107 protein-coding genes, 2 tRNA genes, 6 pseudogenes and 1 riboswitch (2 of these 116 cut by a window edge) are annotated in these 113,107 nt (G+C 70.4%); of the genes and pseudogenes, 41 read left to right on the top strand and 74 right to left on the bottom strand.

Annotation, left to right across the window (positions count from 1 at the left end; genetic code table 11):
- Nucleotides 1-165, bottom strand: the 5' portion of a protein-coding gene (locus FHU34_RS08700; protein WP_145779489.1) for a DUF397 domain-containing protein. 24 nt of this gene lie to the left of the window's left edge; the window shows 165 of its 189 coding nt (coding positions 1-165); it begins with the start codon at nt 163-165; its stop codon lies beyond the left edge, outside the window.
- Nucleotides 155-1,003, bottom strand: coding sequence for a helix-turn-helix domain-containing protein (locus FHU34_RS08695; protein ID WP_167524778.1), 849 nt, complete (start codon nt 1,001-1,003; stop codon nt 155-157). The genes FHU34_RS08700 and FHU34_RS08695 overlap by 11 nt, the downstream gene beginning before the upstream one ends.
- A 207-nt stretch (nt 1,004-1,210) precedes the next feature.
- On the opposite strand from FHU34_RS08695, the gene FHU34_RS32885 reads away from it, so the two are divergent.
- Complete coding sequence (locus FHU34_RS32885; RefSeq protein WP_167524777.1) at nt 1,211-1,357, top strand: hypothetical protein; 147 nt, start codon at nt 1,211-1,213, stop codon at nt 1,355-1,357.
- Nucleotides 1,357-2,592, top strand: a complete 1,236-nt coding sequence (locus FHU34_RS08690) for a helix-turn-helix domain-containing protein (RefSeq protein WP_167524776.1) — start codon at nt 1,357-1,359, stop codon at nt 2,590-2,592. Before FHU34_RS32885 ends, FHU34_RS08690 begins: the two co-directional genes overlap by 1 nt.
- Here the strand turns inward: FHU34_RS08690 and FHU34_RS33580 are convergent.
- Both FHU34_RS33580 and FHU34_RS08680 read right to left on the bottom strand, forming a co-directional pair.
- Nucleotides 2,516-2,880: pseudogene (locus FHU34_RS33580) on the bottom strand (type II toxin-antitoxin system VapC family toxin); the annotation flags it as partial. The gene FHU34_RS08690 and the pseudogene FHU34_RS33580 overlap by 77 nt on opposite strands.
- Nucleotides 2,881-3,388: 508 nt before the next feature.
- A complete protein-coding gene (locus tag FHU34_RS08680; protein ID WP_208744946.1) occupies nt 3,389-4,078 on the bottom strand; it encodes an epoxide hydrolase family protein in 690 nt (229 codons plus the stop codon).
- Here FHU34_RS08680 and FHU34_RS08675 point away from each other — a divergent pair.
- Both FHU34_RS08675 and FHU34_RS33575 read left to right on the top strand, forming a co-directional pair.
- Nucleotides 4,072-4,383, top strand: coding sequence for a hypothetical protein (locus FHU34_RS08675; protein WP_167524775.1), 312 nt, complete (start codon nt 4,072-4,074; stop codon nt 4,381-4,383). The two genes, FHU34_RS08680 and FHU34_RS08675, sit on opposite strands and share 7 nt — an antisense overlap.
- A gap of 446 nt (nt 4,384-4,829) precedes the next feature.
- Nucleotides 4,830-5,049 (top strand): annotated as a pseudogene (locus tag FHU34_RS33575) (IS630 family transposase); the annotation flags it as partial.
- Between the two features lie 258 nt (nt 5,050-5,307).
- Here the strand turns inward: FHU34_RS33575 and FHU34_RS08665 are convergent.
- Nucleotides 5,308-5,679, bottom strand: coding sequence for a peptidase inhibitor family I36 protein (locus FHU34_RS08665; protein WP_145779485.1), 372 nt, complete (start codon nt 5,677-5,679; stop codon nt 5,308-5,310).
- Nucleotides 5,680-5,903: 224 nt separating this feature from the next.
- On the opposite strand from FHU34_RS08665, the gene FHU34_RS08660 reads away from it, so the two are divergent.
- A complete protein-coding gene (locus FHU34_RS08660; protein WP_145779484.1) occupies nt 5,904-6,278 on the top strand; it encodes a peptidase inhibitor family I36 protein in 375 nt (124 codons plus the stop codon).
- Nucleotides 6,279-6,448: 170 nt separating this feature from the next.
- Nucleotides 6,449-6,913 carry a GNAT family N-acetyltransferase gene (locus FHU34_RS08655; RefSeq protein WP_167524772.1) on the top strand — a complete coding sequence of 155 codons (465 nt, stop codon included), beginning with the start codon at nt 6,449-6,451 and terminating at the stop codon, nt 6,911-6,913.
- Between the two features lies 1 nt (nt 6,914).
- On the opposite strand, the gene FHU34_RS08650 is transcribed toward FHU34_RS08655, so the two are convergent.
- The gene (locus FHU34_RS08650; RefSeq protein WP_341874427.1) at nt 6,915-8,048 is read right to left on the bottom strand and encodes an IS630 family transposase; all 1,134 of its coding nucleotides are present in this window, start codon (nt 8,046-8,048) and stop codon (nt 6,915-6,917) included.
- A gap of 69 nt (nt 8,049-8,117) precedes the next feature.
- Here FHU34_RS08650 and FHU34_RS08645 point away from each other — a divergent pair, with 69 nt between their 5' ends.
- The 4 genes and pseudogenes from FHU34_RS08645 to FHU34_RS08630 all read left to right on the top strand — a co-directional run bounded on the left by FHU34_RS08645 (nt 8,118) and on the right by FHU34_RS08630 (nt 12,765).
- Nucleotides 8,118-8,450, top strand: coding sequence for a peptidase inhibitor family I36 protein (locus FHU34_RS08645; protein ID WP_145779483.1), 333 nt, complete (start codon nt 8,118-8,120; stop codon nt 8,448-8,450).
- A gap of 2 nt (nt 8,451-8,452) precedes the next feature.
- The gene (locus FHU34_RS08640) at nt 8,453-9,184 is read left to right on the top strand and encodes an ABC transporter ATP-binding protein (protein WP_145779482.1); all 732 of its coding nucleotides are present in this window, start codon (nt 8,453-8,455) and stop codon (nt 9,182-9,184) included.
- The gene (locus FHU34_RS08635; protein ID WP_145779481.1) at nt 9,169-11,727 is read left to right on the top strand and encodes an FtsX-like permease family protein; all 2,559 of its coding nucleotides are present in this window, start codon (nt 9,169-9,171) and stop codon (nt 11,725-11,727) included. Before FHU34_RS08640 ends, FHU34_RS08635 begins: the two co-directional genes overlap by 16 nt.
- Nucleotides 11,728-11,884: 157 nt before the next feature.
- A pseudogene (locus FHU34_RS08630) lies at nt 11,885-12,765 on the top strand (replication-relaxation family protein).
- Between the two features lie 378 nt (nt 12,766-13,143).
- Here FHU34_RS08630 and FHU34_RS08620 read toward each other — a convergent pair.
- From FHU34_RS08620 to FHU34_RS08595, 6 genes are all read right to left on the bottom strand, one after another.
- Nucleotides 13,144-13,217 (bottom strand) — tRNA-Ile (locus tag FHU34_RS08620).
- Nucleotides 13,218-13,283: 66 nt separating this feature from the next.
- A complete protein-coding gene (locus FHU34_RS08615) occupies nt 13,284-14,969 on the bottom strand; it encodes a M16 family metallopeptidase (protein ID WP_145779479.1) in 1,686 nt (561 codons plus the stop codon).
- Nucleotides 14,966-15,913 carry a hypothetical protein gene (locus FHU34_RS08610; protein WP_145779478.1) on the bottom strand — a complete coding sequence of 316 codons (948 nt, stop codon included), beginning with the start codon at nt 15,911-15,913 and terminating at the stop codon, nt 14,966-14,968. Before FHU34_RS08610 ends, FHU34_RS08615 begins: the two co-directional genes overlap by 4 nt.
- Before the next feature lie 55 nt (nt 15,914-15,968).
- Nucleotides 15,969-17,207 (bottom strand): NAD(P)/FAD-dependent oxidoreductase, encoded by a 1,239-nt coding sequence (locus FHU34_RS08605; protein WP_145779477.1) that lies wholly within the window; start codon nt 17,205-17,207, stop codon nt 15,969-15,971.
- Entirely contained in the window at nt 17,197-19,314 is a 2,118-nt protein-coding gene (locus FHU34_RS08600) for an MMPL family transporter (protein WP_145779476.1), read from the bottom strand. The genes FHU34_RS08605 and FHU34_RS08600 overlap by 11 nt, the downstream gene beginning before the upstream one ends.
- Nucleotides 19,315-19,799: 485 nt before the next feature.
- Nucleotides 19,800-19,872, bottom strand: a tRNA-Asn gene (locus tag FHU34_RS08595).
- A gap of 295 nt (nt 19,873-20,167) precedes the next feature.
- Between FHU34_RS08595 and FHU34_RS08590 the strand changes: the two genes are divergently transcribed.
- A complete protein-coding gene (locus FHU34_RS08590) occupies nt 20,168-20,572 on the top strand; it encodes a hypothetical protein (RefSeq protein ID WP_145779475.1) in 405 nt (134 codons plus the stop codon).
- A 64-nt stretch (nt 20,573-20,636) separates the two neighbouring features.
- Here FHU34_RS08590 and FHU34_RS08585 read toward each other — a convergent pair whose 3' ends face one another.
- From FHU34_RS08585 to FHU34_RS08505, 17 genes are all read right to left on the bottom strand, one after another.
- Nucleotides 20,637-21,644 (bottom strand): sugar phosphate isomerase/epimerase family protein, encoded by a 1,008-nt coding sequence (locus tag FHU34_RS08585; RefSeq protein WP_088988140.1) that lies wholly within the window; start codon nt 21,642-21,644, stop codon nt 20,637-20,639.
- 209 nt (nt 21,645-21,853) lie between these two features.
- Nucleotides 21,854-22,339, bottom strand: a complete 486-nt coding sequence (locus FHU34_RS08580) for a sensor histidine kinase (RefSeq protein WP_167524774.1) — start codon at nt 22,337-22,339, stop codon at nt 21,854-21,856.
- 215 nt (nt 22,340-22,554) lie between these two features.
- Nucleotides 22,555-24,669, bottom strand: a complete 2,115-nt coding sequence (locus FHU34_RS08575; RefSeq protein WP_145779473.1) for a ThuA domain-containing protein — start codon at nt 24,667-24,669, stop codon at nt 22,555-22,557.
- Between the two features lie 75 nt (nt 24,670-24,744).
- On the bottom strand, nt 24,745-27,603 hold the full coding sequence (locus FHU34_RS08570; RefSeq protein WP_208744945.1) for a PQQ-dependent sugar dehydrogenase: 2,859 nt from the start codon (nt 27,601-27,603) through the stop codon (nt 24,745-24,747).
- A 217-nt stretch (nt 27,604-27,820) separates the two neighbouring features.
- Nucleotides 27,821-28,888, bottom strand: coding sequence for a polyprenyl synthetase family protein (locus FHU34_RS08565; RefSeq protein ID WP_145779472.1), 1,068 nt, complete (start codon nt 28,886-28,888; stop codon nt 27,821-27,823).
- Nucleotides 28,885-30,300 (bottom strand): alkaline phosphatase family protein, encoded by a 1,416-nt coding sequence (locus FHU34_RS08560; RefSeq protein ID WP_145779471.1) that lies wholly within the window; start codon nt 30,298-30,300, stop codon nt 28,885-28,887. The genes FHU34_RS08565 and FHU34_RS08560 overlap by 4 nt, the downstream gene beginning before the upstream one ends.
- On the bottom strand, nt 30,297-31,496 hold the full coding sequence (gene eboE, locus FHU34_RS08555) for a metabolite traffic protein EboE (RefSeq protein WP_145779470.1): 1,200 nt from the start codon (nt 31,494-31,496) through the stop codon (nt 30,297-30,299). The genes FHU34_RS08560 and eboE overlap by 4 nt, the downstream gene beginning before the upstream one ends.
- Nucleotides 31,496-32,353 carry a TatD family hydrolase gene (locus FHU34_RS08550; RefSeq protein WP_145779469.1) on the bottom strand — a complete coding sequence of 286 codons (858 nt, stop codon included), beginning with the start codon at nt 32,351-32,353 and terminating at the stop codon, nt 31,496-31,498. Before FHU34_RS08550 ends, eboE begins: the two co-directional genes overlap by 1 nt.
- Nucleotides 32,354-32,962 (bottom strand): EboA domain-containing protein, encoded by a 609-nt coding sequence (locus FHU34_RS08545; RefSeq protein ID WP_145779468.1) that lies wholly within the window; start codon nt 32,960-32,962, stop codon nt 32,354-32,356.
- Nucleotides 32,963-33,024: 62 nt separating this feature from the next.
- The gene (locus tag FHU34_RS08540; protein ID WP_244311583.1) at nt 33,025-33,993 is read right to left on the bottom strand and encodes a sugar phosphate isomerase/epimerase family protein; all 969 of its coding nucleotides are present in this window, start codon (nt 33,991-33,993) and stop codon (nt 33,025-33,027) included.
- A complete protein-coding gene (locus tag FHU34_RS08535; RefSeq protein WP_145779467.1) occupies nt 33,990-34,907 on the bottom strand; it encodes an SCO3242 family prenyltransferase in 918 nt (305 codons plus the stop codon). The genes FHU34_RS08540 and FHU34_RS08535 overlap by 4 nt, the downstream gene beginning before the upstream one ends.
- The gene (locus FHU34_RS08530; RefSeq protein WP_145779466.1) at nt 34,891-36,057 is read right to left on the bottom strand and encodes an inositol-3-phosphate synthase; all 1,167 of its coding nucleotides are present in this window, start codon (nt 36,055-36,057) and stop codon (nt 34,891-34,893) included. The genes FHU34_RS08535 and FHU34_RS08530 overlap by 17 nt, the downstream gene beginning before the upstream one ends.
- 623 nt (nt 36,058-36,680) lie before the next feature.
- Nucleotides 36,681-37,856: a Gfo/Idh/MocA family protein gene (locus FHU34_RS08525; protein ID WP_425280568.1), complete on the bottom strand. Its 1,176-nt coding sequence runs from the start codon at nt 37,854-37,856 to the stop codon at nt 36,681-36,683.
- A gap of 54 nt (nt 37,857-37,910) precedes the next feature.
- The gene (locus tag FHU34_RS08520) at nt 37,911-38,963 is read right to left on the bottom strand and encodes a substrate-binding domain-containing protein (RefSeq protein ID WP_145779464.1); all 1,053 of its coding nucleotides are present in this window, start codon (nt 38,961-38,963) and stop codon (nt 37,911-37,913) included.
- 98 nt (nt 38,964-39,061) lie between these two features.
- Nucleotides 39,062-40,183, bottom strand: coding sequence for an ABC transporter permease (locus FHU34_RS08515; protein WP_145779463.1), 1,122 nt, complete (start codon nt 40,181-40,183; stop codon nt 39,062-39,064).
- Nucleotides 40,180-41,688: a sugar ABC transporter ATP-binding protein gene (locus FHU34_RS08510; protein ID WP_208745129.1), complete on the bottom strand. Its 1,509-nt coding sequence runs from the start codon at nt 41,686-41,688 to the stop codon at nt 40,180-40,182. Before FHU34_RS08510 ends, FHU34_RS08515 begins: the two co-directional genes overlap by 4 nt.
- 133 nt (nt 41,689-41,821) lie before the next feature.
- The gene (locus FHU34_RS08505) at nt 41,822-43,000 is read right to left on the bottom strand and encodes an ROK family protein (RefSeq protein ID WP_145779462.1); all 1,179 of its coding nucleotides are present in this window, start codon (nt 42,998-43,000) and stop codon (nt 41,822-41,824) included.
- A gap of 833 nt (nt 43,001-43,833) precedes the next feature.
- On the opposite strand from FHU34_RS08505, the gene FHU34_RS32880 reads away from it, so the two are divergent.
- Nucleotides 43,834-44,307, top strand: coding sequence for a hypothetical protein (locus FHU34_RS32880; protein WP_167524773.1), 474 nt, complete (start codon nt 43,834-43,836; stop codon nt 44,305-44,307).
- Nucleotides 44,308-44,378: 71 nt separating this feature from the next.
- Here FHU34_RS32880 and FHU34_RS08490 read toward each other — a convergent pair.
- From FHU34_RS08490 to FHU34_RS33565, 5 genes and pseudogenes are all read right to left on the bottom strand, one after another.
- Nucleotides 44,379-45,408, bottom strand: a pseudogene (locus tag FHU34_RS08490) (YihY/virulence factor BrkB family protein).
- A gap of 64 nt (nt 45,409-45,472) precedes the next feature.
- Nucleotides 45,473-46,282 carry an ABC transporter permease gene (locus FHU34_RS08485; RefSeq protein ID WP_145779461.1) on the bottom strand — a complete coding sequence of 270 codons (810 nt, stop codon included), beginning with the start codon at nt 46,280-46,282 and terminating at the stop codon, nt 45,473-45,475.
- Nucleotides 46,283-46,293: 11 nt separating this feature from the next.
- Nucleotides 46,294-47,082 (bottom strand): ABC transporter permease, encoded by a 789-nt coding sequence (locus tag FHU34_RS08480; protein ID WP_145779460.1) that lies wholly within the window; start codon nt 47,080-47,082, stop codon nt 46,294-46,296.
- A gap of 296 nt (nt 47,083-47,378) precedes the next feature.
- Entirely contained in the window at nt 47,379-47,573 is a 195-nt protein-coding gene (locus FHU34_RS08475; RefSeq protein ID WP_145779459.1) for a DUF397 domain-containing protein, read from the bottom strand.
- A pseudogene (locus FHU34_RS33565) lies at nt 47,564-47,719 on the bottom strand (helix-turn-helix domain-containing protein); the annotation flags it as partial. The gene FHU34_RS08475 and the pseudogene FHU34_RS33565, both read right to left, overlap by 10 nt.
- 107 nt (nt 47,720-47,826) lie before the next feature.
- On the opposite strand from FHU34_RS33565, the gene FHU34_RS08465 reads away from it, so the two are divergent.
- Nucleotides 47,827-48,960, top strand: a complete 1,134-nt coding sequence (locus FHU34_RS08465) for an IS630 family transposase (RefSeq protein WP_341874427.1) — start codon at nt 47,827-47,829, stop codon at nt 48,958-48,960.
- Nucleotide 48,961: 1 nt separating this feature from the next.
- On the opposite strand, the gene FHU34_RS08460 is transcribed toward FHU34_RS08465, so the two are convergent.
- Both FHU34_RS08460 and FHU34_RS08455 read right to left on the bottom strand, forming a co-directional pair.
- Nucleotides 48,962-49,426, bottom strand: coding sequence for a GNAT family N-acetyltransferase (locus tag FHU34_RS08460; RefSeq protein ID WP_167524772.1), 465 nt, complete (start codon nt 49,424-49,426; stop codon nt 48,962-48,964).
- Nucleotides 49,423-50,085, bottom strand: coding sequence for a helix-turn-helix domain-containing protein (locus tag FHU34_RS08455; RefSeq protein WP_145779457.1), 663 nt, complete (start codon nt 50,083-50,085; stop codon nt 49,423-49,425). The genes FHU34_RS08460 and FHU34_RS08455 overlap by 4 nt, the downstream gene beginning before the upstream one ends.
- 267 nt (nt 50,086-50,352) lie before the next feature.
- On the opposite strand from FHU34_RS08455, the gene FHU34_RS08450 reads away from it, so the two are divergent.
- Complete coding sequence (locus FHU34_RS08450) at nt 50,353-50,580, top strand: flavin reductase (protein WP_145779456.1); 228 nt, start codon at nt 50,353-50,355, stop codon at nt 50,578-50,580.
- 21 nt (nt 50,581-50,601) lie between these two features.
- Here FHU34_RS08450 and FHU34_RS08445 read toward each other — a convergent pair whose 3' ends face one another.
- Nucleotides 50,602-51,141 carry a hypothetical protein gene (locus FHU34_RS08445; RefSeq protein WP_145779455.1) on the bottom strand — a complete coding sequence of 180 codons (540 nt, stop codon included), beginning with the start codon at nt 51,139-51,141 and terminating at the stop codon, nt 50,602-50,604.
- A 155-nt stretch (nt 51,142-51,296) separates the two neighbouring features.
- Nucleotides 51,297-52,229 (bottom strand): ABC transporter ATP-binding protein, encoded by a 933-nt coding sequence (locus FHU34_RS08440; protein WP_145779454.1) that lies wholly within the window; start codon nt 52,227-52,229, stop codon nt 51,297-51,299.
- Between the two features lie 174 nt (nt 52,230-52,403).
- Here FHU34_RS08440 and FHU34_RS08435 point away from each other — a divergent pair, with 174 nt between their 5' ends.
- Together FHU34_RS08435 and FHU34_RS08430 are read left to right on the top strand one after the other, a co-directional pair.
- The gene (locus FHU34_RS08435; protein ID WP_145779453.1) at nt 52,404-54,743 is read left to right on the top strand and encodes a TRAP transporter fused permease subunit; all 2,340 of its coding nucleotides are present in this window, start codon (nt 52,404-52,406) and stop codon (nt 54,741-54,743) included.
- The gene (locus FHU34_RS08430; protein ID WP_145779452.1) at nt 54,740-55,747 is read left to right on the top strand and encodes a TAXI family TRAP transporter solute-binding subunit; all 1,008 of its coding nucleotides are present in this window, start codon (nt 54,740-54,742) and stop codon (nt 55,745-55,747) included. Before FHU34_RS08435 ends, FHU34_RS08430 begins: the two co-directional genes overlap by 4 nt.
- A gap of 9 nt (nt 55,748-55,756) precedes the next feature.
- Here the strand turns inward: FHU34_RS08430 and FHU34_RS08425 are convergent, their stop codons facing one another.
- Together FHU34_RS08425 and dnaG are read right to left on the bottom strand one after the other, a co-directional pair.
- The gene (locus tag FHU34_RS08425) at nt 55,757-56,293 is read right to left on the bottom strand and encodes a hypothetical protein (protein WP_145779451.1); all 537 of its coding nucleotides are present in this window, start codon (nt 56,291-56,293) and stop codon (nt 55,757-55,759) included.
- A pseudogene (gene dnaG, locus FHU34_RS08420) lies at nt 56,294-58,196 on the bottom strand (DNA primase). It abuts the gene before it with no gap.
- Between the two features lie 113 nt (nt 58,197-58,309).
- Here dnaG and FHU34_RS08415 point away from each other — a divergent pair.
- Nucleotides 58,310-59,515 carry a low temperature requirement protein A gene (locus FHU34_RS08415; protein ID WP_145779449.1) on the top strand — a complete coding sequence of 402 codons (1,206 nt, stop codon included), beginning with the start codon at nt 58,310-58,312 and terminating at the stop codon, nt 59,513-59,515.
- Between the two features lie 7 nt (nt 59,516-59,522).
- Here the strand turns inward: FHU34_RS08415 and FHU34_RS08410 are convergent, their stop codons facing one another.
- The 3 genes from FHU34_RS08410 to FHU34_RS08400 are packed head-to-tail and all read right to left on the bottom strand — an operon-like array spanning nt 59,523 to nt 62,042.
- Nucleotides 59,523-60,371 carry a siderophore-interacting protein gene (locus FHU34_RS08410; RefSeq protein ID WP_145779448.1) on the bottom strand — a complete coding sequence of 283 codons (849 nt, stop codon included), beginning with the start codon at nt 60,369-60,371 and terminating at the stop codon, nt 59,523-59,525.
- Between the two features lie 15 nt (nt 60,372-60,386).
- Entirely contained in the window at nt 60,387-61,652 is a 1,266-nt protein-coding gene (locus FHU34_RS08405; protein WP_145779447.1) for a deoxyguanosinetriphosphate triphosphohydrolase, read from the bottom strand.
- Between the two features lie 42 nt (nt 61,653-61,694).
- Nucleotides 61,695-62,042: a VOC family protein gene (locus tag FHU34_RS08400; protein WP_145779446.1), complete on the bottom strand. Its 348-nt coding sequence runs from the start codon at nt 62,040-62,042 to the stop codon at nt 61,695-61,697.
- 254 nt (nt 62,043-62,296) lie between these two features.
- Between FHU34_RS08400 and FHU34_RS08395 the strand changes: the two genes are divergently transcribed.
- Nucleotides 62,297-62,797 carry a roadblock/LC7 domain-containing protein gene (locus FHU34_RS08395; protein WP_145779445.1) on the top strand — a complete coding sequence of 167 codons (501 nt, stop codon included), beginning with the start codon at nt 62,297-62,299 and terminating at the stop codon, nt 62,795-62,797.
- 43 nt (nt 62,798-62,840) lie between these two features.
- On the opposite strand, the gene ppdK is transcribed toward FHU34_RS08395, so the two are convergent.
- A complete protein-coding gene (gene ppdK / locus FHU34_RS08390) occupies nt 62,841-65,549 on the bottom strand; it encodes a pyruvate, phosphate dikinase (RefSeq protein ID WP_145779444.1) in 2,709 nt (902 codons plus the stop codon).
- Nucleotides 65,550-65,793: 244 nt separating this feature from the next.
- Here ppdK and FHU34_RS08385 point away from each other — a divergent pair, with 244 nt between their 5' ends.
- Both FHU34_RS08385 and FHU34_RS08380 read left to right on the top strand, forming a co-directional pair.
- On the top strand, nt 65,794-67,560 hold the full coding sequence (locus FHU34_RS08385) for a beta-N-acetylhexosaminidase (protein ID WP_145779443.1): 1,767 nt from the start codon (nt 65,794-65,796) through the stop codon (nt 67,558-67,560).
- A gap of 383 nt (nt 67,561-67,943) precedes the next feature.
- Entirely contained in the window at nt 67,944-68,606 is a 663-nt protein-coding gene (locus FHU34_RS08380) for a C39 family peptidase (protein ID WP_145779442.1), read from the top strand.
- A gap of 544 nt (nt 68,607-69,150) precedes the next feature.
- Here the strand turns inward: FHU34_RS08380 and dusB are convergent.
- The 4 genes from dusB to FHU34_RS08360 form a co-directional block, all read right to left on the bottom strand.
- The gene (gene dusB / locus FHU34_RS08375) at nt 69,151-70,308 is read right to left on the bottom strand and encodes a tRNA dihydrouridine synthase DusB (RefSeq protein WP_145785489.1); all 1,158 of its coding nucleotides are present in this window, start codon (nt 70,306-70,308) and stop codon (nt 69,151-69,153) included.
- 79 nt (nt 70,309-70,387) lie between these two features.
- The gene (locus FHU34_RS08370) at nt 70,388-71,767 is read right to left on the bottom strand and encodes a glycine--tRNA ligase (protein ID WP_145779441.1); all 1,380 of its coding nucleotides are present in this window, start codon (nt 71,765-71,767) and stop codon (nt 70,388-70,390) included.
- Between the two features lie 114 nt (nt 71,768-71,881).
- Nucleotides 71,882-72,361, bottom strand: coding sequence for a hypothetical protein (locus tag FHU34_RS08365; RefSeq protein WP_145779440.1), 480 nt, complete (start codon nt 72,359-72,361; stop codon nt 71,882-71,884).
- Nucleotides 72,362-72,385: 24 nt separating this feature from the next.
- Nucleotides 72,386-72,727, bottom strand: coding sequence for an antibiotic biosynthesis monooxygenase (locus FHU34_RS08360; protein ID WP_145779439.1), 342 nt, complete (start codon nt 72,725-72,727; stop codon nt 72,386-72,388).
- Nucleotides 72,728-72,756: 29 nt separating this feature from the next.
- On the opposite strand from FHU34_RS08360, the gene FHU34_RS08355 reads away from it, so the two are divergent.
- The 9 genes from FHU34_RS08355 (at nt 72,757) to FHU34_RS32875 (ending at nt 77,972) form a co-directional block, all read left to right on the top strand.
- Entirely contained in the window at nt 72,757-73,014 is a 258-nt protein-coding gene (locus FHU34_RS08355) for a hypothetical protein (RefSeq protein WP_145779438.1), read from the top strand.
- 62 nt (nt 73,015-73,076) lie between these two features.
- Nucleotides 73,077-74,024: a metal ABC transporter substrate-binding protein gene (locus FHU34_RS08350; RefSeq protein WP_145779437.1), complete on the top strand. Its 948-nt coding sequence runs from the start codon at nt 73,077-73,079 to the stop codon at nt 74,022-74,024.
- Nucleotides 74,021-74,782, top strand: a complete 762-nt coding sequence (locus FHU34_RS08345) for a metal ABC transporter ATP-binding protein (protein WP_145779436.1) — start codon at nt 74,021-74,023, stop codon at nt 74,780-74,782. Before FHU34_RS08350 ends, FHU34_RS08345 begins: the two co-directional genes overlap by 4 nt.
- Before the next feature lie 4 nt (nt 74,783-74,786).
- Nucleotides 74,787-75,653 (top strand): metal ABC transporter permease, encoded by an 867-nt coding sequence (locus FHU34_RS08340; protein WP_145779435.1) that lies wholly within the window; start codon nt 74,787-74,789, stop codon nt 75,651-75,653.
- 43 nt (nt 75,654-75,696) lie between these two features.
- Nucleotides 75,697-75,996, top strand: coding sequence for an ArsR/SmtB family transcription factor (locus tag FHU34_RS08335; RefSeq protein ID WP_030338189.1), 300 nt, complete (start codon nt 75,697-75,699; stop codon nt 75,994-75,996).
- Nucleotides 75,993-76,391, top strand: coding sequence for a Fur family transcriptional regulator (locus FHU34_RS08330; RefSeq protein WP_088988099.1), 399 nt, complete (start codon nt 75,993-75,995; stop codon nt 76,389-76,391). Before FHU34_RS08335 ends, FHU34_RS08330 begins: the two co-directional genes overlap by 4 nt.
- 13 nt (nt 76,392-76,404) lie before the next feature.
- Nucleotides 76,405-76,848 carry a GNAT family N-acetyltransferase gene (locus tag FHU34_RS08325; protein ID WP_145779434.1) on the top strand — a complete coding sequence of 148 codons (444 nt, stop codon included), beginning with the start codon at nt 76,405-76,407 and terminating at the stop codon, nt 76,846-76,848.
- Between the two features lie 119 nt (nt 76,849-76,967).
- Nucleotides 76,968-77,576, top strand: coding sequence for a hypothetical protein (locus FHU34_RS08320; protein ID WP_145779433.1), 609 nt, complete (start codon nt 76,968-76,970; stop codon nt 77,574-77,576).
- Between the two features lie 228 nt (nt 77,577-77,804).
- A complete protein-coding gene (locus tag FHU34_RS32875; protein WP_167393621.1) occupies nt 77,805-77,972 on the top strand; it encodes a hypothetical protein in 168 nt (55 codons plus the stop codon).
- Between the two features lie 207 nt (nt 77,973-78,179).
- Here FHU34_RS32875 and FHU34_RS08315 read toward each other — a convergent pair whose 3' ends face one another.
- The 4 genes from FHU34_RS08315 to FHU34_RS08300 all read right to left on the bottom strand — a co-directional run bounded on the left by FHU34_RS08315 (nt 78,180) and on the right by FHU34_RS08300 (nt 82,599).
- The gene (locus FHU34_RS08315) at nt 78,180-80,171 is read right to left on the bottom strand and encodes an acyl-CoA dehydrogenase family protein (protein WP_145779432.1); all 1,992 of its coding nucleotides are present in this window, start codon (nt 80,169-80,171) and stop codon (nt 78,180-78,182) included.
- Nucleotides 80,172-80,257: 86 nt separating this feature from the next.
- On the bottom strand, nt 80,258-80,761 hold the full coding sequence (locus tag FHU34_RS08310; protein WP_145779431.1) for a DUF6328 family protein: 504 nt from the start codon (nt 80,759-80,761) through the stop codon (nt 80,258-80,260).
- Nucleotides 80,762-80,900: 139 nt separating this feature from the next.
- A complete protein-coding gene (locus tag FHU34_RS08305) occupies nt 80,901-81,650 on the bottom strand; it encodes a sugar isomerase domain-containing protein (RefSeq protein WP_145779430.1) in 750 nt (249 codons plus the stop codon).
- Between the two features lie 118 nt (nt 81,651-81,768).
- Nucleotides 81,769-82,599 (bottom strand): alpha/beta fold hydrolase, encoded by an 831-nt coding sequence (locus tag FHU34_RS08300; protein WP_145779429.1) that lies wholly within the window; start codon nt 82,597-82,599, stop codon nt 81,769-81,771.
- Between the two features lie 107 nt (nt 82,600-82,706).
- Nucleotides 82,707-82,811, top strand: a riboswitch (TPP riboswitch).
- Nucleotides 82,812-82,885: 74 nt separating this feature from the next.
- Between FHU34_RS08300 and FHU34_RS08295 the strand changes: the two genes are divergently transcribed.
- The 3 genes from FHU34_RS08295 to FHU34_RS08285 all read left to right on the top strand — a co-directional run bounded on the left by FHU34_RS08295 (nt 82,886) and on the right by FHU34_RS08285 (nt 85,809).
- Entirely contained in the window at nt 82,886-83,479 is a 594-nt protein-coding gene (locus FHU34_RS08295) for an ECF transporter S component (RefSeq protein WP_145779428.1), read from the top strand.
- Between the two features lie 102 nt (nt 83,480-83,581).
- Nucleotides 83,582-85,012 (top strand): ABC transporter ATP-binding protein, encoded by a 1,431-nt coding sequence (locus FHU34_RS08290; RefSeq protein WP_145779427.1) that lies wholly within the window; start codon nt 83,582-83,584, stop codon nt 85,010-85,012.
- The gene (locus FHU34_RS08285; protein WP_145779426.1) at nt 85,009-85,809 is read left to right on the top strand and encodes an energy-coupling factor transporter transmembrane component T family protein; all 801 of its coding nucleotides are present in this window, start codon (nt 85,009-85,011) and stop codon (nt 85,807-85,809) included. Before FHU34_RS08290 ends, FHU34_RS08285 begins: the two co-directional genes overlap by 4 nt.
- Nucleotides 85,810-86,020: 211 nt before the next feature.
- Here the strand turns inward: FHU34_RS08285 and FHU34_RS08280 are convergent, their stop codons facing one another.
- Entirely contained in the window at nt 86,021-86,446 is a 426-nt protein-coding gene (locus FHU34_RS08280) for a hypothetical protein (RefSeq protein WP_145779425.1), read from the bottom strand.
- A gap of 290 nt (nt 86,447-86,736) precedes the next feature.
- Here FHU34_RS08280 and FHU34_RS08275 point away from each other — a divergent pair, with 290 nt between their 5' ends.
- Entirely contained in the window at nt 86,737-87,033 is a 297-nt protein-coding gene (locus FHU34_RS08275) for a thiamine-binding protein (RefSeq protein ID WP_145779424.1), read from the top strand.
- 131 nt (nt 87,034-87,164) lie between these two features.
- Nucleotides 87,165-88,607, top strand: coding sequence for an NADP-dependent phosphogluconate dehydrogenase (gndA, locus tag FHU34_RS08270; RefSeq protein WP_145779423.1), 1,443 nt, complete (start codon nt 87,165-87,167; stop codon nt 88,605-88,607).
- Between the two features lie 140 nt (nt 88,608-88,747).
- Here gndA and FHU34_RS08265 read toward each other — a convergent pair whose 3' ends face one another.
- From FHU34_RS08265 to recO, 5 genes are all read right to left on the bottom strand, one after another.
- Complete coding sequence (locus FHU34_RS08265) at nt 88,748-89,509, bottom strand: pirin family protein (protein WP_088988092.1); 762 nt, start codon at nt 89,507-89,509, stop codon at nt 88,748-88,750.
- On the bottom strand, nt 89,506-89,733 hold the full coding sequence (locus tag FHU34_RS08260) for a thioredoxin reductase (RefSeq protein WP_088988091.1): 228 nt from the start codon (nt 89,731-89,733) through the stop codon (nt 89,506-89,508). Before FHU34_RS08260 ends, FHU34_RS08265 begins: the two co-directional genes overlap by 4 nt.
- Nucleotides 89,734-89,952: 219 nt before the next feature.
- Nucleotides 89,953-90,138, bottom strand: a complete 186-nt coding sequence (locus tag FHU34_RS08255) for a hypothetical protein (protein ID WP_145779422.1) — start codon at nt 90,136-90,138, stop codon at nt 89,953-89,955.
- A gap of 66 nt (nt 90,139-90,204) precedes the next feature.
- Complete coding sequence (locus tag FHU34_RS08250) at nt 90,205-91,020, bottom strand: isoprenyl transferase (protein ID WP_145779421.1); 816 nt, start codon at nt 91,018-91,020, stop codon at nt 90,205-90,207.
- Nucleotides 91,021-91,024: 4 nt separating this feature from the next.
- Nucleotides 91,025-91,891, bottom strand: coding sequence for a DNA repair protein RecO (gene recO, locus FHU34_RS08245; RefSeq protein ID WP_145779420.1), 867 nt, complete (start codon nt 91,889-91,891; stop codon nt 91,025-91,027).
- A 102-nt stretch (nt 91,892-91,993) separates the two neighbouring features.
- Between recO and FHU34_RS08240 the strand changes: the two genes are divergently transcribed.
- Nucleotides 91,994-92,800, top strand: coding sequence for a DUF4097 family beta strand repeat-containing protein (locus FHU34_RS08240; protein ID WP_145779419.1), 807 nt, complete (start codon nt 91,994-91,996; stop codon nt 92,798-92,800).
- Here the strand turns inward: FHU34_RS08240 and FHU34_RS08235 are convergent.
- The 8 genes from FHU34_RS08235 to FHU34_RS08200 form a co-directional block, all read right to left on the bottom strand.
- Nucleotides 92,787-93,932, bottom strand: a complete 1,146-nt coding sequence (locus FHU34_RS08235; RefSeq protein ID WP_145779418.1) for an acyltransferase family protein — start codon at nt 93,930-93,932, stop codon at nt 92,787-92,789. The genes FHU34_RS08240 and FHU34_RS08235 overlap by 14 nt on opposite strands.
- A gap of 187 nt (nt 93,933-94,119) precedes the next feature.
- Complete coding sequence (gene era, locus FHU34_RS08230; protein ID WP_145785487.1) at nt 94,120-95,016, bottom strand: GTPase Era; 897 nt, start codon at nt 95,014-95,016, stop codon at nt 94,120-94,122.
- Between the two features lie 5 nt (nt 95,017-95,021).
- Nucleotides 95,022-95,408 (bottom strand): cytidine deaminase, encoded by a 387-nt coding sequence (locus FHU34_RS08225; protein WP_145779417.1) that lies wholly within the window; start codon nt 95,406-95,408, stop codon nt 95,022-95,024.
- Nucleotides 95,401-96,849 carry a hemolysin family protein gene (locus FHU34_RS08220; protein WP_145785488.1) on the bottom strand — a complete coding sequence of 483 codons (1,449 nt, stop codon included), beginning with the start codon at nt 96,847-96,849 and terminating at the stop codon, nt 95,401-95,403. The genes FHU34_RS08225 and FHU34_RS08220 overlap by 8 nt, the downstream gene beginning before the upstream one ends.
- Complete coding sequence (gene ybeY, locus FHU34_RS08215; protein ID WP_088988085.1) at nt 96,825-97,298, bottom strand: rRNA maturation RNase YbeY; 474 nt, start codon at nt 97,296-97,298, stop codon at nt 96,825-96,827. Before ybeY ends, FHU34_RS08220 begins: the two co-directional genes overlap by 25 nt.
- Before the next feature lie 15 nt (nt 97,299-97,313).
- The gene (locus FHU34_RS08210; protein WP_088988084.1) at nt 97,314-98,372 is read right to left on the bottom strand and encodes a PhoH family protein; all 1,059 of its coding nucleotides are present in this window, start codon (nt 98,370-98,372) and stop codon (nt 97,314-97,316) included.
- 130 nt (nt 98,373-98,502) lie between these two features.
- A complete protein-coding gene (locus tag FHU34_RS08205) occupies nt 98,503-99,891 on the bottom strand; it encodes a serine hydrolase domain-containing protein (protein ID WP_145779416.1) in 1,389 nt (462 codons plus the stop codon).
- Nucleotides 99,888-100,247, bottom strand: a complete 360-nt coding sequence (locus FHU34_RS08200; protein ID WP_145779415.1) for a histidine triad nucleotide-binding protein — start codon at nt 100,245-100,247, stop codon at nt 99,888-99,890. The genes FHU34_RS08205 and FHU34_RS08200 overlap by 4 nt, the downstream gene beginning before the upstream one ends.
- A gap of 46 nt (nt 100,248-100,293) precedes the next feature.
- Here FHU34_RS08200 and FHU34_RS08195 point away from each other — a divergent pair, with 46 nt between their 5' ends.
- Nucleotides 100,294-101,055, top strand: coding sequence for an SDR family NAD(P)-dependent oxidoreductase (locus FHU34_RS08195; RefSeq protein WP_145779414.1), 762 nt, complete (start codon nt 100,294-100,296; stop codon nt 101,053-101,055).
- A 72-nt stretch (nt 101,056-101,127) separates the two neighbouring features.
- On the top strand, nt 101,128-102,039 hold the full coding sequence (gene ppk2 / locus FHU34_RS08190; RefSeq protein WP_145779413.1) for a polyphosphate kinase 2: 912 nt from the start codon (nt 101,128-101,130) through the stop codon (nt 102,037-102,039).
- Between the two features lie 4 nt (nt 102,040-102,043).
- On the opposite strand, the gene FHU34_RS08185 is transcribed toward ppk2, so the two are convergent.
- From FHU34_RS08185 to hrcA, 3 genes are all read right to left on the bottom strand, one after another.
- Complete coding sequence (locus FHU34_RS08185; protein ID WP_145779412.1) at nt 102,044-102,778, bottom strand: 16S rRNA (uracil(1498)-N(3))-methyltransferase; 735 nt, start codon at nt 102,776-102,778, stop codon at nt 102,044-102,046.
- 1 nt (nt 102,779) lies between these two features.
- A complete protein-coding gene (gene dnaJ / locus FHU34_RS08180) occupies nt 102,780-103,925 on the bottom strand; it encodes a molecular chaperone DnaJ (RefSeq protein WP_030491782.1) in 1,146 nt (381 codons plus the stop codon).
- A gap of 71 nt (nt 103,926-103,996) precedes the next feature.
- A complete protein-coding gene (hrcA, locus tag FHU34_RS08175; RefSeq protein ID WP_145779411.1) occupies nt 103,997-105,019 on the bottom strand; it encodes a heat-inducible transcriptional repressor HrcA in 1,023 nt (340 codons plus the stop codon).
- A gap of 226 nt (nt 105,020-105,245) precedes the next feature.
- On the opposite strand from hrcA, the gene FHU34_RS08170 reads away from it, so the two are divergent.
- Complete coding sequence (locus FHU34_RS08170) at nt 105,246-105,878, top strand: DUF4870 domain-containing protein (protein WP_145779410.1); 633 nt, start codon at nt 105,246-105,248, stop codon at nt 105,876-105,878.
- A gap of 204 nt (nt 105,879-106,082) precedes the next feature.
- Here the strand turns inward: FHU34_RS08170 and hemW are convergent, their stop codons facing one another.
- Nucleotides 106,083-107,306: a radical SAM family heme chaperone HemW gene (gene hemW / locus FHU34_RS08165; protein WP_208744943.1), complete on the bottom strand. Its 1,224-nt coding sequence runs from the start codon at nt 107,304-107,306 to the stop codon at nt 106,083-106,085.
- Nucleotides 107,307-107,325: 19 nt separating this feature from the next.
- Between hemW and FHU34_RS08160 the strand changes: the two genes are divergently transcribed.
- Nucleotides 107,326-108,135, top strand: coding sequence for an enoyl-CoA hydratase-related protein (locus FHU34_RS08160; RefSeq protein WP_145779408.1), 810 nt, complete (start codon nt 107,326-107,328; stop codon nt 108,133-108,135).
- Nucleotides 108,136-108,225: 90 nt separating this feature from the next.
- Here the strand turns inward: FHU34_RS08160 and FHU34_RS08155 are convergent, their stop codons facing one another.
- On the bottom strand, nt 108,226-108,990 hold the full coding sequence (locus FHU34_RS08155; protein WP_145779407.1) for an SDR family NAD(P)-dependent oxidoreductase: 765 nt from the start codon (nt 108,988-108,990) through the stop codon (nt 108,226-108,228).
- Nucleotides 108,991-109,335: 345 nt separating this feature from the next.
- Between FHU34_RS08155 and FHU34_RS08150 the strand changes: the two genes are divergently transcribed.
- On the top strand, nt 109,336-110,196 hold the full coding sequence (locus tag FHU34_RS08150; RefSeq protein ID WP_145779406.1) for a hypothetical protein: 861 nt from the start codon (nt 109,336-109,338) through the stop codon (nt 110,194-110,196).
- A 221-nt stretch (nt 110,197-110,417) separates the two neighbouring features.
- Entirely contained in the window at nt 110,418-111,320 is a 903-nt protein-coding gene (locus tag FHU34_RS08145; protein WP_088988074.1) for a phytanoyl-CoA dioxygenase family protein, read from the top strand.
- Between the two features lie 52 nt (nt 111,321-111,372).
- Here FHU34_RS08145 and FHU34_RS08140 read toward each other — a convergent pair whose 3' ends face one another.
- The 3 genes in view from FHU34_RS08140 to FHU34_RS08130 are tightly spaced (at most 35 nt apart) and all read right to left on the bottom strand, a layout consistent with a single transcriptional unit that may run on beyond the window.
- On the bottom strand, nt 111,373-112,014 hold the full coding sequence (locus FHU34_RS08140; protein ID WP_145779405.1) for an MOSC domain-containing protein: 642 nt from the start codon (nt 112,012-112,014) through the stop codon (nt 111,373-111,375).
- Nucleotides 112,015-112,049: 35 nt separating this feature from the next.
- A complete protein-coding gene (locus tag FHU34_RS08135; protein WP_145779404.1) occupies nt 112,050-112,880 on the bottom strand; it encodes a carbohydrate ABC transporter permease in 831 nt (276 codons plus the stop codon).
- Nucleotides 112,877-113,107, bottom strand: partial view of a carbohydrate ABC transporter permease gene (locus FHU34_RS08130; protein WP_145779403.1) — the final stretch only. Its footprint extends 756 nt past the window's final position; 231 of the gene's 987 nt are visible here — the last part of the coding sequence; its start codon lies beyond the right edge, outside the window; the stop codon is at nt 112,877-112,879. The genes FHU34_RS08135 and FHU34_RS08130 overlap by 4 nt, the downstream gene beginning before the upstream one ends.

Raw genomic sequence — 113,107 nt, 5'->3', positions numbered from 1 at the left:
GATCGTGTGGACGAACGCGTCCCAGGCGGCCGGCGTGAAGCTCAACAGCCCAGCTTCGGGAGCCTTGGAGTCGCGGACGTCGACTCCAGCGCCTCGATCACGCACCTCCACGCACTGGCCATTGTTGCCAGAACGGCTCGACGTGCGCCAGGCGTTACGTTGCATGCTTGATCAGCTCCCTGATGAACGTGACCGACTCGGCGGGCGACCGCGCCAACGTCTTCAGATTGTCGTACGCCGCCGACAGCCGCGCCAGGTCACGACTCGACTCCAGGAACAGCTCGCCAGCCAGGGTTTCGATGTAGCCCAGTGGCGGCTCGTCCTGCTCGAAGCTGAGCAGGGCGAAACCGCTGCTAATGGCGAGGTGAGCACCGGCTTCGAAGCGCAGCACCTGGATCGTCACGTTCGGCAGCCGACTCTGCGCGACCAGGTGGTCGAGCTGCTGACGCAGAACGTCCGCGCCGCCGACCTCGGTGCGCAGCGACGCCTCGGAGAGGATGGCGTGCATCCGCAGCGGGTTGGGCTGCCGGCGCAACACCTCCTGCCGGGTCATCCGGGCGGCGACTCGCTGGTCGATGGTGTCCGGGTCGGTCTCGCGCCCGATCACGTTGACCTCGCGGGCGTAGCTCTCGGTCTGCAACAGACCGGGCACGAGCATCGGCTCGAAGTTCTTGAGTTCCACCGCCTCGATCTCGTACGCGATATAGGTGGCGTACTTACCGCCGAGGCGCTGCCACCAGCCGTCCTCGCGCAGCGCCCGCGCCTGATCGAGCAGCGAGGTGCCCGGTTCCTCGTCGATCCTGACGCCGTACGCCACCAGCAACTCCATCACGTCGCCGGCACGCGGTCTGATCTCACCCGACTCGATCCGGCTGATCCGCGACGGCGAGCAGTCGACGATCTCTGCCGTCGCCTCACCGGTCAGTCCCTTTGCCTCGCGCAGCTTGCGTAGCTCTCGACCGAGTCTGCGGGAGCGCGGTGTCGCTGGCGTAAATCGAGGCATGTCGTGATTCTGCACTCCAGCTCGCTTTCGCTTTGCCGTGAAGCACATGCTCGGCGTGTCGATCATGCGCACCTTCTTGCCTTGCATCACATGATGCGCGAATCTGACACGTGTCGACTACGAAGCGTCACCACAGCGCGAGCAGCCGGCGAACCGCCGCAGGCGCGACACCTCTCGGCCCGACCTGGCCAGAAAGCGAGCGTGCACATGGCTTCCGAAGCCCTGTCGATCGTGTTCGGCGGCCTGGTGCCGGGCTTCCTGGCCGGGCTCCTCGCCTTCCGGGTCAAGTCCCGCTGGTGCCCCCGCTGCGGCGAGTCCACCGACGCTATGCAGCCATCGGCGGAGCGCGAATGATGACCGGGCCCGGCCGACGCCACGGCAACGAGCCGCCCATCGGGCGACGGATGGCCGAGCTGCGGGCACGCCGCGGCATGAGCCAGCAGGTCTTCGCCGACCGGATCCGCAAGTCGAAGAGTTGGGTGGACAAGGTCGAGCGTGGCGTCCGTACCCTCGATCGGCTCTCGGTGATCGAGACGGTCGCCGGGGCTCTCGGTGTCAGCCCCGACGTCCTGCTTGCCGGCACTGCGCCGCGCGAGCCGGCCCCCGACACCGGCGGCGACGTGGATCGGGTCCGTGCGGCCCTCGCTCGCTACGACATGCCCGGCTCCGGCAACGACGACCGACCGACGCCGTCGTTGGCCAAGCTCGACAACCAGGTGGAGTACGCGTGGACGGCGTACCGCCACGGTCATCATCCGCAGTTGCTACGGCTGCTGCCAGATCTGCTCGTCGACAGCCGCCGGGTCTGTCACCCGCAGCCGCAGGAGGCGGCGGACCTGTTGGTACGGGTGTACCGGCTCGCCGCTCAGGTGTTGGTCAAGCTCGGCGAGGCTGACCTTGCCTGGCTGGCCGCCGATCGGGCGATGGGGGCCGCCCGCAGCGACCCCTGGCGTGGCGCCCTGGCGGCGGTCTCTCTCGCGCAGGCACTGCGGACCCTGCGGCGAGGCCCGTTGGCGACGACCGCCGCCGTTGACGCCGTACACCAGTTGGACCTGACCCCGTCCCACCTCAGTCGACCGGGCGGATCGGGCGTGACGGGGACCCTGTTGATCGAAGCGGCGCTAGCCGCCGCCGTCAGCGGAGACGCCACCGCCGCAGGCGAACTCATCGAGCGCGCGGCTCGCCTCGCCGACGACACCAACTGCTACGACGCTGACGGCATCGCGTTCGGACCCATCCCGGTCGACCTCGCCCGTGCCCTTATCGCGATGTGGTCCGGCGACCACCAACTGGCCGTCACCAGGCACCGAAACGCCACCAGCGGTAACGCCTGGCACCTGCTCCCCGCCGAACATCGGGCAGCCCACCTGATCGACATCGCCCACGCTCACCTCGACCTTGGAGATGCAGGCGCTGCCGGCCGTGCCCTGGTCACCGCCGATCGCATCGCACCTGCGGAGACACGGGTCCGCCCCGCCGCCCGGGAAGCGCTGATCTCCGTGCTCCGTGCCGGACCTGGCCATCACCCGTCACGAATGGGCAGGCCATCAACTCCGCCGCCGCGACGTAGGCCGCGTCGTATGCCGTGACATTGCTCCGCAACTGCCACATCCGGTCAAGCAGCATGGCAACGCCAACCTCATCGATGACCAACGAAGGAAGGGTGTCGATCGCCTCCTGAGCCCGAGGGAGGCCGAGCTTCCCCCGAGGACCTTGCCTCTGATCACGGACATCACCTCGACCAGAAGACGGCTCGGCGCGGCCCAGTGCGGATCTCCGGTCAGTTCCGCCCGCGCCGCGTCGCCAACCGGCCCGTCGTCAACCATGGCATCGGCCAGAACCGCCGCGTCCACGACGATCACGCAGCGCTTCCCCACGGTCCGCGCTGCTCCCGCTGGTCATTCAGCTCGGCGGCGCTCTCCCCCGGCAGGGAGCGAGCACCGTCCGATCGGCCGGCGAAGCGATCAAGGACCGTCCCCGGCCTTCACCCGGCCCTTCCCCAATGACGGCCGCCCAGAGTACGGATACATCCGCTCGATCCGAGTGCTGTCCCTGGTGCCGAACACCGACGCACCGACGCACCGACGCACCGACCACCCTGCTCACCGCGCCGCGCCAGGTTGTCTCCATCGACGTCGCCGACGATGTGATCCGGGCCGGCCGAACGCACGAGGCGGATCCACCGCGCGGGGTGGGAGGCCGATTCTGGGCCTGGACCGTTTTGATCGTGGTGGCCCTCGGCGGGGTGGTGGTGTACCGCTGCCGGCAACCGATCGCCCTGTGGTGGGACGACCGACGCGTCCGGCGGGCGCGACGCGACCTGGTGAGGGCAGGCCGGCGGCGTGGCTGAGGAACGGCAAGACGGCCGAGCGGGCCGATTTCATGTCACCGAGGCTTCCGCAGTGCTGTCGTCCCATTCGCCGCCGGCCGCGCTTCAGTCGTTCGCGGAGATCGCCTCGTAGTAGACCTACGCTGTGGCCGCTTGGAGTTGCACTGCAGGTAGCCGTCGTTGAAATTCTGCATCGCCTGCCAGCGCCGCTGCTCGATGTCGCTGAGGCCATCCATCTCCCCATCCGCGCCGATCGGGCAGGTGACCATGGCGTTGACATGGACGCCGACCACACCGACCGGATCTTGCTTGCCCAACTCGGGGGCCACCCATGAGCCCGTGTCATAGCCCTGGACGCCGTACCGGTCGTACCCGAGTCGGGACATCAGCTGTACGAGCAGCCCAGCCATCCTGGCGGGATCCATGCCCGGCCCGGCCAGGGGCATGGAGAAACCGAAACCCGGCAACGACGGTACGACGAGGTGGAACGCGTCAGCCGGGTCGCCACCGTGCCCGTGCGGGTCGGACAGCGGCCCGATGACGTCGAGGAAGTCGACGATGCCGCCCGGCCAGCCATGCAGCAACAGCAACGGCATCGCGTCCGGCTCGGGAGAGGGCACATGCAGGTAGTGGATGTTCTGCCCGTCGATCGTGGCGAGGTACTGCGGGTGCGCGTTGAGCGCCGCCTCGTGCACCCGCCAGTCGTACCCGGTGCGCCAGTACTCGGCCAGATCCTTCAGTGACACCGCTGTTCACCCTCGTGGCAGCACCAGTGTTGGCCTGCATCGTCGCACTTCTGGGAAACCTTGGGGACCACAACGGCACGCCGGCGCTGTGCGAGAAGGCCGTGGCTGACAACATGTGCGAGGAGACCAGCCTCGGGGTGATCGGCACGCATGGGGCGATCTCGGGCGCCATGTGGTTGCTGCTCTGGATCATCCCGGGGTGGCGAGGTCTTCGCACCGTACGCGTTCTGCTCGCCGTCGCCGCGACCGTCGTTCTGATACTCCTGCCGGTGCGGATGTTCGACTGGTCCATCCGGTACATCTGAAAACCTGCGTCGCGTTCCGCAGAGCTGCTGGTGCCTCTCGTACCGCGCGGATCGCGGGGTTCGAGTCCGGTCGGCCTGTTGATCAAGTCGCGGGGCCGCCCGAGCACCAAGTCTGTCGGCTTGATTCGGAACAGGTCTGTCGTACCCGCTTCCATCTCCCACGCGGCGGCCAGTCTGACCGTGACCGAGGGCGCCAACCTGAAGGCGATCCGGCGGACGCTCGGGCGTCGCCTGGTGAGCCGTGCGCCCCGGTGATCCGTTTTTCAGTTGCGGGAGCGGGCCCGCCGCCCGGTTGACCGGGCGGCGGTAGTCCGCAGGTAGATGGCCGAGTTGGGCGATCGGCGCTGCGTCAGGTCTGGGTGGTTCCATCCCGGCGCGGGCCGGTGTGAGTAGTCGTCGAGCGGAAACCTGATGCCGGGGTCGGTCACGAGGAGCAACGACATCGCCGCGCCTGGGCGGCCCGAGCGCGGGTCGAACTGTCTCCACCCCAACCTACGTCTCCTGGACCAACCCGATCGAGGCCCATTCAGACCGCTGTGCACGTTCGTCAACGCCGGGTTCAACCGCTTCAGCCACCCCGACGTCCTGACCGCGCAACGCCGCGAACGCGCCCGGATCCGCTCCGAACGCCAGCACGGGTGGGGTCAGACCGCCCGCAAGGGCAGCGGCCTGACCAACACCCGCCTACGTTTCTGCACCAGACGCACCAACAGCCGGTCGACGCCGGGCTCGTCGTGGCCCCCTGTCCGATCAACCCGGGACGCCTACCGGGGGTTTCGCAATCGACAAGCGACATCTAGTCCACGTCAAGCACCAGCAGGAGCCAGACAGAGTCGACATTGATGAACCCGGCGACGCCGACCGATCACGCTAAGTTCATAAGACCGTCAGCGGGACCCCTGGACTGCTGGCGATCCCGTAGGATCAACAGCCTCGGTTCGTACGCCACGAGGTGAGTTCGTCGCTGTCGAAAACATTGATGTTGTCATCCTCGGAGCGTGCGTTCATATTGACGCAGGACCCCTTCCCGTCGGCATTGTAGTACCACGCACTCTTAGTGCTGGTCCTGTTCTCCCAGGAGTCCATTCTGTCGTTGTCGCCCGCGTTGACGTTTCGGATTCCCTGCCCAGGATCCCGAGCGACGTCAAGCAGTGCCGAGTAGCCGTTGTCGTCGTAGATGCAGACCTTGTTCGAGGCACACAGGTCCGGGTTGCCCGCAGTAGCCAAGCTGGGTGTCACACTGATTACTGCAGCCACCGTCAGTGCCGCGAGCGCTGATGCTTGCTTCAACCGCATACGTCTACTCCCCATGATCATTGAACGGACCGTCGGACCGTATCAAGAAAAGATAATGAGGGCAAGCCTCTATCTGAGCGCCACGAGCGGGCGATTTTCATTGACGGACAACATTGTCGCGACGGATATGGTAAGGGACACCCGATCAGTAAATCTTCTACCTTGCGGACGACGGCACAGTGTGGCTACGCTCCCTTCACCTAGTTCCCAAACGAGGAGTGAACATGGGCAAAGGCAATGCGCTTGCGGCTGCGGCAACCCTGGGAATAGTTGCACTATTCGTGGTTCCTGGAGTTGCGGCGGCCGGGAACCCCGGTGTATGCAAGTCCAACAAGATGTGCATCTACAACGACAACGACTTCTCTGGGCTCATCGACATCCCCCGGGACCCGGGAGGGGGCATTCGCACGGTGTCCTCGAAGGACAACGACAAGATGGACTCTTGGGAGAACCGAACCAGCTCGCGCGGGTCGTGGTACTACGACGCGAACGGCGGCGGCGACTGCGTCCGCATGACCGAGAACAGCGAGGACAACAACATCAATGTCTTCGACAGCGACGAGCTGACCTCGTGGCGCACTGACCGCGGCTGCAGCTAGGCCAGTTCTCGCTACGACGCCACTACCGCCGCGAAGTGGCCAACCTGATTGAATGGGAGACTTCATGAAGAAGCCCGCAGCACTCACAATCGCCGCGCTGACCCTCATTGGCGCCGCCGTACTAGTGCCGCATCAGGCAAGGTTTGCCTCGTTCCTGTCAGACTGCTGGGGTGATCGTCAGACTTGCGGGAGAGCAAGACTTCCATGGCTTCCTTGGCCTGGCGGCCCAGGTGGAGTGCTGGTTCGGCCCGATGGTCGAGGACCTTGGCTTCCATGACGCTGTGCGCAAGCACGTTCGTCGGTCCACGGCGATCGTCGCTGTTTCCTCGGGGCCGGATCTCCTGGGTGGGCTGTTGTTCGCGGCGAAGGCCCCGACCTACCACGTCCACTGGCTTGTCGTATCTGCGCAGTCACGGGGGAAAGGCGTCGGTCGTGCGCTGATGGCGGAGGCGATGCGCAGGTATGTGCGTGGCCCAGGCGCCGTTGAGGTGGTCACCTTTGGAGCCGATCACCCGGGTGCCTCCGTCAGCGGTGCACGTGTCTTTTACGAGCGCCTTGGTTTCGCACCCGCCGAGGCTGTCGATCCGGGTCCGGAAGGCGGTTCCCGGCAGGTCTTTCGCCTGGCCGTCACCTGATTCAGGCGACGTTGGCCCGGGCGACGACGTTGTGCAGGCGCTCGTCGGCGGTGTGCTTGTTCCGCCAGATGATGTAACGGCGGATCATGCTGCCCTGGGCCTTGTGGCTGGGGTGGTCGGTGCCGTCGAGGGTGAAGTAGCGCAGGGCGGTGAACTGGGCCTCGATGCGGTTCAGCCACGAGGAGTTGGTCGGGGTGTAGGCGATCTCGACGTTGTTGGCTTCGGCCCAGTCCGCCACCCGGCGGCATCGCTTTGTGGTCAGGTGCGGGGAGTAGTTGTCGCACACAATGGCGATGCGGACCGTGGCCGGGTAGAGGGTGCGCAGGTAGCGGCAGAACTCCAGGAACTTCGACCGGTTCTTGGTCTCTTTGATGTGGCCGTAGAGCTTGTCTTTGCCCAGGTCGTAGGCGGCGAACAGGTGACGGACCCCGTGCGGGCGGGTGTAGGTCGCCCGCCGTCGAGGCCGTGGCTCCCGGTCGGGGTCCTTGTCCTTGCCGCCGCGTTCGGCCCACTGCCGGCCGGGGTGCGGCTGGAGATTCAGCGGCCCGAACTCGTCCAGGCAGAACACCGCCTCCGGCTCGCCGTCCTCGGGTATGACCTCGCCGTCGGCGATCGCGTATAGGTGCTCCACCCGCGCCTTCTTGGCCGCGTAATCCGGATCGCGGGAGGTCTTCCAGGTCTTCATGCGTTGAAAGGAGACGCCTTCCTCGCGGAGCAGGATGCGCAGGCCCTCGTGGCTGATGTCGTCGACCACCCCCTCGGCTACCAGGAAGTCCGCCAGTTTGGTAAGGCTCCAGGTCGAAAACGGCAGGCCGTGCTCGACCGGCCTGGACTTGGCAATCTTCTTGATCTCACGCCGTTCGGGCAGGGTGAACGTCTTCGGCCGTCCACCCCTGTACTTCGGGTAGAGGGACTCGAAGCCGTCGGTGTTGAAGTTGTGGATCACGTCTCGGACCCGGTCCGCGCTGGTGAACGTGACCTCGGCGACCTTGGCCACCGGCATGCCCTGCGCGGACAGCAGCACCATCTGGGCCCGCCGCCAGGTCACCACCGACCCCGTACCGCGGCGAACGATCCGCAGCAGGCGTCTTCCCTCGTCATCGTCGATCTCTCGGACGCGTACTCGTTCGGCCACCCGCATAGCCTGACGGCCACCCGTCGCCCAGGACAGGACCCGAGCGGCGCGTCTCCGACAGGGTGAACGTTGCCTGATGCGGCACTAGGGACGTCTGGCGCTGCTGTCGCAGGTAATCCGAACCTCTGCGCCGACTACAACGCGTGCATCTACGCCAGCGACAACTTCATCGGACTGATCGACATTCCTCGGGCGAAGGGCGGGGGCTTGAGGAATGTCAAGAGCGCCGACAACGACAAGATGGACTCCTGGGAAAACAGGACCGTCAACCATGCCGCATGGTATCATGACGCCAATGGCGGTGGTGATTGTGTTCTAATGCACTATCGCTACGAAGATGACGACATCAACGTCTTCGACAGCGACGAACTGACGTCTTGGAGAACCGACCGAGGGTGCTAGAAATGACGAATGATCCTGGTTTGCCCTTGCTGGAAATCAGCGGAGTAAGTCGATGCTTCTCCTCGCCCGCTGAAACCATCTGGGCCGTTCGAGACGCGAACCTTAGGGCATTCCCGGGTGAGTTCGTCTGCATTTTCGGTACGAGCGGTTCGGGTAAGTCAACCTTACTCAACACCATCGCGGGGCTTGACATACCGGACAGGGGCCGGGTCCTCGTCGAGTCGACCGATCTTGCTCGACTCGACGAGGACCAACGCGCGCAGATGCGACTGTCGACCATTGGTGTGGTATTTCAGGATTACAACCTGGTCGAAGAGTTCACTGCTGCCGAGAATGTCGCGCTGCCGCTTGAGGTTCGCGGCATGGCTTCGACAGAGGCTCGTCGACTAGCTGACGAACAACTGGAGAGGGTCGGCCTGGGAGGTTTAGGGAACCGCCTCGCAGTCCAGTTTTCCGGCGGCCAGCGTCAACGGATCGGAATAGCCCGTGCCCTTATTGGTGACCGGCGCATCCTCGTCGCAGACGAGCCAACCGGAGCGCTGGATTCGCAGAACTCGCGCGCATTGTTCAAATTGTTGAGAGAGTTGTGCGACCAGGGGACACTCGTTATTGTCTGTTCGCATGACACGATGACTCAGGAGTTTGCGGACACGGTATACGAAATGGTCGACGGGCAGCTCCTGCGCCGAGAATCATCGATGCGAGAGAATGGCGTAGCATGCAGCCAAGTTTGATTCTCATCCTCGCCAAGAGGTTCGCCAGAAGCCGGTCGCTCGCGCGCTCCGCGATCATCACGTTCATAACCGCCGCAGCCCTGGTGAGCATGTTCATCGCGATGAAAGCTCTCACCCTGTCTGGCGAGCAGGTTGTCGAACGCGACTTGGGCCGATATGCCCACCAGCTCGATCTGAGCAACTTTACCAGCCTCAAACCGGGAGAGGACAAATTCCCTGAGGCAGTACTGCAGGAGATGCAGCGCGGCGGGGCTGAGGACGCCCTACTGTCACTGACGTCATTCGATGTCCGGCCGGACCTGGTCGACCCGCCACTCGTGCTCTACGTCGAGGCGCCCTGGCAGGCGAAACCTTTCCCGGCACGCTACGCGCTGAAGCAGGGACGCTGGCCGGAGCGTGCTGGCGAGATCGTCCTGACCAAGTCACTGCAAGATGCGGTCGGGCAGGCTGGGACGATGTCAGTCTTCTCCGGTAACGAGCGGTTCCAGGTTGTCGGCGTCGCCACCGACAAGTTCGACTCCTTCCCGCGGATTCTTGCTGCGACGGGCACCTGGCGGAGCATGACAGAAAAGACCAGGTCGAACTTTTCTACCGTGTCCGCCACCGCTTCGGTCTACTGGAACGGTAGTGCCGAATCCGGAATGGAAGCGGCTCAAGCGGTACTGGCGAGCAATGGGCTGATCGAGAAAGCCTCGTCCGCAGAACCAGACGCACAGCTTGCCGGCGCTCTCCGTTCCAGGGTCGTGGAATTGGCCCAGACGCGTCGTTCATGGGTCGAGCGCATACCTCTCGCTTACAAGGTCCCCTCACTCGCACTGCCGTTCCTGGCCGTAGCCATGGTCTTCGGTGTGAGCAGCCGCCGTTCGAGAAAGACGTTCGGCGTCCTGACCTCGATCGGGATGAGACGCTCGTCGGCCGCCCTGGGTGTCGCGCTCGGCACGCTCGCTTGGATCATGGCCTCCACACTGGTTGGCGCCGTTGTCGGGATCTTCCTCGGCATGGCCGTCCGGCCGCTGGTTGATCTCGTCCTCGCCGGCCCTATCTCCCCCTTCCCCAGCGTCCTCGATCCGGTTGCCCGGGTGCTGGTAGTGACAGGGGTGTCCAGCGCGCTCGTTGTCGCTGCGCTCGTTGTGGGCACCCGACAACCGTCTACTGCGCGTCCGTCCACTATGGCGACCAACCGAATGAAGGCCGGAACAGCAGCAGATGACTCGGATGCGCCTCGGCCTAGTGGACGATTCGGCGAGCGCGCCGCCCGGGTGACCCAGGGGCGACGAGTGGCGATTCTGCTCGTCGGCTTTGCGGTACTCGCGCAGGTCGCCACGCTGGACACGGTGCCGAAGACGATGATCCTCGCCGGGACCTTCGGACTGATGCTGCTCCTGTGCGCGCCGGAGTTCGTCAAAGCCTTTATCGAGAGGATGCCGGTCCGCGGTCCTCGGTCACGCCTCGGCAAACGACAGCTCATGCACGACAAGGACCGGGCTGTCGTCGGAGTCGCGGTACTCGCGGCAGCGCTGGGCGCACCCCTGGGGATGCTCACACTGCTGGCTACGTTGATCGCGACAGCCCAAGCAGACCGGATCCCGGAGGTGGCACCGGGCCAGGTGGTTCTCTCGAGTCCTGCGGGCGAGTTCCACGCGCCCTCGGCGGAGGTCGTCGATGCCGTGACGAGTCGTGTCAGCTTCGATGCACCGCCGGTCCGGACCGGCTACCTCTGGTCGGACGAGGTGAAAGCCACCGTCGAGGGCGCGGGCCTGGGTACGGTCCTTGTGGTTGAGAGCGCAGGCGACGCAGCTCGCCTGAACAACCATCCGCTGACGAGCTCTCAGGTCAACGTCCTGCAGGAAGGCGGGATGTTGGTTTGGGACGGTGAGGAGCGGGGGCAGCGAAAGTTGCTGCTGCACGAAGGAGAGTCCGAGGACGTCACCTCCACCACCAAGCCGCTACCTACCGTCCGAACCAATTTCCAGACGCCGTGGGACGTCTCGACGGGCGGCCTGATCCTCACCGCTACGGCGAGAGAGCTTGGCCTGAACGTCCAGAACGCTGCTGTGGTCTTCACAGGTGCGTCCGCCCAGCAGTCAGCGGCTGCTGAACGTGCTGTCATCGAAGCTGGCCTCGATCCTTACCAAGTCGGGATCTACGAGGCACCACAGGCGGTGAAGGTGCCGACCGCCTTCTACACCTCAGCGGTCGGGCTGACGCTAATCGTCCTGATCACCACGATCGTTGTCGCTCGCACCCAGGTGGATATCCTCAAGAGCTACCTGGGGCGTTTGATCGCGGTCGGGCTGTCCACGCGTTGGGTTCGTCAGGTGCTCGGCCTGCAGACTTTGGCCTTGATTGCAGCGAGTTCCATCCTCGCCGCACTCGTTGCCATCCCACCGGTCCTGATTGCCGTCCTCCGCATGCCCGACTTCGCCCTGTCCATCCCTTGGCACTGGTTGGGAGCCGTTCTGCTTTCCTTCTATGGAGCGACGGCAGTCGCTACCTATTTGTCCAGTCGTAGGCTCAGGGCTACCGACAGACTGTCGGTCTGATCCTCAGCCCTGACCAATCGATCATCGTGCGTGCGACGTCAGCGTTGTCGGTTCGTCCGGATAATGCCCCGCCCGAAACGGATGGCCAACCAGCAGCGGAAACAGCTCTCAACACCTCTCACCATTCCTCCGCGGTCCCCGGCCGCGTGCGGACCAGATGCGGACCGCAGGCGCCAGGCCCCTCGTGGGAGCATCGTTCGTCCTCACCTCCTTTCAGATCGCCAATGCCCTTTTCCCCTCGGTCGATTACGCCCAGGAACGCCTGCGGGCCCTGATGCAGAAATTGGGGGTAGTGGACCGGTTCCGGCCGCAGAAGCCCGACGGCGGCTCCTACCCCTACCACTACGTGCTGGCGCAACTCGGCATCGAGGTCGTCGCCGCGCAGCGCGGCGACGACCTGCCGCGCAGGGACCAGGCCCGGCGAAAGCGTTGGCACCTGACGAGGCGGGCGAACCTGCCGCATCTGCTCGGGTCAACGGCTTCTTCACCGCCCTGGCCGGTCACGCCCGCACCCATCCCGGCAGCGAGCTAACGCGCTGGTGGCCGGCTGGACGTTGCCAGCAGACGGGGGCCTTCGCCGAGCCCGACGACGACGTCGCGGCCCGCGCTTATACGCCGCGGTCGCGGCCGGATGGGCACGGCATCTGGGTCGAAGGCGACCGCAGGCTGCCGTTCTTCCTGAGTACGACCTCGGCACCGAACGGCCACTTTCCCGACTGGTCGACAAGATCGACGGCTACCGGGAACTCGCGCACGCCACCGGCCGGATCTGGCCGGTCTTGTTCTGGCTGCACTCCCCGGAACGGGAGCGGCACCTACATCAGGAACTCGCCGCCACCGGGACCATCTACCCGGAGGCTACCGCGTGCACGCCGAGGTCACCGGCGTCACCCCGGCCGAGGCGATGTGGTTGCTGCACCGCTACCACGGGGCGTCGATGCGTTTGGCCAACCTCCCGTCGGCCGAGCCACCCCAACCCCGCACGGAGGAACCACCCTCATGTCAGGCAAGCCCACCCCCACCAGCGCACCGAAGTGACGCGGCCGAACGCCATCGACCGTTACCACACCGCGTTCGAGAATAGCACCATGGACGACGCCACCGCCGGCCCACGCATCCGCGAACTCCGCCAACGGCTGGCTCAACTCCAAGCCCGGCACACCGAACTCGATGCCGGCCTGACGTCGCAGCCCGCGCCCCCGTCGCCCGCATCCGCGACCACCTCAGCACCATCATGACCAGCGGCAGCACCACCGAACGCAAAGCCGCCATCGAGACCGTCATCGCCGAAGTCCAACTCACCGACCAGGGAGTCGTACCTGTGTTCAAGATCCCCACCGACACGGCAATGCCCCCGCCCGAAACGGACGGGGGCCATCTCAGGAGTACCACCGGTTCGCACAATGGTGCGGTCGGTGGGGCGGGCGGGACTCGAACCCGCGACCGAGGGATTATGAGTCCCCTGCTCTAACCGGCTGAGCTACCGCCCCTCACACCGCGCCGGATCTTATCCCGACCGGTGGATCACGGGCCAGCAGCGTTCCGGCCCCACCTCATCACCGCCGTCGTCGCATCAGCAGCACGATGGGCAACGCGAGGATAACAGTGAGCACCCACCCGACCACGATGACGCCCCAGAACCACGTGTCGTCCTCCGAGCCTTCCTCGGCGACGAACATGCCGATGGTGAGTAGCAGGAAGACGCCGCCCATGAGCAGGGTGCCGAGCCCGCTGAGCACCATCACCGGAACCTCCCACCAGGAACGCCTGGCGGGTTCGGGCTGGCGCTCGATGGGCTTGGGCTGTGGGATCTGGTCGGCGCTGCGGGCCGGCATGGTGACGTGCCGGTCGGCCGGCACGCCGGCGTCGATGGCCTGGATCGTCCCCGGGGGCAGGCCGAGCATGGTCGGCTCGATGTGCAGCACGATGGCGTCCGCGCCGATGAGTTGGCGCGCGCCGTCGGGCCAGGCGAGCATGGCGGCGCAGTCGGCGTAACGGACGGTCAGGGGCCCGTCCGTCTGCAGGTACGTGACACCGTCGACGCCGAGGCGGATGCCACCGGCGCCTTCCCGGGCGCGGTACGTGGGGCCGTCGACGGTGTCGGCGGAGTGGGTGGGTGCGGCGGTGAAGCCGGCCCAGTCGGCGGTGTGACCGCCGGGCACCATGAGCAGCGCCGAGGCCATCACCTCGCCGGCCACGTCGTGCAGGTCGGCGATGCTGACGGCCTTCAGCTCGGCCCGGTATTCGTCAAGGGTGAGGTTCGGCTGCCCGGTCAGCAGGTTGAGGGCGTACCCGGGTAGTCGTGCGGCGTCCACCTCGGTGGTGGCGAGGAGATCTTCCCTCTTGGCGATGGTGGCGTCGAGGTCCGCCTGTTCGATCCGGCCGACCCGCATCTTGGCGAGTACGTCGATGAAGCCGCCGAGCACGGCGTCCTGCTTCTCCGCCAGCGCGTCGGCGAGTGCCCGCAGTGTGGCGTACCCGTCGCCGCGCGGCTCGTACCCGGTGGTGGTGGTGTAGGACAGGCCGGCGTCCTGGCGCAGCGACCGGTACAGCTCGCGTTCCAGTACGCCGGCGAAGGTGCTGGCGGCGGTGGTGCGGCGTACCACCGAGTCGAGCACCACGGCGCGGGCGCCGCTGACGAAGTACGCGGGGGTGGTCGGCAGTGCCGACGACGCCACCGGCACCGGCTGCCGGACCCCGCTCGGCAGGGCGAGCCGTAGACCGGTGGGCACCCGGTCACCGGCGATCCAGAGCACGGCGTTCTCCCGGGTGAACCAGCGGGCCACCCATTGCCGCAGGTCGTCTGCGGTGAACGCGCTCAGGCCCCATTCCGGATAGCTGCTCAGGCCGAAGTCGCGGGCACCGTAGCGCCACAGCGGGATGTCGTCGACGGCGGCGGAGCCTCGGCTGCTCCACTCGGTGCGCAGGATCTCCTTCTCGACGTCGAGCCGCGCGACCGGCAGGTCGGAGAGGTGCCCGCAGACGGTGGTGAGGAACGCCGCGATGTCCGCCTCGGAGCCCTGGGTGTGAAACGTGGTGAACGCCGGGGCTGTCGCGCCGTTGACGTGGTAGTCGGCCAGGCCGAGCGGGGCGAGCGCGAGGTGCTCGATGAGGTGGGTGATGCCGGAGCGGGCGAGCGTCTCGTCGGCGGTGCCGACCCGGAAGGTCAGCCCGGCGTGCATCGGCCCGCCGGTGGGAGCGAGCAGCGTGGGCACCCCGTCCACGTCCAGATGCTGGATCATGAACGACCACCCTTCGCGTACGCCTTGGCGCGGTACTTGGTGAAGCCCTCGGCTTCGTCGACATAGGCCCAGGGGTATTCGCTGCCCAGGTTGCCGAGGACCGTGAACTGGCTGGCGGCGGCGGACCACTGCTCGGTCAGGCTGAACATCAGCGCGAACGTCGAGCGGACCCAGACCCAGTCAGCCTTGTCGACGTAGTCGGGGTGCAGCACCGACCGTTGGCCGCATCGCATGATCTCGTCCACGACGGGGGTGCTGCGCAGGTACTCCGTGCGCTCCCGTTCGGTGTCGAATTCCAGCCAGCGTTCCAGGTGCGCCTCGGCGACGATCGCGGCGTTGGGTGCCCCGTCGGGCGCGGCCTGGGCGCATTCGCGGGCGAAGCCGAAGGCCCGGTCCCAGTCGCCGCTCCACTTCGGGCAGAGCTGTTGGAGCAGGCTGGCCTGCGCGGGCAGGTGGTGGGGGTGGTGCCGCGCGAGTCTGTCGTAGCGGCGACGCGTCTCGTTCTGGCCGAGTTGCAGGCCCCGGGCGAGGGTGATCCGCTGTGTCCAGGCCGCCGCGTCGTCCTCGTGCCGGGCGGTGACATCGATCAACACCTGCTCAGCTCGCCGCAGGTGGTCGTGGAACTTGTCGAACTGGCTGCGGCTGACGTGCTGAGCCCGGGCGGCACTGCGAATCCGCCAACCGGTGCGGATGAGGCAGTTGCCGAGCAGCGTACCGGCGAGGGCGTCGGTGGGGTCGTTGTCGTACACCCGCCGTAGGAACGGCTCGGTCCCTTCCTGGTCCCCGGCGGCGGAGACCAGCAGCGTCCGGTGGGCGGGGTCGCGGTCGGCGAACAGCGCGCGGACGGCGGGCCAGTCGGCGGCGTCGAGCGCCTTGCGTAGGTCGTTGACCTCGGGGTACGCGGCACCAGCATCGAAGGTGGGGGCTGGCAGAGGGGCGGGCATGGCGGGGATCATAGGTGATCAACAAGGCCCGCGTGGCCCCCGTTTCGAGCCGAGCTCAGCCCGCGCGCAACTCCTCCAACACCGCTCCGGCGGCACGCCAGCCGCTGGCGAGAGCGCCCTGGATGGACGGGCTGTCCCGGTGGTCACCGGCCACGAACAGCCCCTCTCCCATCGACACGGGTTTGCGCAGCCGCCCCTGCGGTGGTGGCGCGGCGGGTAGCGCCTGCGGCACGGCGACCGTGGTGAGGTGTGTCCAGTCGGCGGTGGACTGACCGTACAGCCGGGTCAACTCGGCCCGGATGGTCGGCTCGGGTGGGGCGGTCGGGCCGACCACGGAGGTGGCGATCAGGTGCCGCCCGGCCGGCGCGTAGGTCGGTGCGGCGTTGCTGAGCACCACAGTGTTCGCCACGATCTCGCGCCGGTCGCCGTCGACGAGCAGGATCGGTTCGGTGAGCGGCGGCTCGGGAGCGCTGTGGTAGTAGGTGGTGTAGCTGTGCATGCGTACCGTCGTCACTGCCGGAAGCAGCGCGGGCGCGGCGGGTGGGTCGACGGCGACCACGACGGCCCGGCAGCGGATGTCGCCGGCCTGGGTGCGGACCCGGCCGGGGGCGACCTCGGCGACCGGGGTGTCCAGGTCGAGCAGGTCGGCGGGGAGCGGGGCGGCGATGGCCCGGGGCAGCGCGGCCATCCCCTCGGCGGGCAGGCCGATGCGGCCGCGGGCGAAGGAGCGCACCACCATCGCGAGTACGTGACTGGATGTGGCCAACTCCCGGTCGATGAACACACCGGACAGGAAGGGTCGCAGCAGCTCCTCGATGATCGCGTCGGAGAGGCCCGCCCGCCGTAGTGCCGTCTCGGCGCTGGTCTCCGGTGCGGCGAGGAGCCGGGCCGCGGGCAGTGCGGCGCAGCCGGCGGCGAGCGCGGCGAAACGCAGCCGGTCGCGCAGCGAGCCGACGCCGGCGAGCGCGGTACCCGGGGCGCCGGTCGGTTCGCGCAGCGGGTTGACCAGCCGCAACAGGTCGTCGCCCTTGCGGACCAGCACGCCGGAGGTGAAGTACCGGAGGTCGAGGCGGTCGGTGTCGAGCAGTGTGCCGAGCCGTGGGTACGCGGTGTTGAGCACCTGGAAGCCCCGGTCGATGAGGTAGCCGTCGACCACGTCGGTGGCGACCCGGCCGCCGAGCCGACCGCTAGCCTCCAGCAACCGCCAGGGCACCCCGGCGCGGTGCAGCCGGCGGGCGGCGGCGAGCCCGGCCAGGCCTCCGCCGACGACGACCACGTCGGTCTCAGCCAGCATCGCGTGCCTCCCGCTCACCGTTCGCCCGGGACAACCGGCCCGGCCACCAGATCTTCGGCCCGATGTCGTACGCCAGTGCGGGCACCAGCAACGACCGGACGACGATGGTGTCGATCAGTACCCCGATCGCGACCGCCGTACCCAACTCGACCAACACCACGAGCGGCAGGACGGCGAGGGCGGAGAACGTCGCGGCGAGCACGATGCCGGCGGAGGTGATCACCCCGCCGGTGACGGCGAGGCCGGCGAGCACACCGGCGCGGGTGCCCCGCCGGACCGACTCCTCGCGGACCCGGCTCATCAGGAAGATGTTGTAGTCGATCCCCAGGGCGACCAGGAACACGAACGCGAACAGCGGGAACGACGAGTCCACGCCGGGGAAGTCGAAGACGTGGCGGAACAGCAGCGCGCACAGGCCGAGGGTCGCGGCGAAGCTGAGCAGGACGGTGGCGATCAGCAGCACCGGGGCGAGCAGCGCCCGCAGCAGCAGGGCCAGGATCACCGCGATGACCACCAACACCACCGGGATGATGACGTTCTGGTCGCGCTTCGCGGCGTCCGAGGTGTCCACGTTGATCGCGGTGAAGCCACCGACCACGGCGTCCGACCCCGGCACCTGGTGTACGGCGACGCGCAGCTCGCGGATGGTCCGCTCGGCACCGTCGCTGTCAGGTGGATCGGTGAGGGTGGCCTCCAGTTGCACCCGCCCGTCGACGACCTTCGGTGCGGCGTTCGGATTCGGCGGGCCGGTCTGCGGGCCGGCGGAGAGAGGGCGGACGTCGGCGACGCCGCGTACGCCCTGCGCCACCTGGGCGACCTGCCGAGCGGTCTGTTCGGTGGTGAAGATGGTGGCCGGGCTGCCCGTGCCGGCCGGGTAGTGCCGGGAGATCACCTCCTGGCCGTCGACCGAGTCGACGCGTTGGGTGAACAGGTCGGACTGGCCGAGTGTGGTCGCGCCGAGCTGGGTGAGACCGAGCGTGAGGAGGGCCAGCACCACAGCGGTGCTCAGCCAGATCGGTCGGGCGTGCCGGGCCACGAAGCCGGCGATGCGACTCCAGATGCCGTGCTCCAGGCGCGGGTCGACCTGGTCCTCGCGGGGCCGCCGGGGCCAGAACGCCCACCGGCCGCCGAGCACCAGCAGCGCGGGCAGGAAGGTGAGCATCACCAGCAGGGTGGCGGCGATGCCGATGGCGGCGACCGGGCCGAGCGCCCGGTTGGAGTTGAGGCTGGACAGCAGCAGGCAGAGCAGGCTGACGATGACGGTGCCGCCGGACGCGATGATGGCCGGCGCGGCACCCTTCCAGGCGGCGCGCATGGCGGCCCAGGGGCGGTCGTGGCGGTGCAACTCCTCCCGATAGCGGGCGATGAGCAGCAACGCGTAGTCGGTGCCGGCACCGAAGACCAGCACGGTGAGGATGCCCTGGGCCTGCCCGTTGAGCTTGAGCACGTCCGCGTCGGCCAGCAGGTAGACGAAGACCGAGGCCAGGGCGTACGACATCCCGGCGGCCAGCAGCGGAAAGATCCAGAGCACCGGGCTGCGGTAGACGACCAACAGGATGATCAGCACCACGACCAGGGTGACCAGCAGCAGTGGCCCGTCGATGGCGGAGAACACCTCGATCAGGTCGGCGAGCAGGCCGGCCGGGCCGGAGACGTCCACGGTCAGGCCGTCCCGGTCCCCGCCGGTGATGTCGCGCAACTGTTCGACGACGGTGCCGATCTCATCCCCCTCGGCGTCGTCCACGGGTACGACGACCTGGAGGGCCTGGCCGTCCTCGCTGGGGATGGGTGGTGGCAGCGGCGTGACCACGCCGGGCACCTGGGCGAACCGGGCCGCGTCGGCGCTCACCCGCTGCCGGTCCGCGTCGGTGATCCCGGAGGGGCGCTCGTAGACGACCAGAGCCGGGATGGTCGCCCGGTCGACGAACTGGCCGGCGAGGTCCTGCGCCCGGGTCGCCTCGGCGTCGGTGGGCAGGAAGGCGGCGTTGTCGTTGGTGGCGACCTCGCTGAGGCGTCCGGCGTACGGGCCGGCCACACCACCGATCACCAGCCAGGCCAGCACAACCGCCACCGCGACCAGTGTGGCCCTGCCACCTCGTCCGGACATGCGTACTCACCCCAAGGATCGGCGCGTCGATCGACGCAGCGGAAGCCTGGGTCGACATCGACCATCCTGCCGGTCGGGTGACCGCAAAGCGGCCCAAAACTCACATTCCGCCCCGCGCCCCGCGCCCCGCGCCCCGCGCCCCGCGCCCCGCGCCAAGATCGTGCTCGAACCAGGAAGTAGGGGCCTCACCATCACGCCGACACCACTACAACAACGAACGAGCACGATCTTGGGCCAGGACCCCCGCTGCGGTGCTCCGCACCGGACAGCCCGGCCCAAGATCCACACAATATCGGGGAAAGTGCTGGCTTACCGCGCGTTGAGGCCACAACATCCCCGAAGTTGCTGCCACGAACGCCGGCCCCCGCGAACACGGGTTGCCGGGTCGGCGGGCGGGCTGCCGGGTCGGGCGGCCCTGGGGGGTAGGGCCGGGGGCGCACGAGAACGCCCGCCGGCATCAGGCCGACGGGCGTTGGGTGGAGAAGCTCCCCCGATTGGACTCGAACCAATAACCTGCCGGTTAACAGCCGGCTGCTCTGCCAATTGAGCTACAGGGGATCGTGCACCGCCTGGAATCGGATCTCGCCGACGCCCTGCGACGGGACAAGAGTACAGGACTTTCCCCGGTGGCGGTCCAGTGGGTTCCACCCCGACAACTGATGATCAAGACGCGCAGCTCAGGATCCCTGACGCATCGACAAACAGGGTAAATCGCCATCCCGGCCCAGACATGCTTGAGCGGGGAGCAGGATGGGTAGTTAGCTGCGGACAGAGGACGCAGGCGCGAACAGGTCGCCTTCCGACGGGGCAACTCGCCGGAGGCGACGGCGCGTCAGGTACGGAAGGAGCCGCCATGCGCGGAAAGATCATGTTTCTTGGCGGGCTGGCTGCGGGATTCGTCCTGGGCGCCCGTGCCGGCCGGGAGAAGTACGAAGAGCTCGTGGTTCGGGGCCGCAAGGTGCTCGACCACCCGACCGTCCAGGAGGCGGCCGGGGTCGCGCAGGCCCAGGCGACCAAGCTCTACAGCGAGGGCAAGGACAAGCTCGGCCAGACCAAGCTGGGCGAGAAGCTGGGTAACGGCAACGGCAGCACCGGCAAGCAGGAGCTGACCGCCGCCGACGACGCGTTCGCCGGTACGCCCGCCACGGTGGGTGCCAAGGCGGGCACCAGCACTGTCGGCACGACCTCCGGGTCGCCGTCGTCCACTAACCCCCGCACCAAGCCGTCCGGCTCGGGCACGAACGCCAGCACGCTCTGACCCACCGCACCTCGACGGGCCGGTCGCCGCAGGGCGACCGGCCCGTGGTCTGTCCGAGGTGAGATCAGTCCTTGCTGCTGAACGCCGCGTCGAAGGCGGCGCTCGGCGCGTCGAAGGCGAGCCGGCGGACGAACTGCAACGCCTCCGGGGCACCGACGAGCCGGTCCATCCCGGCGTCCTCCCACTCGACCGAGATCGGGCCGTCGTAGCCGATCGCGTTCAACGCCCGGAAGCAGTCCTCCCAGGGCACGTCGCCGTGACCGGTGGAGACGAAGTCCCACCCGCGGCGCAGATCGGCCCAGGGCAGGTGCGAGGCGAGCCGGCCACGCCGGCCGTCCCCGGTGCGCACCTTGGCGTCCTTGCAGTCCACGTGGTAGATCCGGTCGGCGAAGTCGAAGATGAAGTTCACCGGGTCCAGCTCCTGCCACACGAAGTGCGACGGGTCCCAGTTCAGCCCGAACGCGGGTCGGTTGCCGATGGCCTCCAGCGTCCGCTTCGTCGTCCAGTAGTCGTACGCGATCTCGCTCGGGTGCACCTCGTGCGCGAACCGCACCCCGACCTCGTCGAACACGTCGAGGATCGGGTTCCACCGGTCGGCGAAGTCCTGGTAGCCGCGCTCGATCATCGACGGCGGCACCGGCGGGAACATCGCCAGGGTGTGCCAGATCGACGAGCCGGTGAAGCCGACGACAGTGTTCACCCCGAGCTTCGCGGCCGCCCGCGCGGTGTCCTTGATCTCCTCGGCGGCCCGCTGACGGACCCCCTCGGGTTCGCCGTCGCCCCAGATCCGGGCGGGCAGGATGTCCTGGTGCCGCTCGTCGATCGGGTGGTCACAGACCGCCTGACCGACCAGGTGGTTGGAGATCGTGAAGACCTGAAGGTTGTGCTTCGCCAGGGTCTCCTTCTTGCGCTCGACGTAGGAGTCGTCGGCGAGTGCCTTGTCGACCTCGAAGTGGTCGCCCCAGCAGGCGATCTCCAGACCGTCGTAGCCCCACTCGGAGGCGAGTCGGCAAACCTCCTCGAAAGGAAGGTCGGCCCACTGGCCGGTGAAGAGCGTGATGGGTCGCGCCATTGTTCTTCTCCCCTGTTGTAATGGGGATTCCAGGTGCGGACCGGGGCGAGGTGACCGGACGTACGCGACGCCGGGCGGTCACCGGTGGGTGCGGAACACACCTGAGCCCGGCGGGTTGCGCCTCCCACCGGGTCACCGGCCACCAGCACGGTCGCCGACCCCACCCTATTTCCGTGGCACCCCATCGCGAAAGCCCCGCGGCCCGATCATCACTCGGCGACCTCCTCGGGCGCGGGCAGCGCGACCCGTACGGTGAAGCCGCCACCGGCACGCGGGCCGGCGGAGAACGTGCCGCCGAGCCGCTCGGCGCGTCTGCGTACCCCGAGCAGTCCTTGCCCGGTGTGGTGGGCGCTCGCTCCCGACGGCGCCGCAGCGGCGCCCTCGTCGCGTACCTCGATGGTGATGCCCGTGGCGTCGTAGCGCAGGCGGACCGCGACCGGCGCGCCCGGAGCGTGCCGGCAGGCGTTCGTCAGCGCCTCCTCGATGATCCGGTACGCCACGACGTCGACCGGGCCGGGCAGCGGCCGAGGGTACCCGGCGAGGCTCCAGCGCACCGGCTGGCCTGCGGCGAAACCCTCCACCAGCGCGTCGAGACGGTTCAGGCTGGGCGCCGGCCCGGTCGACGGGTCGGGCGCCTCGGCCCCGTGCAGCAGCCGGTGCCCGTGCTCCTGCACCATCCGGCGCCACTGCGCCATACGCCCCATGCTGGTCAAGGTACGGCAGTGGCCTGTGAGCCCGGCCCCGGGCGGTGCCCGCCGGGCGGCGTCCAACCGGTGTGAGCGTCACACCTGCGCGTCGTGGATGTGACGAGCAGGTGTGACGCTCACCGGGGCACTGCCTCGGGAGAGGCCGCCGCCAGGTCGGCCGTGACTCACTGGCCGGTGACGGCGGCTTCTCCCGGCTCAGTCGGTCAGGGCAGGGTCCACTTCTGGTTGGCCGCGTTCAGGCAGGTCCAGAGGTGCACGACGGTGCTGTCCGCCGAGTTGTTGCCGGAGACGTCCAGGCACTTGCCCGACGACGGGTTGCGCAGGGTGCCGTCGGACGCCGCCGCCCAGTTCTGCGCCCCGCTGCCGTTGCAGGTCCAGAGCTGGATCTTGGTGCCGTTGGCGGTGCCACTGCCGTTGACGTCCAGGCACTTACCGAGCGCCTTGATCGTCGAGTTCGGCGTCACGGTCCAGGTCTGCGCCGCGCTGCCGTTGCAGGTGTAGATCTGGATCTGGGTGCCGTCGGCGGTGCCACCGTTGCGCACGTCCAGACACTTGCCGGCGAGACCCTTGATCGGGCCCACCCCGTTCGTGCCTCCGCTGCCCTTGACCAGTGTGAAGTCGTCCAGGTCGAAGAGCCCCGTGCCGCTACCGGTAAAGGTGAGGTAGAGGTTCTGGGTGCTGGACGGGACGTTCGACAACGCTGTGGTGACGTTGGCGTAGGTGTCCCAGCTACCGGTGTTGGGCACCGCCACCGAGCCGAGCACCGGGCCGGTGGCCGAGCCGGTGCGCACCTGGATGGTGCCGCCCGCGCCGCCGGAGACGACCCGGGCGGTGAACGAGGTGACCCCGGTCAGGTTGACCCCGTTGTACGCGGCCCAGTCGCCCGGCTCGATGTAGCCGAGGGTCTGCCCGCCGTTGGCACCCGCCTTGGTGAACGCGGAGACACCGTTGGCCGAGCTGAACGCCTCGGCCTGGATCGTGGTGTTCCCGGTCGGCGGTGGCGTGGTGCCCAACTCCTTGATCCGGATGTTGCGGAAGGAGGCGTCGTCACCGGTGCCGTGGTTCTGGATGCCGATGTGGCCGGCCAGTGAGCGGACCGGGTTGGTGTTGGTGAAGTCGTTGATCTTCACCCCGTTGAGGAAGATCTGAAGCCGCTCACCCTCGACCAACAGCTCGTAGGTGTTCCACTCCCCCGGCGCGTTGAGCGCCGCGTCACGGGCGGCGATGTCGGCCGACTTGAACGTGTAGACCGCCCCGGTGGTGCGGTCGGTCGCGTCGGTCGCGTCGATCTGGATCTCGTAGCCGTTGTCCACCGCCGACCACGGATCACTGGACGGCGGGAAGCCGATGAAGATGCCGGAGTTGTCATCCCCGGCCAGCTTCCAGTCCAGCTTCAGCGAGTAGTTGGTGAACTGCTTGGCGTTGTACCAGAACAACCCCATGCCGCCGACCGAGGTCAGGGTGGCGTCGGAGTTGGTGAAGTTGCCCGGACCGGCCTGCGACCAACCGGTCGTCGAGCCGTTGAAGATCGGGGTGTAGCCCGTCTCGGGCCGGCAGTCGGCCTTGCTCCGGCCGGAGGCGTACCGGATGCCGCCGAGCAGGTGGTTGCGGAACCCCGACTCGGCGTACGACGCCTGGGTGTGCCCGGCGCCGGTGTAGAAGGAGCGGCCGCCGTTGTAGCTCTTGCACCAGCTCAACGGGTGGTCCGCGCCCATTCCACCGCCCGAGTACGACGACTCGTCGAGCGTGGCGAGCACGTGCGCGGTCGACCGGGGGTTGGTCCGGTAGTTGTACCACTCGTCGGTGCGGGTCCAGGTCTGCGGCAGGTGTCCGGTCGCCGCGTGACCCCGGTCCTCCACCTTGATGTTGGCCTGCTGGATCGCCGGGTGCGAGTTGAACCACGCGCCCACCAGGTTGCCGTAGAACGGCCAGTCGTACTCGGTGTCGGCGGCCGCGTGCACACCCACGTACCCGCGTCCGGAGGCGATGTACGACTCGAAGGCGGTCTGCTGGCTGGCGTTGAGCACGTCGCCGGTGGTGTTGAGGAAGACGACCGCCTCGTACTGGTTCAGGTTGCTGGTGGTGAACGCGGCGGCGTCCTCGGTGGCGGTAACTGTGAAGTTGTTCGCCGCGCCCAGGTCGCGGATGGTCTGGATGCCGACCGGGATCGCGTCGTGCCGGAAACCGGCGGTCTTGGAGAACACCAGGACGTCGTAGGGGGCGTCGGCGGCGCTGGCCGGGGTGGCCGGTGTCGTACAGGCGATGACGGCGAGTGCGGCCATGGCCGCACCGAGGACGGGTCGTAGGCGTCTGCGCATATCGCTCTCCTAATCGCGGTTAGGAGGGGCCCCCTGCCCAAGGCTAGGCGTTGACAGGGGGCCCCTCCCGCCAGCTCAGGGCAGGGTCCACTTTTGGTTGGCGGCACCGCTGACGCAGGTCCACAGGTGGACCGCAGTGCTGTCGGCGGAGTTGTTGCCGGAGACGTCGAGGCACTTGCCGGACGCCGGGCTGCGCAGCGTGCCGTCGGCCTGGGCCGACCAGTTCTGCGCGGCGGTCCCGTTGCAGGTGTAGAGCTGGATCTTGGTGCCGTCCGCGGTGCCGGCACCCGAGACGTCCAGGCACTTACCCAACGACTTGATCGTCGAGTTCGGGGTGACCGCCCAGGTCTGCGCCGCACTGCCGTTGCAGGTGTAGATCTGGATCTGCGTGCCGTCGGCGCTGGCGCCGTTGCGCACGTCCAGACACTTGCCGGCCAGACCCTTGATCGCCCCCGTCCCGCCGGCCGGCGGGGTGCCGGTGACGAAGGTGAAGGCGTCGAGGTCGAAGAGCGCCCCGGTGCCCGACCCGGCGAAGGTCAGGTAGAGCGTGGTCGTGCCGGTCGGCGGGTTGGTGATCGTCCCGGTCACCGTGGTGAAGGTTTCCCAGCCGCCGGTCACCGGGACCGTGGCCGAGCCGAGCACCGTGCCGGTGGCCGAGCCGGCCCGGACCTGGAGGGTGCCACCGGCCCCCGCCGAGGAGACCCGGGCGTTGAACGAGGTCACGTTGCCCAGCCGGTACGGCTGGAACGCGATCCAGTCACCGTTGTTGATGTCGCCGACGGTCTTGCCGCCCTCGGCCGGGGTCTTGCTGAACACGTTGATCCCGGACGAGGTGCCGTAGAACTCGGCCTGTCGGTGCCGTGGCGGCAGCGTGTGCTGGGTGTGCGTGGTCAGCCCACCGGCGTCGGTGTACTCGGCGTCGAAGATCGCGAAGATGTTCGCCGCGTCGTCGTGCTCACCGTCGACCGGGATGGTGATCGTGCCCGAGCAACCGTTCTGCGAGGTGATCTGGTGCCCGTGCTGGTCGTGGCCGAGCACGTAGGTCATCTTGACCTTCGTGCAGTCGATCGTGCCGTCCTCCGGGTCGGTGACGGTGATGCTGAACGGCACCGTGTCGCCGAAGCTGAACAGCTGACCGTTGCCGGGGTTGTTGATCGTCACCGTCGGGGCGGTGTTGCCGACGTTGATCTGCACGCTGCTGCTGCCGGTGGCACCCTGCGGGTCCCGGACCGTGAGCGTGGCCGTGTAGGTGCCGTTGGCGCTGTAGGTCTTCGTCGGGTTGGCGGCGGTCGAGGTGGTGCCGTCACCGAAGGCCCACGAGTAGGTCAGCGCACCGCCCTCGGGGTCGGACGAGCCAGCCGAGGAGAAGGTCACCGCCAGCGGGGCCGCACCGGAGGTGCGGTTGGCGCTGGCTTTCGCGGTGGGCGCCCGGTTGCCGCTGCCGACGTAGTCGAAGCGGTAGAGCGCCGAGTTGGCGTCACCGTTGAAGTAGCCGGTGCCGTAGTCGAGCACGTAGTACGCGCCGTCCGGGCCGAACGCCGAGTCCATCACCTGCTTGCCGACCCAGGGGAAGGTGTCGATGGTGCCCCGGGAGCCGTCGGAGTTGACGTGGATCGGCTTGATCCAGCCGCGGCCGAACTCGGTCGCGAAGAACTGCCCGTCGAAGGACTGCGGGAACTTCGTGGTGGAAGTCGACGACGCGTTGTACCGGTAGACCGGGCCGCCCATCGGCGACTCGGAGCCACCGCCGAACTCGGTCGGGGTGCCGGCGTCGCCGGCGTACCGGATCCAGGCCGGCTGGGCCGGCGGCAGGGTGGTCCGGCCGGTGTTGCGGAACGAGTTGTTGGTCGGCCCGCCGGTGCAGTTGTACTTCGCCCCGCTGGCGTTGGTGGCGAAGTCCCACTCGTTGTACGTCTCGGTGGTGGTGTTGGTGCCGGTGCAGTACGGCCAGCCGTAGTTGCCCGGCGCGGCGACCCGGTTGAACTCCACCTGGCCGGACGGCCCGCGGGTGGAGCTGGTGGAGCCGGCGTCCGGCCCGTAGTCACCGACGTAGACGACACCGGTGGCCTTGTCCACGCTGATCCGGAACGGGTTGCGGAAGCCCATCGCGTAGATCTCCGGGCGCGTCTGGGCCGTGCCGGGTGCGAACAGGTTGCCCGACGGGATGGAGTACGTGCCGTTCGCGTTCACCTTGATCCGCAGGATCTTGCCCCGCAGGTCGTTGGTGTTGCCGGCGCTGCGCTGCGCGTCGTACGCCGGGTTGCGGTTGGTCCGCTCGTCCAGTGGCGAGTAACCGGCGGACTCGAACGGGTTGGTGTCGTCACCGGTCGACAGGTAGAGGTTGCCGGCGGCGTCGAAGTCGATGTCCCCACCGACGTGGCAGCAGACGCCCCGGCTGGCCGGTACGTCGAGCACGTCGACCTTGCTGGACTGGTTGAGCGTGAAGTCGGAGTTGAGCGTGAACCGGGAGAGGCGGTTCACACCGTTCCAGGCGGAGAAGTCGGTGCCGGTGGCGGGCGCGTCGCCGGCGGGGGTGGAGAGCGGCGGGGCGTAGTAGAGGTAGATCTGCCGGTTGCTGGCGAAGCCCGGGTCGACGCCGACGCCCTGCAACCCCTCTTCGTCGTGGGTGTAGACCGACAGCGTGCCGATCACCGAGGTGGTGCCGTTGGCGTCGGTGCGGCGCAGGGTGCCGTTGCGGGCAGTGTGCAGGACGGAACGGTCCGGCAGCACCGCCAGCGACATCGGCTCACCCATGTCGCTCACCCCGCGGGCGAGTTCGACCTGCTGGAAGTCGGTGGCGACGATCGTGTGCGCCTGCGCGGGGGCCGTGCCGACGGCGAGGGAGGCGGCGCCGGTGGTGGCCGCCAGCAGCAGCGCCGATCCGGCGGAGAACCATCGTCGGGACCGTTGTCGTGGAGCGTCCTTCATGGACATGTGTGCTGCCCCTTCCTGACGAATGACTGCCAGGCCGGGCGCGCGCCGTCGCGCCGGATGCCGTAGCGGTGGTGGGGGTCGATGGGTTACCGCGCCGCCGGTTCACCTCGACGAAACATTGTCGTGTTGGTCACGACACTAAGTTGAAGGTGTCGATGTGTCCATACCTTCCGGCGGTTCAGCATCAACTTTTGTCGATCTGATCGAAAGTCGCGGGTCAGGCGCGGCGGTCGATCGCCTGGCCGGCCAGCGCGACGAGCGCCGAGCGAGCCTCGTCGGCCACCGCGGCGGCCTGCAGGGCCACGAGCGCGGCCTCGGTCCGCACCCGGATCATCTGCTCGATCCGCTCCCGAGCACCCGTCGTCTCGATGATGGCGCGAAGCTCCGCAGCGCCGTCGGCGTCCAACGCCGGATTGCCGAACAGCTCCCGCAGCCGGGCGGTCTGTGACCGGTCCGCCGCGCTGCGGGCCAGCGCCATCATCACAGTGGGCTTGCCCTCACGCAGGTCGTCCAGGATGGACTTGCCGGTCACCGCCGGGTCTCCGAAGACGCCCAGCACATCGTCGCGGAGCTGGAACGCGTCGCCCAGCGGGTCACCGAACTCCTCCAGCGCGGCGAGCAACTCCGGGCCCGCGCCGGCCAGGGCCGCGCCGATCTGCAACGGCCGGGTGACCGTGTACCGGGCTGCCTTCATCCGGATCACGGTGAGCGCGCTCGCCACCGAGCCGTCACCCACGCCCGAGACCAGGTCCAGGTATTCGCCCGCGATCACCTCGGTACGCATCAGCGCGAACACGCCGTACCCCCGGTGCACCTGCTCGGTGCTCAACCCGCACTCGTGGAACATCTGGTCCGACCAGGCCGCGCAGAGATCCCCGCAGAGCAGCGCGGTGTTGCGACCGTACGCCTCCGGGTCACCACGCCACGACGACCGGGCGTGCAGGTCGGCGAAGAGGCGGTGGACCGACGGCTCGCCCCGGCGGCGGTCACTGCCGTCCAGGATGTCGTCGTGAATCAGCGCGAACGCGTGGAACAGCTCCAGGGCCGCCGCGGCCACCACGATCGGGGTGCCGTCGGCAGCGCCCGCGCCACGCCAACCCCAGTAGCAGAAGAGTGGGCGCAGGCGCTTCCCGCCGGCGAGCACGAACCGTTGCAGCGCGGTGAACACGCCCCGCGGCGCGCCGTCGGGCCAGTCCGGGCCCTGCCGTTCCAGGAACCCGGCCAGCTCCGCGTCGAACCGGGCCCGCAGTCCGCTCGTGTCCGTCGGCGCGACGGTGACCGTCATGTCCGCGTCCCCGAACCGCTCGTGCCGTCAGCGCCTAATCCGGCCAGCTCCAGTAGCAGCCCCTTGACCTCGGTGGCCGCGATCCGGTCCCGGGCCGCTGTCGGGTCGGAGCAGAGCAGCACCGGGGCGTCCGCGGGGTCGTCCGGCAGCCGCCCGTGCGAGCCGCGCACCGCCCGCGCACCGGCGTCCAGGCCGACAGCGCTCATCAGGTAGCGCATGCCGAGCTTCTTGCGGGCCAGCGCCACGCCGGCGCGGGCCTTCGCGGCACCGGGGTTGGCCGGGTCGAAGAACAGCTCGGCTGGGTCGTACCCCGGCTTGCGGTGGATTTCCACGAGCCGGGCGAAGTCCGGTGCCCGGTCGTCGTCCAGCCAGTAGTAGTACGTGAACCAGGCGTCTGGCTCGGCCACCAGCACCAGCTCACCCGCGCGCGGGTGGTCCAGCCCGTGCGCGGCCTTGCCCTCGGCGTCGAGCACCTCGGCCACCCCGGGCAGGTTGGCGCAGAGCTTCGCCACCGCCGGCACGTCGGCCGGGTCCTTGACGTAGACGTGGGCGATCTGGTGGTCGGCGACCGCGAACGCCTTGGACGTCCACGGGTCGAGGTACTCCATGCCCGCCTGGGTGTGCACCCGCAGCAGTCCCTCGGAGCGCAGTAGCCGGTTGACGTCCACCGGTCGGGACACGTCGGTGATGCCGTACTCCGACAGCACCACCACTGTCGCGTCCCGGGCCCGGGCGGCGTCCAGCAGTGGGCCGAGCACCGCGTCCAGCTCCGCCGCCGCGGCGGCGGCCTGGGCGGACGACGGGCCGAACCGTTGCAGGTCGTAGTCCAGGTGCGGCACGTAGACCAGGGTCAGGTCGGGTGACACGTCGGCGAGGATCTGCTCGGCCGCCTGGCAGATCCACTTCGACGACGGCAGGCCCGCCGTCGGCCCCCAGTAGGTGAACAGCGGGAAGGCGCCCAGCCGACCGGTGAGCGCGTCGTGCAGCTCCGGCGGGTCGGTGTAGCAGTCGGGTTCCTTGCGCCCGTCGGCGTAGTACACGGGACGCGGGGTGACAGTCCAGTCGACGTCGGCGCCCATCGCGTACCACCAGCACACGTTGGCGACGGTGTAGCCGGGCTCGGCCTTGCGGGCCGCCTGCCAGAGCTTCTCGCCGCCGACCAGCGCGTTGTGCTGCCGCCACAGCAGCACCTCACCCAGCTCCCGGAAATACCACCCGTTGCCGACGATCCCGTGCCCGCTGGGTGGTTCGCCGGTGAGGAAGGTGGACTGCACCGAGCAGGTCACCGCGGGCAGCACGGTGCCCAGCTCGGCCCGGAAGCCGCCGTCGGCGACCCCTCGTAGTCGGGGCATGTGCGCCAGCAGTCGGGGGGTCAACCCCACGACGTCGAGCACCACCAGTCGGCGGCTCATCGCGTTCCTCCCATCGTCACGGTTCGCTCCGCGGTCAGACCGAGGCCGACCAGTTCGTCCCGGGCGAAGGCCAGCTCCGCGGCGATGCCGGCGGCCAGCTCCGCATCGGTGCGGGGCCGCCGTGCGGCCGGCAGCACCCCCCAGGTGTACGTCTCGACGTCCAGGTGGTCGCAGCCGGCGGTCGGGCCGTCGAAGAGCGCTCTCAGGGCTGCGCGCAGAACCGGCAGGGTCGAGCCGAGCGGTTCCTCGGGTGGGGCGTGCAGGGGCACGTGGTAGTGCACCCGCCACGGTCCGGGCAGCGCCCGGTCCAACGCCTCGTCGAGGTCGTCCGCCGCGTACGACGGGTCGGCCGGGTCGGGCAGGCCGGCACAGCCGGCGCCCCGGGTCTGGTGCAGGAAGCGCGGCTCCACCCAGCGGCGCAACGCGTCGGCCCCGCCCTGCGGGTCGGCCGCCTCGACGGCGGCGGAGACCTGCACCTTCACCACAGGCAGTCCGGCCGCCCGCAGTCGTCCGAGTGCCTCGGCCGGGTCCTCCCACGCGCACGCCAGGTGGGCCAGGTCGAGGCAGACGCCCATCCGGTCGGTGTCCATCCCGGACAGCAGCGCTGCGGCCTGGCTGCTGCTCTCCACCACGCAGCCCGGCTCCGGCTCGAAGGCGATCCGTACCTCGCGGCCGGTGTCGCGCTGGACCTCGGCCAGGCCGGCGGCGAGCTGGTCCAGCCGGCGTCGAGCCGCGTCGGCCCGTCCGGTGTCCCACGGCTGCCGCCAGGCCAGCGGCAGGGTGGAGATCGACCCCCGGGCGGCGTCGTCGGGCAGCAGGTCGGCGAGCACCCGGGCCAGGTTCAGCGTGTACGTCAGACGTTGCTCGGTGGTCCAGTCCGGGTGGTACACGTCCTGCTTGACCACCGGGGCCTGGAAGGCCGCGTACGGGAAGCCGTTGAGGGTGACGACCTCCAGGCCGCGCGCGTCCAGCTCGGCGCGCAGCCGACGACGCAACCCCGCGTCCGCGGCCAGCTCGGCGGCGACCGGGGCGGCCAGCCACAGGCCCAGCCCGAGCAGGTCACTGCCGAGCGCCGCACGGACCGGCAGGGCGTACGTGTCCAGTTGACCGAGGATGCCGGCGAGATCCTCAGCGGGGTGCACGTTGGTGCAGTACCCGAGGTGGACGGTCTCACCGCCGGCATGTCGCAGCCGCATCAGCTGCCGCCGCGCAGGATCGAGTTGCCGGTCTCCGGGTCCACGGCGGCGGGGTCCTCCACGTCGCTGAGGTCGAGCCGCCCCGACTGCCCGTAGAACTCCACCGGGTTGCGCCACAGCACCTTGTCGACGTCGTCGTCGCTGAACCCGGCCTCCAGCATCGCCTGACCGGTGGCCCGGGTCAGCAGCGGGTCGGAACGCCCCCAGTCGGCGGCCGAGTTGACCAGCATCCGTTCCGTGCCGTACTCGCGCAGCAGCTCGACCATCCGCGACGGCGTCATCTTGGTGTCCGGGTAGATGGAGAAACCCAGCCAGCATCCGCTGTCCCGGACCAGCTTGACGGTCACCTCGTTGAGGTGGTCGACCACCACGCGACCGGCGTCGATGCCGGATTCGGCGACCACTGCCAGGGTGCGTTCGCAGCCGCGCGCCTTGTCCCGGTGCGGGGTGTGCACCAGCGCCGGCAACTCGTACGCCACGGCGAGGGCGAGCTGCGCCGCGAACGCCTCGTCCTCCTCCGGCGTCATCGAGTCGTACCCGATCTCGCCGACCGCCACCACCGCGTCCTTGTCCAGGTAGCGGGGCAGCAGGTCGAGCACTGGGCGGCAACGCGGGTCGTTGGCCTCCTTGGGATTGAGCGCGATCGTGGCGAAGTGGCGCACCCCGAACTGACCGGCCCGGAAGGGCTCCCACCCGATCAGCGAGTCGAAGTAGTCGGTGAACGACGCGGGGCTGGTTCGCGGCTGACCCAACCAGAACGCCGGCTCCACCAGCGCGCGTACCCCGGCGGCGGCCATCCGTTCGTAGTCGTCGGTGGTGCGCGAGGTCATGTGGATGTGTGGGTCGAAGATGCGCATTCACGCCTCCCGGGGCAGTGCGGCGGTGAGCCGGTCGAGCAGGTCGGTGGCGTCGGCGGGCAGGTCCCGGCCGGCGGCATGCCGTTCGGCGGCGAGCGCGGCCAGCATGGCGGCGAGCTCCCCGTCGGCCCGGGCGTCCAGGTCGGCGACCGCGGCGAGGGGTACACCGCTGAACACGCACTTGAGCACCGCCTGCCGCCAAGCGGCCGGATCGAGGTGCCGGGCGTACGGGCCGAGCGCGGCGGCGACCAGGCGGGTGTCGTTGGTGCGGATCGCGTCGTGCAGCAGCGGCACGCCGGCGGCGTCGATCGGCAGCAGCGGCAGCGCCCGCAGCACCGCTCGCCGTTCGGCCGCGTCACCGTGCTGGTAGAGGCTCTCGGCGTACGCGGCGTGGTCGCGCGGCAGCGCGGTGAGCAGCAGCACCCGGGCCGCGTCGTCGGCGGTCCAGTCGGGTGCGTCGGGTAGCGCGCCTCGTCCGCAGCGCCGTCCCGCGGCGGGGAAGAGCCGGGTGATCTCGGTGGGCTCGGCCGCGACCCGGCGCAGCGCCGTGTCCAACCAATCGGGATCGGGTACGCCTCGCAGCGCGGCCCGTAGTGAATCCGGTGTCATCCCGTCTCCTCCCCTTGTAGCTACGCCGGCATCCCGGTGCCCCGCCACCCTTTGCTCTGCACCTACATATGCACCGGGGTGTCGTCGGCGGCTGTCGCGTCGGCGGGTGTCGCCTCGGCGGGTGCAGAGCAAAGGGTGCGAGCACTGTGACCAGCGGCGGCCGCGGCGGCCCGCAGGAACTCGATCGACCGGGCGGCCACGGCGGGCGCGGCGTGCGAGTCGCGGGGCAGCTCCACCGCGACCAGCCCGCGATAGCCGGCCGCCGCCAGGGCCGCCAGCACCGGCGGGAAGTCGATTTCGCCGACGCCGAACTCCAGGTGTTCGTGCACGCCCCGGCGCATGTCGTCGATCTGCACGTTGACCAGGTGCGCGGCCACCTCGGTGACGCACTGCGGCACCGGCCAGGGCTCCAGGCAGCGGCAGTGGCCGATATCGAGGGTGATGCCGAACCGGGCCGGGTCACCGAGCGCGGTACGCAGCCGACGCCAGTCGGCGATGTCCTGCACCAGCATGCCCGGTTCCGGTTCGAAGCCGAGGGTGACGCCCGCGGTGTCGGCCGCGTCGACGACTGTGGCGCAGCCGGCCACCAGCCGGTCCCAGGCACACTGCGGTGACACCGTCTCGGGCCGGACGCCGGCCCAGAACGAGACCGCCTCGGCGCCCAGGTCGGCGCCGATCCGAACGGCCCGGCGCAGGAACTCGATCCGTCGGGTCGGGTCGTCGTGCAGCAACGTCGGCGCGTGTTTGTGCCACGGGTCGAGCAGGTACCGGGCCCCGGTCTCGATCACCACAGCGAGCCCCAACTCGTTCAGCCGTCGGCTGACGGCGGCGACCCGACGGGTGAGGCCGGGCGCGAACGGGTCGAGGTAGTCGTGGTCGAGGGTGAGCGCCACCCCGTCGTAGCCGAGGTCGGCGATGACGGCGAGCGCGTCGTCGAGGCGATGGTTGTTGAAGCCGTTCGTGCCGTACCCGAGCCGCAGCGTCGTGGCGTCACCGGCTGGTGGCGCGGGTCGGGCCTGGGGAACTGTCATGTCGGGGAGACCTTCCGCGCCAACCGTCGACCCAGCGGCGCGGCCGCCGCGACGGCCAACCCCAGCAGGCCGGCTCCACTGCGAGCGGTCAGTGCGCCCTGAAGGGCGGGCAGGCCGGTGATCCCGGCGCCGACGGCGGCGCGGACCCGCCCGGCCGAGGGGTCGCGGACCACCTCGACCTGGGCCGCTCCGTAGCGGGCCGCATACCAACCGGCCAGCGCGGCGGGCAGAACTGCCGCGACGGCGGCCCTCCGGGACCGGTCGGGGCGCGCAACGGTCGGGTCCTCCGGTCGGGCGACGGCGCGTCGGACGCCGGGGACGGCGGCGCTGGCGGCGACCACCGCCGTGCCCGCGAGGGTGCGCATCGGCAGGGTGGCCTCCGCGCCGGTCACCTCCCGGCGGGACAGCGCGGTCACCGTCCAGGTGTGCGCGGCGACGGTCGCCGCCGCCGGCAACGCCCGGGTCAACCGGCCGCCGGACGCGCCGAGCAGCACGTCCAGCCCTCGACAGGCGGCCATCACCGCCGGGCCGGCGGCGGTGTTCTTGGCCAGCAGGTCGTACCCCCAGATGGTGGCGGCCAGCGGCACGGCGAGCGCGGCGGCGCGGCGGCCGCCCACGGCGGCGGCCAGGCCCACGCCGGCGGCCGTGAGGCCCGCCGCCAGACCGACCGCGGCGGCCGGGGTGATCCGCCCGCTGGGGATGGGCCGCTCGGGCCGTTCCTCGGCGTCCAGGCCCCGGTCGGCCCAGTCGTTGGCGGCCATGCCGGCCCAGTAGAGCAGCACCGAGGCGCCGGCCAGCGCAGGGGTACGCGGACCCAGCGCGCCGGCCGCCGCCGCTCCGGCGACCACGTCACCGGGCACCGAGAGCGCGGCCGGCGCCCGGACGAGCTCGGCGAGGTCAGCCAACGTTGTCATGGTCACCGCCCCCGTCGGCGTGCAGGCGCCGGGTGAAGTCGGTCAACCGGGCCCACTGCTCGCCCAGCGAGTGGGTGGGCGAGCCGATCGGGTCCTTGAAGAAGAAGCCCAGCTCGGTCAGCGGCCCCACCAGCCCGGCGGCGTGCGCGGCGGCGGTGAGCCGGGCCAGGTCGAGCACCAGCGGCGCGGCCAACGCGGAGTCGCAGCCGTGCCAGGTGAACTCCATCCGCATGCCGGTGCCGAGGAACCCGGCGAAGGTGATCAGGTCCCAGGCGGTCTTGAAGTCGCCCAACTCCTCGACGTACTCGATGCGCGTGCCGCCCTGCGGGACGTAGCCCAGCGTCTCGCCGAGCACCCGCTGCTTGCTCTGCACCTTCGCCGCGTTCGCGGCCGGGTCGGCCAGGGTGGCACCGTCGCCACCACCGAGCAGGTTGAACCCGGACCAGGAGCGCACGTCCAGGTTGCGCATCGCGAACATCGGCGCGAGCACCGACTTGACCAGGGTCTCCCCGGTCTTCCCGTCGTGCCCGGCGTACGGCAGGCGGGCCTCCTCGGCCAGCGCCGCCAGGGCCGGCAGCCGCAGCCCGGTGGACGGGGTGAAGTCGACGTACGGGCAGCCGGCGAGCACTGCCGCGTACGCGTAGAGGGAGCTGACCGGCAGCACCTCGCCGGGCCCGGCCAGAGCGGCGCTCAGGGCGGCCGGGTCGGCGTGCCCGGGGTGCGGTTGCGGGGCCGGCTCGGTGGCGGAGACGTTGACCACCACCACCCGGTCCAGGTCGTGCCGCTCCCGGAAGGCGGTGAGGTCATGGACCACGGCGGCGGCACGATCGGCCTGGGTCGCACCGACCGGCGCGGGGCGCAGCTCCTGATCGACCACGCCCAGCTCGTCGCGGAGCGCGGCGACCAGCCGCCAGGGGATGACACCGGCGTCGGCGAGCGCCTCGGCGCGCTTGCACAGCGGAGTGGTGGCCACGTCGTGTCCGCCGAAGACCAGGTCGGCGAAGGCTGGTAGAGCCGGGCCGCGCAGTTCGGGAAGCTCGGTGACGCAGCCGGTCGGCCCGGCCAGGCCGGCCCGCAGCGCGAGCCCCCCGACGATGCTGGTGGTCGCGACGGATCCGCGCGCTCCTACCAGCCAGACACCTGTTCGCATGGTGCTCCTTCCCCGTTCACGAGGAACCGTCGGTACCGCTAAATATAGGAATATCAGAATATGTTTCGGAAAGATACGGCCTTGGTCGAGGGGCCCCGTCCGCCCTCCCCGCACCGGATCGGCACCGGTTTCCGACGTCGGCGTCGGCGGCGACGACGCCGGACCGGATCCCGGCCCGGGTACAGGCAGACGGGGCTTGGTAGACAGGGTCGGGTCGGCGTCTCGACCCTGTCTCCCCCGCATCCGACCAGTCGGGGCGTTGGCATGCCCCGGCCGGGCGTCTCAGGCCGCCGCGCCCACCAGGTCACCGAACCGAGCACGACCCGCCGAACGTCGACGAGTGGATGCGGTACGGGTGGGGGCAACGGCGGGCGGTCTAGTCAGGTCCTGCGGTGTCCACCGATGGTGGCGGTCCTCCGGTGCGGCCGGGGAATCCCGGTCCGGTCGCACCGGACGACCGTCCTGCTCGTGCGCCACCGGGCCGTCAGGCCCGGCCGCACGCTCTCCGACGCCGACCTCGTCCCGGCCGCGGGGCGCAATCCGCGGCCGGTCCTCGCCGGTCGGCTTCGGGAAGCCGGTCGGGCGATGGCGATGCGAACACCGTCATCGCGGATGGTCGATGGTCAGACGGTCGCCGCGGTCAGCGCCGGTTCGACCTCGGTCCAGGAGGAGCCGAGTTCCGCCGAACGGGCCACCGCGTCCAGCACCAGCTGGACCTGCAACGCGTCGGCGAACGAAGGAGTCGGGTCGACACCGGTGGCGACCGCCTCGATGAAGTCGCGCATCTCGTGCGTGAACGAGTGCTCGTAGCCGATGATGTGGCCCGGGGGCCACCACGCCGACATGTACGGGTGCTCGCCCTCGGTCACCAGGATGCGGCTGAAACCCTGCTCCGCGGTGGGCCGGGTGGCGTCGTAGAACTCCAGCTCGTTGAGCCGTTCCAGGTCGAAGACCACGCTGCCCAACGAACCGTTGATCTCGACGCGCAGCGCGTTCTTGCGACCGGTGGCGAACCGGCTCGCCTCGTACGTGGCCAGAGCGCCACCGTCGAGCCGGGCCACGAACACCGCGGCGTCGTCGACGGTCACCGGCCCGGTGGGCGCCGTACCGCCGTCCACAGTGGCCGCCAGGCCACTCGACTCGGCCGGCAACGGACGCTCCTTGACGAAGGTCTCGGTGACCGCGCTGACCCCGCTGATCCGCTGACCCGTGACGAACTGGGTCAGGTCGATGATGTGGGCACCGATGTCACCGAGCGCGCCGGAGCCCGCCCTGTCTTTCTGCAACCGCCAGACCAGCGGGAACTGCGGGTCCACGATCCAGTCCTGCAGGTACGTCGCACGGACGTGTCGAATCACCCCGAGCCGTCCGTCGGCGACCAACTGCCGCATCATCGTGACCGCGGGGACCCGGCGGTAGTTGAACCCGCACATCGACCGCACTCCGGCGGCCCGGGCGACCTCCGCCGCAGCGGTCATCGCCCGCGCCTCCTCCACCGTGTTGGCCAGCGGCTTCTCGCACAGAACGTGCTTGCCGGCGGCCAACGCGGCGAGGGCGATCTCGGCGTGACTGTCGCCCGGGGTACACACATCGATCACGTCGATGTCGTCCCGGTTGATCAGATCACGCCAGTCCGTGGTGTACGCCTCCCAGCCGAGTCGGTCGGCGGCGTCCGCCACCTTCCCTGTGTCTCGACCGCAGATCAGCGCCATCCGGGCCCGCGCCGGCAGGTCGAACACGCGGTTCACGGTGCGCCACGCCTGTGAGTGCGCGGCGCCCATGAACGCGTAGCCGACCATGCCGACCCGCAGTTCTTTGTCTGTCGTGGACAAGGTGGGTCTCCCCCCGGTATGTCAGAACCCGAGCTTGTCGTAGCTGCTCGCGTTCTCCTTGGTGATCGTCTCGGAGGCCAGGGTCACTTCCTTGGGCACCTGGAGCTCCGTCAGGTCGCCCAGGCCACGCCCCTGCGCGATGAGCCGCGCCAGCGAGACGGCCGAGGAGGCCATCGACGGGTTGTAGGTGACCGTCGCCTTGAGCACGGTGTTGTCGGCCTTGATCGCGTCGATCGCGAGCTTGGAGCCGGCGCCGCCGACCATGAAGAACTCGGAACGGTTGGCCTGCTTGATGGCGGCCAGCACGCCGATGCCCTGGTCGTCGTCGTGGTTCCAGATCGCGTCGATCTTCGGCAGCGCCTGGAGCAGCTGGGACGCCTCACGCTGGCCGCTGTCGGAGGTGAACTCGGCCGAGCGACGGTTCCGCACCGTGAAGCCGTAGGTCGCCAGGGCGGCCTTGAAGCCTTCGCTGCGCTCGACGGTCAGCGGGATCTCCAGACCGGCGATCTCACCGATGACCGGGTTGGCGACACCCTTGTCCTTGAGCATCTTGCCGATGAAGTGCCCGGCCGAGACGCCCATGCCGTAGTTGTCACCCTTGATGACCAGCCGCGACGCGAGCGCGTCGGGGAAGGCACGGTCGAGGTTGACGATCGGAATGCCGGCCTGCATGGCCTGGAGGGCAACGGCGTTGACCTCCTTGCCGTCGTGCGGCAGCACGACGATGATGTCCGGCTTCTGGGCGATCAGGGTGCCGAGCGTCGAGCGCTGGGCCTCGGAGTTCGACCCACCGTCGACCTCCTTGAACTCCACGTCCGAGTAGGCCGCCGCCTGGGCCTTGGCGTTGGCGTGGATGGCACCCATCCAGCCGTGGTCGGCGGCCGGCGCGGAGAAGCCGATGACGACCTTCTTGCCGGGGGCGTTGTTGCCCTCGCCGCCGCCCGCGGCCTTGGTCTGGGTGCTGGCAGCCGGTGTCTCGTTGCTGGTGCAGGCGGTCAGCAGGGTGGCGGCGCCAACTGCGGCCCCGCCGAAGAGCAACCGGCGGCGCGACAGGTCGCGACTGTGCTGGGTCATGAACGACCTCCTGGAAGCGGTATCTGACTGATTGAGGGTGTGCGAGGCCCCGCCAGCGTCGAAAGTTTCGACGTGGCCAGGGACAACGGTGCGGTGCGTCAGGCGGTGGTGACCCTGTTCCGCGCGAGGAGCCGAGTGACTGACTTGTACTGGAACTGCTGGATCAAGACGGCGGCGACGATGATGCCGCCCTTGACCATGTTCTGCGCCTCGATGGAGAGGCCGTTGATGGCGAAGAGGTTCGTGATCGTGGCGAAGATGATGACGCCGAGCAACGAGCCGACGATCGTGCCGCGACCCCCGCTGAGCAGCGTCCCGCCGATGATCGCCGCGGCGATCGCGTCCAGCTCGTACAGGTTGGCCATCGCCGCCTGCGCCGAGGTGGCCTGCGAGGTGAGCATGATGGCGGCGATGCCGCAGCAGAGACCGGAGAGCGCGTAGAGCAGCATGGTGTGCCGCCGGACGTTGATGCCGGCCAGCCGTGCCGCCTCCGGGTTGCCACCGACGGCGATCGTCCGCCGGCCGAAGGTCGTCCGGTTGAGCAGGACCCACCCGGCCAGGACCACCGCGCCGAGGATGTAGACGAGGATCGGGATCCCGATCACCTTGCGCGCCGCGATGTCGTTGATGAAGGTGCTGCTCGACACCTGGGTCTGCTTGTTGGAGATCGACGCCGCGAGCCCTCGCGCGGCCACCAGCATCGCGAGCGTCGCGATGAAGGGGACCAACCGGCCGTACGAGATGAGCACGCCGTTGACCAGGCCGACACAGATGCCGACCACCAGGGCGGTGAAGATCATGCCGCCGGCGCCGAAGTTCTGGGTGGCGACGGTGGTGCACCAGACGCCGGCCAGCGCGACGATCGCACCTACCGACAGGTCGATGCCGCCGCCGATGATCACGAAGGTCATCCCGACGGTGACCACACCGACGACCGAGGCGAGCTGGAGGATGGCCAGGACGTTGTTCCACACCCAGTTCGGGTCGCCGTACAGGTCCGGCTTCGTGATCGCACCGACCACGATGAGCGCCGCCAGCACCCCGATCAGACCGAGGTTGCGCTTGGCGCCGTCGCCGCCGTCCCCCCGCCACCAGGAGAGCCGGCCCGAAGTTGCTTTATCGCTGGCCACCGCCGTCTCCGCCGGGTCCACCGGCGGCGACTGTGCCGGAAGCTGCGGGCGCTCCGGTGTCGCGGTGGGAGTGGGAGTCGCGTCGCTCATGCCGGTGCGCCTTCCATCAAGGACCCCGCCATCACGAGGTCAAGCACAGTGTTCTCGTCGAGTTCGCCGGCCGCGGCTTCGCGGACGACACGCCCTTCCCGCATCACCAGCACCCGGTCGGCCAGACCCAGCACCTCGGGCACCTCGCTGGAGACCAGCAACACCCCGACGCCCTGCGCGGCCAACGACCGGATGACCTGGTAGAGCTCAGCCCGGGCGCCCACGTCCACGCCCCGGGTGGGCTCATCGAGCAGCAACAGCTTGGTGCCGCCGAGCAACCACCGCCCGACCACCACCTTCTGCTGGTTGCCGCCGGACAGCGTGCGTACCGGCCGGTCGACGTCCCGGGGCCGCAGCTCCAGGGTCTCGGCGATCCGGTCCGCCTCGGCGCGTTCCTTGGCGGCGTCGGTGAAGCCGAGCCGCGCGTACCGGCCGAAGGTGGCCAGCGTGACGTTGCGGTAAATCGGTTCACCTAGCAGCAGAGCCTGGCTCTTGCGTTCCTCCGGCGCCATCCCCATGCCGGCCCGGACCGCCGAGCCGACGCCGGGACGCAGCACCTGCCCGTTCATCCGAACCTGACCGGCCTCCGGGAGACGAGCACCGTAGATCGTCTCCAGCAGCTCGGACCGCCCCGAGCCGACCAGCCCCGCGATGCCGACGATCTCCCCGGCACGCACGTTCAGCGAGACGTCGGCGAACTCACCGGTGCGGGTCAACCCCTCCACCTGGAGCAGGTCGTCGCCGACGCCGTCGTCGACCGGCCGGTCCGGGAAGACGTACTCGATGGTCCGGCCGGTCATCCGGCTGACCAGGTCGCGGGTCGGGGTGTCGCGCGCCGGCAGGTTCGCCGCCGTGGTCCGACCGTCCTTGAGTACGGTGACCCGGTCACCGATCTCACGGATCTCCTCGAGCCGGTGCGAGATGTAGATGACGGCGATGCCCTGCGCGGTCAGCTCCCGGATGATCCGGAACAGGTTGCCGACCTCGTCGTGGGCCAGCACCGCGCTCGGCTCGTCCATGATGATCAGTCGGGCCTCGTGCGACAGTGCCCGGGCCATGCTGACGATCTGCTTGCCCGCCGCCGGCAGCGACCGGACCATCCGTCCGGGCGGAATCTCGGCGTGACCGAGCCGGCCGAGGATCTGCCGGGTGTGCCGAGCCATCCGACCGCGCTGGACGAACCCGAAGTTGCGGTACTCGTGGCCGAGGAAGGCGTTCTCCGCCACCGACAGGTCCTCGACGAGGTCGAGCTCCTGGTAGATGGTGGCGATGCCGGCCTTCATGGCGGCCTGCGGGTTGGCGAAGGTCGCCGGTTCACCGCGCCACTCCACCTGCCCCGAATCCGGTTGGTGCACGCCGGCGAGCACCTTGATCAGGGTGGACTTGCCCGCGCCGTTCTGCCCGAGCAGGCAGTGCACCTCGCCGGCACGCACCTCCAGCTGCACACCGTCCAGTGCGCGTACGCCGGGGAAGGTCTTGACCAGATCGGTGAGGCGCAGGACCACCTCGCCCGCGACGGTGTCGGCGGGAGCCTCGACCAGCGGTGCCTCGGCGACGGCCTCGGCCGACGCGGTGGCGGGGTCATCCTCGGGCAGAGCCACAGTCTCCTCCTCGCTCACGACAGGATCTCGGTCAACTTCATGCGGCTTCCGCGAAGGCGACGTCGCTGGCCAGCACTGCCGCTCCGGCGACGCCGGCTCGGCCACCGAGCTCGGACAGCACGACCGGCAGGTTGCCGGTGGCCAACGGCAGCGAACGGCGGTAGACCACACTGCGGATCTCGGCGAGCAGGATGTGCCCGAGCTGGGCGAGCCCGCCGCCGATCACGATCATCGACGGATTGGTGAAGCTGACCAGGCCGGCGAGCACGCCGCCGACCCGCCGTCCGCCGTCACGGATCAGCTGGATGCAGGTCACGTCCCCCTCGACGGCACCCTCGGCGACGTCGAGGGCGGTCACCACACCGCGTAGGGACATCCGCTCGGCCAGCGCCGGCGACGCCCCACTGCGGGCCGCGGCGGTGGCGTCCTTGGCCAGCGCCGCACCGCTGAACAGCGCTTCGAGGCAGCCGATGTTGCCGCACGAACACATCGGACCGTGCGAGTCGACCTGGATGTGGCCGATGTCGCCGGCGCAGCCGTCGGTGCCCCGGTAAACCTCGCCGGTGAGGTAGATGCCGCACCCGATGCCGGTGCCGATCTTCACGAAGAGGAAGTCGTCCACCGAGTGCGCGACCCCACCGTGCCGCTCACCGATCGCCATGATGTTGACGTCGTTGTCGACCACCGCCGGGCAGCCGTGCTCCCGGCTGAGCAGCTCACGCACCGGGTACCGGTCCCAGCCCGGCATGATCGGCGGCGAGACCGGGACGCCGTCCCGAAAACTGACCGGGCCGGGTACGCCGATGCCTACCGCGTCCAGCCGCTCGTACGCCCCGTCGACCCGGGCCTTGTGCAGCAGTTCGTTGACCCGTTGCAGGGTCACCTTCGGACCGTTACGGATGTCGGCGGCCTCGCCGTAGTGGGCCACCGGTTCGAGGCGGCCGTTGACCACCTCGATGTCCATCGAGCTGGCACCGAGGTCGACGGCGGCGAAGCGCAGCTTCGGGTTCAGCTCGACCAGCGTCGAGCGACGCCCACCCCGGGAGGCGGCGAGCCCGGCCTCGGCGACGTAACCCAGGGCGACCAGACGGTCCAGTTCGGCCAGCATGCGCGGGCGCGGCATCTGGAGTCGGTCGCCCAGCTCGGCCCGCGACACGGCTCCCTCGTCGCGGAGCAACCGCAACAGTCGCACGTGTAAAGGGTCGACCGTTCGCACCGGGAGCCGCCTCTGCATTGGCATCGTTCACATCGACGCAATGCCGATGTGTTGTGTCCGACACAGTAGGAGCGCTCGCATCGCCTGTCCAGAGCTTCGGCTGTTCCGACGCTAACTTTTGCTCAAACGGACAGAAGTTTTGGTCGTGCCTGCGGAGGGTGCACCGGCGGCGGCGTGCACCAGCCCCTCGCGCCCCGCGCCTCGCGCCTCGCGCCTCGCGCCTCGCGCCTCGCGCCTCGCGCCTCGCGCCTCGCGCCTCGCGCCCCGCGCCCCGCGCCCCGCGCCCCGCGCCCCGCGCCCCGCGCCCCGCGCCCCGCGCCCCGCGCCCCGCGCCAAGATCGTGCACGAACCAGGAAATAGGGGCCTCACCGCCGCACCGACACCACTACATCGTGGTTCTTGCACGATCTTGGGAGCCGGGACACCCTTCCGCGCGGGAGCTGACCGCTCCGCACACCCCCGCCCCTCCAAGATCCGCGCAACATCGGGGAAAGTGCTGGCTCGTCGCACGCTGAGGCAGCAACTTCACCGAAGTTGCGCGGATCTTGGCAACCGCACTCGGCGTGGGTGGGGTGCATCCGATGGGGTCAGCTCGGACGGAACCGCAGCGGTGCCGCCAAACCCTGCTCAAGCAGCGAATACGCCAACGGAGAGCACGCTGAACAGCCCGTGTCCAGCACCACAACAATTGCAAAGGACGTTGACAGTCGTCTACGTCACCGATAGCGTCCTTAGACATCGACAGCCACGGGGTCGAATCGCGCACCGCAATTCTCCAATCGCGATGAAACGCCGTTCTGTCGTGCCCGAAAACCCCGACGGGAAGGACCCCAATGAATCGACCGACGCGATTTATCGCGGCCGTGTCCGCAGCGACCTTCTTCGCGTTCCTGGTGCCGTCGGCGGCCCAGGCGGCACCAGCTTCGACGGGCTCCGCCGTCGCGACAACGGTCGCCGCACCCGTCCAGCAGGCTGCTTCCAACCCCGCTGGCTCGGACTTCGTCCCGCTCGGCAACTGCACCGCCGGCATTTTCTGCGGTGAGGTGAAGAACCGGCTGGGCCGATCCGTGAAGCTCTCAGGCAACTGGCCAACCAACAGCAAAACCATGTGGCTGCCGGCCGGCCAGGGCAGCGCATCCGATTCGAGGTACTACTACGAATTCCGGGACACTGACGGTTTCCAGGTGCCCAGCGGATACATTTATTACGACAGCGTGGGTAACAAATATTACCCCGGCTGGCACAAGGTGAACGACCTCCAGGAAGTCACCCTCAACGGTTGGTGCCTCACCTCAGCCTGCAGCTGACGGTCGGCTCCACAATTGCGCGCGTCAGCGGCTACCGGGTCCAAGACTGGCCCGGTAGCCACTGGCGCGTCTCAGTCGACCGAACCCCGCTGGTTGCGCTTCTTGCGGAGTTTGCGGTCGTCGCGCAGCTCGACGTACGGCTCGTCGTCAACGCCGTGACCCGCCGCGATGGCACGGCCGCGCTCCAACTCGGCGTCGAACTCGGCGCCCAGCAGAATCGCGATGTTGCTGAGCCAGAGCCAGACCAAGAAGATGATCACGCCGGCCAGCGTCCCGTACGTCTTGTCGTACGAACCGAAGTTGCTCACGTAGAAGGCGAACAGCCCGGAGATCAGCAGCCAGATCACCACCGCCAGCACACCGCCGGGGCTGACCCAGCGGAAACCACCGTGGCGGGCGTTCGGCGAGGCCCAGTAGAGGATCGCGAACATCAGGCTGACCAGGACCAGCAGCACCGGCCACTTGGCGATGTCCCACACCGCGACCGCCGTCGAGCCGACCCCGATCACGTCGCCGACCGACTCGGCCAAGCGACCGGTGAACACCACGATCACGGCGCTGGCCAGCAGCAGCACCCCGATCACCGCCGTCACGCCCAGCCGGATCGGAAGCGTCTTCCAGATCGGCCGCCCCTCCGGCACGTCGTAGATCGTGTTCGAGGCGCGCATGAACGCGCCGACGTAGCCGGAGGCGGACCAGAACGCCGCTACGAGACCGATGATCGCCGCGACGCTGGCGAGGCCACCGTTGTCAGCGGCACCGATCGCGTCGGTGATGATCTTCCGGATGCTGTCCTCGGGCACCGCCTGGTTGACAGTGTCAGTGACGCCCTGGGTGGCGCTCTCGCCGAGCAGGCCGAGGATCGAGATCAGCACCAGCACGCCGGGGAAGATGGACAGCACCCCGTAGTAGGTGAGTGCCGCCGCCCAGTCGGTCAGGCTGTCGTCCTGGAACTCGCTGAACGTCCGGCGCAGGGCCGGCCGCCTTCCACCCACTGCCGGGCAGGTCGGTGGGGCTGTCCGGCCCCGCGTCGGGACCAACTGGCGCGCTGGCGGGATCACGCTCCTGCTCCCGCTGGGCGGAAGACTCGTTCGAGGCCATCGCCTCTCCTCATCGTCGGCGGTGTCACCTCCGGACATGCCCCGTCAACTGTCGCGCGTAACCCCTACTTGTAGAGCAACCTGCCCATTCGACGCGATGCCACCAGCAGGCCGACCGCCACCACCACCAGCAGGTAGAGCACGTCGAGCAGCCACAGCCACCCGCCGCTGCCCAGCGCGACCCCGCGGATCAGGTGCACCGACCGGTACAGCGGAGTGATCTCGATCAGCCAGTGCAGCACTGTCGGGTAGGCCTGCGCCGGCACGAAGGTGCCGGAGAACAGGAAGAGGGTGAATTGGGCGGAGCCCACCAGGTCGAAATCCTGCCAGCTGCGCATGAAGGTGGAGATCGCCATGCCCAGCGCCCCGAACGCGAACCCGACCAGCACCGCCGCCGGCAGAGCAGTCAGCGCCCGAGTCACGCTGGTCAGGTCCAGAGCGACCATCACCCCGAGGAACGCGGCCGAGTAGGCGCTGCCTCGCAGCATCGCCCAACCCAGTTCACCGACGGCGATCTCGAACGGCCGTACCGGGGTGGCGATCATCCCGTCGTACAGCTTCATGTACTTCATCTTGCCGAAGAAGTTGAAGGTGGTCTCCGCGAGCGCGCCGGTCATCGCCGACGAGGCGAGCATCGCCGGGGCCACGAACGCGGCGTACGAGACCAGTCGTCCGTCCGGCAACGGCAGGTCGCCGACCAGCGCGCCGACGCCCACCCCGATCGACAGCAGGTAGAGCAGCGGCTCCACGAAGCCGGAGAGCAGCAGCAGCCAGTAGACCGACTTCAGCGCCGCGAGGTTGCGCTCGACCACCGAGGCCGACCGCCGGGACGCGGCGGAGACGTCGACAAGCCGGGGCAGGATCAGCGTGACCACGACAAGCCTTCCTAGACGACCAGCTTGCGACGGAACGTGCGCACCGCCAACAGCCAACCGGCGGCGGCCCAGGCACCCAGGTAGAGCACGTGCCCGACGATGGACCACTGCGGGGCGACGCCCAGCGTGGCCGCGCGGCACAGGTCGACGGCATGCCACAGCGGCGTCACGTACGCCAACCACCGCAACGCGTCGGGCAGTGACTCGACCGGGAAGAACACCCCGGCGAAGAGCGTCATCGGGATGACCGCGAACCGGAACAGCATCGCCAGCCAACTGTCGCTGGACACCGACGCCGCGTACGCGAAGGTCGGCGCGGCGACGGCCAGCCCGAGCAACGCGACCACCGGCAGGGTGACCACCGCCCACGGCGAGCGCAACGCCCCGAACAACCCGGTGACCAGCAAGAACGCCGCGATCGTGGTGAGTACCCGAAACAGCACGAAGGCCAGGTGCCCGGCCACGATGTCGCCCACCCGCAACGGTGAGGCAGCCTGCGAGAAGTAGGTCTTGACCCACTGGAAGTTGCTGAACACCGGCCAGGTGGAGTCACCGACTGTCACCTGGAGCGCGGTCGAGGCGATCAGACCGGGCACCAGCCAGTCGAGGTAGCGCACCCCGCCGACGCCCTGGTCGATGTAGGCCCCCACGCCCAGCCCGAAGCCGAGCACGGTCAGCACCGGCAGCAGGAACGAGGAGAACACCCCCGCCCGCCAGGTGCGCCGCAGACCGACCAGGTAGTGCTCGAACACCGCGTACGCCGGCACCCACGGAAACCGCGCCGATCCCGCCACACTCACACGACCACCCCGCCCACTGCGTCGGCACCACGACCTGTCTACCCCGGGGGTACGACAGACCGCCGGTCACCCTACGGCGACGCAGTCGATGTGTCGCCCGGGTTTCGCCGCCTCGACCGGCGCGCCGACCTCGCTCGACGCGACCGCCGCCGGGATCGACTCGGCTTGCAGGAAGTCGGGGTATCAGTCGCCGCGGGATGCCCCGTTCTCCTGAAATCCGAGTCGATCAGGGCTGCGGGCGCGACGTGGCGGTATTGCCGCGAGCGGACACCCCCATATCGCCGACCTGGAGTCGATCACACCCGGCGGACGGGATCAGACCAGACAAACGTGCGCCACGCGCCAGGCGTGAAGACCAGCACCGGCCCGGCCGGATCCTTGGAATCGCGGACGGCCACCAGCCCAGGCAGATTGTCGGCAACCTCCACACAGTTGCCGCCGTCCGGGCCACTACGAGTGCTCTTGCGCCACCGGGCACCGGTCAAATCCATGTCTCCGCCACTTCCGCCATAAGGTCGAGGGACTGCCCGTGCGATAGTGCCTCACCCCGGATTGACTCCCACACCTCGACCATCTGACGCACGTACTCGGATCGGTCGATGACCTGACCGTGACGCTGGCCGGCAAGGTAGACAAGGTCCTCCCCCTGCGTCGAACTAGTGCCGCATCAGGCAACGTTCACCCTGTCGGAGACGCGCCGCTCGGGTCCTGTCCTGGGCGACGGGTGGCCGTCAGGCTATGCGGGTGGCCGAACGAGTACGCGTCCGAGAGATCGACGATGACGAGGGAAGACGCCTGCTGCGGATCGTTCGCCGCGGTACGGGGTCGGTGGTGACCTGGCGGCGGGCCCAGATGGTGCTGCTGTCCGCGCAGGGCATGCCGGTGGCCAAGGTCGCCGAGGTCACGTTCACCAGCGCGGACCGGGTCCGAGACGTGATCCACAACTTCAACACCGACGGCTTCGAGTCCCTCTACCCGAAGTACAGGGGTGGACGGCCGAAGACGTTCACCCTGCCCGAACGGCGTGAGATCAAGAAGATTGCCAAGTCCAGGCCGGTCGAGCACGGCCTGCCGTTTTCGACCTGGAGCCTTACCAAACTGGCGGACTTCCTGGTAGCCGAGGGGGTGGTCGACGACATCAGCCACGAGGGCCTGCGCATCCTGCTCCGCGAGGAAGGCGTCTCCTTTCAACGCATGAAGACCTGGAAGACCTCCCGCGATCCGGATTACGCGGCCAAGAAGGCGCGGGTGGAGCACCTATACGCGATCGCCGACGGCGAGGTCATACCCGAGGACGGCGAGCCGGAGGCGGTGTTCTGCCTGGACGAGTTCGGGCCGCTGAATCTCCAGCCGCACCCCGGCCGGCAGTGGGCCGAACGCGGCGGCAAGGACAAGGACCCCGACCGGGAGCCACGGCCTCGACGGCGGGCGACCTACACCCGCCCGCACGGGGTCCGTCACCTGTTCGCCGCCTACGACCTGGGCAAAGACAAGCTCTACGGCCACATCAAAGAGACCAAGAACCGGTCGAAGTTCCTGGAGTTCTGCCGCTACCTGCGCACCCTCTACCCGGCCACGGTCCGCATCGCCATTGTGTGCGACAACTACTCCCCGCACCTGACCACAAAGCGATGCCGCCGGGTGGCGGACTGGGCCGAAGCCAACAACGTCGAGATCGCCTACACCCCGACCAACTCCTCGTGGCTGAACCGCATCGAGGCCCAGTTCACCGCCCTGCGCTACTTCACCCTCGACGGCACCGACCACCCCAGCCACAAGGCCCAGGGCAGCATGATCCGCCGTTACATCATCTGGCGGAACAAGCACACCGCCGACGAGCGCCTGCACAACGTCGTCGCCCGGGCCAACGTCGCCTGAATCAGGTGACGGCCAGGCGAAAGACCTGCCGGGAACCGCCTTCCGGACCCGGATCGACAGCCTCGGCGGGTGCGAAACCAAGGCGCTCGTAAAAGACACGTGCACCGCTGACGGAGGCACCCGGGTGATCGGCTCCAAAGGTGACCACCTCAACGGCGCCTGGGCCACGCACATACCTGCGCATCGCCTCCGCCATCAGCGCACGACCGACGCCTTTCCCCCGTGACTGCGCAGATACGACAAGCCAGTGGACGTGGTAGGTCGGGGCCTTCGCCGCGAACAACAGCCCACCCAGGAGATCCGGCCCCGAGGAAACAGCGACGATCGCCGTGGACCGACGAACGTGCTTGCGCACAGCGTCATGGAAGCCAAGGTCCTCGACCATCGGGCCGAACCAGCACTCCACCTGGGCCGCCAGGCCAAGGAAGCCATGGAAGTCTTGCTCTCCCGCAAGTCTGACGATCACCCCAGCAGTCTGACAGGAACGAGGCAAACCTTGCCTGATGCGGCACTAGCGATCACGAAGGGCCCTCCGAGCCCAACGTAAGCACCAGCAGAGGTTGGCACCACCTGGATTCGGACCCGGGGGAACGCCGAACCGAGTTTCACGAGGTGCTGAATCTGCTCGCGCATGACTTCCGGCCCGCCAACGGTTCGGCGCAACACGTGCTCGTCGATCAGGGCAGTGAGCAGCGGTGGCCGGTCACGCGCGAGCAGCGCCTGCCGGTCCAGCCTGGTTGACACCTGTTGCTCGATCTCGTCCGGCGCGAACAGCCCGCCGCCGGTCAGTAGTGCGCGCGCGTAGCCCTCGGTCTGCAACAAACCTGGCACGCAGAGCGGCTCGAACCAGCGCAGCGCTGTGGTCTCCTGTTCGATGCCGGCCCAGTCGCGGAACCAGGGCACGACTGTCTCGCGGCTGATCCGCCGTTGGATGCGCTCGAACCTCCCGTCGGCCTGGAACACGGCGTCACACCGCCGCGCGAAGTCCAGACTTGGCCGGCGCTCGGACGTCTCCACCTTGGCGACGAGCGCCCCGGAATAGCTCAACGCCTCGGCCAGCGCCGCCTGTGACATCCCAGCGGTGGCCCGAGCCAGCCGCAGCTCCTCGGCGAAGTGCTCCAGCATGGACGAACCTTCCACGGACAACCCCCGTACATCTTCGTACCGTGCTGGGCCGCTCGCCGTACGCGCTGGTCGTCGGCGTGCGGAACCTCCCACCGTAGTCGGGTCCTCACCAGACTGTCACACAGCGGAACCGCTCACGGGATCGAACGGCGGGCGGAATCAGGCCGGGAGCGCCCCGTGAACCCCCGATCCGGGGCGCTCCCACCCACCCGATGGAGGTTCCTTCGTGCGACTCACCTGGTCGGCTCATGACGGTGGCGGGCACTGATGCCCCGGTACCGCCCGCACGTGGCGGCACGCCCGTCCTGGCGCTGCCGGGTCTGCGGCGCGGCGTGGCCCTGCTCGCCGGCTCGCCTGTCGCTGCTCGGCGAGTACCGCGAGGACCGGATCGGCCTGCTCGTCTACCTCGCTGCACTGCTCGACGAGGCGGCCGGTGACCTGCCCGGACAGGATCTGCTGACCGAACGATTCCTCACCTGGGCCAGCGCCCGTTGAGCGGTGCTCGTCGGCGGTTGGTCAGGCCGGTCGGTACGCGCGGACCAGCGCCTGCACTGCGTAACCGAGCAGCAGCAGTCCCGCGCCGACGCCGACCACCAGGCCGGCGGAGACCGCCGAGGCGAGGCCGGTGACGAGCCCTGCCGCCGCGACCAGGCACAGCGCGACGCCGAGCGGACGAAGCAGTGGGTCCCGCAGGAGCGGGGCGAGCGGGAAGAAGTGCAGACCGACCACCAGGCAGACCAGCACCGGCACGTACTCGGACCGGTCGGCGGCGATCAGCACGGCGGCACCCAGCCCAGCGGCGGCGAACTCGGCGACGACGATGAGCAGGTACGGGCGGTCGGCTGCCCGGTCCCGGGGGCTGCCGACCCCGCGGAGTCGGGCGGACAGCACACCGCCCAGCACTGCGGTGAGCAGTGCGGCGATGCTGCCCACCACGAGCAGGGCCCGCAGCGGTTGCTCGGCCGCCGGCACACTGAACCAGACCATCGCGAAGATGCCCAGGTAGAGAGCGGTCAGCCCGGTCTGACGTCGGTTGGCGGCCAACAGATCGGACATGAAACCTCCTGGGGTGGGACTGACCGGCGGTCCCAGACGTTGATCGACTCGGATTTCAGGGAATCGGGCTGTCCACCCCGCTGTGACACCCCGACTTTCAGGAAGCCGAGTGGATCTTCGCGGGCGCGGGGTCGATAGGCCCAAGATCAGAATGGTCAGTCGACGAGCGTGCGGCCGGTCAGGTGCAGGAAGACGTCCTCCAGGCCGCTGCGCCGGACCAGCACGTTGGCCGGGTTGAGCCCCAACGCCGTGACCTCGGCGACCGCCGCATCGCCGTCCGGCACGTAGAGCAGGACCCGGTCGGGCAGCACCTCGACCCGCTCCCCCAGCCCGGCGAGCTTGCCAGCGAACGGCTCCTGGGACTCGGCGGCGAAGCGCAGCTCGACCACCTCGCGGGTGGAGTGCTGCTCGATCAGGGCGCGCGGCGAGCCCTCCGCGACGATCCGCCCGCCGTCCATCACCACGAGGCGGTCGCAGAGCTGCTCGGCCTCGTCCATGTAGTGCGTGGTGAGCACCAGCGTGACGCCCTGCTGCTTGAGCCGGAACAGGCGCTCCCACACCAGGTGTCGGGCCTGCGGGTCGAGCCCGGTGGTCGGCTCGTCCAGCAGCACGATCTCCGGGTCGTTGACCAGGGCGCGGGCGATTGTCAACCGACGCTTCATGCCGCCGGACAGCGGCTCGACCTTGCTGTCGGCCCGCTCGGTGAGCTGGACGAAGTCGAGCAGCTCGGCCGCGCGCTCCCGGGCAGCCCGGCGGGAGATGCCGAAGTAGCGGGCGTAAACGGTCAGGTTTTCCCGGACTGTCAACTCCGGATCGAGATTGTCCAGCTGCGGGCACACACCGAGACGCGCCCGGATCGCCGGCCCGTCGGCCACCGGGTCGAGGTCGAGAATGCGCAGCTCGCCGGCGCTGGGCGGGGAGATGCAGCCGACCATCCGCATGGTGGAGGACTTGCCGGCGCCGTTGGGCCCGAGGAAACCGAACGCCTCACCCGAGCGGACCTCGACGTCGATGCCGTCCACTGCGGTGAAGTCACCGAACCGCTTCACCAGCCCGCGAGCCTGAATCAGTGGTCGCCCCAAAGTCACCGCCCGACCCTAACCGCCGGGTCCGACAGCCCTCCACGCAAATATCCGCCGCGACCGGCCATCCGCACCACCGACCTCCGCAGAACCGCCGCCGCGCCACGGCCGGCGGGACCTATCCGCCGAAACGCCGATCGATGCCCCACGCGCCGACCGATCGACGTGTATCGTCCCTCCGTGTCGCCCATCAGTACGCCCGATGGTTCGTCGCCCCCTGCCCGACCAGCCAACTCTCCCGCCGGCGAGCCCGCGGGCAGCACCGACCGTGCGGCACCCCGACCGCGCCCGACGCCCGAGCCAGACGGCACCTCCAGGCCTGCCCCGAGCACCAAGGAAGCGACCGGGCCACGCCCGAGCGACGCGACCACGCCACACCCCAGCGCGGTCCACCTGGGCACAGCCGACCGGACGGGTTCCGCCGATGCCGCCGAACGGGCCACCCGCGACCTCGCCGCCCAGTTCGAGGACGAGAAGCCGGGCCGGGTGCTGAACGGGCCAACGGGTCTGCTCCTCACCGGGGTGTCGCTGGCGGTCGGCGCACTCGCTCTCTGGCAGGTGTTCCGCCCACTGTCGCAGGGCAGCAAGTACTACTTGATCATCTTTCTCGCCGGCGTACTCCCTCTTGTTTTTCTTGCCTACCCGGCCGACCTGCGGCTGCCGGCCCGCTTCCGCGCCCGGCGACGGCGCATCGACAGCGACAGCGACAGCACCGACGGCAACAACGCCGACCGTGACAGCGAAAGCACCCGGGCGCGGCCGACCGCCACCGACTGGGTGCTGGTCGCGCTGGCCGCGGCAGCCTGTCTCTACCCCGTCCTGCCGATCCCGATCGGTACGGGTGGCGGCGGCTACAACGCCTTCCTCGACCGGCAGGGCCTGCTGGCGCCGGTGGACCTGGTGCTGGGCACCGTCCTGCTGCTTCTGCTGCTGGAGGCCTGCCGGCGCACCACCGGGTGGATCCTGCCGGCGGTCTGCCTGCTGTTCCTCGGTTACGGCTACTACGGCGGGTTGCTGCCGCAGTCCTGGCCGGTCGCCCACGCCGGCCTCGACTTCAGCCAACTGGTGGACGCGTTCTACAACTCCGACAGCGGTTTCTACGGCACTCCCCTGGACGTGGCCGCCTCGTACATCGTGCTGTTCACCATCTACGGCGCGGTGCTGGAGCTGTCCGGGGCCGGGCGGTTCTTCGTCGAGTTGTCGGCTGCCGCGTTCCGCCGCTCGCGCACCGCCGCCGGTCGCACGGCGGTGGCCTCCGGTTTCCTGCTCGGCACCGTCTCCGGCTCCGGGGCGGCGACGACGGTGAGCATCGGGGCGGTCACCTGGCCGCTGCTGCGCCGCGCCGGCTATCCGCCGGAACGGGCCGGTGGCATGTTGGCGGCGGCCGGGGTGGGCGCCATCCTCTCCCCGCCGACCCTGGGCGCTGCGGCGTTCATCATCGCCGAGTACCTGGGCGTCTCGTACCTCCAGGTGCTGGGCTGGGCGACGGTGCCCACGGTGCTCTACTACCTGGGCATCCTGCTCTCGGTGGAGATCGACGCGCGCCGTTCCGGTGTGCGGCCGGTCGTGATCGACGTCGGCTCGCCGTGGCGTCTGCTGGCCCGTTTCGGCTACCACTTCGCCTCGCTGATCGCCATCATCGTGTTCCTGGCGGTCGGTGTCTCCGCGACGAGAGCTGTCGTCTTCGCCATCGTCCTCGCCGCCGCGTTGTCCTACCTGGATCGCGCGCACCGGCTCACCCCGGCCCGGCTGGTGACCGCGCTCGTCACCGGTGTACGCGGCGTGCTCGCGGTGACGGCGGTCTGCGCCGCCGCCGGCATCATCACGGCGACCACCACGAAGACCGGCCTCGGGCCACAGGCGGCGGCGTTGCTGATCGGCGGGGCGAAGGTGGCCACCTCGGACCCGACAATGGTTCTGGTGCTCACCGCGCTGCTCGCCGCCGTCGCGCTCAGCCTGCTGGGCCTGGCCGTGCCGGTCACCGCCTCGTTCGTGATCGGTTGGGTGATCGTCGGCCCGGCCCTGCTCGACCTGGGCGTGACAGCGCCCGCCGCGGCGATGTTCGTGTTCTACTTCGCGGTCCTGTCCGAGGTGTCGCCGCCGACCGCGCTCGCCGCGGTGGCCGCCGCCGCGGTCACCGGCGGTCGGCTGGTGCCGACCATGTGGCAGACCCTGCGGTACGCGCTGCCGGCGTACCTGACCCCGATCGCGTTCGTCATCACGCCGGCCGGCCTGGGTCTGCTCGGCATCGGCGGCGTCCAGCGGATCGCGTTCGCCGCCGTGGTCACCGCGCTCAGCGTCGCGGTGCTCGCCGTCGCCGCCGGTGGCTGGCTGCCCGGTGTGGGCCCCGCCGGCGTACCGGAGCGGGTGCTGGGCGCGCTCGCCGGCGTCACATTGCTCTGGCTCGAACCCGTGCCGGTCGCCGTCGGCACGGCGCTGGCCGCCGTCGCGGCGGCGGGCGTGTTCATCCGACGGAGATCCACGGGCCGACCGCGAACACCAAAAGAGGAGAAACTGTGAGACGAATCGACGTACGGCTCGCGGCGGGTCTCAGCGTGCTCGCCCTCGTCGCGGGTTGCGGGGGTCAGCAGGGCGGCGCGGACACTGACGACGCGGCCAGCGAGGTCACCTGCGAGGTGACCAAGGAGACCCGCGTCGGCATCGCCACCGGCAACGCGACAGGCGTCTACTACGTGGTCGGCAACGCCCTGGCCGGGCAGTTGTCCGGGGCGACCGGTGGCAAGCTCACCGGCACCGCCGCCGAGACCGGCGCGTCGGTGCAGAACGTCGAACAGCTCGTCGGCGGCCAGTACGACGTGGCGTTCTCCCTGTTCGACACGGCCGTGAACGCGGTCGAGGGCAAGGGCAGCTTCACCGCGCCGCAGCCGGTGCAGGCACTGGCCCGCATCTACGACAACTACACGCAGGTGGTGGTCCGCAACGACTCCGGGATCACCTCGGTGGCCGACATGCGCGGCAAGCGAATCTCCACCGGTTCGCCGAAGTCCGGCACGGAGGTGATCGCCAACCGGCTGCTGGAGGCCGCCGGTCTCGACCCGGCCAAGGACATCCGGGCGCAGCGTCTCGACCTGACCAAGACGGTCGAGGGGATCAAGGACGGCAGTGTCGACGGGTTCTTCTGGTCGGGTGGTCTGCCCACCGGGGGCCTGACCGACCTGTTCACCACGGCCGGCGACACGGTGACGTTCGTCGGGCTCGCGCCGCTGCTGCCGAAGATGGCCGCGCTGAGCCCCGGCTACCAGGAAGGCACGATCGGGCGGGACGTGTACAAGACGGCGGCCGACACCCCGACGATCGTCGTACCCAATGTGTTGTTGGTCCGCAAGGACCTGGACGCCAACGTCACCTGCGCGATCACCCGGACCGTGTTCGAGAAGCGCGACGCCCTGGCCCAGGCCAACCCGGCAGCCAAGGGGATCTCGCTGGAGAGGGCCCGCAGGACCCTGCCGGTGCCTCTGCACCGGGGCGCCGACAAGGCACTGAAGGACCTCGGGGCGAACTGACCCGACCGGTCAGAGGTCGGCGGGCGCGGTCGCGGCGCGCGCCACGCCGACCAGGCGGTCGGTCTCGGCGAGCACTGTCTCGTCGCCTGCCGGTGTGCCGGGGTCGAGTCGGACCGTCCAGGTCAGACCGTCGGCCCCGGCCGTCCGACGGGCCGCGACCCGCGCCGCGCCGCCGGGCACCGGCTGGTGCTCGGTGTACGCGACCGAGCGGGTCACCCGCGCCCGCACCTGGTGTGGCAGCTCACGCGGGTCGAGGAGGAAGTACGTCTCGGCCGGGCCGTCGGCCACCACTGTGTAGCCGTCGCGTTCGATGACGGTCTCGGCGGGTGTGACTGTCAGCTCCCGGCCGGACCAGACGGCCTTGAGGATGTCGTGCCAACCCAGCCGGTGCCCCCGCCCGGGCAGCCACAGCCCGAGGTTGGTGGCGACCACCACGCCGTCGCCCTCGCCGTTGCCGACCGCCGCCCAGGCCAGCACGCGCTCGTCGGCGGCCAGTGGGGGCCGGTCGGCCGGTGGCAGTTTCGGCTTGCGGCTGAACAGTCCCATCTAGAGGCCTCCCGCAGCCTGCTCGCGGAGCGCCCGGGCGTGCTGCTCCAGGGACAGCAGCTCACCGAAGGCCGCGAAGTACTCGTCCTTGTTGTTGACCGGGTTGATCCGCTGGATGCGCGACTTGAGGTCCCGGATCCGGGCGGTCACCGACCCGAACTGCACCCGCGCCATGGTGATCGACACGTAGCGTGGGTCCGGCTCCCCGTCGATGCGCAGCGGCTCCACCGCCAACTCGCCGACCAGCGCCGCCGCCGCCAGGTCGTCGCAGGCGTCGCGGACCGACTCGATCCAGACCGCGCCGCCGGTCGCCGACGCGGCACCACCGGCAGCCGCGATGGCCGTACGCACCGCGATGTGCACGGGGTGGCGGTATTCCGACGCCTCGACCGCGTCGAACATCGGCCCGGCCAGGACCGGCTGTTGGAGAGCGAGCTTCAGCGCCTCCCGCTCGACCATCGACTGAGGGCTGTCCACCGCCGGCTCGGGGCGGGCCTGTGCGGGGCGGCCGGCGGGTGCGGCGTCGCGGGCGCCGGACGGCGGGGTGTTGGCGGCGGCGAGCACCGCCCGCTGCACCGGCTCGATCTCCATGCCGAGGTCCATGGCGAGCTTGCGGACGTACTCCGGGCGCTTCTCCCGGTCCTTGAGGCGCGCGACCAGCGGCGCGGCGTGCCGCATGGCCTCGACCCGGCCGTCGACGGTGTCCAGGTCGAAGCGGCCGATCACGTGTCGCAGCGCGAAGTCGACGAGCGGCTCGCGGCGTGCGACCAGGTCCCGTACCGCCAGGTCACCCTTGGCCAGCCGCAGGTCGCACGGGTCCATGTTGTCCGGGCTGACGGCGATGAACGTGCGGCCGACGAAACGCTGGTCGTCCTCGAAGGCGCGCAGTGCCGCCTTCTGGCCGGCGGCGTCACCGTCGAAGGTGAAGATGATCTCGCCGGCCACCTCGTCGCTGTCGAACAGGAGGCGGCGCAGAACAGCGATGTGGTCCGCGGCGAAGGCGGTGCCACAGGTCGCCACAGCAGTGGTCACCCCGGCCAGGTGGCAGGCCATCACGTCGGTGTAACCCTCGACGATCACCGCCCGCCCCTGCTTGGCGATCTCCCGTTTGGCCTGGTCGACGCCGTAGAGCACCTGCGACTTCTTGTAGATCGGCGTCTCGGGGGTATTCAGGTACTTCGGGCCGTCGTCGTCGTCGAAGAGTTTGCGGGCGCCGAAGCCGATCACGTCGCCGGCGAGGTCGCGGATGGGCCAGAGCAGCCGGCGGCGGAACCTGTCGATCAGGCTGCCGGAACGGGCCTCCCGGGACAGCCCGGCCGTGACCAGCTCCTGGTGGGTGAAACCCTGCTGGCGCAGGTGCTTGGTGAGCAGGTCCCAGCCGTCCGGCGCGAAGCCGCAGCCGTAACGCTCGGCGGCGGCCCGGTCGAACCCGCGCTTGGCCAGGAACTCCCGTGCCGGTCGAGCGCCAGCCGTGCCGAGCTGCGCCCGGTAGAACTCGACCGCCGCGGCGTGCGCGGCGACCAGGCGCTGACGCTGGCCCTGCTGCGGTCGCGGGCGCGGGGTGCCCTTGTCGTCCTCGATGTAGCGCAGTTGGATGCCGGCGCGGCCGGCCAGCCGCTCGACGGACTCCACGAAGCTGAGGTGGTCGGCGTCCATCAGGAACTTGATCGCGTCGCCGCCGGCCCCGCAGCCGAAGCAGTACCAGACGTTGCGGGCCGGCGAGACGTTGAACGACGGGCTCTTCTCGTCGTGGAACGGGCACAGACCCTTGAGGTTGCCGCCGCCGGCGGACTTCAGGGTGACGGTCTCGGAGATCACATCCCCGATCGAGGTGCGTTCCCGGACCAGTGCGATGTCCTCGTCCCGGATCCGCCCAGCCATACGCCACCCCCTCCGCGTACATCCTGCCCTGCCGGACCGACGACACGGCGGCCGGGGGACGCCGGTGTGGCGACCACCGCTGCCGGCTGGGCGGTTCCGGCCCGCAGGCCGTGTCCGCCCGGGGACCATGACCAGATGCGCAGGGTACGCACCGCCGCCCCCCACCTGCCCGGATGGGTGGCCGCGTGGATGGGGTTGGGCGGACAGGCCCCGCAGGCGGACGAGGCCGGTCACCGCCACGCCACCTGGCTGGAACTCTTCCTCGACCTCATCTTCGTGTACGCGCTGGCGGCCGTGGTGCGCCGACTGGGCGACGAGCCGAGCCCGTCGCCGACGGCAGTGCTGGCCGTGATCGGGCTCTTCGTGGTGATCCAGTGGGCCTGGATGGGGCAGGTCTACTACGACACCCGGTTCGATCCGGACGACGCGCTGCACCGGTTGCTGGTGCTCGTCGCCCTGGTCGGGGCGGGCGCGATGACGCTCGGCGTCGACGAGGTTCCGGAGAGCGTGCTCCTGCCGGTCGGGTACCTGATCGTGCGGGGGGTGCTGCTCCTGCTGTACCTGCGGGCCCGGCCGACCAGTCCGATGGCCCGCATGGTGACGAACGTCTACCTGATCGGCTTCGGGTCGGGCTGGCTGATCTGGTTGGCGTCGCTGCCAGCTCCCACCGAGCTGCGCCCGGTCCTGTGGGTCGTCGCGATGGTCATCGAACTGGCCACACCCTGGGTCGGTGTGCGTTGGCTCAACAACTGGCCGGTGGACAACAGGCACCTGCCGGAACGGATCGGGCAGTTCACCATCATCGTGCTGGGTAGCGCGCTGGCCAGCCTGCTCTTCGCCGTGCCGGACCACCCCCCGCCACACATGATCCTCACCGCCGCGACGGCGTTCCTGATCCCGGCAGCAGTCTGGTGGGTCTACACCACGTTCGTCACCACCCGCCTGCTCCAGAGTCGGCTCCGCGGGGGGCAGGCGTACAGCTACCTGCACATCCCGCTCGGTGGCGCGCTGCTGCTGCTCGGTTGGGCACTGGGGCAGGTGGTACGCCTGGTGGACGACAACGCGACCCACCTCCCGCTGGAGTTACGGCTGCTGCTGGGCGCGTCGATGGTGGTCTGGACGGCATGCGGCCTGGCCCTGTACTGGCTGTGGACCCGGCCGAGCGCCGCCCGGTTGGCGATCGCCGCCTACGGGGTGGTGTCGGTCAGCGTGATCACCACGACGGTGCACCAGCCGAGGCTGATGCTGTTGCTGCTCGCGGCCGCGGTCGTCGGGTACGCGGTGCTGCTCAGCCGTCGACTCGCCAGGGCCAGCGAGGCCAATCGCACGCTTGAGGGATGAGCGACCCTCAGGCGGCCCTGGCCCCCTCGACGGGCGTCTCCTCCTCGGCCGCCACCTGCCGGTTCCAGTCCGCCTTGGTGGATCGCCAACCCTCGTCGTCCATGCCACGCCGCCAGTAACCGGAGATGGAGAGCCGGTCGAGCGGCACACCCCGCTCACCGCGCAGCAGCCGGCGCAGGTGCCGGACGAAGGCCGCCTCACCGTGCACGAAGGCGTGCACCTGCCCGGCCGGGAACTCCAACGCCCGCACCGCCTCGACCAGCGCCTCGCCCACCGGGCGCTCGCCGCGGTGCAACCAGGTCAGCTCGACCGCCCCCGGGCTGAGCAGCTTCTGCTCCTCCTCCGGGTCGGCGATCTCCACGAAGACGTGGGCCGGGGCGCCCAGGGGCAGCCGCTCCAGCGCGGCGGCGATCGCCGGCAGGGCGCTCTCGTCGCCGACCAGCAGGTGCCAGTCCGCGTCCGGACTCGGCGCGTACGCCCCGCCGGGTCCGACGAAGTGCACGGGATCACCCGGGCGAAGCGCGGCGGCCCAGGGACCGGCAAGCCCTTCGTCGCCGTGGTGCACCACGTCGACCGTCAACTCCTGCGCCAGCGGATCCCAGCGCCGCACCGTGTAGGCGCGCAGCCGGGGCCACTGCTCGCGGGGAAGGTCCCGGCGGATCGCGGCGAGGTCCAACGGCTGCGGGTATGCGACACCGGCCTGCGGGAACACCACCTTGATGTAGTGGTCGGTGAACTCGCCCACCGGCAGACCGGTCAGCTCGTCCCCACCGAGGACGAGCCGGATCAGGTGCGGGGTGGGCCGCTCGGTGCGCAGCACCCGGGCCGTGGTGACGTTCCTGGGGCGTTCCGTCATGCCAGTTAGGCTAGCCTAAGCTGCCCCGCCATGAGTCGGCGGTGCAGTTCCGCCAACGAGGCGGGTGTGCCAGGTCACCGCCGCCGGGTCGGTGAGCGAGGCGACCTGGTCGACCACCACCCGCAGTCGGGCCGCGTCGTCCGGGGCCGCTCGCCACAGCGCCGCGAAGATCGGGTCGAGCCCGTCCGGCGCGCGCCGGACCAGCGCGGCGACCACCTCGGCCAGCATCGTCCGCTGCCGCTCGTAGCGACCCCGGAAGCCGGACCGGCGCATCACGTACCGCAGCGCGATGCCCTTGAGCAGGGCACACTGCGCCCGGACCAGCCGGGGCACCACCAGGTCGGCGGCGTAACGGCGGTGCGGCCCGGGCCCGAAGCGCTCCTCCGTGGCAGCCACCGCGGCGGACACGAACCTCCCGGTCACCCCGCTGGTGGTCGCCTTCAACGCGACCTGCGCCCGGTGGCTGCCGTCGTACCCCGCCAGCGGGGCGAGCAGCGGGTCGGCCAGCAACTCGACAAGCACCTCGGCCAGGTCGCCGGCGGACTCCCCCGAGTACGCGCCCGCCACGTCGGCGCAGAGCGCGGCCCGCTCGTCGGCGTCGGTCAGCAACGGGCGCAGCGTCACGTACCCGCCGTGGATGCCGTCCTCCACGTCGTGCACCGAGTACGCGACGTCGTCGGCCCAGTCCATCACCTGCGCCTCCAGGCAGCGCCGGTCGCCGGGCGCGCCGTCCCGGATCCAGGCGAAGACCTCCGCGTCGTCGGCGTACACCCCGAACTTGCGCTCGCCGGGACGGCGCGGCCAGGGATACTTGCCGATAGCGTCGAGCGACGCCCTGGTCAGGTTGAGCCCGGCGGACGAGCCGTCCGGGGCGATCACCTTCGCCTCCAGACGGGTCAACACCCGCAGGGTCTGCGCGTTGCCCTCGAACCCGCCGCACGGCGTGGCGAGAAGATCCAGGGCCGCCTCGCCGTTGTGCCCGAAGGGCGGGTGCCCGAGGTCGTGGGCGAGCCCGGCCACGTCCACCACGTCCGGGTCACACCCCAACCGGGCACCCATCTCCCGGGCGATCTGGGCCACCTCGAGCGAGTGGGTCAGCCGCGTACGCAGGAAGTCGTCGGTGCCGGCGGTGTGCACCTGGGTCTTGGTGGCCAACCGCCGGAATGCTGCGGAGTGCAGGACCCGGGCGCGGTCGCGCTCGTACGGTGAGCGGCGGTGCCCGGTGTCCTTGGGCGACTCCTCGACCAGCCGGGCATCCGCCGCAGCGGGCTCACTGCTCACGCAGCCGCCGCTGTTCGCGACCGTGGGGCTCGCAAAACCGGCTCACTTCCCACGCAGGACGCAGAACTCGTTGCCCTCCGGGTCGGCCAGCACCGTCCACTCGACGTCGCCCTGGCCGATGTCGACGTGCCGGGCGCCCATGTCGACCAGCCGCTCGACCTCGGCCTCCTGGTCGGCGGGGCGCAGGTCGAGGTGCAGTCGGTTCTTGCGCTCCTTGCCGTCGGTCACCGGCACGAAGACCAGACCGGGCAGGCGGTCGGGGGACTGGCGGATCTCCACCTCGTCCGGGCTCTCGGTGACGATCTGGTAGCCGAGCGCCTCGGCCCACCAGCGAGCCAGCCGCGCCGGATCGCGGGCATCGACGGTGAGGTTCTCCCAGACGCTGGTCATTCAGTCACCTTTCCCGTTCGACGGCCTCCGCAATCGGCCGTGTGCGAGCGAGCCAAGATTACGCCCGCCACCGCTGCTCGACCCGCCCACGACGCATCGACGATGGGCCCACAACCGCCGATCGGCCTGGAGTTGCCATCCGATCGCGGACGGTTATGGGCTCGCGGGCGGAGATGGCTGCCGGTAGCGTTCCCGGCGCGGAACGTGACCAGCCGATCGACATGCGACTCCCGACCGGTAAGGGGAAAGATCTCGTGGACGCAGACACGGTGGTGGGAACGGAACTACGCGGGCTACGCCGTCGTCGACCCGAGATCACCGGCACGGTCCTGGCCGGCACCGACGGGCTGCTCATCTCCAGCGACCTGCCCAGCACCGACGCCACCCACCTCGCCGCTCTCGCCGCGGCCAGCTTCGGGCTCGGTCACCGGGTGGCCGACACCGTCCGATGTGGTGAGTTTCGGGAGTCGGTCGTCCGCACGACCACCGGGTGCGTGGTGACCTACCCGGCCGGGCGTTCCGCCCTGCTGACCCTGGTCACCGTGTCGCCCGGCGAGGATCTCGAAGCGCTGCACGAGGAGGCCCGCGTCGTGGCACGTCGGGCCGGCACGGTGATGGACCGCCGCGGCGGGGGTGTCGGTGCCACCGCCGTTCCGGAGGCACACGGGCCGCTGGCCGTGCGTACACCGATGGCGACCCTGCCGGCGCAGTTGCGTCGTCCGTCCCGACCCACCTGGCGTCGCCCGCCGATCTGAGGGCCGGTGGCGGACCGATCGTCCGGTCCGCCACCGATCGGCGTCAGCGGCTGTCCGACCCGCCGGTCTCCACCACCGCCCGGCCGGCCTCCAACCGGGCCACCGGCACCCGGAACGGCGAGCAGGACACGTAGTCCAGGCCGACCTCGTGGAAGAAGTGCACCGAGTCCGGGTCGCCGCCGTGCTCACCGCAGACGCCGAGCTTCAGGCCGGGCCGGGCAGCCCGACCCTCCTCGGAGGCGATGCGCACCAGCCGGCCAACGCCGTCGCGGTCGATCGACTCGAACGGCGAGATGCCGAAGATGCCCAACTCCAGGTAGCGCCAGAAGAACGCACCCTCGACGTCGTCGCGGGAGAAGCCCCAGCCCATCTGGGTCAGGTCGTTGGTGCCGAAGGAGAAGAATTCGGCGGCCTCAGCGATCTGGCCGGCGGTCAGCGCCGCCCGGGGCACCTCGATCATGGTGCCGATCAGCACCTCGACCGCCTTCTCCCGGGTCACCTCCTCGATGATCTTCTCGGCCTCGGCGCGTACCGTCTCCAGCTCCTGCACCGCGCCGACAAGCGGAACCATGATTTCCGGCTTGGGGTCGCCGCCGCGTTGGGCGCACTCGACCGCGGCCTCGACGATGGCCCGGACCTGCATCGCGAACAGGCCGGGGATGACCAGGCCGAGGCGGACACCCCGCAGCCCGAGCATCGGGTTCTCCTCGTGCATCCGCCGAACGGCGGCGAGCAGCGCCTCCTCCTTGGCCACGTCCTCGCCACGCTCCTGGGCGACCGCCACGTTCACGGCGAGCTGCTCCAGCGGCGGCAGGAACTCGTGCAGCGGCGGGTCGATCAGCCGGACGGTGACCGGCAGCCCGTCCATCTCGCGGAAGATCTCCACGAAGTCGGCCCGCTGCAACGGCAGCAGTGCCTCCAACGCCGCCTCCCGCTCGTCCGCGGCGCGGGCCAGGATCAGGCGCTCGACCAGCTCCCGCCGATCGCCGAGGAACATGTGCTCGGTGCGGCACAGCCCGATGCCCTCGGCACCGAAGCGCCGGGCCCGGGCGGCGTCCGCGCCGGTGTCGGCGTTCGTGCGGACCGCGAGCCGCCGCCTGCCGTCGGCGTGCGTCATGATCCGGTGTACGGCCCGGACCAGGGCGTTGTCGATGTGCTCGGGGTCGAGGCTGCCCTCGAAGTACTGCACCACCTCCGACGGCATGACCGGCACCTCGCCCAGGTAGACCTTGCCCGTGGTGCCGTCGATGGACACGACGTCGCCCTCGTTGACGGTCTGCCCGGCCACGACGAAGCGCTTCGCCGGGACGTTCACCTCGATCTCGTCGGCACCGGAGACGCAGGTCTTGCCCATGCCCCGGGCCACCACCGCGGCGTGACTGGTCTTGCCGCCTCGCGAGGTGAGGATGCCCTTCGCGGCGATCATGCCGTTCAGGTCGTCGGGGTTGGTCTCCCGGCGGACCAGGATCACCGACTTTCCCTCGGCGGCCAGCTCGACGGCCCGCGCCGAGGTGAAGACGACAGTTCCGGACGCCGCGCCGGGCGAGGCCCCGATGCCCTTGGCGACCGGCTCGAACTCGTGGTCGAGCTGGAAGCGGGGGAACATCAGCTGGGCGAGCTGCGCGCCGTTGACCCGGTGCAGCGCCTCGTCCAGGTCGATCAGACCCTCGTCGACGAGTTGGCCGGCGATGACGAACGCGGCGGCGGCGGTGCGCTTGCCGACCCGGGTCTGCAGCATCCAGAGCTTGCCGCGTTCGATGGTGAACTCGATGTCACAGAGGTCCTTGTAGTGCTCCTCCAGCCGGGCCATGATGCCGAGCAGCTCGTCGTAGGAGGCCTTGTCGAGCTGTTCCAACTCCTGGAGCGGCACTGTGTTGCGGATGCCCGCGACGACGTCCTCGCCCTGGGCGTTGGCCAGGTAGTCGCCGTAGATGCCCTGCGCGCCACTGGCCGGGTCCCGGGTGAACGCCACACCGGTGCCGGAGTCCGGGCCAAGGTTGCCGAAGACCATCGTCACCACGTTGACAGCGGTACCGAGGTCGGCCGGGATCCGCTCCTGGCGACGGTAGAGCACGGCGCGCTCGGCGTTCCACGACTCGAAGACCGCCCGGATGGCGAGGTCGAGCTGTTCGCGCGGCTGCTGCGGGAACTCCCGACCGGTGTGCTTCAAGAAGATCTTCTTGTACGCGTCGACCAGCCCACGCAGGTCGTCGGCGTCCAGGTCCAGGTCGTTGTGGGTGCCCTTGGCGTTCTTGATCTCGTCCAGCGCGTGCTCGAACTCCTCGCCCGGCACCTCGCAGACGGTCTTGCCGAACATCTGGATGAGGCGGCGGTAGGAGTCCCAGGCGAATCTGTCGTTGCCGCCGGCCTGCGCGGAGAGGCCGACCACGCTCTGGTCGTTGAGACCGACGTTGAGGACGGTCTCCATCATGCCGGGCATGGAGAACTTGGCGCCGGAGCGGACCGACACCAGCAGGGGGTCCTGCGGGTCGCCGAGGCGCTTGCCCATCGCGCGCTCCAGCGACTCCAGGTGCGCCTCGATCTGCCCGGCGAGCCCGTCCGGCTCCTGTCCCGTGGCGAGGTACGCCTGGCAGGCCTCGGTGGTGATGGTGAAGCCCGGCGGAACGGGCAGGCCGAGGTTGGTCATCTCGGCGAGGTTGGCGCCCTTGCCCCCGAGCAGGTCCTTGAGATCCTTGTTGCCCTCGGAGAAGTCGTAGACGTACTTGTGATCGACGGTCTCTTGCGCTGCCACCAGAGCCTCCACAACACACGCGCCGGATTGACACTTAACGAAGGTTCAGTTTTCTTCTTCCCCGGGACGGACCGCCGGTAATCCCGGGGTCGACGTCGATCGGTGGGCGAAGGTTAAGCGAACATCGAGCAACCTGGGACCGTTCGGTGACAATTGGCACAGCCATCACGACTATCCGTGTTCGTACCCTTTTCTGGGAACGCTTCCATGCGCACCAACACGCATCCCGACCGAGCGTCGTACGCTGGATGGCACGCCAACCGGTGAACCTCACTTTTGCCATAACCGACGCGAATACACCCCCGGAGTCGCCGCCGTGTCGACCATCCCCTCCCCCGGCCCCGCCACCACCCCCGCGCCGCTGTCGGCGGAGGAGCCGGGCGCGGCAACGCTGGCACGCGCAGCCGAGCAGGCCGCGGGCACCTTGCTCGCCCCGGCGGCCCCGCACCGGTTGGCCGACGTCGTTCCCGCCCCCCAGCAGGTCCAGCCGGACCCGACCGCAGACTGGACGCTGCCGGCCGAAGCGGTCATCGTGGCCAGCTCCGACCCCGCCGCGCTGGCGGTCGCCGAACAGCTCGCCGGGCTGCTGCGCCCGGCCACCGGTTACCCGCTGCCGGTCACCGACGCCGCCGCGCCGGCACCCGTCGACGGCATCGCGCTGGTGCTCGACGAGACCACCGCCGACCTGGGCGCGGAGGGCTACCGACTCGACGTCACCACCAATGGGGTACGCGTCACCGCCGTCACCGCCGCCGGCCTCTTCCACGGCGTACAGACGCTGCGCCAACTGCTGCCGGCGACCATCGAGAGCCCGACCCCGGACACCGAACGGTGGACGCTGCCCGGCGGCACCATCACCGACGTGCCCCGGTTCCCGTACCGGGGGGCGATGCTCGACGTCGCCCGGCACTTCTTCGCCGTCGAGGACGTCCTGCGGGTGGTCGACCACCTGGCCCGTTACAAGCTCAACCACCTGCACCTGCACCTCACCGACGACCAGGGCTGGCGGATCGCCGTCGACTCCTGGCCGAAGCTGACCACCGTCGGCGGGGCGACCGCTGTCGGTGGAGGTCCCGGCGGGTTCTACACGAAGGCCGACTACACGCGGATCGTCTCCTACGCCGCCGCCCGGCACATCACCGTCGTCCCGGAGATCGACCTCCCCGGGCACACCAACTCGGCGCTGGTCGCCTACCCGGAGCTGGCACCGGACAAGATCGCACCGCAGCCGTACACCGGCACCGAGGTGGGTTTCAGCTACGTCGACCCGGCCGACGACCAGACGTACGACTTCATCGCGGACGTGCTGGGCGAACTGGCCGCGATCACACCCGGGCCCTGGCTGCACATCGGCGGCGACGAGGCGTTCAAGGTGAAGGGCGAGGTCTACACCGGTTTCGTCGAGCGGGTCCAACGCATCGTCGCCGGCCTCGGCAAGACCGTCGTCGGCTGGCACCAGCTCGCGCCGGCCGCCCACGTCGACGGGCGGGTCCTGCAGTGGTGGGGCACGAACGGCGAAGACCCCACCACGGTCGAGGCCGTACGCCAGGGCGCCCGACTGATTGTCTCCCCCGGAAACCACGCCTACCTGGACATGAAGTACGCCCCGGACACCCCGATCGGGCACGACTGGGCCGGCCTGATCGACGTGCGGAAGGCGTACGACTGGGATCCGGGCACGCACGTCGCCGAGGTGCCCTCCACGGCGGTCATCGGTGTGGAGGCCCCGCTCTGGACCGAGTCGGTCACCTCACTGGCCGACATCGAGTTCCTGCTCCTCCCCCGACTCCCCGCCATCGCCGAGCTGGGCTGGTCGCCCCGGGAGACCCACGACTGGGCCGGTTTCCGCGACCGCCTGGCCGGCCACGGCCCACGGTGGGACGCCGCCGGGATCGCCTTCCACCGCGCGCCCGAGATCCCCTGGCCGAGCGGACCGACCATCCCCGCACAGCGCGACCCGGCCGTCCCCAACCAGGGCGACGCGACCCGAGAGGGCGTCAACCCGACATAGCGCACCAGGTCACCCCACATCGCCGGCCCGGCGTGGGTCACCCCACGCCGGATGTCCGTTATCGGGCGTAACGCCCCGTGGCCGGGGCCACCCGGGTGGCGGAATCGTCGGCCGGCCGGGGTCGTTATACCTGGCACGCCACCGCGACTGTTGGTCGTCGGTGCGGGGCAGCCGCCGGGAACACCGGCCAGGCCGCCCCGGTTACATCCCCCGCACAGCCGAACAGCACGGGCCGAGGAGCCCGGCGGAATGATCCGCCGCCCCGGACCGTTGTGATCTGTCCCGACGCCGGCCCATGGGCCGCCGGGCACTGCACTTTCCCCGCATGGCCGTCCCCCGTGAGTCGTGCGGTATCCCCCGATGAAGCAGAGGAGCACGCCATTATGCGTACCGATCTGATTCGTAAGACCGCTCTGACCGCCGCTGGCCTCGCGTTCACCGGTGGCGCCATCGCCGGACCCGTCACCACCGCCTTCGCCGCCCCGAACACCAGCAAGCCGGCGTCGCAGGCGCAGACCGACCGCAAGGGCCACGGCGAGCGTCAGCTGGGTGTGCGCTACGAAGCCCAGCCGAACTTCTACTACTGCGGCCCCGCCGCCGCCCGTAACGCCCTGTCCGTGCAGGGCAAGGACATCAGCGTGGACGCCATGGCCAAGGAGATGGGCACCACCGAGGCCGGTACCAACTCCATCAACGACATCACCCCGGTGCTGAACAAGGAGACCGGCAAGAACGACGCCTACCACTCCGTCGAGATCAGCACCCCGAAGGCCGACGACAAGCAGACCGACAAGCTGCGCGCCGACGTCGTCAAGACCGTCGACGACGGCCGGGCAGTGGTCGCCAACATCGCCGGCACCACCACTGACACCGACGGTGGTATCCACTCCTTCGAGGGTGGTCACTACATCAGCGTCGTCGGCTACCGCGACAACGGCAACATCGTCAAGATCGCCGACTCCGCCGACCCGAACACCGCCTCCTACGAGGTCACCGTCGAGCACCTCGCGGACTGGATCGCCACCCGCGGCTACGCCGCCAGCTGAGCACCACCCAACGCCGAAGGGCCGGACCCCACCACGGGGTCCGGCCCTTCGGCATGCCCCGCGCCCCGCGCCCCGCGCCCCGCGCCCCGCGCCCCGCGCCCCGCGCCCCGCGCCCCGCGCCCCGCGCCCCGCGCCCAAGATCCTCACGACATCGGCGATGGTGCTGCCTCCAACACGCAGGAAACACCAACCTCCCCGATGTTGCGCGGATCTCGGCGACGAGCAACCAGCGCGGGTCCGCTGGTTGTGTCACGGGTCCTTTGGAGCTGATGTCGTAGACGAATCAGCGTCGCAACGGCATCCGCGGGGCATCGCGGTGGTGGCGCCGCACGGAGGCAGCGCCGCACGGAGGCAGCGGCGGGCGGAGGCAGCGGCGGGCGGAGGCAGCGGCGGGCGGCGCACTCCGAGCTGAGGTCATGACTCGTTTACGACATCAGCTCGATAGCGTGCCGCACCCGTACATCCGACTCCTGCTTCCGACCGGAACCGGGTCGGCACGCTGCGAAAGAGGCCGACGGCGGCGACCCCCACGAGGGCCCGGGGCTCAGCCGCCGGAGTCATCCATCTCGGCGCCCTCGGGGACGGTGTCGTCGTCCCGGCTGGCCAGCCAACCGTCCGGCAGGGCGACCTTGCCCGGCGAGTTGGTACGCCCGCGCGGCTGGCCCAGGGCGGTCACCGGGAACGGCTCCGTCGGGTCGAGCTTGCCGAGCAGGTCGTCGAGCTGGGCCAGGCTCTCGATCATCGCCAGTGAGCGCCGGAGTTCGCCGCCGACCGGGAAACCCTTGAGGTACCAGGCGACGTGCTTGCGGAAGTCGGTGCAGCCGTCGCGTTCGCCTCTGGCCGGGTTGCGGGCACCGGCCACGAACTGGTCCACCAGCAACTCCGCGTGCCGGCGCATGGTCGCCGCCACCTCGCCGAGGGTGGGCAGTCGCCGTTCCGGCCGGCCGTTGAAGGCGGCCTCCAGGTCGGCGAAGAGCCAGGGCCGACCCAGGCAGCCGCGACCGACGACCACGCCGTCCACACCGGTGTGGGCGACCATCCGCAGCGCGTCGTCGGCCTCCCAGATGTCACCGTTGCCGAGCACCGGCACGTCGAGGGCCTGCTTCAGGGTGGCGATCGCGTCCCAGTCGGCGGTGCCCGAGTAGCGCTGCGACGCGGTCCGCCCGTGCAGGGCCACCGCGGCCACGCCAGCCTCCTGGGCAGCGAGCCCCGCCTCGACGTACGTCAGGTGGTCGTCGTCGATGCCCTTGCGCATCTTGACCGTGACCGGCACGCCGGACGGTGCCGCGGCATCCACAGCGGCCCGCACCAGTCGGGCGAAGAGCCGACGCCGCCACGGCAACGCCGCACCGCCGCCGCGCCGGGTGACCTTCGGGACCGGGCAGCCGAAGTTGAGGTCGATGTGGTCGGCCAGGTTGCGCTCGACCACGATCCGGACGGCGGCTGCGGTGATCTCCGGGTCGGTGCCGTAGAGCTGGAGGCTGCGCGGCTTCTCGTCGTCGCCGAAAGCGATCATGCGCAGCGTCTTCGGGTTGCGCTCGACCAGCGCACGCGTGGTGATCATCTCGCAGACGTAGATGCCGCCGCCCTGCTCCCGGCAGAGCCGGCGGAACCCGACGTTGGTGATCCCGGCCATCGGGGCGAGCACCACCGGCGGCCACACCTGGTACGGCCCGAGAGTCAACGGCCGCAGCACGGGCATGGTCGAGGCAGTCACCGCACAAGTGTACGGGGCCCCGACCGGCGCTCATCGCGTCGGCCGAGGCCCCGTGCGCAGCGTCTCAGCAGCCCGGAAGGCGCTCGATCAGGTAACGCTCGACCTGGTCCAGGGAGACCCGCTCCTGGGCCATGGTGTCCCGGTTGCGCACCGTCACGGCGTTGTCGTCCAGCGTGTCGAAGTCGACGGTCACGCAGAACGGGGTGCCGATCTCGTCCTGCCGACGGTAGCGGCGGCCGATCGCCTGCGAGTCGTCGAACTCCACCACCCAGCGCTTGCGCAGCAGCGTCGCGAGGTCCTTGGCCTTCGGCGACAGCGCCTCGTTGCGGGACAGCGGCAGCACCGCCACCTTGACCGGGGCGAGCCGCGGGTCGAACCGCATCACGGTGCGCTTGTCCACGCCGCCCTTGGTGTTGGGCGCCTCGTCCTCGTCGTACGCCTCCAGCAGGAAGGCCAGCACGGCGCGGGTCAGGCCCGCGGCCGGCTCGATGACGTACGGCATCCAGCGCTCACTCTTGGTCTGGTCGAAGTACGACAGGTCGACGCCCGAGTGCTTGCTGTGCGTGGAGAGGTCGAAGTCGGTGCGGTTGGCGATGCCCTCCAGCTCGGCGAACTCGGTGCCGCCGAACTGGAAGCGGTACTCGATGTCCACCGTCCGCTTCGAGTAGTGCGAGAGCTTCTCCTTGGGGTGCTCGAAGAGGCGCAGGTTGTCCGCCGACAGGCCGAGGTCGAGGTACCAGTTCCAGCGCTCCTGGAGCCAGTACTCGTGCCACTGCTCGTCGGTGCCCGGCTCGACGAAGAACTCCATCTCCATCTGCTCGAACTCGCGCGTACGGAAGATGAAGTTGCCCGGGGTGATCTCGTTGCGGAACGACTTACCGGTCTGCGCGATGCCGAACGGGGGCTTCTTGCGGGCGACCGTCTCGACGTTCTTGTAGTTGACGAAGATGCCCTGCGCGGTCTCCGGGCGCAGGTAGTGCAGACCCTCGTCGCTCTCCACCGGGCCCAGGTAGGTCTTCATCAGGCCGTTGAACATCTTCGGCTCGGTGAAGGTGCCCTTGTTGCCGCAGTTGGGGCAGTTCAGCTCGGACAGCGAGGTCAGCGGCTTGCCGTGCTTCTCGGCGTACGCCTCCTCCAGGTGGTCCGCCCGGAAACGCTTGTGGCAGAACTGGCACTCGGTGAGCGGGTCGACGAACTCGGCGATGTGGCCGGACGCCTCCCACACCTTGCGGGCCAGGATGACGGCGGAGTCGAGGCCGACGACGTCGTCGCGCTGCTGGACCATGGTCTTCCACCACTGCCGGCGGACGTTCTCCTTGAGCTCCACGCCGAGCGGACCGTAGTCCCACGCCGATCGGGTGCCCCCGTAGATCTCGCTGGAGGGGAAGACGAAGCCTCGGCGCTTGGCGAGGCTGACGACGGCGTCGATACGGTCGGCTGGCATGTTTCCTCCTACGCCGGCTGGCGGTCGGCGGGGGCGAGATGTGGATGGAACGGTCAGTTCGGGACCACGGTACGACCACCGGGGCCCTGAGCCCAGCAGAATACCGGGGACGGGTCAGCTGACCCCGCAGACCTCCACGCCCCCGGTCTGCCCGTCCTGGCCGAGGCTGACCTGCTGCTGCTCCCGGTCGCCGCCGGCGAGCGTCACGTCGACCGGAACGGTCAGGTTGGTGGTGTCCACCTCACCGACCCGGAACGCCGCGACCTGCGGTTCGGCGGCAGCACGCCGCTCGAACTCGGGCCGGGACTCACGCCGCTGCGCGTCGTCGCAGAGCTGGTCGTACGCCCGCCCGTAGTTCCGTTCGACAAGCGCCTGGTAGTAGTCGCCGGTCACGGTGCGGGCCTGCTCCCGGATCGCCTGCACGCCGCTGACGGCCAGGCCGACGACGGCGGTGCCGCCCCCGCCACAGCAGAGCACCACGGCGAGCGCGCCGACGCCGAGGCCGAGCCAGAGCCGGGTGCGGCGGCCCTCGGTGGGCGGCGCGGCGAACGGCGGAGCCACCCCGGGTCCGGGTGGCGGGGCGGGTGCGGTCATAGGAGCAGCGTAGTGTCCGCCGGCTCAGCGGTAAGGACCCGCAGCCCGATCACTCTCGGCGACGACCACCGCTCCCCCGGGTGCCGCGATGGCCAGCGCCTCGTACGCGGAGGGCTCGTCGACCGACTCGGCGAGCAGCGGCACGGCGCTGACCTTGACCTCGAAGGCGCCGAGCGCCCGCCGGTAGGTGCCGACGGACTCCCATTCGGTGACCAGCGACCAGTACCGGGGGTCGTCGAGCGCCCGGACCAGTTGACCGCGCAGGTAACCGGGGCGGGCGGCCAGGGCGGTGAGGGCGGCGTGCGCCCGTTCGGTGAAGTCGTCGGCGACATCGACGTCGACCACGAACCGGTTGGTCACCAGCAACGGTGGTCCCTCCTCGTAGAGTCTGTGGGATGCAGCGTACGCAGCGCCCTCTGCTCGCCCGGTTGGCCGGGGCGAACCCGACGTCGGTGTTCCTGCTCACCCTGGTGCTGGTGCTGGTGGCGTTCTTCACGCCCGGGGTGATCGGCGGGCTGCTGACGTTGGCGCTCGCCGCGGTCCTGATCGCCCTGTTGGCGACGACCTGGGCGGTTCAGGCGCCGCAGACCCGCCTGATTCGGCTGCTGATGTTGACCCTGCTCGTGACTGTGGGCCTCGCGAAGCTGCTCTGACATGCAATCATGCGTTCATGCGTTTTTGACAATCATTATCGTTGCCACGGACAGTTGATGACATGAACAACCGCGCCCCGTACCGTGTCCTGGCCGCCGCGACCGCCCTGCTCGCCCTGGGCGCCGGGGCCGGCTGCTCCACCGGCGACTCCGCCGGCGCCGACCCGAAGAAAGTCGACGTGGTGGCCGCGTTCTACCCCCTCCAGTTCCTCTCCGAGCGGATCGGCGGAGACGCGGTCCGGGTGACCAACCTGGCCAAGCCCGGTGCCGAGCCGCACGACCTGGAGCTCAACCCGAGCCAGGTCGGCCAGGTCAGCGACGCGGAGCTGATCGTCTACCTCAAGGGTTTCCAGCCTGCGGTGGACGACGCCGTCGCGCAGAACGGCGGCGACCGAGCCTTCGACGTGACGAGCGTGCAGCCGCTGCTGGATGCCTCCGCCGGCGGGCACAACCACGAGGGCGAGGAGGAGGGGCACGCCGAGGAGGGCGGCGGCAAGGACCCGCACGTCTGGCTCGACCCGACCCGGCTGGCCGGCATCGGCGACCAGCTCGCCCAGCGGCTCGGCGCTGCCGACCCGGACCACGCGGCCGACTACACCACCCGCGCCGCGGCCCTACGCGCCGACCTGACGGCCCTGGACGGCGAGTTCAAGACCGGTCTGGCGACCTGCCAGCGGCGGGAGATCGTGACGAGCCACGCCGCGTTCGGTTACCTCGCCGACAGGTACCAGCTCGACCAGGTCGGCATCACCGGGCTGAGCCCGGACGTCGAGCCCTCGCCGCAGCGGCTCGCGCACGTGATCGAGGAGGCGAAGGAGCACCAGGCCACCACGATCTTCTTCGAGACCCTGGTCAGCCCGAAGGTCGCCGAGACCATCGCCGGCCAGGTCGGCGCGAAGACCGCCGTGCTGGACCCGATCGAAGGGCTCGCCGCCGGCAGCGACGGGGACTACCTTTCGGTGATGCGTACCAACCTGCAGACCCTGAAGACGGCCTTGAGCTGCTCGTGACCGCACCTGTCATCACCGTCGAGCACGGGGTGGTCGGCTACGACGGCCGCCCCGTGCTCCGCGACATCTCGCTCACCGTGACCGCCGGCGAGGTCGTCGCGGTGCTCGGCGCCAACGGCTCCGGCAAGTCCACCCTGATCCGCGCCGTACTCGGGCTGGTGCCGCTCAGCGCCGGCTCGGTCACCCTCTTCGACCGGCCGCTGCGGCGCTTCCGGCAGTGGGCCCGCATCGGGTACGTCCCGCAGCGCCTGGGTGCCGGCGGCGGCGTACCGGCCACCGTCCGCGAGGTGGTGGCCTCCGGCCGGCTGGCCCGGCGGGGGGTGCTCCGCCCACCGGGCCGCGCCGACCGCGCCGCCGTCGACGCCGCGCTGCTCGCGGTCGGGCTCGCCGACCGGGCCGGTGACCCGGTCGCCACGCTCTCCGGCGGGCAGCAGCAGCGCACCCTGATCGCCCGTGCCCTGGCCGGCAAACCGGAGCTGCTGGTCCTCGACGAGCCCACCGCCGGGGTGGACGCGGCCAGCCAGGAGGCCTTCGCCGGCGCGCTGCGCGACTTCGTGGGCAACGGCGGAACGGTGCTGCTGGTAGCGCACGAGCTGGGCCCGCTGCGACCGGTGATCAGCCGGGCGGTCGTCGTTCACGAGGGTCGCATCGCCCACGACGGCGCGGTGCCGGACCCGGCCGGGCACCACGCGGCGCCCGACCACGACCACGTGCACCCGCACTGCTACGACGAGCCCGCCGGGCTGTGGAGCAACTGACCCCATGGAACTCTTCCAGTACCCCTACATGCAGCGCGCCCTGATCGGCGCTCTGGTGATCGGCCTGGCCGCCCCGGCGCTCGGCATCTACCTGGTGCAGCGCCGGCTGGCGTTGATCGGTGACGGTGTCGGGCACGTGGCGTTGACCGGCGTCGGGGCCGGCCTCCTGCTCAACCGCTCACCGGTCCTGGTCGCGGTGATCGCCGCCACCATCGGCGCGGTCGCCATCGAGCTGGTGCGCGCCCGTGGGCGTACCTCCGGTGACCTTGCCCTGGCCCTGCTCTTCTACGGCGGCATCGCGGGCGGCGTCCTGCTGGTCGGCCTCTCGGACGCGACCAGCGCGAACCTCAACGCCTACCTGTTCGGGTCGCTGACCACCATCTCGCCCGGCGACCTGGTCACCATCGGGGTGCTCGGCGCCGCGATCCTGGTCACCATGATCGCGCTGCGGCCGGCGCTCTTCGCGGTCAGCCACGACGAGGAGTACGCCCGGGTCTCCGGCCTCCCGGTACGCACGCTGAACCTGCTGATCGCGGTCGCCACCGCGGTCACCGTGACCATCGCGATGCGGGCCGTCGGGGTGCTCCTGATCAGCGCGCTGATGGTGGTGCCGGTCGCCACCGCCCAGCAGGTCACCCGGGGATTCCGCAGCACGATGGCCGCCGCGATGGCGCTCGGGCTCTTCGCCGCCGGCTCCGGCGTCTGGGTGGCGGCGACGGCGGACACCGCTCCGGGCGCCTCGGTGGTGCTGGTGGCGATCGCGTCCTTCCTGGTCGTGGCCGTGGCCGGCGGCGTCTGGCGGACGCTGCGGCGCCGGGCGACGCCGGCCGCCGCACCAGCACCGGAACCGCACGAGGTCGTGCTGAGCTGAGCCTGATCAGCGGGACGTCGGTGGTATTGGTTACCGTTGCAAGATGACCAGCGCGACGGGTTACGACGGGTTCGACGGGGCCAGCGAGCTGCTCCGCGCCCTGTCCGCGCCGATCCGGCTGGCCATCGTCAGCGAGCTGGCCGGTGGTGAACGATGCGTGCACGAGCTGGTGGAGAAGCTCGGCGCCGCGCAGCCGCTGGTCTCCCAGCACCTACGGGTGCTGCGCGGCGCGGGAGTGGTCCGCGGTTCCCGCCGTGGTCGAGAGATCGCCTACAGCCTCGTGGACGAGCACGTCGCGCACATCGTGGCGGACGCGGTCAGCCACGCCGGGGAGGGATCATGAGCGAGAGCAGCGCCGCGGTGCGCAACACGCGGCAGCGCTCGGCGGTGAGCGCGCTGCTGGGCGAGATGGAGGGCTTCCACAGCGCCCAGGACCTGCACGCCATGCTGCGGCAGCGCGGTGAACGGGTCGGCCTGACCACCGTCTACCGCACCCTGCAAGGGCTCGCCGACGCCGGCGAGATCGACGTGATGCGCCCACCCGGCGGCGAGCACCTCTACCGCCGGTGCAGCGAGGGGCACCACCACCACCTCGTCTGCCGGGCCTGCGGGCGCACCGTCGAGGTGGCCGGCCCGGCGGTGGAGAGCTGGGCCGACCGGGTCGCCGCGCAGCACGGCTACGCCGACGTCAGTCACACCCTGGAGATCTTCGGCACCTGCCCGACCTGCGTCCGCTGACTAACCTGTCCGCGTGACAGATCTTCGATTCGTGCGGGTCCAGGCGGTGGGCAGCGAAGCGGCAGCGCTCGACTGGCAACACATCCACAATCTGATCATCCCCACCGATCCGCTGTCGGCCGACGAGATCGCCGTCCGCGCGCAGCGGAACATCCTGGAGGTCGCGTACGTCGACGGGGTGCCGGTGGGCTGCTCGACGGTGCGACCCCCGACGTCCGAGCCGGCCACCGTGATCGCGCGAGTGCTGCCCGAGAAGCGTCGCCAGGGCTTCGGGGCGCAGATCTACCAGCGCGGGCTGGCCAAGGCCCGGGAGCTGGGCGCGCAGGTCGTCCACACCGTCGTCCTGGCGTCCAACGACGACGGCCTCCGCTTCGCCCGCCACCAGGGCTTCGTCGAGATCGACCGGTACGTCCTGCCCGGCGACACCATCGCGTTCGTGGACCTGCGGCTCGCCTGACGCACGGCTCGTGCGCCACGGCCACCGCCGCGTCGGTCGCCGTGGCGTGGTCCGGCGGTGTCATCCGGGCGCCAATCGACGGGTGCCGGGGCGTCGTCGTTCGTGGCACGCTGTCCGGCGTGAAAATCTATGCCGATCGGTTTCCGACCGCCGCCCGTCAGTTGCTCACCGACCTGCTCGTCGTCGCCTGGGTGTACGCGGCGATCCGGGGCGCACTGTGGCTGCACGACCTGGTGCAGAAGCTCGCCGTACCGGGGCAGAAGCTGGAGGGCGCCGGCAGTGGCCTCGCCGACAACCTCGCCGACGCCGGCAGCAAGGTCCGCCGGGTCCCGTTGGTAGGTGACGAGCTGACCGCGCCCTTCCGGCAGGCCGCCGACGCCGCCCGAGGGCTCGCCGACGCCGGACGGGACCAGCAACACCTGGTCGACCAGCTCGCGCTCGCCCTCACCATCGCTGTGCTGATCTTCCCGCTCGGCCTGGTGCTCTTCGGATGGCTGCCGTTGCGGGTGCGCTGGATGCGCCGGGCCGGGTCGGCCGCGAAACTGGCCGCCGGGCCGGCCGGCCGGGACCTGCTCGCCCTGCGCGCACTGGCCACCCAACCACTAGGCCGGCTGACCAAAATCGCGCCCGACGTGGCCGAGGCGTGGCGGCGCGGCGACGACGCCACAGTCGACGCGCTGGCCGCGTTGGAGCTGCGCCAACTCGGTCTCCGCAACCGGGGCCGCTAAGACCCGTCCGCCCTGAGTCACCACCGCGCCCCGCGCCATGAGTCACCCCCACGCCCCGCGCCATGGGTCACCACCGCGCCCTGCCTTGATCAGGTGATGAAAAGTAGGTCTCCGCGCTGTCTCTGACCTACTTTTCATCACCTGATCAAGGGAAAGCGCGGTGGGCTCGCTGGGCGTGTGCGCTGCGCCGACTCAGGCCAGCGCGACCGGGGCCGCTAAGGTCTTCGGGTGTTCTACTTCCTCGTCGTCATCGCCGTCCTGCTGCTCGGCTACGCCGCCGTCCTGGTTGCCTTCCTCCGGCGGGGCAAGAAGATCCCGCCTGCGGCGTACCTGGCGCTGGCCGGGCTCAACGGTCTGATCCTGGCAGGCGTGCTGGCCTGGGCGGTCTCCCGCTGACCGCCGCTGCCGCGCAGCCCTCTTCAGCGCACGCTGGGTGATCCACTCCAGGTCGGCGATGTAGGCGTATCGGGGCGGCGGGATTCCACCACTTCGCCGATATGCAGTCGATCAAGCCAGACGACCAGGGCAAAAGCGCGCACCTGCACGTGTCAGTCGGCCCATGGAGGTCGGAGCGCGCACGAGGCGGGCGTGCTCGGGGCGGAGTTACGGCTTCGGTGGGATTCGGCGGCGGACGTCCTCGGCGGTGGACGGGCCGGGAGTCCAGCGGGCCACCCAGGGCAGCTCGTCGGACGGGGTGATCACACCCTCCTCCAGGCCCGCGTACCGGCCGGCGAGGATCCGCTTCGCGGCGGCGGTGTCGACCGAGTCGGTGTTGTCCCACAGTGCGGCGAACAGGGCGTCCACCCGCACCCGCGCCTGCCGGCAGAACAGGTCGGCCAGCTCGACGTTCTCCGGCCGGGTGTCCCGTTCGGCGGAGGCCCGGACACAGACCGCGGACATCGCGAACAGCTCGGCGCCGATGTCCACCACACGGCCGAGGAACGCCTGCTTGCGCTCCATCTTCCCCTGCCAGCGCGACATCGCGTAGAACGTCGACCGGGCCAGCTTGCGCGACGACCGCTCCACCTGGCGCAGGTGTGCGGCGAGCGGCCCGAACTCGGCGTACGCCGAAGGGCTCTGCCCCCGGCCGACGGCGAGCGTGGGCAGCCACTTCGCGTAGAAGGCACCGGCGCGGGCGCCGGCTCTGGCTTTGCGGCCCAACCCCGCGTCCGGGTCGATGATGTCGCCGGCCACCGACAGGTGCGCGTCGACCGCCTCACGGGCGATCAGCAGGTGCATGATCTCGGTGGAGCCCTCGAAGATCCGGTTGATCCGCAGGTCGCGCATCATCTGTTCGACGGCGGCCGGGCGTTCGCCCCGGGCGGCCAGCGAGTCGGCCGTCTCGTAGCCGCGCCCGCCCCGGATCTGGATCAGCTCGTCGGCGATCTTCCAGGCCATCTCGCTGGCGTACAGCTTGACCAGCGCCGCCTCGATCCGGATGTCGTTGCGGTCGTCGTCGGCGAGCAGGCAGCAGAGGTCGAGCATGGTCTCCATGCCGTACGTGGTGGCGGCGATGAAGGAGAGCTTCTGCGCGACCGCCTCGTGCTCGCCCACCGGCCGACCCCACTGGACCCGGTCGGCGGCCCAGCCCCGGGCCACGTTCAGCGCCCACTTGCCGGCGCCCACGCACATCGCCGGTAGGGAGAGCCGGCCGGTGTTCAGCGTGGTCAGGGCGATCTTCAACCCCTTGCCCTCGCCGCCGATGACGTTCTCGGCGGGTACGAACACGTCGTGGAACCGGGTGAGGCTGTTTTCCAGGCCGCGCAGGCCGATGAACTCGTTGCGCCGCTCGACGGTGATGCCGTCGCTGTCGCCTTCCACAACGAAGGCGGTGATCCCGCCTCGACGCCCCTCGCTGGCCGGCACCCGGGCCATCACCACCAGCAGGGTGGCCACGATGCCGTTGGTGGCCCACAGCTTCACGCCGTTGAGCCGGTAGCCGGTGCCGTCCTCGGTCGGCTCGGCGGTGGTGGCCAGCCGGGCCGGGTCGGAGCCGACGTCGGGCTCGGTGAGCAGGAAGGCGGACACCTCGCCGGCGGCAAGGCGGGGCAGGAAGCTTTGCTTCTGCTCGGCGGTGCCGAACATCTTGAGCGGCTGCGGCACACCGATCGACTGGTGGGCCGAGAGCAGCGCGCCGATGGCCGGGCTGACTGAACCGGCGAGCATCAGCGCCCGGCAGTAGTGCAGGTTGCTGAGGCCGAGCCCGCCGTACTTCCGGTCGATCTTCATGCCGAACGCGCCGAGGTCGGCCAGGCCGTGGAACACCGAGTCCGGAATGGAGCCGTCGCGTTCGATGGCCGCGCCGTCCACCTCGGTGGTCAGGAAGGTGCGGAACCGGTCGAGGAAGTCCTCGGCGCGCGCCACGTCGCCCGGGTCGGACCGGGGCCACGGGTCGATCAGGTCGAGCCGGAACCGACCGAGGAACAGTTCCTTGCCGAAGCTGGGTCGGTCCCAGGTGGACTCGCGGGCGGCCTCGGCGACCTGCCGGGCTTCCTTCTCGGAGACCTGCCCGGCCTCTGCCGGCAGTGGCGCGGCGGCACCGACGGTGGTTGCGGAGTCGGGATCGTCCGGTCGGCCGTTCTGCGTCGTGGTCACGGCTGCCCCCTCGAAGTTCGATGCGGCTACCGCCACGCTACCCCCGGTTGTTACCCAGGGGTAGCGGCGCGTGTAGATCGGCGCGCTCAGCGACCGATGGTGGTGTCCGGATCGTCGTCATCATCGTCGATGTCGTCCTCACCCCAGTTGCGGCGGACGAACGGCAGGATCACCCAGAACACGAGGAACCAGAATCCGGTCAGGGCACTGAGCAGGAAGGCGATCGGCCGGTCCAGCACGAAGTCGGTGATCAGCAGCACCGCGCTGACCATGGCGATCAGCATGAAGGCGAGGCCACCGGTAGCCATGCGGTGCGCGAACCGCACCAGCTCCGGCTTGCGCCCCTGGCGGAACAACGCCCGGTGGAACGCCACCGGCGAGATGATCAGCGCGGTGGCGGCGGCCGCTGCGAGCAGCGCGACGATGTAGACGTCCCGCTGGAACTCGCTGGTCCGGGTGAACCCGTTACTGAACGGCAGGGTGAGCAGGAAGGCGAAGAGGATCTGCACGCCGGTCTGCGCGACCCGCAACTCCTGGAGCAGGTCGGCGAAGTTGCGCTGCCAGCGCTGCTTCTCGGTCTCCTTGGACACGCGCTACCTCCGGTGAGACGCTACTGCCGGCGGTCCCGGCCGCCGGCAGCAACGCCAATGCCCCACCCGGCCGAGCGCGAAACAGGTTCACGACATCTGCCGTTCATCTCGGCGACGCAAGTCGGCCGCCAGCACTGTGTCAGGACCCCCGCCGGATCCGACCCGCGTACCGGGCCTCCAGCTCGGTGTTGTGCGCGTCGCCGTCCGGGATGTTCGCCGACAGGTAGACCGGGGGCCGCTCCCCCGCCGCCAGCAACCGCGCCACCACCTCCACGGTGACCTGCTGGGCAAGCAGGGCGGCGGTGATCGAGGAGACCGCGCCGACCGCGCCACCGTCGGGAAGGGGCAGGGTCGCGTCGCCGTACGGAGCTCCGTTGTCGAGCACCACGTCGGCGAGGTCGCCCAGCTTGCGTCCGGACGGGTGCCGGGAGGTCATCCGGCCGGAGTGCTGCGCCGAGGTGATCGCCACCAGCCCGTGGCCGCGTTCCTTGACCAGGCTGGCGAACTCCACCATCGCCCCGTTGACACCGGAGTTCGAGGCGAGCACGAACACGTCGGTGGGCCGCACCGGGGCCAACTCGTAGAGGCGGTGCGCCACGCTCGGGTCCCGTTCCAGCATCGGACCGAGCCGGTCGGCGGGTTCACCGCCGAGCAGCACCAGGTCGCGCAGCGCGATCCGGTTGGTCGGCACCAGACCACCCGCCCGACCCGCGATCTCCATGGCGAGGGCCTCCGAGTGCCCCGTGCCGAACGCGTGCACCACACCGTCGGCGCGTACCGCCTCGGCGATCAGGTCCGCGGCCCGGCCCACCGCCTCCCGCTGACTGGCGGCCACCCGACCGATCGTCTCGGTCACCACGGCCAGGTAGTCCTCGGCACTCACCGTCATGCGTCCTCCGTCGTCCGATTGCGGGCCAACCAGTCAACCGTGCCCCCGCCGAGCACGTCGACAAGGGGTGCGGCCGGTCACCACCAGGTCGAGCGCCGGTGGCACGACCTGCCGCCACTCACGCCGTACCGCCGGCCCGGGCCAGGATCGCCTCGGCGAGTGGGCCCGGCGCCGCGTCCGGGATCCAGTGACTGACACCGGCCAACTGCACGAAGCGGTAGTCGCCGGTCACGTTCGCCGCGCACGCCTCGGCGGCGAGCCGGCCGATGGCGACGTCCCGGTCACTCCACACGTACGTGGTGGGCACCGCGACCGGGCCGACCGCGGCCAGGTCGGCGCGGGACATCGCCCGGTACCAGTTCAGCGCTGCGGTGAGCGCCCCCGGCTCGCGCATCGGGTCGGCGTAGCGGTCCACCCGGGTACGGTCGCCGACCCCGCTGAGCAGCTTGCGCAACGCGGTGGCGTGCCACGCCAACAGCACCTTCTCCGCTTTGTCCGGCTTACGGAACAGCGCGATGTACGACGACCGGGCCTTCTGCTGACTGTCGTTGGTCAGGGCGTGCGCCATGGCCGCCGGATGTGGCACGGACACCGCGGTCAGGGTGCGGACCCGCTCGGCGTGCCGGGCGGCGACCGCCCAGGCAATCACCGCGCCCCAGTCGTGCCCGACCAGGTGAACGGCGTCCAGGCCGAGGGCGTCGAGCACCGCCACCACGTCGGCGACCAGCTCGGGGATCCGGTAGTCGGCCACCTCCGTGGGCCGCGCGCCCGGCGAGTAACCCCGCTGGTCCAGCGCGTACGTGCGCAGCCCGGCAGCGTGCAGTGCCGGCACGACGTCGTCCCACTCACCGCTGTGCTGGGGGAAACCATGCAGCAGCAGAACCGGTACGCCGTCCGGCGGACCACCGGCGGTTACCTCGAACGTGAGACCTCGCGCGTCGATCCGCATGATCGGAAGCGTACCCATCCGGCAGTCGGCGGGTCGCTCCCGCAGGTCAGGCGGGTGCCCTGCTGGGCCCACGCCCCCGGTCGGTGTTAGCGTCAGCGAGACAACTTCATATCCGACAGGGGAGCGCACAGCGCTGAGAGTGCGGGTACGCCCGCAGACCCTCGAACCTGATCTGGGTAATGCCAGCGCAGGGAGTTCGGTCGACCTCCAGCCGCGCCGCAGTCCGGTGCCACCGGACGCGGCGTGCGTCTTCTCCTGGTTCGCACTCACGAACTGGGAGCACCACATGAAATCCACCACCGACACCCACCGTTGGCGCACCATCGACATCGTGGTCGCCTCGGTGATCGCTGTCGCCTTCGGCGTCATCTTCTGGGCGTGGGGCCTGGTCTGGAGCGCCACCGAAGGCGCGTTCGCCTTCTTCCCGCCGGCGCAGGCGCTGCTCTACGGCGTCTGGCTGATGCCGGCCGTGATCGGCGGTCTGGTCATCCGCAAGCCCGGTGCCGCGCTCTACTGCGAGACGGTCGCCGCGGTCCTCTCCGCGCTGCTGGGCAGCCAGTGGGCCGGCACGGTGATCCCGCAGGGCATCGTGCAGGGCATCGGCGCGGAGCTGGCGTTCGCCGCCTTCCGGTACCGGTCGTTCCGGCTGCCGACCGCGGTACTGGCCGGCGCGCTGACCGGTCTCAGCGCCGCGCTGTTCGACTTTTTCATCTGGAACGTCGACTACGAGCTGACCGACTACCGCATCCCGTACGCGCTGATCACCATCGTCAGCGCCACGGTGATCGCCGGCGCCGGTGGCTGGCTGCTGACCAAGGCACTGGCCAACACCGGCGTCCTGGACCGGTTCCCGGCAGGCCGGGACCGCGCCCTGGTCTGACCCCCACCAGCTGCGTTGATCAAGAGGTTTGCGTCAACGGGAGGCGGAATCCTGACGCAAACCTCTTGATCAACAACGAGAAACAGTGCGGGAGGGGGTCCGGTGGGTGCTGTCGTTCTGCGGGGGTTCGGCTGGCGGCACGCCGGGCGACGGGCCTGGGCCCTGCGGGGGGTCGACCTGCGGGTCGAGGTCGGGGAACGGGTTCTGCTGCTCGGCCCCTCGGGGGCCGGCAAGAGCACGCTGCTCAGCGCGCTGGCCGGGCTGCTCCCCGAGGACTCCGGTGAGCAGGAGGGCATCGTCGAGATCGACGGGCTCGACCCCCGCAAGGGACGCGAGCGCGTCGGCATCGTCTTCCAGGACCCGGAAACCCAACTGGTGATGGCACGCTGCGGCGACGACGTCGCCTTCGGGCTTGAGAACCGGGGAGTGCCGACCGACGAGATCTGGCCCCGGGTGGACGAGGCGCTGCACCGCGTCGGCTTCCCGTACCCCCGGGACCGCAACACGGCCGCGCTCTCCGGCGGCGAGCAGCAACGCCTCGCCCTGGCCGGCGCGCTCGCCCTCCGCCCCGGCCTGCTGCTGCTCGACGAGCCGACAGCCAACCTCGACCCGGCCGGGGCCGAGCTGATCCGGCAGGCGGTGGCCGGCGCGCTGGACTCCGACACCACACTGATCCTGGTCGAGCACCGGGTCGCCGAGGCGCTGCCGCTGGTCGACCGGGTGGTGGTCCTGGAACCCGGCGGCGGGGTCCGCGCGGACGGCACACCCGAAGCCGTCTTCGCCGCCCACGGCGCCGCCCTGGCCGCCGAGGGGGTGTGGGTGCCGGGTCACCCCATCGCGCCCCGCCCGGCCACCGCCGCGGCCGGGGAGCTGTTGCTCACCGCCGAACGGCTCGGCCTGCCACCCCGGCTGGCCTCCACCGACCTTCGGGTACGCGCCGGCGAGGCGCTCGCCGTCCGCGGACCCAACGGCGTCGGCAAGTCCACTCTGGCGTTGTTACTGGGCGGGCTGCTCCGGCCGGGCACCGGGCGGGTCACCGCGTCCGCCGAGTTGGCCGGCGCGGACCACCGGACTCCCCCGCACCGCTGGCGCGCCCCCGCCCTGGCCCGCCGGATCGGGTCGGTCTTTCAGGACCCGGAGCACCAGTTCGTCACGAGCACTGTCTTCGACGAGCTGGCTCTCGGCCCCCGTCGGACCGGTCAGCCCGAGTCAGCCGTCAAGGAGACAGTGGCCGAGCTGCTGGAACGGCTGCGGCTGGCGCGGCTCGCCGCTGCCAACCCGTACACCCTCTCGGGTGGTGAGGCGCGGCGGCTGAGCGTGGCGACCGCCCTGGCCACCGCGCCCCGCCTGTTGATCTGCGACGAACCCACCTTCGGCCAGGACCGGCGGACCTGGCGGGAGCTGGTCGACCTCTTCGCCGACCTGCGCGACGCCGGACACGGCGTGGTCGCTGTCACCCACGACGCGGACTTCGTCGCCGCGCTCGCCGACCGCAGCGTCACCCTACGAGCAACCCCGGGCGACGACCGATGATCAGCATCGAGCCGGTCGCCGCGCCCGGTGCGCCGCTGGCCCGCCGCAACCCGGTAGCGAAGGTCGCCGCCGCCCTTATCTTCTCGTTCACCCTGCTGGCCACTCTGGACCCGGTGGCCCCGGCGATCGCCATCGCGCTCGAACTCGCCGTGCTGCCGCTGTTCGGCATCCGCTACCGGGTGCTGGCGCGACGGGCCTGGCCACTGCTCCTCAGCGCCGCAGGCATCCTGGTCACCCTGGTGCTCTTCGCCGCCGACCGGTCCGGCCAGGTCCTGCTGGACGCGGGACCGGTGTTCGTGAGTACCGGCGTGCTGCTCACCGCGCTCGGCCTGGTGCTGCGGGTCTTCGCGGTGGCCCTGCCCGGTGTGATCGTCTTCGCGACCACCGACCCCACCGACCTGGCCGACGCGTTGATCCAGAACGCGAAAGCGCCGGCCCGGTTCGCCATCGGGGCGCTCGCCGCGTTCCGGCTGGTGCCGCTGCTCGGTCAGGAGTGGCAAATGATCAGCATGGCGCGGCGGGCACGGGGCGTCGATGCGGGACGCAACCCGCTGGCCAAGCTGCGACTGTTCGCCTCCACCGCGTTCGCGCTGCTGGTCGGGGCGATCCGCCGGGGCACCCGGCTGGCCGTGGCGATGGACGCGCGCGGCTTCGACGCCGGTACGCCCCGAACCGTGGCCCGCCGCCAGCACTTCACCCGCGCCGACGGGCTCCTCGTCGCCGGCGCGGCAGCCCTGGCCGGAGCAGCCCTGACCACGAGCGTCCTCCTCGGCACCTTCCGCCCCCTGATCGGCTGAACCCGCCGTTCCGCCGCCCCGCAGTCCGGCCGCCCGCCGCTGGCCGCCCGCCGTTGGCCGCCCGCCGCTGGCCGCCCGCCGCTGGCCGCCGCCGCCAAGATCCGCACAACAACAGGGATGTAGTGGTCTCCTTGGCGGAGGAGGCCACTACATCCCTGATATTGCTGTCACGACCCGGCCTCCCCGGGGAGCGGGGCGGGGGCGTGTTTGCTCAGCTGCGGCGGAAGGCGTAGCGGCGGGTCTGGCCGGCCTGTTGGCTGCGGCCGCCACCCGAGCGACCGCCGCCACCCTGGGGCGGCCCGGCCGTCGGTGCCGCCGGTCGCCCGGCAGACTTCGGCAGGTCTCCCACCGCCGGGGCGTCGACTGCCGCCGGCACGTCGATCGACGGCGTCAGCTCACCGAGCACCGCCGCCGCCTCGACCCGCACCGCCGGCAACGTCGGCTCCGCCGGCACCGCCGGCTCGACCAGGACTGCCGGCAACATCGGCTCAGCCAGCACTGCCCACTCGGCCTGGCCCGCCGGCTCGACCGCGAGGTCGAGGTCCGGGCGGATTGCTCGGGGACGGCCGTGCTCGGTCGTCGGGTTGGTGCCCAGCGGTGTTCTACGGGACTTCTTCGGGTTGCGCCTGGCAGGCATGCGGGCCTCCTTCAATGCCGACCGGAACGGCCGGTCCCGCGCGCCGGCGGTCGGTCGGATCGGCTGGTGACCGTCGCAACGCGACGGCCGAACGGTGGAGGGACTGCTCGCCGGGATCGGACACAGCCAGCGCCGCCGAACGGCGGAGGGGACATGCGGACGCCCGCGAGCGCACGGACCGCGGCGCGGGGCGGCGGGCCGGCTCGGAAGGTGGGGCGTCAGTAACGCATGCCCGTACCCTAACGGCCGCCCGACGGGACGCGCACCCGATTTACTGGCACGATCGGCACATGCTGATCGCGTTCTCGATCACCCCGCTCGGCGGCGACGACTCCGTTGGTGACCTGGTCGCCGAGGCGGTGCGGGTGGTCCGGGCGTCCGGCCTGCCCAACCGGACCGATGCCATGTTCACCACCGTCGAGGGCGAGTGGGACGAGGTGATGGCGGTGGTGAAGCGCGCGGTCGACGTCGTCGCCGCGCGGGCGCCCCGGGTGAGCGTGGTGCTCAAGGCCGACGTCCGGCCCGGGGTCACCGACGCGCTCACCGGGAAGGTCGCCCGGATCGAAGCCCGTCTCGCCGAAGGTTGACCGGTCGCGCCGCCACCATCGGCAGCCCCGCGACCACCCCGCGTATCAGAGGGTGGATCACTGGCCCCGGATCGGCCCACATCACGATAGGTTCGGAACGCCAATAGTGGTGACGAGAGGTGGCGGCACGGATGGCTGAGCAGGCGAGGGCACAAATCGGTGTGACCGGGCTGGCGGTGATGGGCCGCAACGTGGCCCGCAACCTGGCCCGCAACGGCTTCACGGTGGCAGTGCACAACCGGTCGCCGGAGCGCACCCGCAGCCTGGTCGCGGAGCACGGCGACGAGGGCACCTTCGTGCCGGGCGAGACGATGGCCGACTTCGTGGCGTCACTGGAACGACCTCGCGCGGTCATCGTCATGGTCAAGGCCGGTGCGCCCACCGACGCGGTGATCGACGAGTTGGTGCCGCTGCTGGACGAGGGCGACATCATCGTCGACTGCGGCAACGCCCACTTCGCCGACACCCGCCGCCGGGAGGAGGCGCTGCGCGCGCAGGGGCTGCACTTCAGCGGCACCGGCGTCTCCGGTGGTGAGGAGGGCGCGCTGCTCGGCCCGAGCATCATGCCGGGCGGCTCCACCGAGTCGTACGCCAAGCTCGGGCCGATGTTCGAGAAGATCGCCGCGCAGGTGGACGGTGTGCCGTGCTGCATGCACGTCGGGCCGGACGGCGCCGGGCACTTCGTCAAGATGGTGCACAACGGCATCGAGTACGCCGACATGCAGCTCATCGCCGAGGCGTACGACCTGCTCCGCTCCGGTCTGGACGCCAAGCCGGCGGAGATCGCGGAGATCTTCCGGGACTGGAACGAGGGCGAGCTGGGCTCGTTCCTCATCGAGATCACCGCCGACGTGCTCGCGCACACCGACGCGGAGACCGGCCGACCGTTCGTGGACGTCGTGCAGGACCGGGCCGAGCAGAAGGGCACCGGTCGGTGGACCGTGCAGAGCGCCCTGGACCTGGGCATCCCGATCACCGGGATCGCCGAGGCCACCTTCGCCCGCTCGCTGTCCGGGCACGTCGACCAGCGGGAGGCGGCCCGCCGGGCATTCCCCGACGCGGGTGAGAAGTGGCAGGTCACCGACCGGGAGGCGTTCGTCGAGGACGTCCGTCGGGCGCTGCTCGCTTCCAAGATCGTCGCGTATGCGCAGGGCTTCGACCACATCCGGGCCGGCAGCCAGGAGTACGACTGGGACATCGACCTCGGCGGCACGGCGACGATCTGGCGGGGCGGCTGCATCATCCGGGCACGCTTCCTCGACCGCATCCGCGAGGCGTACGACCAGCAGCCCGACCTGCCGACGCTGCTGGTCGCACCGTACTTCGCCGACGCCGTCGCGGCCGGTGTGCCGAGTTGGCGACGGGTGGTGGGCGACGCGACCCGGGCCGGTGTGCCGACGCCCGCGTTCTCGTCGTCGCTGGCGTACTTCGACGCGCTGCGCGCCGAGCGGCTGCCCGCCGCGCTGATCCAGGGCCTGCGGGACAACTTCGGCGCGCACACCTACCAGCGGGTGGACCGGGACGGCTCGTTCCACACCACCTGGGCCGCCGACCGCACCGAGTCCCCCGCGTAAACAAACCCACGGCCCACGGCAAGATCGTGCTCGATCCCTGATGTAGTGGCCTCCCGATGAAGGGAGGCCACTACATCCATGTTCGAGCACGATCATGGAAGACGGCGCAGCAGGGCGAACGGCGGATGCGCGGCCGCCCGTCAGTTGATCGTCGCGTGCATTTCCCAGACGAGGATCTCGGCCGGTTCGTCGGCGGTGACCCGTCGGCCGCCGGTCATGGTCAGCCGGGCCGCGTCGCCGGTGCCGAGTGGCCCGCTGCCCTCCAGGGTGACGGTGCCGTCGGGCACGTAAAGGTGCACGAAGGGCGCGTCGGGGATGGTGACCTCGTCGCCGGGGGCGAGTCGGGCGGCGTGCAGCGTCGCGTACCGGTTGCGGATCCGGATCGCCGACGCACCGTCGTAGCGGTCCATCCCGGAGGCGATCGGCACCAGGCCGCCGCGGAGCAGCTCGTCCTCGATCTCCAACTGCTCGTAGCCGGGGTCGACGCCCTGCTCGTCGGGGAGCACCCACATCTGCACGAAGTGCACCGGGTCGCTGTGCGGCTCCTGGTTGTTGAGCCGCCAGGCGTCGTTCTTCTCGGAGTGCAGGATGCCGGTGCCGGCGCTCATCCGCTGCGCCAGCCCCGGGTAGATCACCCCGGAGTGCCCGGTGGAGTCCTGGTGCACCAGGGAGCCACGGAGCACCCAGGTGACGATTTCCATGTCCTCGTGCGGGTGGGTCTCGAAGCCGGCGCCCGGTCGGACCACGTCGTCGTTGTTGACCAGCAGCAGACCGTGGTGAGTGTTGGCCGGGTCGTAGTGCCGGGAGAACGAGAACGAGTGCTTCGAGTCCAGCCAGGAGATCCGGGTGGCGAAGCGGTCGTCGGCGCGACGGACGTCTACTGCGGGGGCCGGTGCGGTCACCAGGCACGCTGCCCGGCGTCGGGGGTCGACGGCGCCCAGGTCAGGGCCGGTTCTCCGGTGGCCAGTTCGGCGATCTCGCCGGTCCGGAGTTGCGGTGTGTGGCCGAACTCGGCGCAGTGCTGCTCGGCGATCTCGGCACAGATGTCGGCCACCTGCTCGCAGATGGGGTCACCCAGATCGGCCGCGTTCAACGCCATGATCATCTTGAACCGGAGATCCCTCATGCGCACTCCAACCGCCGTCGGCCCGCCCTCTCCGGACCCTACCCGCCGCCAATCCCCAGCACCCGGCGAAATCCACCCACCCACCGACCCTCCCACCCACGGCCCCCTCCCCCACCCCACGACGATCCTCAACGCCTGGGCGCGCCGATCATGGGGCGGTGGAGCTGGCGTGGCACGGCACCGCCCGCAGGATCGCGGGCGGCGCCGGGGGGATCGGGATCAGAAGAAACGGCGGCGCTTGGCCTTCTCGGGGCGGATCAGGTCGGCGCCCTTGGTCAGGAGCCGGGTCGCTCCGGAGGGACCACGGCGGGCCTCCAGGGTGTGGCTGAGTCGACGGGCACCGGCAGCCGCGAGTGGCACAGCGACCGCCATCACCGCCCACTGGGCAATGCGCTTCTGGATCATGTGGGTTCACCTCCGTCAGTGGCTTCTGACGTCTCTGATACCCAGAGTGACGTGCGGGTAAGCGTCTCAGCTCAGAACGGGGGCGACCGGGTTGGGCAGCGCCCCGCCGAAGCGGCGGTCCCGCTGCGCGAACAGCTCGCACGCGTACCAGAGGTGGCGGCGGTCGAAGTCCGGCCAGAGCGTGTCCAGGAAGACCAACTCGGCGTACGCGGTCTGCCAGAGCAGGAAGTTGGAGATCCGCTCCTCCCCGGAGGGGCGCAGGAACAGGTCCACCTCCGGGATCTCCGGGTGGTAGAGGTACTTCGCGACGGTCTTCTCGGTGACCTTCGCCGGGTCCAGTCGACCGGCCGCCACGTCCCGGGCGATCGCTGCGGCGGCGTCGCCGATCTCGGCCTGCCCGCCGTAGTTCACGCAGAACTGCAGGGTCAGCGTCGAGTTGCCCTGGGACATCTCCTCGGCGGTCTGCAACTCGGAGATGACGCTCTTCCACAACCGTCCGGGTCGACCCGACCAGACCACCCGGACGCCGAGGTCGACCAACTGGTCGCGGCGACGACGGATGACGTCCCGGTTGAACCCCATCAGGAACCGGACCTCGTCCGGCGAGCGCCGCCAGTTCTCGGTGGAGAACGCGTACGCCGACAGGTACGGGATGCCCATCTCGATGGCGCCCTCGATGGTGTCGAAGAGGCTGTGCTCCCCCGCCTCGTGCCCCTTGGTACGGGGCAGCCCGCGGTCCTTGGCCCACCGACCGTTGCCGTCCATCACCACCGCCACGTGCTTCGGCACCGCCCCGGCGGGCAGCGCTGGCGGCCGGGCGCCGGACGGGTGGGGGGTCGGCGGCGTCGGCTCGCGCCGGCTGGCCTTCTTCGATCGGATCACTCGGTCACTCCCTGTTCGCGCCGTCCGCCCCGGCCTCGACGTCGCCACGTGGCCGGAGCACCACGGCCCCGGCGCCTTCCGGCGGCGAGGCCGCGCCGGCCGCCGAGGGACCCCGGTCGACCAGCGGCAGCGAGCGTAGCGCGCGCTCCAGGTGCCACTGCAGGTGAGCCGCGACCAGCCCGCTGCACTCCCGGCGTACCCCGGTGTCGGTGGCGTCGGCGAGCACCCAGTCGCCGGTGGTCAGCGCGGACATCAGGTCGATGGTGGCCGGCGCGGGGTGGGCCGCGCCGGGTGGTCGACAGTCCGGGCAGACCGCGCCGCCGGCCGGCACGGAGAAGGCCCGGTGCCGACCCGGGGTGCCACAGACCGCGCAGGCGATCAGCGCCGGCGCCCAACCGGCGAGGGCCATCCCCCGCAGCAGGTACGCGTCGAGCACCAGAGTGGTGGCGTGCTCGCCCCGGGACAGCGCCTTCAGCGCGCCCAGGGTGAGCTGGAACAGCCGTAGCGACGGCTCCCGCTCCACCGGGGTCAACCGTTCGGCGGTCTCGGCGATCGCGCTGGCCGCCGTGTAGCGCGGATAGTCCCCCAGGAACCGTTTGCCGTACAGGTCGATGCCCTCGACCTGGCTGACGGTGTGCAGCGCGCTGCCGTGGTTGCCCTTCGGATCGCCGGCGAGCTGGAGGTCGACGTGGCCGAACGGTTCCAGCCGGGCGCCGAACTTGCTCATGGTGCGGCGGACCCCTCGGGCCACCGCGCGCAGCCGGCCATGTCGGCGGGTGAGCAGGGTGATGATCCGGTCGGACTCGCCGAGTTTCTGCACACGTAGCACCACCGCGTCGTCGCGGTAGAGCTGTCGGCGATACCCGGCCATCGGGCCATTCTCCCTCGGGGTGTGAAATCAGGGTTGGTTCGGGGTGGATGCGCGGAGTAACCCCGATGCGCGCGGCTCTCCACCGGCCGTAGCGTGCTGGCCATGGCAATGCAACCGACCACTGGCGGTCTCCGTCGTCGCGCCGCCGCCCCCGTCGCCCTGGGGCTGGCAACCACTCTCATCGTGCTTGCCGGGTGTGACAACCTGGCCATGCGTCGGCTCGACTACGACGACACCGAGCCGGTGCAGATCACCAGCATCCGGGTGCTGCCGGGTTCCGGCGACGTGGTCGTCCGAGGCACCGGCACGGCGGCGGAGGCGCGGATCAAGCGGGTGGTGCGCTACCAGGGTGGCGAGCCCCAGGCCCGGTACGAGATCAAGGGCAGCGAACTGGTGCTGGACACCGACTGTGGCGACCGGTGCAGCGTCTCCTACGAGGTGACAGTGCCGGAGGGCGTGGCCCTTCAGGGCGAGTCCGGTTCCGGTGACGTCGAGCTGACCAAGGTCGGCGCGGTGGAGCTTCGGCTGGGCTCGGGTGACGTGCGGGTCGTCGACGCGAGCGGCAAGGTCGAGGTGGAGACCGGTTCCGGCAACATCGACGTGAGCGAGGTCAGCGGGGCCGTCCGCCTGCGCGCCGGGTCCGGTGACATCACCGCACGGCGGCTCGGTGGCACGACGGATGCCGAGGCCGGCTCCGGCAACGTCACAGTCGAGCTGGACAAACCGGCTGCGGCGCGGGCGCACGCGTCCAGCGGCGACGTGATGTTGCTGGTGCCGCCAGGCAGCTACCGGGTGCGCTCCGGCGCGGGCTCCGGTGACGCGCGGGTCACCGTCGCCGACGACCCGGCCGCGTCCCTGGTGCTCGACGGTTCGGCCGGCAGCGGAAACGTGACGATCAGCCAGCGTTGACGTCGACGGCGGCCGGCGTCCCGGGCGACCGCGGAGCCGGCACCACGGCCGGGTCGAGGACCCGGGCGCGCGGCTCCGCACCGGACCGGGCGCGGGGCTCGGCACCGTCGGAGTCGGCCGCCTCGACCGGCCGCCTCGGGCCACCGGGGATCAACTCCGGGCGGCGACGGGCGGCGACGTCCTCGACCCAGCCGACGGCGAGGGTGACCAACCCGACCAGCGCGAAGACCAGCAACACCCGGATGGCCAACCCCAGCGGATCCTGGTGGGACCAACCCACCACGTCGACCAGCGGAGTGAGCGCCACCACGAACGGCATGTGCCAGAGATAGACTGTGAGCGCCCTCCGATTGACCACTGTCACCGCCCGGTCGGCCAGCTGGCTTCGGCTCAGCCACGCCACGCCGGAGGGAGCCCGACCCAGGACGATCAGGATGAACGCGGCCGACCAGAGGGCGTTGCCCAGGTGGTTGTCGTTCAGGTCGTACCCGCGTGGCCCGGGATGCCCGACGATCCAGGCTCCGCCGCCCACCGCGAGGGTGAGCGCCACCGGGTACAGCACCCGGCCGGAGAGCCGGCGCAGCATCCCGGCGTGGTGGGCGAAGCCCAGCATCCACGCCCCGAAGTACAGCCCGAACTCGCGCAGCACCGGTGGCGCCGGGTAGATCCCCGCCTCGATCGCCACCAGGAGGAGGTACGGGGCGAGCAGGGTGGGCAGCGGGGCACGCCGGAAGAGCCAGAACGCGACAGGTGAGGCGAGCACGAACCACAGGTAGTCGCGTAGGTACCAGATGATGCTCAGGGCCAGGGCGCCCCAGTCGTTGGCCGGTGGGTCGGCGATCGGGAACAGCCACAGCAGCACCCGAGGGCTCACCGGCAACCCGCTGAGCAGCATGGCCGGTACGAAGACCGCCGCGAGCACCCACAGCGACGGCAGCAGCCGACGCAGTCGACGCCCGACCGCCGCCGGCCCGGAGCGGGTGAGCGACGCGGCCATCAACGAACCGGCCAGCGCGAACATCACCGACATGGCAGGGAAGACGAGGGTGAGGGTCGCCCACCCTGTGACGTGGTAGACGACCACTCGGACGATGGCCAGGAAACGGAGCAGATCGAGGTACCTGTTGCGCATCAGCCTGCATCTCGGTCGGGGACGCTTGGCGTAGTTCCCCTACCCTGCGCGGTGCCCGCGCGAAACGGACAGCACCCCCGACCAAACGTGAATCTTTCCACCCAGCTGACCGAAGAAGATCATGGGGTACGACGACAGCCGTACCCGCGCCGGCCGGCCCGATCGGCCGGCCGGCCGGTGTGGTGGCTCAGAAACCCAGCTTGCGCAGCTGCTTCGGGTCGCGCTGCCAGTCCTTTGCGACGCGTACGTGCAGGTCGAGATAGACCCGGCTGCCCAGCAGTTCCTCGATCTGCTTGCGGGCGGTCGTGCCGACCTCCTTGAGCCGGCTCGCCTTGTGGCCGAGCACGATGGCCTTCTGGCTGGGCCGCTCCACGTACAGGTCGGCGTAGATCTTCATGACCTGACCCTCGGGGATCATCTCCTCGACGACCACGGCGATGGAGTGCGGCAACTCGTCACGGACCCCCTCCAGGGCGGCCTCCCGGATCAGCTCCGCGACGAGAACCTGCTCGGGGTCGTCGGTCAGCATGTCGTCCGGGTAGAGCTGCGGCGACGGCGGCAGGTATTTGGTCATCACGTCGACCAGAGTGTCCACCTGGTGCCCGGCCACCGCGCTCACCGGCACGATCTCGGCGAACTCCCCCAGCTGGCTCACCGCGAGCAACTGCTCCGCCAGGCGACGCTTGTCGACCAGGTCGGTCTTGGTGACCACCGCCAGGACCGTCGCCTTCAACTCGGCCAGCTCGCCGGTGATGAACCGGTCGCCGCGCCCGACGGGCTCGTCCGCCGGGATGCACAGGCCGATCACGTCGACCTCCGTCCAGGTGGACCGGACCAGGTCGTTGAGGCGCTCGCCGAGCAGCGTCCGAGGGCGGTGCAGGCCCGGGGTGTCGACCAGGACCAGCTGCGACTCCGGGCGGTGCAGCACGGCCCGGATGACGTGCCGGGTGGTCTGCGGCTTGTTCGAGGTGATCGCGATCTTGGTGCCGACGATGGCGTTGGTCAGCGTCGACTTGCCCGCGTTGGGCCGACCGACGAAACAGCCGAAACCGGCCCGGTACGGCCGCGCCTGCGGGTCCTGCACGGGGCTCACTGGGTCACCGTGCCGAGGACCGTGCCGTCGGGAGCGGCAACGTGGATCGGGGCGTCGGCCGCGAGGTCGCGCACCGCCGCGTGACCGGCGCCGTCCAGCGTCGACGCCTCGGTCACCACCACCGCGGCCTCCAGCCGGCTCGCCCCGGCCGCCACCGCCGACGCGACCGCCAACTGCAATGCGGTGAGGGTCAACGAGGGCAGCGCGACACTGGCCGCCGCGTACGTCCGCCCGTCCTGATCCCGGACCGCGGCGCCCTCCACAGCACCGACCCGCGCACGGGCGCCCCGGGCCAGGACGACGAGCTTGCCGTCCTCGGCGCTCAACGCGGCCGCCGCGGTGGGGGTGGGTTGGGCGGTGGGCGCGGCGGGTGTGTCAGGCATCGGCGGATTGCCTCTCGTCGTCTCGGTAGTTGTCCGTGTCGTCCCCGGGGTCGGCGTGCTCGCCGCGCCCCGCGGTGTCCTTCTCGTGCCGCCCCGCGGTGTCGTGTTCGTGGCCCGGCTCCGCCCGGCTGACCAGGACGGTGTCGATCCGGTTTCGCCGGCCGGTGGTGCCCTCGGCGACCAACCGGAGGCCGGCGACCTCGACCTCCGCGCCGGGGATCGGCACCCGCCCCAGCGACTGGGCGAGCAGGCCACCGACCGTCTCCACCTCGTCGGTGGGCAGGTCGGTGTCGAACATCTCGCCCAGGTTCTCCACTGGCAGGCGGGCGGTCACCCGCACCGAGGAGTCCGCCAGACGTTCGACGGGCGGGCGTTCGACATCGTACTCGTCGGTGATCTCACCGACGATCTCCTCCAGGATGTCCTCGATGGTGACCAGACCGCCGGTGCCGCCGTACTCGTCAACGACGATGACCAGGTGGTTGCGGGCCGCCTGCATCTCCGACAGCAGGTCGTCGACCGGCTTGGACTCCGGCACGAAGGTCGCCGGGCGCATCAACTCCGCCACCGGCAACTGCTCGGCCTGCGGGTCGCCGCCCCGGGAGCGACGGATCAGGTCCTTGAGGTAGAGCACACCCAACACGTCGTCGACGCTCTCGCCGATCACCGGAATGCGGGAGAAACCGGAGCGCAGGAAGAGCACCAGCGCCTGCGCGAGCGTCTTGCCCTCCTCGATCCACACCATCTCCGTACGCGGCACCATCACCTCGCGGGCGATGGTGTCGCCGAGTGCGAAGACGGAGTGGATCATCTGACGTTCGCCGTGCTCGACCACGCCGCGCTGCTCGGCCAGGTCGACAAGCTCCCGCAACTCCACCTGGGTGGCGAACGGCCCCTCCCGGAACCCGCGCCCCGGGGTGACCGCGTTGCCGATCAGGATCAGCAGCGACGCGAGCGGGTTGAGTGCCCGGCCCAGCCAGCGGACCATCGGCGCGACCGCTCGACCCACGGCGTACGCGTGCTGCCGGCCGATGGTGCGCGGCGCGACGCCGACCACCACGAAGCTGACCACTGTCATCGCGCCGGCGGTCACCAGTGCGGCCCGCCAACCCGCGCCGAAGCTGTCCACCGCGACCAACGCGACGAGCGTGGTGGCGGTCAACTCGGCGAGCAGTCGCAGGAGCAGGAGCAGGTTGAGGTGCCGGACGACGTCGCCGGCGACGACCTGGAGGGTCTTGGCACCACGCACACCGTCGCGGGCCAACTCGGCGGCTCGGGCCGGCGAGACCGCGGCGAGAGCCGCCTCGGTCATCGCGATCAGGCCGGCCAACACCACCAGGCCGGCCGCGAAGACGATCAGCTGCAGGTCAGGAAGGCCGGCGGTGGCACCGGCCGCGAGTAACGGAGGAGTGGACATCACTGGGTGCGGGTCGACCGCCAGCTGGCCAGCAGTCGGGCCTGGAGCCCGAACATCTCCCGCTCCTCCTCCGGCTCGGCGTGGTCGTAACCGAGCAGGTGCAGCACCCCGTGCACGGTGAGCAGGTGCAGCTCGTCGGCGGGCGTGTGCCCGGCGGTCGCCGCCTGCTTGGCCGCGACCTCGGGGCACAGCACGATGTCGCCGAGCAGGGCCGGCTCGCCGCCGGCCGGCGCGGACTCACCCGGGCCGTGGTCGACGCTGCCCTCGTCCATGGGGAAGGCGAGCACGTCGGTCGGCCCGTCGCCGCCCATCCAGTGGTGGTTCAGCTCGGTCATGTACTCGACGTCGACCAGCAGCACGGACAGCTCGGCGAGGGGGTTGACCCCCATCTCGTCGAGGGCGTGCCGGGCGACGGCGAGCACGGCGTCCGTGTCGACGTCGACACCGGACTCGTTGGCGATCTCGATGGACAACTGCTTTCCTCTGCTTTAGCGGCGGCGGCCGGCCCGGCCGCCCTGGGCGGGTCGCCCGGGCACGGCATGGACGCCCTGCGCCTGCTGGTTCTCCCGCTCGGCGTCCCAGCGGGCGTACGCGTCGACGATCTCCCCGACCAGCCGGTGGCGGACCACGTCGGAGCTGGACAACTGGGCGAAGTGCACGTCCTCGACGTTTTCCAGGATCTCGCGGACCACCCGCAGACCGCTGGTCGTCCCGCCGGGAAGGTCCACCTGGGTGACGTCACCGGTGACGACGATCTTGGAGTTGAAGCCGAGTCGGGTGAGGAACATCTTCATCTGCTCGGGCGTGGTGTTCTGCGCCTCGTCCAGGATGATGAACGCGTCACTCAGCGTCCGACCCCGCATGTACGCCAGTGGCGCGACCTCGATCGTCCCCTGGGCCATCAGCTTCGGGATCGTCTCCGGGTCGAGCATCTCGTGCAGCGCGTCGTAGAGCGGGCGCAGGTACGGGTCGATCTTCTCGTTGAGCGTGCCGGGCAGGAAGCCCAGCCGCTCCCCCGCCTCGACCGCCGGCCGGGTCAGGATGATCCGGTTGACCTGCTTGGCCTGCAACGCCTGGACGGCCTTCGCCATCGCCAGGTAGGTCTTGCCGGTGCCGGCCGGGCCGATGCCGAAGACGATGGTGTTCGAGTCGATGGCGTCGACGTAGCGCTTCTGACCGAGGGTCTTGGGTCGGATGGTGCGCCCGCGACGGGAGAGGATGTTGAGCGTCAGGACCTCGGCGGGCCGCTCGGCGCTGCCCTGCTCGAGCATGCCGACGGTACGCCGGACGGCGTCAGTGGTCAGGGTCTCGCCTTTCTCGATGAGTTCGAGCAGCTCGCTGAAGACCCGCTCGGCGAGGGCGTTGTCCGCGGGGTCACCGGTGATGGTGATCTCGTTGCCGCGGACGTGCACGTCACTGGTGACCGAGCGTTCGACGAGTCGGAGGATCTCGTCGCCTGCGCCGAGCAGATTGACCATGATCTTCGAGTCGGGCACGGTGATCCTGGTCTGCACCCGGGGCGGGCCGGGAGGTGGGGTGCCGGTCATAGGTCGGGCCGAAGGGCCCTGCGCCACCTGCTCTCGATCTCGGCGCCGGCCTGCTGGCTGGCGTGCGGACGTTACACCCATCGTATCCGTTGAACGCGGGCCGCATCGCGCCCATTTCCGCTGGCCGCGATCAACGCCCGGCCCGGAAGTCGTACCTGTCGAAGGTCTCCTGGTGGCGGGTGAACCGGTACGTCGCCCAGTGCATCCGGACCACCGTGCCGGCCTCGTCCCGGCTCAGCCGCAGCAACTCACCGACCTCCCGGCCGGACGCCGTACGGAACACGTCCGGCTGGTCCGGTAGGGGCGCGAAGATAGCCGGGGGACGTCCGGCCGGGTCCCCTACCCCACGCGCCCGCAGGGATCCGTCCTGCCAGGAGAAGACGTACTCGGAACCCTCGCCCCACCAGCGGCCGAGCATGCCCCGCAGGGCCGCCGGCGCGGGTGCCCCCGGTCGCCACGGCGCGATGTCGGCCGGGTCCCGCTCGACCGCCGCGGCGAGCAGCCGGTGCGTCAGGTCGAACAGTTCGGCCGCCGTACCGGACGAGCCGAGCACCGCGGCGCCCATCGCACCGGCCGTCCCGTCGCCTCCCCTGCGGCCGTACACACCGGCGAGGAAACCGGGCATCGCCCCGTCGTGCCCCACGTGCATCACCCGTTCCCCCTGCGGGATCAGGATCAGCCCGAGCCCGAAGCCCGCGCCCCAGAGCGTCTCTTCGGTGGTGGTCACCGGCCAGCGCATCTCGTCCAGCGTCGCGGGGGCGAGCACCGCGCCGGCCGGGTCCAGTGCCACCGGGTCGGCCAGGAACGCCGCCCACCGCGCCATGTCGGTAGCTGTGCTCCAGAGCTGCGCGGCCGGGCCGACAGCACCGAAGTCGGTCGGTGGCTCCGGGTGCGCCTCGTCGGAGTACGCGTCGACCAGGAACCCGGTGGCCGCCGTCGGCCGGGGAGTGACCGTGGTGTCGGTCAGCCCGAGCGGCGTCAGGATCCGCTCGGTCAGCGCCTGCGCCCAGCTCTCGCCGCGCAGCCGAGCGACGAGTTGACCGAGCACGGCCATGCCCAGGTTGGAGTAGTGGAACCGGCGGCCCGTCGGCAGCACCCGCTCGGCCCGGACCAGCTCCGCCACCAACTGGTCGGCGTCCGGTGCGCGCAGGCTGTCCCACACGTCGCCGAACGGCTCGCGTTGCAGGCCGGCGGTGTGCGACAGCAACCGGCGCACGGTCAGCTCGCCGTGTGCGGGCAGGTCCAGGTGCCGACCCACCGGGTCGTCCAGGTCCAGCAGCCCGTCGTCGCGGCACTGGAGGGTGAGCACCGCGGTGAAGGTCTTCGTGACCGAGCCGATCCGGAACTGGGTGTCCGGCGTCAACGGGCTGTCGGTCCCGGTCTCACCGACGGTGCAGGTCCAGAGCGGCCGGTCGGCCCGGTGCAGCGCCACCGACACCGCCGGCACCCGGGCGTCGGCCTGCACCTGCCGGACGAGTCGACCCAGGTGCTCGTGCACGCGACTGTCGGGCTCGCTCACGCCAGGTCCCGGGCCAGCATCGGGCCGAGCGGCGCACCACCGAGCAGGTGCGCGTGCACGTGGAACACCTCCTGCCCGCCGTACACGCCGGTGTTGAACATCAACCGGAAGCCGTCGCCGAGCAGACCCTCGTCCTCGGCCACGGCGGCGGACGTCGCCAGCACGTCGGCGGCCAGCGCCGGGTCACCCTGCGCGAGGGTGGCGATGTCGGCGTAGTGCTCCTTCGGAATGACCAGGACGTGCACCGGCGCCTTCGGGTCGATGTCGCGGAAGGCGAGCGTGGTGTCGGTCTCCCGGACCACGGTGGCCGGGATCTCCCCGGCGACGATGCGGCAGAACAGGCAGTCGGATCCCATCGGGGCAGTGTAAAGACGAGTTCGCGGCTCGGGCAGGATGGCCGGCATGACGGATCGGGCGGTACTCGTGACCGGAGCCTCGCGTGGGATCGGCGCCGCGGTGGCGCAGGCGTTCGCCCAGAGCGGCGACCGGGTGGCGATCCACCACCGCGATTCCGCCGACGCGGCCGAGGAGGTGCGCGCGCGACTCCCCGGCGCCGGGCACGTGGTGGTCCGCGCGGACCTCACCGACCCGGACGCGGTCCGGGCCATGGTGGACCGGGCCGCCGAGGTGCTCGGCGGGTTGGACGTCCTGGTGAACAACGCCGGCACGTACGGCGACCGGGACGACCCGCACCCGATCTTCGGCGGCTCCTACGAGCACTGGCAGAAGCGCTGGCGGCAGGTGCTGGAGACCAACCTGACCGGTGCCGGCAACGTCATCTGGTGCGCTGCCCAACACATGCGCGACAGTGGCGGGCGGATCGTCAACGTCTCGTCCCGGGGCGCGTTCCGGGGTGAGCCGCACCAGCCGGCGTACGGGGCCAGCAAGGCGGGGCTGAACGCGCTGGGCCAGTCCCTCGCCGTGGCGCTCGCGCCGTACGGCATCACTGTCGCCACCGTCGCGCCGGGCTTCGTGGCGACGGACATGGTCACCGAGTACCTGCACGGCGAGCAGGGCGCGGCGATCCGGGCGCAGAGCCCGTTCGACCGGGTGGGCCGACCGGAGGAGATCGCGGCCGCGGTGCACTGGCTGGCCTCGCCGCAGGCCGAGTGGGCGTCCGGCACGATCGTCGATCTCAACGGCGCCTCCTACCTGCGCAGCTGACGTCGGAACGACCGCCACATCACCCGGTCCGGGGGGTGGTTCGTGGCACGTGGATGGGTAAGTCTCGCCGACATGGCCGACTCCGCGCTGCTGGACCTCACTGCCGACTACCGGGTGGCCGACGGCCACGACGACGACCCCGTCCTGCTCCGACCCGACGGCACGCCCGTCGAGACCTGGCGCGAGGACTACCCGTACGACGACCGGATGGACCGAGACGAGTACGACCGGGACAAGCGGCTGCTCCAGATCGAGCTGTTGAAACTCCAGGACTGGATCAAGGAGTCCGGCGAGCGTCTGGTGATCCTCTTCGAGGGCCGGGACGCGGCCGGCAAGGGCGGCACCATCAAACGCTTCATGGAGCACCTCAACCCGCGCGGCGCGTCGGTGGTGGCGCTCGCCAAGCCGGACGAGCGGGAAGCTGCCCAGTGGTACTTCCAGCGGTGGTTGGCGCACCTGCCGGCGGCCGGCGAGATCGTGCTGTTCGACCGTTCCTGGTACAACAGGGCCGGCGTCGAGCGGGTGATGGGCTTCTGCAGCCGCAAGGAGTACCTGGAGTTCCTGCGGCAGGCCCCGGAGCTGGAACGGATGCTGGTGCGCTCGGGCATCCGGTTGGTCAAGTTCTGGTTCTCCGTCTCCCAGAACGAGCAGCGCACCCGGTTCGCGATCCGCCAGGTCGACCCGGTCCGGCAGTGGAAGCTGTCCCCGATGGACATCGCCTCGCTGGACCGGTGGGACGAGTACACGGAGGCCAAGGAGGCGATGTTCTTCTGGACCGACACGGCCGACGCGCCGTGGACGGTGGTGAAGAGCAACGACAAGAAGCGGGCCCGGCTGGAGGCCATGCGACACGTGCTGAACCGCTTCGACTACACCGGCAAGGATCCCGAGGTGGTCGGCACACCGGACCCGCAGATCATCGGAAACGCCGGGCTGGACCTGGGGCCGGAGGAGGAGGTCGTGCCGGTGTTTCCGAGGCCCTGAACGGTCACCAGCGGCCGAGGCGGGTGGCGAGCACGCTGAGCGCCGCCACGCCGGCGGTCGAGGTGCGCAGCACCGCCGGCCCGAGCCGCACCGGCCGACCGCCGGCCTCGCGGAACGCGGTCAGCTCGGCCGGGGCGATGCCGCCCTCCGGGCCGACCACCAGGACGATCTCACCGGCGGTCGGCAGCTCGGCGGTGGTCAGCCGCTCGTCGGCCTCCTCGTGCAGCACGAACGCGGCGGCGGCACCGGCGATCCGACGGGCCACCGTGGCGGTCGACTCGTCGGGCGCGCCGGCCACCACCGGCAACCACGGCCGGCGGGCCTGCTTGGCTGCCTCCCGGGCGGTCGCCACCCACTTCTCCCGTGCGCGTACGCCCCGGTCGCCGCGCCACTGGGTCACCGAGCGCGACGCCGCCCACGGCACGATCTCGTCGACGCCGACCTCGGTCATCGCCTGCACTGCCAACTCGCCCCGGTCGCCCTTCGCGATGCCCTGCACGGTGACGATCCGGGGTACGGGCGCGTCCGCGTACCCCCGGGAGGTGATGGTGACCTCCAGGCTGCCCCGGCCGACGGCGGTGACCACGGCGGCGGCCGTGCCGCCCCGCCCGTCGGCGAGCAGCAGCTCCTCGCCGACGCGCAGCCGCTGCACGGTGGCCGCGTGGTGCCCCTCCGGGCCGTCCAGGGTCAGCGCGTCGCCGGTGGGCAGCGCCTCGACCAGGAACAGCGGTGCGGACACCTCAGGCGTGCCCGTTGAACGCGTCGCGCATCCGGGAGAAGAAGCCGCCCTGCTTGGACAACTCGGCGACCTCCTCACCACGGGTCTTGGCGAAGTCGCGCAGCATCTTCTCCTGGTCCGGGTCGAGCTTGGTCGGGGTCCGCACGTCCAGGTGCACGTAGAGGTCGCCCCGGCCGGTGCCGCGCAGGTGCGGTACGCCCCGGGCGCGCAGTCGCAGCGTGCTGGCCGGCTGGGTGCCGGCCTTGACGTCCACGGTCTCCTCGCTGTCCAGGGTCTTGATGGTCAGCCGGGTGCCCAACGCCGCCGCGGTCATCGGCACGGTGACCCGGCAGTGCAGGTCGTCGCCCTTGCGGGAGTAGACGTCGTGCGGGCGCTCGTGGATCTCCACGTAGAGGTCACCGGCGGTGCCGCCACCGGGGCCTACCTCGCCCTGCTGGGCCAGCCGGATCCGCATGCCGTCCTCGACGCCGGCCGGGATCTTGACGGTCAGCGAGCGGCGGGTCCGCACCCGGCCGTCGCCGGCGCAGGTCGGGCAGGGGTGCGGGATGGTGGTGCCGTAGCCCTGGCACACGGTGCACGGCCGGGCGGAGACGACCTGGCCGAGGAAGGTGCGCTGCACCGACTGCACCTCGCCCCGACCGGCACACGCCTCGCAGGTCGCCAGGTGCGTGCCGGCGGCCGTGCCGGCGCCGGAGCAGGTGGTGCAGAGCACTGCGGTGTCGACGGTGATCGGCGCCTCGACGCCGAACGCCGTCTCGTGCAGGTCGAGTTCGAGTCGCAGGATCGCGTCGGCGCCCGGGCGGGTACGCGGGCGCGGGCCACGGGCGTTGCCCCCGGCACCGCCGAAGAACGCGTCCATGATGTCCTGGAAACCGACGAACGGACCGGCGCCTCCGGGACCCCCGGGGCCGCCGGCACCGCCGCCGCCCGGGGCGAGCGGGTCGCCACCCAGGTCGACGATCTGCCGCTTCCGGTCGTCCGAGAGGACCTCGTACGCGGCGTTGATGTCCTTGAACTTCTCCTGAGCCTCCGGGTCCGGATTGACGTCCGGGTGGAACTGGCGCGCCAGCTTGCGGTAGGCGCGCTTGATCTCGTCATCGGAGGCTTCCCGGCTCACACCGAGAATGCCGTAGTAGTCCCTGGCCACTGCGTTCCGTGTCCTCATGTTCGTCTCGCGTTGCGCCGATCCGGCAGCCGCCGGCCGTCGGCCCTGACTGGTCAGTTCTGGGCCAGCAACTCGCCCACGTAGCGTGCCACGGCGCGCACCGTGGCGATGTTGCCGGGGTAGTCCATCCGGGTGGGCCCCAGCACCCCCAGACCGCCGACGATCGTCGCGCCCGGGCCGTAGCCGGTGCTGACCACCGACGCGGCCCGCAGGTTGTCGAACTCGTTCTCGTCGCCGATCAGCACCCGGGTCGTGCTCGGCTCGGTCTCGCCGATGAGCTTGAGGAGCACGACCTCCTCCTCCAGGGCCTCGAGGATCGGCCGCAGGGAACCCTGGAAGTCGAGCAGGCCACCCCGCGTGAGGTTCGCGGTGCCGGCCAGCGCGATGCGTTCCTCGCTCCGCTCGACGAGCGTCTCCAGCAGCACGGTGGAGAGCATGGTCATCGTCGGCCGCAGCTCGGCGGACGACTCGTCGACCAGTGCCTGCACCAGTGGCGGGGTGTCGGACAGCCGGGCCCCGGCCAACTTCTCGTTGACCAGCCGACGCAGGTCGGTGACGTCGTCGGCGGGCACCGGCCGGGGCAGCTCCACCAGCCGCTGCTCCACCCGCCCGGTGTCGGCGATCATGACGAGCATCAGCCGGGTGGTGGAGATCGGCACCAGCTCCAGGTGCCGCACCGAGGAGCGGGCCAGGCTCGGGTACTGCACGACGGCCACCTGCCGCGTCAACTGGGCGAGCAGCCGCACCGTGCGGTGCACCACGTCGTCGAGGTCCACCGCTCCGACCAGGAAGCGCTCGATGGCCCGGCGCTCGGCCGGACTGAGCGGCTTGACCCGGGACAACCGGTCGACGAAGAGTCGGTAACCGCGGTCGGTGGGCACCCGGCCGGCGCTCGTGTGCGGCTGCCGGATGTAGCCCTCCTCCTCCAGCACGGCCATGTCGTTGCGGACCGTGGCCGGGGAGACCCCGAGCTGGTGCCGCTCGACCAGCGCCTTGCTGCCGACCGGCTCCTGCGTGGAGACGTAGTCCTCGACGATGGCGCGGAGCACGGCGAGTTTTCGGTCGTCGAGACCCATCCTCCGCACCTCCTGTCGCACGTCGGCCGCCGGCTTCCTGGGCCGGCCGGGCCGTCCTGGCACTCGACTGTAGCGAGTGCCAGTCTACGTCGAGGTACCCGTCGACGCGATGATCAACGGCGGCCCGTCGGTGCGGCCCGCGCCACCTCGCCGGACCCGAACGGCCCACACTGCCGGGAGGTGTTGCTCTGGTGCGGCGTTGCCCGGTGCCCCTACCGTGACATCCATGACTGAACCTCCTCGCCCTCCCGGCGCGGGTGACCCCGGCAACTACCCGCCGGAGCCGACCTCCCCGGGTTCGTACCCGTCGGCCGAGCCACCCACCGCACCACTGTCCGGGGCACCCGGCCCGGGCGGCTATCCCCCGCCCGGTGGCTATCCGCCGCCCACCGGTGACCAACCGCCGTCAGGCGGCTACCCTCCGGCGGGCGGCTACCCTCCGCCCGGGGGCTATCCCCCGCCCGGCGGCGGCTACCCGACCGGTGGCGCGTACGGCGGCCCCGGCGGCGGCTACGCCAACAACGAGGACAAGACCTGGGCGCTCGTCGCGCACTTCGGCGGCGCCGCCGGCATGATCATCAGCGGCGGTGTGCTCGGCTGGATCGGCCCGCTGGTGGCCCTGCTGGCCCGTGGCAACCAGTCCCCGACCGTGCGGACGCACGCCGTGGCGGCGCTCAACTTCCAGCTCATCTGGTCGATCGTCGGCCTGATCGGCTGGGTGCTGTCCTGCATCCTGATCGGCTTCATCGGGGTCGGCGCGGCCATCATCCTCGGCGCGGTGTTCGGCATCCTCGCCGGCATCAAGGCCAACGAGGGGCAGCTCTACCGCTACCCGCTCTCCGCGAGCTTCGTCAAGTGAGACCTCGGGCCGGCCGCTCCCCCGGCCGGCCCGCCCCGCTAGGGCCTGTGTCAAAGTCCTCGGTCGAGCCGAGGCGGAGTCCGGGCGGCGGTCCGGTAAGGCGGATGTTCGTTCGGATACCGGTGTTGTATCCGGGCGAACATCCAACGCGGCCGGTCGTCGTCCGGGCCCGCCGCAGGCCGGCCAGGGGCTTTGACAGAGGCCCTAGGGCAGCAGATCGCGCACGACGGCGTCGGCGAGCAGCCGCCCGCGCAGCGTGAGCACGGCCCGGCCGGCCGCGTACTCGTCGGCGGCCAGCAGGCCGTCGGCCAGTGCCCGCTCGGCACCGGCCCGGCCGGCGGCGTCGAGCACTGTCAACGGCAGGCCGCTGGCGAGGCGGAGCCGCAGCATCACGTCCTCCATGTGCGCCTCGTCTGCCGTGAGCACCTCCCGGGCCAGACCCGGAGACGCGCCGGCGGCCAACCGCTGGGCGTACGCGGAGGGGTGCTTGACGTTCCACCACCGCACGCCGCCGACGTGGCTGTGTGCTCCCGGCCCCAGCCCCCACCAGTCCGCGCCGGTCCAGTAGAGCAGGTTGTGCCGGCACCGGGCCTCGTCGGTGGCCGCCCAGTTGGAGACCTCGTACCAGGAGAGTCCGGCCGCGTCGAGCGCGGCCTCCGCGGCCAGGTAGCGGTCCGCGGCCACGTCGTCACTGGGGTACGCCAGTTCGCCGCGCCGCATCCGGGCGGCGAGCCGGGTGCCGTCCTCGACGATCAGGGCGTACGCGCTGACGTGGTCCACCCCGGCGGCGACCACCTGCTCCAACGAGGCGGCGAAGTCCTCGGCCCGTTCTCCCGGCGTTCCGTAGATCAGGTCCAGGTTCACGTGCTCGAACCCGGCGTCGCGGGCTTCCAGCGCGGCGGCGGTGGCCCGGCCGGCGCTGTGTTTGCGGTCCAGGATCGCCAGCACTCCCGGCGACGCGGACTGCATGCCCAGTGAGATCCGGGTGTAGCCGGCAGCCCGCAGCAGCTTCAACGATTCCGGGGTGACCGATTCCGGGTTGGCTTCGGTGGTCACCTCGGCGTCGGCGGCCAACCCCCAGGTGCGGTCGATGCCGTCGAGGATGCGGGCCAGGTCGTCGGCGGGGAGCAGGGTGGGCGTGCCGCCGCCGACGAAGACGGTGTCGACCCGGGGCGGTGGGCTGTCGCCCAGCACCCGGGCGGCGAGCGCCAGCTCGGCCAGGACGGTGTCGGCGTACCCGTCGCGGCTTGCGCCACCGCCCAGCTCGGCTGCCGTGTAGGTGTTGAAGTCGCAGTAGCCGCAGCGACTGGCGCAGAACGGCACGTGGACGTACACGCCGAAGCCGCGCGCGCCGACCGCCGTGGTGGCGGTGGCGGGCAACGATCCGTCGACGGGGACGGTCTCACCATCTGGAAGGACGCCGGGCATGGCCACTAGTGTGCCCGGCATGACCTCTCCCGACGTCCTCGTGCGGGTCGCCACGGCCCGTGGGGTGACCACCCTCACCCTGGACAGCCCACACAACCGCAACGCGCTCTCCACAGCTCTCATGACTCAGCTGCTGGCCGGGCTGGGCGACGCGATCGCCGACGAGACGGTACGGGCGATCGTGCTCGACCACACCGGCCCGGTCTTCTGCTCCGGCGCGGACCTGAAGGAGACGGCCGCCGCGTACGCCAGCGGGACGGTGCCGGCCGGCATGCTGGGTGACGTACTCGCGGCGATCTGGGAGTGCCCGAAGCCGGTGCTGGCCCGGGTGGGTGGGCCGGCGCGGGCGGGCGGGCTGGGCCTGATCGCCGCCGCCGATCTCGCGGTCTGCGCCGACGAGGCGACGTTCGCGTTCACCGAGGTGCGGATCGGGGTGATCCCGGCGGTGATTTCGGCGACCGTGCTGCCCCGGCTGCACCCGCGTGCCGCGGCCGAGCTGTACCTGACCGGGGACACCTTCGACGGGCGGCGGGCCGCCCAGGTCGGCCTGGTCACGGCCTCCGTGCCCGCCGCCGAGCTGGACGCCGCGGTGCGGGGCTACTGCGACTCGCTGGTGCGGGGTGCTCCCGGCGCCTTGGCGGGCGCGAAGGAGTTGCTGCGTCGGCCGGGCACTGCCGAGCTGCGCGCCGACCTGGCCCGGCTGTCCGCCCTGTCGACCAGCTACTTCCTCTCCGACGAGGGGCGCGAGGGAGTCACCGCGTTCCGGGGAAAGAGATTGACTCGATGGGTGGCCGCTCTGGACGGTGGTTCCGCTGATCATGCCGGGTAGGGCCGGGGCTCACCGGTCGGCAGAGCGGGGCCACCGCCCCGCAGTGACCGTCGTGGGCGCCGCCTTCGGTCGGCGGCGCCCACACCTCGGTCACCACGCGGTCGCGCCGCCGTCGACCGGGTAGTTCGCGCCGGTGATGTAGGACGCCCGGTCGGAGGCCAGGAACACCACCAGTTCGGCGACCTCCTCGGGTTGGGCGAACCGCTTCAGCAGCGTCTTGCCGGTGATCGCGTCCCGGGCCGCCTGGTTGTCACCCAGGTCGCGCTCACTCGCCGGGCTGATGATGGGCCCGGGGCTGACCGCGACCGCCCGGATGCCGTGCGGCGCGCCTTCGAGAGCGAGTTGTCGGGTCAGACCGATGACACCGGCGTTCGCCGCGGTGTGGCCGACCATCGGTGGGACGTGACCGGCGATCGTCCCCGCCATGGAGGCGGCGTTGATGATCACGCCACCACCGCGTCGCACCAGGTGCGGCCAGGCGAACTTCGACACGAAGTACGGAATGTCGAGTTCGCCGGTGATGGTGTACCGCCAGTCCTCGACCGAGAAGTCGGGCATCGGGCCGAAGCGCAGCGCCGCCGCGTTGTTGTAGACCACGTCGAGCCCGCCGTAGGCCGCGACGGCGTCCTCGACGAGTGTGCGCACCTGGTCCGGGTCGGTGAGGTCGACCGGCGCGATGCCCGTCATCTCACCGCCCGCGGCGCGAACGAGTTCGACAGTCTCCTTGTTGCCGTCGACCTGGATGTCGGCGCCGACGACCTTGGCGCCTTCCCGCGCGAAGATCTGCGCGGCGACGCGTCCCAGACCGCCGCCGGTGCCGGTGACGAGTACGACCTTGCCGTCGAGCGTTCCCATGGAACTCCTCCTTGCTCCGTGACCGGTCTGGTCGCCTGGATCGGCGGCCGGACGGGCCAGCGATTGACATGTCAACTGAGGTAACCCCTTGACCGGTCAACCACTTCCCGACGAGCCGAAGCCGTGACCGGCGCGACAGGTCGACCAGGCGGCCACGCACAGTACTGATGGCGGACGGACAGGGCGTGTGCCAGATGCCCCGATTATCGGCATTCCGGCAGGTGAGACCGGGGCCAAAGCGGGAATGTCCCGATCGGCACGCCTCGGCAGAGCCGGTCCCGAACCGCTCAGACGACCCGGAGAGGGCCGCGGGGGACGTACGCTTGTCGGACTGTCGATCTGGGGGTGTGGGTGCGAACTCGGGCAGCCGTGGCGGGTGGAGTGGTGCTGATCCTCGTCGCCGTGATCGCGATCTGGCTCGTCGTACGGCAGGTCGGTGACCGCCTCCAGTTGCCGCTGGCGGCCCGGAAGTGCACAGTGCAGGCCGACGGTCGGGTCGCGCTCGACGCCGACCAGATGGCCAACGCGGCGACCATCGCGGCGATCGGCGCCCAACGCCGCATGCCCGAGCGGGCCGTGGTGGTCGCGCTGGCCACCGCCTACCAGGAGTCGGGGCTCCGCAACCTCGCCGACGGCGACCGCGACTCGGTCGGCCTGTTCCAGCAGCGGCCGAGCCAGGGCTGGGGCACCCCGGCGCAGATCCGCGACCCGCGCTACGCGGCCAACCGGTTCTACGCGGCGCTCAAGAAGGTGCGCGGCTGGGAGAAGATGCGCGTCACCGACGCCGCCCAGCGGGTCCAGCGCTCGGCCTTCCCGGAGGCCTACCAGAAGTGGGCCGACGACTCCGAGGTGCTCAGCCGAGCCCTGTTGGGAGACGCCACCGGAGCGGTCGCCTGCACGGTGGGGCGTACCCCGGTGATGCACGGCGCGGCGGCGGCCGCGCAGTTGACCCGCAACCTGGTGCTGGACTGGGGGCTGAAGGGCACCGACCCGGCCGACCCGACCGGGTTGGCGGTCACGCCGGGCGACCAACGCGACGGCTGGCGGTACGCGCACTGGCTGGTGTCCCACGCACAGGATCACGGGGTGAAGCGCGTCCGTTTCGGCGACCTGGAGTGGACCGCCCGAGCGGGCACCTGGGGGCGGGCGAACGGCGGGCAGAGCCCCGCCGGCCAGGTGGTCGCCGAGGTGTTCAACGAGGGCTGACCGGCCCGGATCTCTTAACCGGCAGTCACCGCACAATCGGACAAGTGCCCATCAAAGGCCGTATCGAACACGAAGATCTCACTCTCCGAAGTTCTCCCGCTGCGTGGGGTCCCGCTGCGGCCCACGCATCGAAGACCTCCTCCCCGAGGCCATGTCCGTCGCGTTACGATCGGCGGCCTGTGCCAGAAAATGATTCACCTCATGGGGAGGGGTACGACGCGGTGTTCGATTACGGCGACCGGACCGGTTACGAACCGATCAGCGACACTGACCGCAAGGAGTTCCACGAGCAGGGCTTCCTCCTGCTGCGCAACGTCCTGACGGAGGACCACCGGGCGGCGCTGGAGGCGGCGGTCGACCGCGTCTACGCGGAGGAGCAGGCCAAGGGCACCACCAAGAAGGACGGCACCCTGCACCTGCTGGGCTTCCTGGAGCGCGACGAGCTCTTCGGCGAGCTGCTCACCCACCCGATCGCCTTCCCGTACATGTGGGGGCTGGCCGGCTGGAACATCTACACCCACCACAACCACCTCGACGTCACCCCGCCGGCCGCCGAGCCGGAGAAGCCGTACTGGGGTTGGCACCAGGACGGGTACCGGCAGAACTCCGACCCGGAGACGATGGACCCGAACCTGCCTCGGCCGATGTTCTCGCTGAAGGTCGCGTACGTGCTGTCGGACCTCTCCGAGACCGGCCGCGGCGCCACCAAGGTCATCCCGGGCAGCCACCTGTGGAACTCCCTGGACCGGCCCAAGGACCTCAGCGTGCACAACCCGGACCCGGAGGGCACTGTAGAGATCACCGCCAACCCGGGTGACGCCTTCATCTTCGACCGTCGGCAGTGGCACTCGCGGTCGACGAACCTGTCGACCATCACCCGCAAGATGCTCTTCGTCGGCTACACCTACCGGTGGATCCGTCCGCTGGACGAGCTGCACCCCGACGTGAACGGCGAGTGGTACCGCAACCGCACCCCGGTCCAGCGCCAGCTGATCGGTGAGGGCACCCACACCGCCAACTACTGGGGCATCAACTGGGACGGGTACGTCGACGACGAGATCCCGCTGCGCAAGGAGCTCAAGGAGCGCGGTCTGCTCGACCGCAACATCCCCTGGCTCCGCTGACCCGATCGCGCGAAAGCCCCTGCCGTCTGGTGACGGCAGGGGCTTTCGTGTCTCAGCTGCGGGCGGCGAGGCGGCGGCGGGCCTTCTCCCGGATCGGCTCCGGCAGGTCCTCCGCCTCAAGCAGCCGAGGCAGCAACTCCGGCTCCAGGCTGGTCGCCCGGAACACCTCGCCGATGGTCACACCATGCGCCGGTCGTTCCACCACCTCGACCGGGTCGCCCGGGCCGACCTCCCCCTCGCGCAACACCCGCAGGTAGGCGCCGGGCAGCGCCCGGGCGGTGAACCGCTTGATCAGATCCGGTACGCCCCAGAATCCGGCGAAGGTGGTGCACGGCGTACGCGGCTTGGTGACCTGGAGCAGGGCGGAACCGACCAGCCACTGCTCGCCGATCACCGCGCCGGTCACGTCGACCGCGTAGGTGGACAGGTTCTCCCCGAAGCCACCCGGTCGGACGTCGCGGCCCAGCTCCGCCGACCACCAGGCGGCGTCCTCCTCCGCGTAGGCGTACACCGCCTGGTCGGGGCCGCCGTGATGGGCTCGCTCGCCGATGAAGTCGCCGACCACCCCGTCGACGCGGACCAGCACCGGGCCGTCCACCGGCCGCTTGTCGATGCCGCTGCGACCGCTCGCGTCGCCGGCCCATTCCGCCTCGGTCACCACGCCGAGGTTCACCGCTGCCACCCTGCCCGTCATGGCCGTCAGCATAGGCCCGCCCTTGGGACGTGGGGTCAGCCCTTGACGGCGCCGGCCACCAGGCCGGAGACCATCCGGCGCTGCACCAGCAGGAAGAAAATGATCACCGGCAGGGTGAACAGCGTGGACGCGGCCATCACCGGCCCCCAGTTGGTGTCGTCGCGGCCGAAGAAGAAGGTCATCGCCACCGGCAGCGTGTAGCTCCCCTGGTCGTTGATGAACGTCAACGCGAAGATCAGCTCGTTCCACGCGGTGATGAAGGAGAAGATGCTGGTGGCCACCAGGCCGGGCGCGACCAGCGGAAAGAGGACCCGCCGGAAGGTCTGGGCCCGACTCGCCCCGTCGATGGCCGCCGCCTCCTCCAACTCCTTGGGCACCGCGGCGACGAATCCACGCAGCATCCAGACCGCGAACGGCAGCGAGAAGCCGAGGTACGTGAGGATCAGGCTGGGCAGGGTGTTGTAGAGCCCCAGCCGCTGGATCATCAGGAACAGCGGGATGACCAGTGCCTCCAGCGGGATCATCTGCACCACCAACAGCATGATCAGGAAGCTGGTCCGCAGCTTGAAGCGGAACCGGGCCACCGCGGTCGCGGCCAGCAGGGCCACCAGCCCACTGAGCACCACAGTGGAGACGGCGACCAGCGCGCTGTTGAGGAAGAAGTCGAGGAAGCTCACGCCGGGGATCAGGTTGCCGGTCAGGATCTCCCGGTAGTGCGCCAGCGTCGGGTGGGTCGGCACCGGCTGCGGAGTGGCCGAGAAGATCTCGCTGCTGGGCTTCAGCGACGTGGAGATCATCCAGTAGACCGGGAACGCCGCGAAGAGCGCGACCAACAGGCCGGCTGCGTTGAGGGCGACCTTCTTCATGACTCGTCCTCCTGCCTGAGCACCATCCGAACGTAGAAGCCGGTGACCACGAGCAGGATCAGCGTGAGGATCACCGCGATGGCCGCGCCGAGTCCGTACTTCGGCGGCGGAGAGAAAGCCTCGGCGTACGAGTAGATGGCGAGCATGAACGTCGGCCGGTCCTGGGTGCCGCCGGCCAGCACGAACTGCTGGGTGAAGACCTTGAAGTCCCAGATCGTGGAGAGAAT

Source organism: Micromonospora taraxaci (assembly GCF_007830095.1).
Taxonomy (GTDB): Bacteria; Actinomycetota; Actinomycetes; order Mycobacteriales; family Micromonosporaceae; genus Micromonospora; species Micromonospora taraxaci.
Note: the sequence above shows the minus strand (reverse complement) of the source record. Positions and strands in the feature narration are given on the sequence as shown.

Excerpts from the sequence above, each read along its gene's own strand:
- FHU34_RS08450 (WP_145779456.1), top strand. The coding sequence starts at position 50,353 with ATGCCCCGGTACCGCCCGCACGTGGCGGCACGCCCGTCCTGGCGCTGC.
- FHU34_RS08350 (WP_145779437.1), top strand. The coding sequence starts at position 73,077 with ATGAACAACCGCGCCCCGTACCGTGTCCTGGCCGCCGCGACCGCCCTG.
- FHU34_RS08355 (WP_145779438.1), top strand. The coding sequence starts at position 72,757 with ATGCAGCGTACGCAGCGCCCTCTGCTCGCCCGGTTGGCCGGGGCGAAC.
- FHU34_RS08635 (WP_145779481.1), top strand. The coding sequence starts at position 9,169 with ATGCAGCCAAGTTTGATTCTCATCCTCGCCAAGAGGTTCGCCAGAAGC.
- dusB (WP_145785489.1), bottom strand. The coding sequence starts at position 70,308 with ATGCCCGTGCTGCGGCCGTTGACTCTCGGGCCGTACCAGGTGTGGCCG.
- FHU34_RS08535 (WP_145779467.1), bottom strand. The coding sequence starts at position 34,907 with ATGACAACGTTGGCTGACCTCGCCGAGCTCGTCCGGGCGCCGGCCGCG.
- FHU34_RS08695 (WP_167524778.1), bottom strand. The coding sequence starts at position 1,003 with ATGCCTCGATTTACGCCAGCGACACCGCGCTCCCGCAGACTCGGTCGA.
- FHU34_RS08140 (WP_145779405.1), bottom strand. The coding sequence starts at position 112,014 with ATGACGGGCAGGGTGGCAGCGGTGAACCTCGGCGTGGTGACCGAGGCG.
- FHU34_RS08275 (WP_145779424.1), top strand. The coding sequence starts at position 86,737 with ATGCTGATCGCGTTCTCGATCACCCCGCTCGGCGGCGACGACTCCGTT.
- FHU34_RS08340 (WP_145779435.1), top strand. The coding sequence starts at position 74,787 with ATGGAACTCTTCCAGTACCCCTACATGCAGCGCGCCCTGATCGGCGCT.
- FHU34_RS08365 (WP_145779440.1), bottom strand. The coding sequence starts at position 72,361 with ATGACCGCACCCGCCCCGCCACCCGGACCCGGGGTGGCTCCGCCGTTC.
- FHU34_RS08520 (WP_145779464.1), bottom strand. The coding sequence starts at position 38,963 with ATGACCCAGCACAGTCGCGACCTGTCGCGCCGCCGGTTGCTCTTCGGC.
- FHU34_RS08210 (WP_088988084.1), bottom strand. The coding sequence starts at position 98,372 with ATGACCGGCACCCCACCTCCCGGCCCGCCCCGGGTGCAGACCAGGATC.
- FHU34_RS08690 (WP_167524776.1), top strand. The coding sequence starts at position 1,357 with ATGACCGGGCCCGGCCGACGCCACGGCAACGAGCCGCCCATCGGGCGA.
- FHU34_RS08545 (WP_145779468.1), bottom strand. The coding sequence starts at position 32,962 with ATGACACCGGATTCACTACGGGCCGCGCTGCGAGGCGTACCCGATCCC.
- FHU34_RS08285 (WP_145779426.1), top strand. The coding sequence starts at position 85,009 with ATGATCAGCATCGAGCCGGTCGCCGCGCCCGGTGCGCCGCTGGCCCGC.
- FHU34_RS08260 (WP_088988091.1), bottom strand. The coding sequence starts at position 89,733 with ATGAGGGATCTCCGGTTCAAGATGATCATGGCGTTGAACGCGGCCGAT.
- FHU34_RS08540 (WP_244311583.1), bottom strand. The coding sequence starts at position 33,993 with ATGACAGTTCCCCAGGCCCGACCCGCGCCACCAGCCGGTGACGCCACG.
- FHU34_RS08475 (WP_145779459.1), bottom strand. The coding sequence starts at position 47,573 with ATGGATTTGACCGGTGCCCGGTGGCGCAAGAGCACTCGTAGTGGCCCG.
- FHU34_RS08160 (WP_145779408.1), top strand. The coding sequence starts at position 107,326 with ATGACCTCTCCCGACGTCCTCGTGCGGGTCGCCACGGCCCGTGGGGTG.
- FHU34_RS08410 (WP_145779448.1), bottom strand. The coding sequence starts at position 60,371 with ATGACGGAACGCCCCAGGAACGTCACCACGGCCCGGGTGCTGCGCACC.
- FHU34_RS08590 (WP_145779475.1), top strand. The coding sequence starts at position 20,168 with ATGCGCGGAAAGATCATGTTTCTTGGCGGGCTGGCTGCGGGATTCGTC.
- FHU34_RS08550 (WP_145779469.1), bottom strand. The coding sequence starts at position 32,353 with ATGCGCATCTTCGACCCACACATCCACATGACCTCGCGCACCACCGAC.
- hemW (WP_208744943.1), bottom strand. The coding sequence starts at position 107,306 with ATGCCCGGCGTCCTTCCAGATGGTGAGACCGTCCCCGTCGACGGATCG.
- FHU34_RS08425 (WP_145779451.1), bottom strand. The coding sequence starts at position 56,293 with ATGGGACTGTTCAGCCGCAAGCCGAAACTGCCACCGGCCGACCGGCCC.
- FHU34_RS08515 (WP_145779463.1), bottom strand. The coding sequence starts at position 40,183 with ATGAGCGACGCGACTCCCACTCCCACCGCGACACCGGAGCGCCCGCAG.
- FHU34_RS08585 (WP_088988140.1), bottom strand. The coding sequence starts at position 21,644 with ATGGCGCGACCCATCACGCTCTTCACCGGCCAGTGGGCCGACCTTCCT.
- FHU34_RS08155 (WP_145779407.1), bottom strand. The coding sequence starts at position 108,990 with ATGGGAACGCTCGACGGCAAGGTCGTACTCGTCACCGGCACCGGCGGC.
- FHU34_RS08415 (WP_145779449.1), top strand. The coding sequence starts at position 58,310 with ATGCGCAGGGTACGCACCGCCGCCCCCCACCTGCCCGGATGGGTGGCC.
- eboE (WP_145779470.1), bottom strand. The coding sequence starts at position 31,496 with ATGCGGCTGCGACATGCCGGCGGTGAGACCGTCCACCTCGGGTACTGC.
- hrcA (WP_145779411.1), bottom strand. The coding sequence starts at position 105,019 with ATGGGTCTCGACGACCGAAAACTCGCCGTGCTCCGCGCCATCGTCGAG.
- FHU34_RS08300 (WP_145779429.1), bottom strand. The coding sequence starts at position 82,599 with ATGCGGATCGACGCGCGAGGTCTCACGTTCGAGGTAACCGCCGGTGGT.
- FHU34_RS08580 (WP_167524774.1), bottom strand. The coding sequence starts at position 22,339 with ATGGCGCAGTGGCGCCGGATGGTGCAGGAGCACGGGCACCGGCTGCTG.
- FHU34_RS08330 (WP_088988099.1), top strand. The coding sequence starts at position 75,993 with ATGAGCGAGAGCAGCGCCGCGGTGCGCAACACGCGGCAGCGCTCGGCG.
- FHU34_RS08280 (WP_145779425.1), bottom strand. The coding sequence starts at position 86,446 with ATGCCTGCCAGGCGCAACCCGAAGAAGTCCCGTAGAACACCGCTGGGC.
- FHU34_RS08370 (WP_145779441.1), bottom strand. The coding sequence starts at position 71,767 with ATGCCAGCCGACCGTATCGACGCCGTCGTCAGCCTCGCCAAGCGCCGA.
- FHU34_RS08400 (WP_145779446.1), bottom strand. The coding sequence starts at position 62,042 with ATGACCAGCGTCTGGGAGAACCTCACCGTCGATGCCCGCGATCCGGCG.
- FHU34_RS08600 (WP_145779476.1), bottom strand. The coding sequence starts at position 19,314 with ATGTCCGGACGAGGTGGCAGGGCCACACTGGTCGCGGTGGCGGTTGTG.
- FHU34_RS08660 (WP_145779484.1), top strand. The coding sequence starts at position 5,904 with ATGGGCAAAGGCAATGCGCTTGCGGCTGCGGCAACCCTGGGAATAGTT.
- FHU34_RS08665 (WP_145779485.1), bottom strand. The coding sequence starts at position 5,679 with ATGCGGTTGAAGCAAGCATCAGCGCTCGCGGCACTGACGGTGGCTGCA.
- FHU34_RS08560 (WP_145779471.1), bottom strand. The coding sequence starts at position 30,300 with ATGAGCCGCCGACTGGTGGTGCTCGACGTCGTGGGGTTGACCCCCCGA.
- FHU34_RS08235 (WP_145779418.1), bottom strand. The coding sequence starts at position 93,932 with ATGCGCAACAGGTACCTCGATCTGCTCCGTTTCCTGGCCATCGTCCGA.
- FHU34_RS32880 (WP_167524773.1), top strand. The coding sequence starts at position 43,834 with ATGAATCGACCGACGCGATTTATCGCGGCCGTGTCCGCAGCGACCTTC.
- FHU34_RS08225 (WP_145779417.1), bottom strand. The coding sequence starts at position 95,408 with ATGCCTGACACACCCGCCGCGCCCACCGCCCAACCCACCCCCACCGCG.
- ppk2 (WP_145779413.1), top strand. The coding sequence starts at position 101,128 with ATGGCCGACTCCGCGCTGCTGGACCTCACTGCCGACTACCGGGTGGCC.
- FHU34_RS08570 (WP_208744945.1), bottom strand. The coding sequence starts at position 27,603 with ATGTCCATGAAGGACGCTCCACGACAACGGTCCCGACGATGGTTCTCC.
- FHU34_RS08200 (WP_145779415.1), bottom strand. The coding sequence starts at position 100,247 with ATGGGATCCGACTGCCTGTTCTGCCGCATCGTCGCCGGGGAGATCCCG.
- FHU34_RS08605 (WP_145779477.1), bottom strand. The coding sequence starts at position 17,207 with ATGCTGGCTGAGACCGACGTGGTCGTCGTCGGCGGAGGCCTGGCCGGG.
- recO (WP_145779420.1), bottom strand. The coding sequence starts at position 91,891 with ATGGCCGGGTATCGCCGACAGCTCTACCGCGACGACGCGGTGGTGCTA.
- FHU34_RS08335 (WP_030338189.1), top strand. The coding sequence starts at position 75,697 with ATGACCAGCGCGACGGGTTACGACGGGTTCGACGGGGCCAGCGAGCTG.
- FHU34_RS08525 (WP_425280568.1), bottom strand. The coding sequence starts at position 37,856 with ATGGTCGGCTACGCGTTCATGGGCGCCGCGCACTCACAGGCGTGGCGC.
- FHU34_RS08530 (WP_145779466.1), bottom strand. The coding sequence starts at position 36,057 with ATGCGAACAGGTGTCTGGCTGGTAGGAGCGCGCGGATCCGTCGCGACC.
- FHU34_RS08610 (WP_145779478.1), bottom strand. The coding sequence starts at position 15,913 with ATGCCCGCCCCTCTGCCAGCCCCCACCTTCGATGCTGGTGCCGCGTAC.
- FHU34_RS08295 (WP_145779428.1), top strand. The coding sequence starts at position 82,886 with ATGAAATCCACCACCGACACCCACCGTTGGCGCACCATCGACATCGTG.
- FHU34_RS08305 (WP_145779430.1), bottom strand. The coding sequence starts at position 81,650 with ATGACGGTGAGTGCCGAGGACTACCTGGCCGTGGTGACCGAGACGATC.
- FHU34_RS08575 (WP_145779473.1), bottom strand. The coding sequence starts at position 24,669 with ATGCGCAGACGCCTACGACCCGTCCTCGGTGCGGCCATGGCCGCACTC.
- FHU34_RS08640 (WP_145779482.1), top strand. The coding sequence starts at position 8,453 with ATGACGAATGATCCTGGTTTGCCCTTGCTGGAAATCAGCGGAGTAAGT.
- FHU34_RS08455 (WP_145779457.1), bottom strand. The coding sequence starts at position 50,085 with ATGCTGGAGCACTTCGCCGAGGAGCTGCGGCTGGCTCGGGCCACCGCT.
- FHU34_RS08565 (WP_145779472.1), bottom strand. The coding sequence starts at position 28,888 with ATGACGGTCACCGTCGCGCCGACGGACACGAGCGGACTGCGGGCCCGG.
- FHU34_RS08445 (WP_145779455.1), bottom strand. The coding sequence starts at position 51,141 with ATGTCCGATCTGTTGGCCGCCAACCGACGTCAGACCGGGCTGACCGCT.
- FHU34_RS08170 (WP_145779410.1), top strand. The coding sequence starts at position 105,246 with ATGACTGAACCTCCTCGCCCTCCCGGCGCGGGTGACCCCGGCAACTAC.
- FHU34_RS08380 (WP_145779442.1), top strand. The coding sequence starts at position 67,944 with ATGCGTACCGATCTGATTCGTAAGACCGCTCTGACCGCCGCTGGCCTC.
- FHU34_RS08240 (WP_145779419.1), top strand. The coding sequence starts at position 91,994 with ATGGCAATGCAACCGACCACTGGCGGTCTCCGTCGTCGCGCCGCCGCC.
- gndA (WP_145779423.1), top strand. The coding sequence starts at position 87,165 with ATGGCTGAGCAGGCGAGGGCACAAATCGGTGTGACCGGGCTGGCGGTG.
- FHU34_RS08135 (WP_145779404.1), bottom strand. The coding sequence starts at position 112,880 with ATGAAGAAGGTCGCCCTCAACGCAGCCGGCCTGTTGGTCGCGCTCTTC.
- FHU34_RS08195 (WP_145779414.1), top strand. The coding sequence starts at position 100,294 with ATGACGGATCGGGCGGTACTCGTGACCGGAGCCTCGCGTGGGATCGGC.
- FHU34_RS08615 (WP_145779479.1), bottom strand. The coding sequence starts at position 14,969 with ATGATCCAGCATCTGGACGTGGACGGGGTGCCCACGCTGCTCGCTCCC.
- FHU34_RS32885 (WP_167524777.1), top strand. The coding sequence starts at position 1,211 with ATGGCTTCCGAAGCCCTGTCGATCGTGTTCGGCGGCCTGGTGCCGGGC.
- FHU34_RS08255 (WP_145779422.1), bottom strand. The coding sequence starts at position 90,138 with ATGATCCAGAAGCGCATTGCCCAGTGGGCGGTGATGGCGGTCGCTGTG.